We start from the raw sequence: 101,313 nt of genomic DNA, 5'->3' as shown, positions 1-101,313 counted from the left end.
TCGCCGGCGCTCGGCATCCTCACCGCGCTGATCGTCGGCGGCGCCGTTGGCCTCCTCAACGGCATCATGGTCACTGCGCTGCGCATTCCCTCCTTCATCGCCACCTACGGCATGCTCTGGGTGCTCAACGGCCTCACCTACTGGTACATGGCCGGCGACACCATCCACGGCTTCCCCGCCGGCTTCCGCCAGATCGGCAGCGGCTATCTGTTCGGCCTGCCGATCCCGGTCTATCTGCTCCTGATCTTCCTCGCGATCGGCACACTGTTCGCGCAACGCACGATCTGGGGCCAGGAGATCTATGCGATCGGCGCCAATCCCGTCGCGGCGCGACTCTCCGGCATTCCGGTCGCACGGCGCCTGCTGCTCGTCTATGCCGTATCCGGAACCATGGCGGGGCTGGCCTCGATCATCTTCCTGTCGCGGCTCAATTCGGCCGAGGCCGACATCGGCGAGAGTCTGACGCTGCCGGCGATCGCGGCCGTGCTGATCGGCGGCACCTCGCTGTTCGGCGGCGTCGGCACCGTATTCGGCACCTTCGTCGGCGCATTGATCCTGACACTGGTGCTGAACGGCTTGAACCTCTTGTCGGTCAGCGCCAACTGGCAACCGCTCGTCACCGGCGTCATCGTTATTCTCGCGGTCTGGCTCGACATGAAGACCCGCCGCCGCGCGCAATGAGTTCTTGAATATCCAACAAAGCAAAAGGGATGGAGACGACATGAGACACCAGAAACTGGGCTACCTGGCACTGCCGATTTTGATGGCGGCCGCATTCACCACGCAGGCCCGTGCCGACGGCGAGACCATCGCCGTCTTCACCAAGAACCAGACCAACCCCTACTTCCAGACCGTGCGGGTCGGCGCCGACGTCGCGGCCAAGTCGATGAACGCCAAGACGCTGCACTACATCCCGACCAAGCCGGACTCCATCCCCGAGCAGCTCAGCCAGATCGAGGATGTCGTGGTGAAGAAGCCGAACTCGATCGTCTTCATCCCCGTCGACTACAAGGCGATGGTGCCGGGGGTAGAGAAGATCAACGACGCCAAGATCCCCGTGGTCAACATCACCGACCGCTCGGCCGGCGGCAAGTTCGTCTCCTTCATCGGCGCCGACGATTACAGCCTCGGCCTCGAGACCGCGCGCTATCTGCTGAAGACGCTCGGCGGCAAGGGCAACATCGTAATCATCGAGGGCGTCAAGGGCTCGCTGACCAATGTCGATCGCGTCCGCGGCTTCAAGGATGCGCTAAAGGAAAATCCGGGCTCCAAGCTCCTGGCCTCGCAGCCCGGCAACTACCAGCGGCTCCAGGCGCTCCAGGTCATGGAAAACCTGATGCAGTCGAATTCGCAGATCGACGGCGTCCTCGCCGCCAACGACGCCATGGCGGTCGGCGCAATCGAGGCGCTCGACGGGGCCAACCGCAAGGCGCAGGTGATCGGCATCAACGGCACCAAGGAAGCGATCGATGCCATCAAGTCGGGCAAGCTGCTCGCGAGCGGTGACTATAACGGCTTTGCGCAAGGCTGCCTCGGCACCATGATGGCGATCCGATCCTTGCGCGACCAGCCGGTCATCAACGAGATCGTGCTGAAACCGACCGTCATCACCAAGGACAATTATCAGCCGTACGACCAGCCGCTCGAGCAGCGTACCTGCCCGACCTTTGAAGAAGCCGGCAAGCTCGCCAGCAAATAGACCCTGCCGATCATGGCAGGCCCGGACGGCCGCGCCTGCGGTCGTCCCCCAAGACCGGAGACACCATGCTGTTTGCAATTCACGCGCTGGACCGCGCCGGCGCGCTCCCGACCCGGCTCGCCAACTACGACGCCCACAAGGCCTTCCTGAGCGACACCTCGCGCTTTGGTGTCAAGATCGTGATGTCGGGACCGCTCGTCTCCGACGACGGCCAGACCATGATCGGCAGCCTGTTCCTGATCGAGGCACCCGGCCGCGCCGAGGTCGAAGCCTTCAACCGCGCTGATCCTTTTGCCGCGGCAGGCATCTGGGAAAAGGTCACGATTACCGGCTTCCTGCGCCGCCAGGGTTGAGGGTTGCAGTCCCCGTCGGCGAAGAGTCCGCGCGACTCCAGTCAGCAGCCGCGGCAGATGGTCAGCCTGCGATCGATTTTGACATCCTCTTCACTGAGCCGCTCGAGATCGCCCGGCCATTCGGTCGGGACGTCTGTTGTCTTCGGCTGCCGATGTCCGATTGGCGCAGATCCGGTCGTCAGGCCCAGGCTAGGCCGCTGAAGCGAGGTGATGGGCAGGGCTGACGACGGCGTTGGCACGTATGTTTGCGCCGCTGCGGTACGAGCGCTGATCAGGATGGTCAGAACGGCGGTCATCAACAATTTGGGCATCGCTGAATCTTTCGAGTTCGAATGGGGACGATCGACACCGCACGAGCACGCATTCCCGCGCGGATCTCTGTTGATGCGTGAAGGCCTATGAAGTCGACGCCCGGCGCAGCCGCTTGGCCGGGTACTGCGGCGGCTCTCCGCTCTTCTCCGGCCCGCGAGCAATGTCCGCGTTGCTCACCATTTTCTGCAGCGCTGTGCGGTCGACCTTGCCGAGCGCGGTTCGCGGCAATGCGTCGAGGACCGCGATATGCTCGGGGATTTTATACACGGCGAGCCGAGCCTCGAGATTACGGCGTATCTCGGCAACGACCGAAGCATCCGCCCCATCTGCAAGTTTCACAAAACCAACGACACGTTGACCGAGCACGGGATCCGGGATACCGGCCACAGCCGCTTCCTCGACCATCGGATGCGCAGCTGCGATTGCCTCCTCGACCTCGACCGGCGAGATGTTGGTGCCGCCGCGGATGATGATGTCCTTCTTGCGGCCGACAAACTCCAGTTCGTCTCCCCTTCGCCGCATGAGGTCGCCGGTATGGTACCAGCCGCCCTCGAGGCTTTGAGCGGTCGCTTCGGGATTCTCCCAATATCCGGCGAACAGGTTTCGCCCGCGAACCAGCAACTCGCCAGTCTCGCCTTCGGCGGCCTCGTGACCTTCGTCGGCGATGAGGAGAATCTGTGTATCGTCCACGATCCGGACGACAGGCCCCGGCCGCCGGCTCGACGCCAGGGTGCCGCACACCTCGGTCGCGGCCCAGACGTTGTGAAGCGATGCGCCGAAACTGGCGCCGATCTGGATCTGCAGATCGGTCGGACAGACATCTCCGCCCGTATAACAGGCTCGCAGCGACCGCAGATCGCGCGGCCGAACGCGCTGGCTGGCGAGCATTGCCGCATAATGCGCGGGAAAGCCGAGATTGACCGTGCAACGATGCCGCTCAATCGCATCAAGCACGACGTTCGCGTCGAAGCTTTCGAGCAACACGAAAGTTGCACCGAGGTGATACAGCGTCAGGAACACAGCCAATCCGCTCATATGTGCCAGCGGAAGCGGCAACGTCATTACATCCTCTTGGAACCATTCCCAATTGCTGCTCATGAGGTGCATCGAGCAGGCAAGGCTTGTTGGTGTGTGAACGACAAGCTTGGGCTCTCCGGTCGTGCCGGACGTCGTGATCAGCACCGCCGGCCTTTCAGCGTCAGCGAACGCCAGCAATTCGATGTCGCTGCCGGCTTCGCACAGCTCTTCCCAGGTCGGCCCGACGTCGCCCTCGGCTCCGACGATGAAGCGCCTTTCTTCGGGCAGCACCGACGTGTCGAGCGGCGCGACGTTTTCGTAGAGGTCGGGCTCGCCGATGTAGAGTGCCGGCCTCAAGCGCTGAAGAAGCGGCGCCAACTCGGCGAACTTGAAGGCGGTTCGCAAGGGAACCGCGATCGCGCCAATGCGAAAGCAGGCAAAATACGCGACGATGTATTCGGGACGGTTCATCATGTGAAGCGCCACGCGGTCGCCCGACCTGACACCGCTCGCGGCCATGCCGCGTGCAGCCCTGTCAGCCTCGATTGCGACCCGTTCGTAAGTCCAGGGCTGCTCGCCGAAGACGAACGCAACGTCTCCGGGGCGTGCCTGCGCTTGATGCATCATTATCTCGATGGGAGCTCGCGTCATCCGTTGGTCTCCATTTTGACGATGGAGAAACCAATTAGGTCAGCCGCGCTACGCCAGCATTTCCGTCCGACCGAAAATGGTTGCCGCTGAAAGAAATGACGCGGGCGGCCTCCGATCGCCTGCAGGACCGCGACGACAACCGGCGCTGACGCCCGTTCGCATCGCTGCCGCAAGACGGAACGCATCAGGTCGCCGCCTTGGCGGACCACATTTCAATCCGCTCCCTGATGTGCGGTTCTTCGAACAGCGTGGGCGGCTGCAGGAGCTGACCGACTTCGACCATGGCACGATGAACGACGGGATCCTCGACGGCCGCGCGCACGAGCATGGATTGGAAGCGACGGTGCTCCTCGAAATGCTCGGGCCGTTTGCCCCGCGCCTCGGGAAATGCAAGATCGACGCCGCTGGCCATCCTCCATGGCGCATGAATGACGGCTGGGACGTCGCGCATGAACACGGCCTGCGCCGCCGCGATCGGGTCGGGCTCCGCCGTCGCCCCGTTCAAGGCATCCAGCAGCAATCGCGCCTGTCTGACCGCCGACGTCATCCCCTGGCCGTAGCTCGGACTCAACCGGCAAAGCGAATCCGCGATCGGCAGAACACCGCGCGGCAGCGTATCGAGTCGTTCAAATTGGTTCCACCGGTTGCCCGGAAAGACGAAGTGTCTGCCCGTCTCAATCGGTTGCGCATGGCGAAGCAGCCGGGACAGCGTCGGCATGTTCAGTTGAGAGCACGCTTCGCTGAAATCATCCCAGCTCTCCAGTCGCGGCACGGCGCGTCGATCGGCTATAGTGAGGTACCAGCGATCGCCTTCCAGTGGCACGAAGACAGCCTTCAAGGCCGAGCCAGGCGGGTTCGGCTCCGACACCACGACCTTCCATTCGGGACGCTCACGCGCATCAAAGCGTACGATTGCGGTCGAATAGCCGATCTCAAGACGGACCTCGGTGGCCTCCGGCCGCTGCCAGCCCAGCGCATCCAGCAATAACAGTGTGGGCCCAGCCCGGCCGGAGGCATCGACAACAAGATCGCAGTCGAGCGTCTGCGAACGTGCCGGGCCGCTGTCGTATCGCACGCCGCACACGGCCCGGTTCTCTTCGACAATCTCGACGACCCGGCACCGCGGCCACAGCGAGACATTGCCGAATGCAAGCACCCGCCCCCGTAGCACGGCTTCGATCAGTGGCCGGGAGGCAAAGAGAAGCGACAGGCCAAAGTCGCGGCGCGGAAACGCGCCGATCGCCGGGTTCTCAATCCGGATCTCCCTCGCGATGTTGACGGAAACCGCCCCTGCTGCGGCAAGCCCGCGCCGGAAGCCCGGAAGGATTTCATCGAGTGTCTTGAGGCCCCCGGCAAGAAGGCCATGCGGGTGCCGGTCCTGGGGCGTGCCTGGCCGCGATTGAATGAACGGCGCGATCTCGTCGCGTTCGAGGATCACGACTTCCTCGAAATACCCCACAAGCACCGCGGCCGCCGACAAGCCACCAATCCCGCTGCCAATCACGACCGCGCGTCGTCCAAGGATGTTCTGCATGTTTTGCACTCCACGAAATTCGCGGAGCGCAAAGCATCAACGGTGGGTTACGGATAAATGTCGCGGGCGACACTCTCGCCTACAATGGTAGCCTGTCGCGCCAGACACGCCTCATCCGGCCTGGCGAATTGTCGCCGCGAAAGGAAAGGCATGTTCTATTCCGGACGCCGGCAATCCTCACGAAACACGGGACCGGCTCTCGTACCATCCCATCGCGGCAATCTGCCGCCGGCGTCAAAACGCACTTCCCGATCATTGGGATGAGCGCGGCGCATGAGGCAGGCGGAAACCCGCCTAAACCATTAATCCTACGCCAAAATTTCTCCCGCCGGCGCCCTGTCCAAACGCCTGAGCGGACCATGGCCGACACCCACTACTCTCGGCCAGTTTACTCGCCGCCTTGATCTGGTAGACCACACAAATAGTTTGACTCCCTGCCGAGGGGGCAATGGCGCGTGCCAGACGATAACAACCAGGACTCGGCCATTTCCTTTGGGCCATTTCGACTTTTTCCCAAGTCCCGCCTCTTGGAGAGGGACGGCGTTCAACTTCATGTCGGCGGCCGCGCGCTCGACATCCTGATTTTGCTTGCCGAGCGAGCCGGCGAAGTCGTCGACAAGCGAGAGCTGGTCAAGCGCGTCTGGGCCGGCGTGAATGTGGACGAGGGCAGTCTCCGGTTCCACATCGCCGCGTTACGCAAGGCGCTTGGCGATACCGGCAAGCCAGCCCGCTACGTCGTCAATGTCCCAGGTCGCGGCTATTGCTTCGTCGCATCTCTCACCGTGGCAGCGCCGGCGGCCGTGCTTCCGCCTCCCAGCGATGCCGCCTCCCCCCGCTCGCTCCCTCCTGCGCTTTCGAAGATGATCGGACGGGAGGAGGTCATTGAGAAGATCTCAGCCGGACTTTCGCTTCATCGCTTCATCACCGTGGTCGGCCCCGGTGGCATCGGCAAGACGGCGGTCGCGGTGACCGTGGGACATCGCCGGCTCACCGATTTCGGCGGACAGGTCTTCTTCGTCGACTTCGGGCCAGTGCGGGACCCCGGCCTCGTCGCAAGCACGATTGCCTCCGTGCTCGGGCTGACCATCAACGCGGAGGATCCGGTCCCGGCCCTGCTGACATTCCTGCAGGCCCGGCCGATCCTCCTGATCTTCGATAGCTGCGAACATGTGCTCGAAACCCTGGCGCCGCTCGCCGAGCGCATCGTTCGAGAAGCGCCACGGCTCCACGTTCTCGCAACCAGCCGGGAGTCGTTCCGCAGCGAAGGCGAACGGATCTTTCGGCTCTTCCCGCTCGATTGTCCGCCTCAGCGCGACGGTCTCGAGGTTGTCGACGTCCTCGCCTATCCCGCGGCGCAGCTTTTCGTCGAACGCATCGCTCAAGGCTCCGGTCCGTTCCAGCTCAGCCTGGAAGAGGCGCCTCTGGTCGCGGACATCTGCCGCCGCCTCGACGGCATCGCCCTTGCGATCGAGCTCGCGGCCGGACGCGTCAATGCGTACGGCATCGCAGGCACGGCATCGCTGCTCGACAGTCGCTTTTCCCTGCAATGGCGGGGACGACGCACGGCGATCCCGCGACACCAGACGCTCAGCGCTGCGCTCGACTGGAGCTATGACCTGTTGCCTGCGGTCGAGAGCGCGACCTTGCGGCGACTGTCGGTCTTCGTCGGGCCGTTCACGCCGCAAGCGGCTGCCGCGGTTGCGTCCGGCGACGGGCTCAGCGCGTCGGAGACGATCGAAGCGATCGACAGTCTTGTCACGAAATCCCTGATCCAGCCCTCGTCCGGAACGCGGTCACTGCGGTATCGCCTGCTCGATACCACGCGCACCTACGCGCTCGGAAAGCTGAGCGAATGTGGCGAGGCAAGACAGGTCGCGCAGCGACATGCCGAATATTTTCGCGACCTGTTTGAGCACGCCGAGGCCGAGACCTCGGTTCCGCTGCCAGGATGGCTGCGCGTCTATGGGGCGGAGCTGGACAATCTGCGCGCGGCGCTGGACTGGGCCTTTTCGCCCGACGGCGAGGCTCGGCTGGGTATCGCGCTGACGGCCGTTGCCGTGACGCTCTGGGTGCGTCTGTCGTTGTTCGCCGAGTGCCGCGAGCGTGCCAAAACGGCTCTGGCAGCCCTGGGCACCAACGCGGAAGGCACCGACCGCGTGCGCATGCAGCTCCTCGCGGCGCTGGGCTGGTCGCTGATGTACGGAGAAGGCCGCGCACGCGAGGCTCGCCCGATCCTCGAGGCCACCCTCGAACTGGCGGACGGGCTCGACGACAAGGATTTTCGACTGCGTGCGCTCTGGGGATTGTGCATCGACCAGTTCAACAATGGAGAGTTCGGCAAGGCGCGCGCCCTCGCCGATCGCTTCACGGAGGCGGCGGCGAGCTCACCCGACAAGACCGATCTCATGCTGGCGGACCGGCTCATGGCCGTCGCACTGCATTATCTCGGGGATCAGATGGAGGCCCGAGTCCGCATCGACCGGGTAAATGCCTCGCTGCCTGTGCTGGTCGAGAAGCCAAAAATCTTCCCGCTCGATCTCCGGATATCAACGCAATATTTCCGCGCCCGCATCCTGTGGCTGCAAGGTCTAGCCGATGAGGCGCTGGCGCTCGCCGCAACGAACATCGACGAAGGCCGGGCCAACGGCCATGCGCTGACCTTCTGCAGCGTGCTCGGACAAGGTGCGTGCCCGCTCACCTTCCTGGCCGGCGATTTCGATGCCGCGGAACGCTACGGTGGCGAATTGCTCGAACACGCCGAACGCCATGCCATTCGGCTCTGGAGCCTTTGGGCGCGCGCCTTCAACGCGATGGTTGTCACAAAGCGCGGCAACGTCGAAACAGGCCTGCCGCTCCTGCGCGAAGAGCTCTACCGGGCCGGAGATGCACGCTTCCTGCCGCGCTTCCTTCCCCTGCTGGGTGAGCTCGCCGCCTGTTTCGGCGAGGCCAACCAGATCGATCGCGGCCTTGACCTGATCGACGACGTGCTGATGCGTTGCAACGACAGGCAAGAGCTGTGGTATCTGCCTGAGCTGATCCGTATCAAGGGCGAGCTGATGCTCAGGGAGTTACCGAATGCGCCGGCCGCCGAGGCGAGCTTCCGCGAGGCCATGGCCATTGCCGCGCGACAGGGCGCGCGATTCTGGGAGCTGAGAAGCGTGATCAGCCTTGCGCGAGTGAAGATTGGACAAGAGCAAAAAGCAGAAGCCGTCTCAATTCTCGATCATGTGTGCGGCTCGCTTGCGGAGGGGTCGCAGACCGCCGATATGCGCATCGCCCGCGGCCTGCTCGCGCAACTGCGGACCTGACCGCGCCCGCTCGGTTGTTTCCTGCCTTGGTCGCAGCGGGGTCATCGGGTTCACCAATCAATACACGCGCTCTTTCGGCGGGATCGTGGCGACGTCATTCGAGAGCGGCTGCAGATGGACCGGCCGGTAGTCGAGGCGCACCCGGCCATCCTGGTCGAGCCATGACAGCGTGTGCCTCAGCCAGGCCTCATCATCGCGCTTGGGAAAATCCTCACGTGCATGGGCACCGCGGCTCTCGTTGCGCCCGATCGCCGAGCGCAGGCTGACGCTCGCCTGAGCCAGCATGTTGTCGAGTTCGAGCGCCTCGGTAAGATCGGTGTTGAACATCATCGAGCGGTCGGCAACGCCGAGGTCGTTCCGCATCATCGCGATAACCTCATCGAGCCGGTCCGCGCCCTCCTTGAGGAGAGATCCGGTGCGAAACACCGCGCAATGACGCTGCATGGTCCGTTGCATCGCGAGCCGTATCGCGCCGGCGCCGCTCTTGCCCTTCGACCATCGGATGCGATCGAGCCTTGCAATGGCGCGATCGCTCGCCTCGTCGGGCAGCGTCGGATGGCCCTCGCCGCGGTGCAGGGTTTCCGTCGCCCGCAGTGCCGCTGCGCGGCCGAACACGATGATGTCCAGCAGCGAATTCGAGCCGAGCCGGTTGGCACCGTGAACCGAGACGCAGGCCGCCTCACCGATCGCCATCAGCCCCTGCACGACGCTCTCCGGGTCGCCCTGGCGCTTGGTGACGACCTCGCCATGCAGATTGGTCGGGACGCCGCCCATGTTGTAGTGCACGGTGGGCAGCACCGGGATCGGCTCGCGCGTCACGTCGACGCCGGCGAAGATCTTTGCGGTCTCACTGATCCCCGGCAGACGTTCGTGCAGGATATCGGCGCCGAGATGCTCAAGATGCAGCTCGATATAGTCCTTCTGCGGCCCGCATCCGCGGCCCTCGTTGATCTCGATGGTCATGGCGCGGCAGACGACATCGCGCCCCGCCAGATCCTTCGCGCTCGGTGCGTAGCGCTCCATGAAGCGCTCGTCTTGCGCATTGGTGAAATAGCCGCCCTCCCCGCGCGCGCCTTCGGTGATCAGGCAGCCGGAGCCGTAAATGCCGCTCGGGTGAAACTGCATGAACTCCATGTCCTCTAGCGGCAGCCCGGCGCGCAGCACCATGGCATTGCCATCGCCAGTGCAGGTGTGCGCGGCGGTGCAGGAGAAGTAGACGCGGCCGTATCCCCCGGTCGCCAGCACCGTGCGGTGGGCGCGGAAGCGATGCAGCGTGCCGTCCTCCATGTTCCAGGCGAGCAGGCCGCGGCAGACGCCATCATCGTCCATCAGGAGATCGAGCGCGAAATATTCGACGAAGAACTCGGTGTCGTGCTTCAGACACTGCTGGTACAGCGTGTGCAGGATGGCATGACCGGTACGATCAGCAGCAGCACAGGTGCGCTGCGTCATCTGCCTGCCGAAATCGATGGTCTGGCCGCCGAACGGGCGCTGGTAGATCTTGCCTTCGCTCGTACGCGAGAAAGGCACGCCGAAATGCTCGAGCTCCAGCACCGCAGGCACGGCCTCGCGGCACATATATTCGATCGCATCCTGGTCGCCGAGCCAGTCGGAGCCCTTCACCGTGTCGTACATGTGAAAGCGCCAATTGTCGCCGTCACCCATGTTGCCGAGCGAGGCGGCCATGCCGCCTTGCGCCGCCACCGTGTGGCTACGTGTTGGAAACACTTTGGTGACGCAAGCCGTCCGTAAGCCTGACGCGGCCATGCCGAGCGCCGCACGCAGGCCCGCGCCGCCGGCCCCGACGATGACGATGTCATAGGTGTGATCGACGATCTCATAGGTCATGGCTCTCTTCCTCAGCTGCGCGGCTGTGGCCTCAGTCCAGCCCCTTGACGATGCGGACGTCCCGCTCGCAGGCGCTGCCGAGTGATTTCAGAGCTTCGCGATAGGCAGGGCTGTCACGAGCGGCGACGGCCTGTTCGACGCTGCCGAACTCAGTCACCGTGACGCGTTGGGCAATGCCCTATTCATAGGCCTTCCCGGCGAACTTTGCGTAGGCAGCCAGCGCCGCCGGATCGGAGATCGAGCGATAGAGGGTGATCCTGTATCCCTTGGCAATCTCTAGCCTCCGGCAGCAGCCGCCCGCCGCGGCAGTTTCCAATTGGGCCGGACGAAGTGACAGGTGTAGCCATCCGGATAGCGCTCGAGGTAATCCTGGTGCTCGGGTTCGGCCTCCCAGAACTCGCCAGCGGGCGCGACTTCGGTCACCACCTTGCCGGGCCACAGATTCGACGCTTCGACGTCGGCAATCGTGTCTTCGGCGATCCTCTTCTGCTCCTCAGTCGTATAGAAGATCGCCGAGCGGTAGCTCGTGCCCCAATCATTGCCCTGGCGATTGAGCGTGGTGGGATCGTGTATCTGGAAGAAGAACTCCAGCAGCGTCCTGTAGCTCGTCTTCGCTGGATCAAAGATGATCTCGATCGCCTCAGCATGGCCTTCGTGATTGCGGTAAGTGGCGTTTTTCACCTCGCCGCCGGTATAGCCGACGCGTGTGGAGATCACGCCGGGCTGCTTGCGGATCAGGTCCTGCATGCCCCAGAAGCAACCTCCGGCCAAAACTGCGCGCTCTGTCGTCATTTCATATGCTCCATTCGATCAGTCTGAATGCCCGCTGCCTTCCTGCGCCACTGCATGCAGGCGCGGGTCATCATGGTCGTCGTGATATTCGAGCCCGAGCGGGCTGATGGCGGAGACCTGCGTGACGTATTCGCCCGACTTCGCCCAGTGAAAGTGCCAGGTCTCGCCGGGCAGCATGATGACGCTCCCCGGCGGATAGGCCTTGACCTTGTCGCCGTCGAAGGTCTCACCGAGCCCGATATAGAAGACACCCGACATGACCGTGTAGATGCGATCCTCCGGATGCTTGTGCGGCATCAGCTTCGTTCCACCCGGCACCTTGACCCGGACCACATAGGGTCCGGGCTCGGCGGGATGGCCGACCAGGATAGCCAGCCGCGCTTCGGGCGGAAACGCCGGAAACGGCTTCCATGCGATGTCCTCGGGCAGGATCACCCGGAACCTGTCTTCGTCAGGCTGATGTTTGCGGGTCATCATGGCGCCGTTCCCTGTGTTCGGCTAGATCAATTTGGCGTCGAGCGTGATCGCGGCGTTGAGCACCTTCGACACCGGACAGTTCTTCTCCGCCTCGCCCGCGATGCGGGCAAAGCCGGCGTCGTCAAGATTCGGCACCTTGGCGCGCAAGGTCAGCGCCGATTTGCTGATCTTGAAACCCTTGCCTTCGGGCTCGAGGCTGACGGCGGCCTCCGTAGAGAGCTCGGTCGGCGTGAAGCCCGCGAGTTGAAGACCGAAAGCGAGCGCCATGGTAAAGCAGCCCGCATGGGCCGCCGCGATCAACTCTTCCGGATTCGTCCCCTTCTCGTTCTCGAAGCGGGTCTTGAACGAATAGGGCGTCTCGGCGAGCACGCCGGATTCGCTCGACAGATGGCCGCTGCCATCGCGGCCGGTGCCCTTCCATACTGCTTTCGCCTTGCGGATCATCTCACTTCTCCTTGTTGTTTGCGGATCGTTCAAGCAAGCCGGCGCCGACGCTCCGCCCCGGTGGAAGGCGACCTCGGCGTTCCCGCCTGCCGCCCTGCCAACCGGTCGAGCGCCACATCGGTTCCGTCAGCCACCGATCTGTCCGATGTGGAAGCCTAGGCGGTTCTCGACGTCGCCAGCGCGATGGAAGCCACGCGCCATCAGCGCTCCGATCCTGCTCTGGCTCGCCGGGCGGCCGAGCGAAGCCATGAACGCGTCCCACTCGGGCTTGATTTCCACATCCGGTGGCAGGCTCGCGACGTCGACGAGGCGCTTGGTCTCGGCGATGGCATCCTTGTCGAAGGACGCAATCCGCACGGCGAGCGCCTCAACGAAGCCGTCGAGCTCCGCATCTGGCAGCGAGCGGTTGACGTAGCCGCAGCGCTCGGCGAGATCGCCGCGGATGTCGTCGGCGCTGAGCAACACTTCGAGCGCGCGGCCACGGCCCATCAGGCGCGGCAAACGCGCCATCGGTCCGCCGCCGGGCACCAGGCCCGCGCCGACCTCCCATTGCGACAGGATCGCCTTCTCGCGGCTGGCAAAGCGCATGTCGCTTGCGAGCGCGAGCTCACTGCCCACCCCGCTCGCACGGCCCCGGATCGAGGCAATGGACACGACCGGAGCGCGGCTGAGGCGCACCAGCATGTCGGGCAGCGCCTGGAGGCCGCTCGGCCCCGGCGGAATGCTCAGGGAATCCTCGAGCGGCGTGAGGAAATCGTAATGCGTGATGAAGAAGCCCTCCACCGCGCTGTCGAACACGACGACCTTGAGTTCCGAATCGGTCTCGATCGCGGTGATGACGTCGTTGAGAAGAGGAAGGTGCTTCGGGCCGAAGATGTTCACCGGCGGCATGTTGAAGGTGACACGCCAGTATGACGGCAGGCGCCGTTCCAGGCGGATATCCTCAGTCGCAAAGGTGCGTTCGAGACGGTTCATGGTTCGCACTCCTGATATGTGTTTGACGGAAGGGACACGCGCCAAAGGCGCGCGTCCGGCTCGTCTCAGATCGACTGGCGCAGCGGCCGGAACGCGGTGCGCATTTCCGCGCAGAACAGCTCAGGCTGCTCCCAGGCCGCGAAGTGCCCACCTTTATCGAGGCGGTTGTAGTGGATCAGTTTGGAATAGGCCTTCTCGGCCCAACTGCGCGGCGCGGCATAGATCTCGTCCGGGAAGACGCTGACGGCGACCGGGATCTTGACCTGCTTGGGCTCGAAGAACACCAGCTTGTTCTCCCAATACAGGCGCGCTGAGGAGACCGCCGTGTTGGTGAGCCAATAGAGGGTGATGTTGTCGATGACATCGTCCCGCGACAGCCCTTCCGTCTTCCCGTCGAACACTCGCGCAAGCATTGCAGCGCTGCGCGCGTCGTGATCGAGCATCCAGGACGCAAGGCCTGCCGGCGAATCCACGAGACCATAGAGCGTCTGCGGCCGGTTCGACATCTCGATCGCATAGCCAAGACCATGCTTATAGAACTCGTCGAGTTGATCGTAAGCGTAGCGCTCTTCGTCCGAGAGGCCTGATGGCCGCGACCCGCCGGGCTGAAGCGCCCTGGCGACGTCGTCGGGAACGGTCGCGGGCATGTTGGTGTGAATGCCGAGCAGTTCCGGCGGCGCCAGCAGCGCCATCTGCTCCGTGACGGCGTTACCCCAATCGCCGCCCTGGGCGACATAGCGGGTGTAGCCGAGGCGCTTCATCAGCACGACCCAGGCGCGCGCGATGCGCTGGGGATCCCAGCCGAGCGTCGTCGGCTTGCCTGAGAAGCCATGCCCCGGGAGCGACGGAATCACCAGATCGAACGCGTCCGCGGCCTTCGCACCGTGCGCGGTTGGATCGGTGAGCGGGCCGACGATCTTCATCTGCTCGATGATCGAGCCCGGCCAACCATGCGTGACGATCATCGGCAGCGCGTTCTCCTGCCTGGAGCGCACGTGGATGAAGTGAATGTCGACGCCATCGATCTCGGTGACGAATTGCGGCAAGGCGTTCAGCCGTGCTTCCACCTTGCGCCAATCATAGTCGGTCTGCCAGTGGCGCACGAGCTGCTGGACCGTCGTCAACTGCACGCCCTGCGATTGATCGGTCACGATCTCGCGATCCGGCCACCTTGTCGCCGCCAGGCGACGGCGCAGATCGAGCAGATCTTCCTCAGGCACGTTGACGTGGAACGGACGGATTTCGCCGCTTGCCGCAGCCCGTGCCGGATGCAGGGGCAGCAGGCTCGATACGCTGGCGGCAACCGCGCCCATCGCGGCTTGGCTCAGCAACTGGCGGCGATCGGGGTTCAGGATGTCGGCACGTGCTTGTGTGTTCATTTGTGATCTCCCTGGCTTTGGTCGGTGACGTTGACCGAATTCGAAATCGACAGGTCGGTTCGTCTTGCGACATTGGCGCAGGCACCGGCAATTTGCTCGTTATGGATTGTTAGACCGCGTTAGCCGTTGCGAGTCTGCGCGGCGCGGAGGAAAGAGCCGCAATCGACGATGAGCACGCATCGACGGAGCCTTGCGCAACCGGCGAAGATCATCGGCGTGCTCTCGATGCGAGCAATGCATATGCAAACACGACGCGCGAGGAGCAGCACCATCACGCGTCGCTTCGGCATCCGGAATTTTCGGGAGACGCGAGTGCGCTGTTATGCGATCGCCGCGATTATCCCTGAACTGCTGATCGACCCCGCAACTCAGGCTGTCCTGCCTGCTCGCGCACAATGTAGTCGGCGTACCAGTCCGCCCAGTTCTCGTCGTGCGCACCGATCCGCTTCTCGTGCTCGCCATGCGCAACCGCGGCACGGCGCAGCGCGCCCGCAAGTTCGCGCGGCGAGACGAACGTCGTATCGGTCGCCTCAATGCGCCCGGGCAGCCGCGCGGTGACTTCCTGGAACAGCCAGCCATTGCCGTCGGGATCGCTGAACGAGGCAAATGAGCTGTAGCTGCCGTGCTGCGGGTCAGCACCGCTGACCCGCACGCGGCCGAAGAGGTACGGCTCGTCCGGCCCGGCATGAACGTCGCCAGCACCGTGGAACGGTTCGCTGACCTCGACGCCGCGCTCCAGTAGATCCCTTCGTGCCGCCTCCAGATTGGAGACGATCAGGTACAATCCTTGCGCCGACCCGGGCACTGCGGCCGTGACGTTCTTGCCGAAGATCACCGAACAGGCAGAACCCGGCGGCGTGAACTGGATCACGCGCCAGTCACCGCCTGAGGCAAAATCAGCGTCCAATCGCCAGCCAAGGCGCGCGTAGAACGCCTTGGCGCGCTCGACATCCGAGACGGGGATGACGACGACCTCGAGCTTGAGATCGATCCCACGCGCATTCGAGGGCTTGGCATCGGCTTCGCGATGCATCTCGGTGCCGGTCATGTCGGTCTCCCTGATCTGGGGCGCGGCTACTGCATCGAAGCCCGCCCTTCCACCACCACTATCGCGCAGACAGGGAAATATTGCTCGTTATGGGATGTTAGGGGCCGTTAGCTGTTGCGAGCGAGGGCAGGACAAAGCTGCTGCCCTTCAATCGGCGACCTCCGGCATCGCGGTGGTCACGCGCGTCCCACCCTCCCCTGTCTCGCCGTGCATCCGGGCGTGGATGCTGCGCGCCAAACCTTCCAGAATCCGGCTGCCGGTGCCCTGAAGCGGACCGGTCGCGCCGATCCCGTTGTCGGCGACCGTGCACAACCAGGAGCCGTCGCGGTTGGCCACATCGATGCGGATCAGGGCCCCCCTCTTGTTCGGAAACGCATGCTTTGCCGCATTCGTCACCAGCTCCGTCAGCATCAGCGCGAGCCGATGACAGTGCGACGCCTGCAGCGTGCCATTTTCGATTGCCGCCTCGCAGCGGATTCGCGCGGGCTCCAGCACTGCCTCCGAGAGCGCTTCGCACAGGCTTTCGAAAAAGGCCGCGACGGAGACCGTCGACGAATCGTCGTCATTAGACAAAAGTTGATAGAGCCTGCCGAAGGCGACGATGCGCCGCTCAAACCGGTCCACCGCAGCCGACACATTCCTGGTCCCGGCCCGCGTGAAGTCGCGGCGAACTGACGCACCGAGCAGTGTGAGCGTGTTCTTCATCCGATGATGGGATTCCCGCAGCACGAGTTCCCAGTCACGCGACTGATCATCGGGACTGGCGATGTGTTGTGATCGAACGACGGTGTCGTTCAGCCGAGCTTCGATACCGGGCATCCTGGCCTCTCCGTTGGACGTAGCGCCTAACTCGAACGCTATACTGGAGGAGCCTTGCGATTTTTGCTCGTTAGACGTTGCAAGGTTCTGTTATGATTGGTGACGCGTACGACGTGGCGGCAGAACCGCCGGCTCAACGTTCAAGCGCCGTGCCGAGTTTTCCCGATTGCTCCATAAGCTGCTCGTGTTTAAACGAAATTTTCGAAGGATGCGCCCCGTGCGGTCGGCCGGCTCGACAAGCGTTGCTCGATTTCGCCGTTTTCGACCGGTTTACTCGGGACCTCATTCCGGCGGATCAAACCGCGGACATCAGCACCTTCCCTTCGGGATCATGGCGCGTGCCAGACACTAACGACCAGGACTCGGCCTTTTCCTTCGGGCCCTTTCGACTGTTTCCAAAGTCGCGGCTGCTGGAGAAGGATGGCACGCCGCTTCATGTCGGGGGCCGCGCGCTCGACATCCTCATCTTTCTCACCGAACGGGCCGGCGAGGTGGTCGACAAGCGGGAGCTGGTCAAACGCGTGTGGGCCGACGTGAATGTCGACGAAGGCAGCCTGCGCTTCCACATCACGACACTTCGCAAGGCCCTCGGTGAAGCGGGCGAAGGCTCCCGCTACGTCGTCAACGTGCCCGGACGCGGCTATTGTTTCGCTGCACCGCTGTCGCGGGCTGCGCTCGCGGACCGACGGGTGGCCGAGCCTGTCTCCTCTCCGCGTACCCTCCCCGCGCCGCTTGCGAAGATGATCGGGCGAGACGACGCAGTCGAGAAGATTTCGGTCGAGCTTTCGCTGCATCGCTTCGTCACAATCGTCGGGCCCGGAGGGATCGGCAAGACCTCGGTCGCGCTTGCCGTCGCGCACGGCCAGCTTGGGAGCTTCGATGGTCAGGTGCGCTTTGTCGATTTCGGTGCGCTGACGGACACAAGGCTCGTTCCCGGCACCATCGCCGCAGCGCTTGGACTGACCGTCAATTCAGAGGACCCGATCCCGGGGATGATGACGTTCCTGCGCAGTCGGCGGATGCTCCTGGTGTTCGACAGTTGCGAGCATATCCTCGACGAGCTTGCGCCCCTGGCCGAGCGCATCGTGCGGGAGGCACCTCAGGTGCACATTCTCGCCACCAGCCGCGAGTCCTTTCGCACCGAGGGCGAGCGCGTCTATCGTCTGTTTCCGCTGGATTTGCCCCCGCAGCGCGACGGGCTTGGCATCGCTGACGTCCTCGCCTATCCGGCGACCCAGCTCTTCATCGAACGGATCGCCGAGAGCCTGAGTGAATTCGAGCTGAACGAGGAGGACGCGCCGCTCGTTGCCGAGATCTGCCGGCGGCTGGACGGCATTGCGCTGGCGATCGAACTCGCCGCCGGGCGGGTCAACGCCTATGGAATTGCCGGAACGGCCTCGCTTCTCGACAGCCGTTTCTCGCTGTTATGGCGCGGACGACGCACCGCGGTCCCGCGGCACCAGACGCTGAGCGCGGCGCTCGGCTGGAGCTACGATCTGCTGCCGGCAGCCGAAAGCGCGACCTTGCGCGGACTGTCGGTGTTCGTCGGGCCCTTCACGCTGGAAGCCGCGCTTGCGGTTGCCTCCTGCCAGGGCATCGGCGAGCCGGAGGCCGTCGAGGTGATCTCGAACCTGCTCTCCAAATCGCTGATCGCAACGTCGCCTGCGGAACGGCGGCTGAGATATCGCCTGCTCGACACGACCCGCGCCTTCGTGGCGGACAAGCTGATCGAGAGCGGAGAAGCGGCCCGGGTCGCGCGTGCTCACGCCGAATATTTTCGTGATTTCTTGCGCGACATCGCGCTCAAATCCACCGGCATGCAGAGCGCGGGCGGCTTCCTTTCCTATGCCGACCATCTGCCCAACGTGCGGGCCGCGCTGAACTGGAGCTTCTCAGAGAGCGGCGACCGCGCGATCGGCGTGGATCTGGCGGCCTCGGCGGCTCGGTTCTTCCTCGAGCTCACTCTGCTGACGGAATGCTACCGCTGGACGCAGCAGGCTCTCGCATCTCGCGATGCGACACCGATAGACAGCCGTCACGAAATGACGCTGCAGGCCGCGCTCGGCGTGTCCGTGATGTTCACGCAAGGCAATACGGAGGCCGTCCGCTCGGCGTTCACGCGAAGCCTGCAGCTCGCCCGGGAGCTCGATGATCTGCACTGGCAACTCTGGCTGCTGCGCGGGCTGCACATCTACCTGACGCGGGTCGGAGATTTCCACGGCGCGCTCGATACCGGGGTGCAGGGTGAATCCGTCGCGCGGAAGCTGAATGACCCCACCAGCACGCTGAACGTCGAATGGATGCTCGGCGTGGCGCATCACCTGATCGGCAACCAGGACAAGGCCGTGCAGTTCTGCGAGAGCGCGATGGTGCATAACCCCAGCTCGCAGCGGCTGAATATCGGACATCTCGGCTATGATGACCGCATCGTTGCGCTGGTGGCGCTGGCGCGCGGGCTCTGGCTCACCGGCCGGCCCGACCGCGCGATCGAGGCGGCCAGGTACACCGTTCGTGAAGCCGAGCAGGTCGGGCAGCCGCTGACGCTGGGCATTTCCCTGATCTGGACGATCTATGTGTTCCTGTGGGTCGGCGACTGGGCCAGCGCCGAAAGCATGATCGACAGGCTGATCGACCATGCCGCGCGGCATTTCCTCGGCCCCTATCACGCGGTCGGAATCGGCCAGAAAGGCGAGCTTCTGCTGCGCCGCGGAGACGTCGCGGGCGGCATCGATCACCTTCGCCGCAGCCAGGCCACGCTCTACGCGACGCGGCATCGGATCATGACGACGGTGTTTGCGACCGCGCTCGCGGAGGGTCTATTGTCCCAGAACCAGCTCGACGAGGCGCTGCGGACGATCGACGCGGCCCTCGCCCAGGTCGGTGATGATCACGGCGAATCCTTCGACATGCCGGAGATGCTTCGGGTGAAAGGCGACATCCTGGCCCGGTCGGGCAATGCCGCGGAGGCCGAGCGCTATCTCCAGAAATCGCTCGAGTTGTCGCGGCGGCAATGCGCGCTCGGCTGGGAGCTGCGCGGCGCAGTCAGCCTCGGCCACCTCTGGCGCCAGGCCGGGCGGCGCGGCGACGCACGCGCCTTGCTCGCCCCCCTCGTCGCGCGGTACCAAGAGGGCCTCCAGAGCCACGATCTCGCCATCGCGAAGGAGCTGCTGAGCGCCCTGAACTGAGAGTGTCTTCAACGGGATGCCGCCGAACGAAGGACTCGCAACTCCTAACAACTTCTAACACGCCAAGCCGCAAGCGCCCCGCCATGGTGATGCGACCCTATCGTGGATGCGGTGAGATATGGCCCTCTTGGACGATGCGATCGATGCCAGCGGAGGTTTGGCCCGCTGGCACAATCTGAGCCGATTCACGCTCCATTTGTCCGTCGGCGGAACGCTGTTCTCCAGCGCCGGACACGCCAGTGAATTCAAGGACGTGATCGCGGAAGGATCGACGCGGACGCAATCCGTCCGGTTCACGGGCATCACGGGCGGCGAACAGTGCGGTTCGTTTCAACCCGACGCGATCACCATCGAAAGCCTGGATGGTGAAGTACTGCGCACCTGGGATAACCCGAACCTTGCATTTCCTGGCCTCGGTGCACACGCACTGGCGGATGAACTGCACCTCATCTTTTTCTGCGGCGTCGCGATCTGGACCTATCTGACGACTCCATTTCTCCTCGCCCATCCCGATGTCGTCGTGGAAGAATTGCCACCGTGGCACGAGAACGCCGACACCTGGCGGCGCCTGCGCGCGCAATTCCCGCCGAGCCTCATCACCCTCGCGCCCGAGCAGATCTTCTATTTCGACGAGAGCGCTTTGCAGCGGCGCAACGATCACGATCTTCTTGGAATGAAGGTCGCGAACTACTCCTGGGCCCATGATCATTTCGGCGGCATCGTGGTTCCGACGCTTCGGCGCGCGCAGACGTTGCGGCCTGATGGAACCGTGATCGCCAAGCCAGTGCTGATCGACGTCGAGATCTTCGACGCCTTCTTCGAATAGCGGCGACGACACGCGAGGGTCGGACAACGGTCTCAACGTTCCCTGCATCTGCATCCATCCGATCACGGTCGCCATCCCTGTGGCGGCTCGTCGAGGTGACACGCCACCCATTGGTCGCTGCCGGTCGCGCGCAGCTGCGGCTCCTCGATCCGGCAGCGATCAAAAGCAAAGGGACAGCGGGTGTGAAAGCGACACCCGCTCGGCGGATTGATCGGGCTCGGCACGTCGCCGCGGAGGATGATGGGGCTGCGCGCGGCGCCCGGCTCGGGTAGCGGCACCGCCGACAGCAGCGCCTGGGTGTAGGGATGACTCGGCGCTGCGAATATCTCCTGCTTCGGCGCCAGCTCGACGATCTTGCCGAGATACATCACCGCAACGCGATGGGTCATGTGCTCGACGATCGCGAGATCGTGGCTGATGAAGAGCAGCGCGAGGCCGAACTCGCGCTGGAGGTCCTGTAGCAGGTTGACGATCTGCGCCTTGACCGAGACGTCGAGCGCCGAGACCGCCTCGTCGCAGACGATCAGCTCGGGTTCGGCCGCGAGCGCCCGCGCGATCCCGATGCGCTGACGCTGGCCGCCCGAAAACTCGTGCGGCCTGCGGTTGAGCGCCTCGCGCGGCAGCCGCACGGTATCCATCAGCGACGCGACGCGCGCATCGAGGTCGGCCGCGGATTTGGCGAGCCCGAAATTGCGGATCGGCTCGGCGAGGATGTCGCGCACGCGCATGCGCGGGTTGAGGCTCGAGAACGGATCCTGGAACACCACCTGCACGCGGCGGCGCATCTGGCGCAACGCGCTCGGCGAGGCATCGTCGATGCGCTGGCCATCGAGGATCACCTGGCCCGCGGTGACGTCGAACAGGCGCAGGATGGCACGGCCTACCGTCGACTTGCCGCAGCCGGATTCGCCGACGAGCGACAGCGTCTCGCCGCGCTCGATCTCGAAGGAGACGCCGTCCACCGCATAGACGCGTTCGGATCTGGGGCCGAACAGGCCGGCGCGCACCGGAAAATGCTTCTTGAGATCATTGACCTGGAGCAGCGGAGGGCTCATGCCGCGACGGCCCCCTTGGCGGCGTAGTGACAGGCGGCGATGTGTCGAGGGCCCTTCTCTTCGAGGCCTGGCGCGTATTGGCGACAGAGATCGGTAACGAGCGGGCAACGTCCGGCGAAGACACAGCCGGTGATCGGTTTGCGGAGATCGGGGACCTGCCCGGGAATCTCGGCCAGCCGCTTCGACGCGCCTGACAGCGAGGAGCCGAGCCTGGGCACCGCGCCAAGCAGGCCTTGCGTGTAGGGATGACGCGGCGCGCGGAACAGCTCGGCCACCGACGCCTCCTCGACCTTGCGGCCGGCATACATGACCATGACGCGCTCGGCGATCTCGGCGACCACGCCGAGATCGTGGGTGATCAGGATGATCGCAGCTCCGACCCGGCGCTTGAGATCCAGCATCAGTTTCAGGATCTGCGCCTGGATCGTCACGTCAAGCGCGGTGGTCGGCTCATCCGCGATCAGGAGCTTTGGATTGCATGCGAGCGCGATCGCGATCATCACGCGCTGGCGCATGCCGCCGGAGAGCTGATGCGGATATTCGCGCACGCGCCGCTTCGGCTCGGGAATGCCGACCAGGGTCAGCATCTCGATGGCGCGCACCTCGGCGGCCTGCTTATCGAGGCCCTGATGCATCATCAGCGTCTCGCGGATCTGACGGCCGACAGTGAGAACCGGATTGAGGCTCGTCATCGGCTCCTGGAAGATCATCGAGATGTCGTTGCCGCGGATGGCGCGCATCTCGCGGTCGGGCAGTTGCAACAGATCCCTGCCCGCGAAGCGGATGGCGCCGGCGATCCGGCCCGGCGGCTCGGGGATCAGCCGCATCAGGGACATCGATGTCACCGACTTGCCGCAGCCGGACTCGCCGACGATCGCAAGCGTCTCGCCCTCATTGACGTGAAACGACACGCCGTCGACCGCGCGGTTGATGCCGCCAGGTGTGCGGAAGTGGGTTTGCAGATTCTCGACTTCGAGCAACGCCATCGTGGTTCGCCCCCAAGTGTTAGAGACGTTTGGCCATGCGCGGATCGAGCGCATCGCGAAGGCCATCGCCGAGCAGGTTCACGGCGAGCACGGTGACGGACAGGAACGCCGCGGGAAAGAATACGATATAGGGTTTCACCTGCCACAGCGCGCGGCCCTCGGCCATGATGTTGCCCCAGGACGGAACAGTGGGTGGCGTCCCGGCGCCGATGAAGGACAGGATGGCCTCCGTGATCATCGCGCTGGCGCAGATATAGGTCGCCTGGACCAGCATCGGCGCAAGCGTGTTGGGCAGGATATGGCGCAGGATGATCATCGGCGTGCGCGTGCCGCAAGCCACCGCCGCGTCCACATAGGGCTGCTCGCGCAGCGACAGCACCACACTGCGCACGAGGCGCGAGACGCGCGGGATCTCGGCTATGGTGATGGCCAGGATGACGTTGCCGACGCTGCCCCGCGTCAACGCCATCAGCGCGATCGCCAGCAGGATCGGCGGGATCGCCATCAAGCCGTCCATGAACCGCATCAAAATGCCGTCCGCCCAGCGCACGAAGCCGGAGACGACGCCAATGGCAAGGCCGGCAGCCGAGGCGAATATCGCGACGGAGAGACCGACCGTGAGCGAGACGCGCGCCCCGTAGAGCACGCGCGAATAGATGTCGCGGCCGAGCACGTCGGTGCCGAACCAGAAATCGGCCGACGGCGCGCGCGTGCGCTTGGCAGGTGCGAGCGCGGTCGGATCGACGGTTCCAAGATAGGGCGCGAAGATCCCGATCAGAATGAGCACGATCAGCAGCGCGCCGCCGATCGCGACCGTCGGATGGCCGCGCAGGAAGCCGATGATGCCACGCCGAATCCTGACCGGCTGGAGCAGCTCGGGCAGTTGCGGTGCGATGACGAGGCCGGCCGGAAGCGGCTGCGTTGTGGCAATCGTGTCGGTCAATAGCGGATCCTCGGGTCGACCAGGGTGTAGGTGACGTCGATCAACAGGTTGACCAGCACGTAGACGAAGCTGAACAGCAGCACGATGCCCTGGATCACCGGATAGTCGCGCCGCAGGATCGCATCCACCGTCAGCCGGCCGAGCCCGGGGATCGCGAACACGCTCTCGGTCACGACCGCGCCGCCGATCAGGAGCGCAATGCCGATCCCGATCACGGTCACGATCGGCACCGCCGCGTTCTTCAGCGCGTGAATGAACAGGATGCCGCCCTGCCCCAGCCCCTTGGCGCGCGCGGTGCGGATATAGTCCTGCTGCAGCACTTCGAGCATGGCGGCGCGGGTGATCCGCGCGACCAGCGCGATGTAGACGCAACCGAGCGCGATCGCCGGCAGGATCAAATTCTCCAGCCACGGCCAAAAGCCCTCGCTGAGCGGCGTGTAGCCCTGCACCGGAAGCCATTCGAGCTCGAGCGCGAAGATGTAGGCGAGCATGTAGCCGACGACGAAGACCGGCAGCGAGAAGCCGAACACGGCAAACGCCATGATGGCGCGGTCGACCAGGCTTCCGGCCTTCCAGGCCGCCACCACCCCGAGCGGCACCGCGACCACGATCGTGAGCAGGAGAGTGACTGTCATCAGCGACAGCGTCGGTCCGAGACGCTGCCCGATCATCGCGGAGACCGGCAGGTTGGTGAAGATCGAGGTGCCGAGATCGCCGTGCAGGATGCGCCAGACCCAGTCGCCGAACTGGATCAGGAAGGGACGGTCGAGGCCGAGGCTCTGACGGATGCGCTCCACATCCTCCGGGCTTGCCTGATCGCCCGCGATCACCACGGCCGGATCACCGGGCGCGATATAGAGCAGGCTGAACACGAACAGCGCGACGATCGCCATCACCGGCAAGGTCGCGAGGATGCGCCGGAGGATATAAGAGAGCATCTGGCCTCACCGCACCGTCATGCGGACTTCGACACGCCCCAGAAGAATGGCAATGGCCCCTTGGTGATGCCCGAAACGTTCTTGCGCCAGGCCGTGTAGCTGAGGAAGAAGCCGGTCGGGGCGTAGACAACGTCCTCGAGCGCCGCCTTGTTGAGGCGAGCGACCGCGGCCTTCTCCTCGTCGAGATTCTTGGCGTCGAACCAGGCCGTGACCTCCTTCTCGACGCCCGGGCTGTTGGGCCAGCCGAACCACGCCTTGTCGCCGTTGGCGCGAATGGCGGTGTAGGGAGCGGGATTGATGCAGTCCGCACCCGCATGCCAAGTGTGGAACATAGCCCAGCCGCCCTGCCCCGGCGGCGTCTTCTGCGCGCGACGGGAGCCGACCGTGCCCCAATCGGTGGCGACGAAGTCGACATTCATGCCGAGCCTCTTCAGGAGGTCCGCGGTCACGTCGCCTTGCGCCTTGGTGATCGGCTGGTCCTGCGCCACCAGGCACGTGACCGGCTGGCCGGCATAGCCGCTCTCTGCGAGCAACTTCTTGGCGGCGTCGAAATCGCGCTTGCCCTTCAGGATCTCGCCGCCCGCTTCGCTATAGAGCGGCGTATCCGGCGTAAAGAAGCCCGGCAGCGGCTTCCAGAGCGCGGTGTCGTCGCCAACGATCGCGCGCATGTAGTCTTCCTGGCTGAGCGCCATCAGGACCGCGCGGCGGGCCCGCACGTCGTTGAAGGGCGGGTACAGGTGGTTCATGCGGAACGATCCGACATTGCCGAGGGGATCGCCGATATCGACGCTGATATTCTTGTTCTTCTTCAGCACCGGCACGAGGTCGGCGATCGGGCTCTCCCACCAGTCGACCTCGCCGTTTTGCAAGGCCGCGGCTGCGGTGGCCGGATCCGGCATCACCACCCACTCCACACGATCGACCAGGATCTGCTTGCCACCGGCAAGCCAGGACGCCTTCTCCTGCCGCGGCACGTAGTCGGCGAACTTCTCGAACACAGCCTTCGCGCCGGGAACCCACTCGGTCTTGGCGAACTTCATTGGCCCGGAGCCGACATAGTCGGTGATCTGCTTGAACGGGTCGGTCCGCGCAATGCGCTCGGGCATGATGAAGCTGCAAGGCGAGTTGTTCTTGGCGAGCGCGTAGAGCATCTTCGGATAGGGCTGCTTCAGGACCCATTTGAAGGTGCGGTCGTCGACCGCAGTCAGCTCCTGCTGGAGCGCCTTGATCATCAGCCCCATCGGATCGCGCGCCGCCCAGCGCGAGAGGCTCGCGACGACGTCCTTGCTCAGCACCGGCTCGCCGTCATGGAACTTGAGCCCCGATCGCAGCTTGAATGTCCAGGTCGTGCCGTCGTCGGTCACCTCCTCGGACTCGACCATCTGGCGCTGCGGCTGGAGCTGCGCGTCGATGCCGTAGAGCGTATCCCAGACCAGCGCAGCGGCGTTGCGCACGACATATTGCGTGCCCCAGATTGGATCGAAGTTGGCGAGGTTGGCTTGCGGCACGAAGCGCAGCGTGCGCGCGGCTGCGCCTTGCGCGATTGCCGGAGCCGAAAGGCCACCGGTCAATGCCAGACCGCCTGCGCCGGCCAGTCCCTTCAGTACGGTCCTGCGATCCATGAAGTCCTCCCGGTAGTGCCGTGTTGCCGGCCGTCGTTGGCCAAGAGCAGGTGAAACCGAGCCCATTGGCGTGCAAATGGTATGCCAGTAACCGCGCCTTCGCCAACAGGATTCTGATCGAGGGTTCGGGGCCGACGTGCGATGAGGCAGAGGCTGCCGCAATCGGCACGGCTCATCGTTCTCGCGGCGCGTTTCGCCCGAGTTTTGCGCTTCTCTTAACGCTCCCTCGAGAAGAGGGCGCAGGGAAGGCCGGGCGCCGGCTGGCACCCATAACACCCCCGTGCCAAGACATTGCACACGCAATGCACAGGGGAGACACAGGGCAGCCGAGACATCCGGCCTTCCCTGCGCAGTGGTTTGACGGCCTATGCCGCGCTCTCCCCGGAGACGAATTCCTTCTTGCCTCCGTCGCGTTCGCGAAATGCACGACACCGCCCCGGTTGGTTCGATGCCGCATCCGCGAAGGCTTGACCGTAGCAACGACGGCCAGGACCACACGGTTTTGCCGTACGCGAGCCGCCCTGCTTCGCCCAAGGGCTTCGCAAGGCTAAACGCCGTTCGTCGAACGCGGCTTGCGAGGGGCTCACGGGGTTCGGCTCAATCCTCTGCCCGCCCTGCCACTCGCATCCGCGACGGCGCCGCTTGCGTCCACCGCAGCCCGATCCGCAGTTCGTGACGACGTACGACCGCCCCTTTCGTGGATCAGGATGCCACACGGATACGATAAAACCGAATTTCTGTAAAGACGAATATTTTGCGTCTTGCGATTGACCGAGGCGTAGCGTGTTTTGCCCGTCGGGCAACGCAAGGACTTGTAGCCCACATGAAGCGAAGCGGAATGCGGGAGCGGCCGTCCCGAATGTCGCTTCTGCCTTTGCTCTTCGAGCTACGGTGGACTGGTCGCTCATCTGGGCTACGACACTTGACGAACCGGCGAAACAGGTGCGCCGTCCATCCACTCGTCATTCCGGGGCGCGCCGCTCGGCGCGAGCCCCGAATCCATTTCTCCACACCGCCCGCTGCACAATGGATTCCGGGCTCGCACTTCGCGCGCCCCGGAATGACGAGCTATGATGGTGCGGCGTCACGATGACACAATTCGTCAACTTGATGCGCCTTCGGAACCCTGGCGTTCGCTCCTGGTTGATGATCTAAGCACGCCTACCCCTCCCGCGCACGCTTCCCCTCCCGGAGTTTCATTGATGACTTCAGCCGACCGGCCGGCGACACGGCTCGCGACGCGGCTTTCGTTTCTGGTCGCGGGCTTCGGCATCGCCTGCTGGGCGCCGCTGGTGCCGTTCGCCAAGGAGCGGCTCGCCGTCGACGACGCCATTCTCGGATTGCTGCTGCTCAGCCTCGGCATCGGTTCGGTGATCGCGATGCTCGCGACCGGCATTTTGAGCGCGCGCTACGGCAGCAAGCCGATCATCATCGCGGGCGGGCTCGGCCTTGCCCTTGTGCTGCCGCTGCTGGCGATCGTGGGCTCGCCCATGACACTGGCCCTGGTGCTTCTCGCATTCGGCGCCGCGCTCGGCTCCATCGATGTCGCCGTGAACATCCATGCTGTCGAGGTCGAACGCGCGGCGGGACGGCCGCTGATGTCCGGCTTTCATGCGCTGTTCAGCATCGGCGGGTTCGCCGGATCCGCGGTGATGACGATCCTGCTGTCGTTCCATCTTGGACCGCTCGCGAGCACGCTGATCTGCTCCGTCCTGATGCTGATCGCGATGGGGCTCGCCTGGCCGCGCCTGCTGCGCTCGACGCAGGCAAAGGAGGGACCGCTGTTCGTCCTGCCGCACGGCATCGTGCTTTTGCTCGCGCTGCTCGCGGCCATCACCTTTCTCGTCGAGGGCGCGATTCTAGACTGGGGCGCGTTGCTCGTCATCGGCGCGGGCCTCGTCGGCGAGGCCCACGGCGGGATCGGCTATATCGTGTTCTCGATCGCGATGACTGCGGGGCGGCTCGGCGGAGACGCCGTCGTGGCACGCGTCGGCGATCGCGCGACGCTGGTCTGGGGAAGTTTGCTCGCGGTCGCAGGTTTTGCGGTGCTGCTGCTCGCACCGAGCGCTGCGGTTGCGATGACCGGCTTCCTGCTCATCGGCCTTGGCGCATCGAACCTCGTGCCGGTGCTATTCCGCCGCTCCGCGACGCAAACCGCGATGCCGGTCGGGCTCGCGGTGGCGGCGATCACGACCGCCGGATATGCCGGCATTCTGGTCGGCCCCGCCGGCATCGGTTTTGTCGCCCATGCCGGCGGCCTGCCGATGGCGTTCTGGATGCTCGCCGCGCTGATGTGCCTCGTCACGCTTTCGGCGCGTGTGGTCACAGCGAAGTCGAGCGAAGCACGCCACGGCAAGCCGTGACGCGCCAATGATGGACGGCGTTTAAGCGCTCGCCTGAGTCACGAACTTGGTGTTGAGGTAGCCCTCGATCGCCTCGAGCCCGCCCTCCGAGCCGTAGCCGGAGTCCTTGATGCCGCCGAACGGCACTTCCGGCAGCGCGAGCCCGTGATGGTTGATCGACACCATGCCGCTCTCGACGTCGGCGCCAATCGCCTGCATCGTCTTGGTCGACGTCGTGTAGGCATAGGCCGCGAGCCCATAGGGCAGACGGTTCGCCTCGGCCACGACTTCATCATAGCTGCTGAACGACGTGATGGGCGCCAGAGGTCCGAACGGCTCCTCGTTCATGATGCGCGCATCGCGCGGCACGTCGGTCAGCACCGTCGGCTCGAAGAAGAAGCCCTCATTGCCGATACGCTTGCCGCCGGCCCGCACATTGGCGCCGCGCTGGACTGCGTCGGAAACAAGACCTTCCATCGCGTCGACGCGGCGCGGGTTCGCAAGCGGGCCCATGCGGGTGTCCTTGTCGAGGCCGTTGCCGACCTTGAGGCTCTTGGCGGCCGCCACGAACTTGTCGACGAACGGCTCGTAGACGCTCTCATGCACCAGGAAACGCGTCGGCGAGACGCAGACCTGGCCTGCGTTGCGGAACTTGTTGGCGGACAGGATCTTGGCGGCGTTATCCAGGTCAGCGTCTGCGAACACGATCGCCGGCGCGTGGCCGCCGAGCTCCATGGTGACACGCTTCATGTGCGCGCCGGCGAGCGCGGCCAGATGCTTGCCGACCGCGGTGGAGCCGGTGAAGCTGATCTTGCGGATGATCGGGTGCGGGATGAGATATTCCGACACTTCCGACGGCACTCCGAAGACGAGATTGACGACGCCGGCCGGAATGCCCGCATCCGCATAGGCCCGCACCAGCTCCATGCAGCTCGCCGGCGTCTCCTCAGGCCCTTTCACGATGATCGAGCAGCCCGCAGCGAGCGCGGCCGAGATCTTGCGGACCGCCTGGTTGATCGGGAAATTCCAGGGCGTAAACGCAGCGACCGGGCCGACCGGCTCCTTGGTCACGAGTTGGGAGACATTGCCCATCCGCGGCGGCACGATGCGGCCATAGGCGCGGCGGGCTTCTTCAGCGAACCAGTCGATGAGGTCGCCGGCCAGCATGGTCTCACCGGTGGCTTCCGCGATCGGCTTGCCCTGCTCCATGGTCATGACCGGCGCGATCTCGGCGGCACGCGAACGGATGATGTCAGCCGCCTTCCGCATCAGCTTGTAGCGGTCGAAGGGCGAGGTCCGACGCCAGGTCTCGAAGCCGGCCTTGGCGGCTTCCAGCGCCCGGTCGAGGTCCTGGCGCGAGGCGTGCGGGGTCTTGCCGATCGGCTGGCCGGTCGCGGGGTTGAGGATGTCCTCCGATTTGCCGGAGGAGCCATCGGTCCACTCGCCGGCGATGAACATCTGAACTTTCGGGTACATCCTTGCTGTCTCCTGCATGATTTCCGGCGCCAGCGGGATTGGCGACCCGCCGTTTCAAGCCGGCGCAGAGCTACACCGAAAGCCGCCCGGCGAAAAGGGATCAGTGATGTCGCAGCAACGCATCGCTGATCTTCTCGGCCACCATGATCACGGGAATATTGGTATTGGCCGTCGGCAACCGCGGCATGACCGAGGCATCCGCTACGTAGATGTTCTCGCTGCCGATCACCCTACCCTCGGGATCGACCACCGCCAAGGGATCGGCGGGATCGCCCATGCGGCACGTCCCCACCGGATGCCAGACGCCGAACACGCTCTGCCGCACGAAGCTTTCGAGCGCGCGGTCGTCCGCGAGCGTCGCCTGGAAGGCCGTGCCGTTCAGGAGCACGAGCCGGATCAGGAGCTGCCTGACGCCGGCGGGTACGTCGAGCATCTGACCCAGGATGGAGGCGAGGATGCGGTTGGACGTGCTGTATCGGCTCAGCCGCTTGATACGCGGCGAATAGGAGGCCGGAAAGAAATCGCCGGTCTCGGGATTGAGGGCCGGATGAATGACCAGCTTTGCCAATAGTCGCACGGTGGAGATCAACCGTTCGAGATCGCGCGGGTCGGACAGAAGGTTGAGATCGACGACCGGACGGGCTTTTGGATCACGCTCGGCCAAGGTGAGCGTGCCGCTCGAAAAAGGCCGGTTGCACCAGAGGAAGTAGAGCCCGAGCCGCGTGCCCAGCGCGTGCCAGCCGCCGCGAGCCGACGCCGTGATGTACATGTCCGAGACGTCGCAGCCCGGACGTCCCGAGGAAAAGCGCAACGCCGCGAAGTTGGGGCGCCGCCGGGACAGCGGCAGCCGCAGCCGGGGCGGCAGATACTGGCAAAAGGTCAGCGCGGGATGGTCGCGCAGATTGCTGCCGACGCCGGGAAGATCGATGGCGACAGTGATGCCGAGCGCGCGCAACGCCTCTGCCGGACCGATGCCCGCCCGCATCAGGATCGCCGGCGATTGCAACGCGCCCGCGGTGAGGATCACCCGGCCCGCACCGACGGTGAGCTTTTGTCCTGAGCGCGACACCACCACGCCTGTCGCACGGCGGCCTTCGAGCTGGAGCTGCACGACCTCGCTCTCGGCCCAGATGGTCAGGTTCGGCCGCCGCCGCGTCGCCGTGTCGAGATAGCCGGCGGCGGTGGAGACGCGCCGGTCGTTGCGGTTGGAGAAGGCAGGCGGGAAAATGCCGTCCTCGAATTCGGCGTTCTGGTCCTGCCTGAACGGCAGGCCGGTCGCCGACAACGCTTCGCCCACCGCCTTGCCGAATGCCGGCATCGCCTCGCGCGCGATGCGGCGGATCGGGATCGGACCGCTGCGGCCATGCAGCGGGCCCTCGAAATCGAGATCGGTCTCGAGCTTGCGGAAGTACGGCAGCACGTCGGCCCAGCCCCAGCCCCGCGCGCCGAGATCGCGCCACTCGTCATAGTCGCGCGGCAAGCCGCGATTGGCGGACTGCACGTTGATGCTGGAGCCGCCGCCCATCACGCGGCCCTGCTCGTAAGCGCGGACGACCGGCTTGCCCTCGACGTTGCGGCCGGCAGCGGCGCTGAGGCCCGGCCAGATATAGGTGTCGCCGAAGAACAGCGGCATGGGATAGCTGTCGAGGATTTCCGGCGGCGTCGCGTCCGGCGGTGTATCCATCCCGGCTTCGATCAGGAGAACGCGGCGGCGTCCATCGGCCGAAAGCCGGTTGGCGAGCACGCAGCCCGCCGACCCGCCGCCAACGATCACGTCGTCGAAATGCAGCCCATCCATTGTCAACTCGTCGTGCGGTCCGGTGAGCCGGCGCGGCTGCGATCTTGCCGCGCCGACGTGCAACTCAGCGAAAGTTGCCCTTGGTTTCGGGGATCACGATCGCCCCGATCAGGTAGATCCCGAAGACGCCAACCGCGAACATCGCGAGCGAGGCCGGAATCTGCGCCGGGCTTCCGCTCACCAGCGAGACGAAGGTCGGCATCATGCCGCCCAGCGCAAAGCCGATGTTCCAGGACAGGCCGGTGCCGCTCGCGCGCAGCGCGGTCGGGAAGCGCTCGTTCAGGAAGATCAGCACCGGTGCATAGCCGGCATTGCCGATGAAGGCGATGGCGAGCGCATAGAGCGTGATCTCAGTTACATCCTTCGTGGCCGCCAGGTTGAGATAGCACAGCGGCAGCAGCACCGCCGCGCAGACGCCGATCAGCAAAAACGTCTTCTTGCGGCCGATGCGATCGCTGAGGGCGCCGACCAGCACAGCGGAGAAGAATGCCGAGACGCTCGCGCCCATCAGGATCAGCGACGAAGTCTGGTTCGGGACCGCGTTGATCACTTTCAGGAAGCTCGGCAGATAGCCCGAGGTCAGATAGTAGCCGGCGCCGCCGCCGAAGGTGATCAGCAGGTTGACCAGCAATACCCCGCGATACTCGCCGGAGAACACCTCCTTGACCGGTGCTTTCGACACCTTGGCCTGCCGCGTGCCTTGCTGACGCTTGAGTTCCTTGAAGTACGGCGACTCCTCCAGGTTCTTGAAGATGAACCAGCCGAGCAGCGAGCTCAAAAGGCCGGAGAAGAACATGAAGCGCCAACCCCAGACCGCGAACGCATCGCCGGGGAAGACCGAGGACGTGATCAGGAAGATGAAGGACGCGAGCAGCGCGCCAATGCCGGCGCCGCCACCGCCGACCAGGCCGGACATCGCGCCGCGCCACTGCGGCGGCACCGACTCGGTGCCGATCGTATGCGTCGAGGCCACGACGCCGCCGACGAAGACGCCCTGCACCAGGCGCAGGATCAGGAACACGATCGGCGCGACGACACCGACCTGCGCGATCGTCGGCAGCACACCGAACGCCGCTGTGCTGATGCCGACGCCGATGATGGCGATCAGCATGGCGCGCTTGCGGCCATGCACGTCGGCATAATGTCCGAACACCGCCGAGCCGAGCGGCCGCATCAGCAGCGTGACGGCGAACGAGCCATAGACCGCCGCCAGCGACAGCGCCGCGTTGCTCGACGGGAAGAACAGCGCGCCGACGACCGGCGCCACGTACAACAGAATGAACAAATCGAACAGATCAAGCGCCCATCCCAACACGGACGCAATGATCGCGTTGACCATTTGCTTATTATCCGTCGACGCTTCCGCGCGTGCGATCGGCATATCCATCTCAGCCATTGTCTACCCTCCCCGTTTGAGTATTGCCGCGGCTCGCGTCCGGGCGAACCGCAGCTGTTGATTGCGTCGCGTGTCAGCGGCCGACGAACTTCGGCGGACGCTTGGCGTTGAAGGCCTCGACGCCTTCCTTGAAATCGTCCGACTGGCGCAGGCGGCTGTAGCAGTGGCCTTCGAGCTCGATCGCGATCGCCAGCGTCGAGTCCTCGGTGTCGTTCAGCAACTTCTTGGCCGTGCGCTGCGCGAGCGGCGAGAAGGTACGGAGCTCGTCGACAAGCTTGTCGGTCGCCTTCTCGAGCTCGCTATCCGGCACGCATTCGGTCGCAATGCCCCACTCCAGCGCCTGCTTCGCCGCAATGCGCTTGGAGCGCATGACGATGTCCTTGGTGCGGGTGATGCCGACCATCTTCTGCAGGCGCGCCGAGCCGCCCGATCCCGGGATCTGGCCGAGCTTCTGTTCCGGGAGCGCGTATTGCGCGGTCTCGGATACAATGCGGAAGTCGCAGGCGAGCGAGAGCTCGAAGCCGACGCCGAAGCAGTAGCCGCGATTGGCGACGATCACCGGCTTGGCGCAGCGCGCGGGCGCGGCGATGTTCCAGGCGAGCTTGGAGACGTGCTCGGGGCTCGCCTCCATGAAGCCGCCGATATTGCCACCGCTGGAGAAATGCTCGCCTTCGGCCCGCAGCACGATGATGCGGACGCGCGGATCCTCGTCCAGCGTCTCGAAGGTCAGCCGGAGCTGGTCGCGCTGCGGCATCGAAACGATGTTGTAGGGCGGACGTCCCAGGATGATGTCGGCGCGCTCCTTGGCCTCGTCGATCTCGACCTTGAACCCGTCGAGCTTGGCAAGGCGGGGATCGGCAAATGTGTAAGGTGACGGCATCTGTGCTTCCTTCTGTTGATGCTTGAGATCAGGCCGCGTCCGACGGCGGCAGGCGCTCGGCCTCGTATTCCCCGGCGACGAGCAGCCGCCGCAAGAGCTTGCCGACCGGCGATTTGGGAATCGCGTCGACGAAGACGTAGCGGCGCGGCCGCTTGAAATTGGCGAGCCCCGAGGTGCGGCAGAACTGCTCGAGCTCGACGTCCGAGACCGGACGATTGCGTCTGACGAAGGCGGCGACGATCTTGCCCCACCGCTCGTCGGCGATGCCGACCACCGCGACCTCGTCGACGGCGGGATGCAGCGACAGGCAGCTCTCGATCTCGACTGGCGAGACGTTCTCGCCGCCGGTGATGATCATGTCGTCGACGCGGCCGGTGACATAGAGATCGCCGTCTGGATCGACGAAGCCGGTATCACCGGTAAAATACCAGCCTTCGCGCAGCGCCTTGGCGTCGGCCTCGGGTCGGCGCCAGTAGCCTTCGAACGCCTCGTCGCCGGCAAGCAGCGCGATGATCTCCCCCTCCTCGCCGACCGCGGCGGCTTCCGCGACCGAACGCGCGCCGATGCGCACGACTCGGACATGCTGGTTGAGGCCGGCCTTTCCGGCCGAGCCCGGCTTTGCCGGAGCGTTCTGGTCGATCGTGAAGGTGTAGATCTCGGAGCTGCCGTAGTGATTGACGAACAGCTCCGGCCTGAAGGCGTCGTTGAGCTTCCTGAGCAGGCCGTCGGTCATCGACGCGCCGGCGAAGCCGAGCTTGCGCACGCTCGACACGTCGGTCGCGGCAAACGCCTCGTGATGGACGAGGTCGTGGTAGAGCGTCGGCACCAGATAGAGATTGGAGATATTCTCCTTCTCGATCAGAACCAGCGCCTGGCGACTGTCGTAGCGCGGCAGGCAGATGAAGGTGCCGCCGATCAGCGACATTGCCAGCAGCGAGCGAACGCCCATGGTGTGGTAGAGCGGCATCACGCCGAGCGTGCGCTCGCCGCGGCCATAGAGGTTTTGCGCGACATGGGCGATCGCTGCAGCCCGTTCGGCACGATGCCGCCGCGGCACGCCTTTCGGCCGCGAGGTCGTGCCAGAGGTGTAGAGCATGATCGACCAGGCATCGGCGCCGACACGCGGCTCGATATCCGGCGCGCCATCCTTGATCATGTCGGCAAAGCTGATCGCCTCGCCTGCCCGCGGATCGACCGAAACGCGCAGCAAGCGGCGGGCGCGTGACGAGCCCTTCACGGTCTCGGTGGAAATATCCTGGTAGAAGATCGCGCAGGCCTCGGCATTCTCGATACAGTAGTCGAGCTCGTCGGCCTTGGCGCGCCAGTTGATCGGCGTGATGACGAGGCCTGCGAACTGGCAGGCCCAGTGCAGCGTCGCCGCCTCCCAGCGGTTCTGCAAGAGCGTGACGACGTGATCGCCCGGCTTCAGGCCGAGGCGGTCGAACGAGGCCACCAGTGCGGAGATCTTCTCGTACCACTGCCGGTAGGTCAGGCGGAGATCGCCATCGATCAGCGCAATGGCATTGGGATCGCGCGCTGCGCTGGCAACGAAGCTGCTGCCGAGATCAAGCATCTGAGGACTCTTCCGTGGCTGTGGCGGACAGGGCGGCCTCTAACGCCGCCCGGATGATCGGGGTGTAGCCGGTGCAGCGGCACAGATGGCCGCTGAGGAGATCGCGGATCTCTTCCTCGGTCGGCGCCGGATTCCGGCTGAGGTAGTGGTCGAGCGACATCAGGATGCCGGCGGTGCAGAACCCGCACTGGAGCGCATGGTTGCGGCGGAAGGCGCGTTGCAGCGCCCCGAGCCGATCAGCCGACGGCGCAAGCCCTTCGACGGTCTTCACGTCGCAACCATCGACCTGGGCGGCAAGCGTGAGGCAAGACCGGGTGAGCATGCCGTCAACGACAACGGTGCAGGCGCCGCAGACGCCGTGCTCGCAGCCGACATGCGTCCCGGTCGCTCCCAGCTGGTGGCGCAGGAAATCGGACAGCAGCATGCGCGGCTCGGCTTCCGCCTCGACCGGTTTGCCGTTCAACTTGAAACGGACGAGATGGCGGCTATCGGCCTTGAGGCGGGTCATTGCAGCACCTCGCGGATCAGGTCGCGGCCGATCATGCGCACGAGGTCGCGGCGGTAGCGCGCGGTCGCATGGACGTCGTCGCGGGCATCGAGGTCGTAGGCAAAGCCGTTCAGGGCGTCGTCGAGTGCGCTGCCCTCCAGCCGCGGCCAATCGCGCGCCGTGGGGACGTCGGCGACGCCGCCGACAGCGAGGCGCACGCCCGAGGGCGTCCTCATCGCCGCGCAGGCGACAATGGCGAAGTCGCCGTGCCGGCGCGCGACCTCTCGGAAGGCAAAGCGTCCGTCGCGGACGATCGGAAGCGATATGCCTTCGATCAGCTCGTCGTCGGCGCGCGCGGTCAGCATCATGCCGGCAAAGAAGTCCTTTGCCGCCACGCGGCGGCGACGCCTGGCGCTGCGCAAATGCACCTCGCCGCCGAGTGCGACCAACGTGAGCGGCATCTCGGCGCTGGGATCGGCATGGGCGAGCGAGCCGCAGATCGTGCCCCGGCTGCGGGTCTGCATGTGCCCGACCCAGGGCAGCGCCAGCGCGACCAGCGGCAATGCCTCTGCAAGATCCGGCCACGCCAACAGCTCGGCCTGGCGCACGCCCGCGCCGATAACGACGGCATCGGCCTTCCGCTCGATCTGGCGGAACTCCTTGATGCGCATGATGTCGATCAGGAGCTTCGGCTTGGCGAGGCGCATGTTGAGCATCGCCATCAGCGACTGGCCGCCGGCGAGCACGCGCGCATTGCCGCCTTCCTGCGTGAGTCCTTCGAGGACATCGCCGACGTTCTCAGTGCGGAGATAGTCGAACGCGGCGGGCTTCATCGGCGCCCTCCCAAGAGGCTGGTGAGCTTTGCAAGCAGCGCGAACAGCGAGAAGCCGCCGCCCGCTGCGCCACCGCCACCGGCCTTGCGGGCGAGCGCCGTGAAGAACTGGCCGATAATCACCCGCGTGGCGCCGTCTAAGAGACGCCCACCGATGCTCACGACCTTGCCGCCGATGGCGGCGTCATAGCTGTAGGTCAGCCTCGTGCCGCCCTTGCCGTCGCCTTCCAGCGTGATCCGTCCCTCCGCGCTACCAAAACCGAGCGCGCCGTCGGCGCGTCCGCGCAAGGTGACCGCGCGCGGCGGATCGAGATCGAACAGCTCGACGTCGGCGCGATAGCGCCCGGTGACGGGACCGATGCCGAGCGTCACGTCGGCCCGGAAATGCGTCTCGGAGAGCCTGTCGACGCGCTGGCAACCGGGAATGACGGAATGCAGCGTCGCGGGATCGAGCAGCATCGCCCAGACCTGTTCCGGCGCGCCGTTCACCGAGGCCTGCCCCTCGCCGTGAAGCCGCCGGTCACCCTCGCGCGCCCGCGTGGCTGTCGAGCGTCCCGCGGGCGGCGGCGGCTCGACGCCGCGCACGAGCTCGGCGAGCCGCGCCGGCACCAGCGGCAGCGTGACGTCGGCGACGCCGAGCGCGTCCGCAACTGCGTTCGCGATGCAGACCGGCGTCGACATGCAATTGCCCTCGCCGACGCCCTTTGCGCCGAGCGGCGTAAAGGGCGACGGCGTCTCCATGTGAATGATCTGCGGCTCCGGCACCTCGGCGGTGGTCGGCAGCAGATAGTCGGCGAGCGTTCCCGTGAGAAAACTGCCGTCGTCGGCATACGCATACTCTTCATAGAGAGCAGCACCGAGCGCCTGGGCAAAGCCGCCGCGGATCTGGCCGTTGACCATGCCGGGATGCAGGATGGTGCCGCAGTCATGCATGGTGACGTAGCGATCGATCCGCGTCTCCAGCGTGGTGCGGTCGATCTCGACGCCGCAGAAATCGAAGATGAAGCCGTGGCAGAGCGAGGAGTTGATGCGGTCCTCGTCGTCGGGCGGCGTCAGCTCCGGCGGCGTCCAAAACACGGTCTCGCGAATGGTCTGGCCGGCATCGTCAGGCAACGAGCCGGGCGACCAGTGGCTGAGTGCTGCGACGCGCGAGAATGCGATCCGGTTCTCCGCATTGTGCCGGGAGGCGACGAAGCCGCGCGTGAACACGATGTCCGCCGCCTCGACGTTCAACTGGCCGGCAGCGATGCGGGCAAGCCTGCCGGCAACGCGCTCGGCCGCGAGTTTTGCAGTACCGGCAACGGCCGCGGCAAAGCGGCTGGCGTAATTGCCTGACGCGATCGACCAGGCATCCTTCGCTGTGTCGATCTCGGTGTTGACGCGGACGTCCTTCGGCTCGAGGCCGAACACGTCGGCGACGACCTGCGACAGCACGGTGCGATGGCCCTGCCCCTGCGGCACGGAGGCGACGTGAACGGTGACGCTGCCGACCGGATCGAGGCCGACGGTCGCAGTGGCCTGCGCGCCGTTCTTCGGCCCCGCCTTGCGGCGCTCCGCCGCCGTCAGCACCGTCGTGATGTAGCCCATGTTGGAGACGCTGGGCTCGACCACTGCAGTAAAACCGATGCCGTAGAGGCGCCCCTGCGCACGCGCCTCGTCGCGCTTCGCCTTGAGCTCGGCGAGCTTGCCCTGCTCGACCGCGCGCGAGACGGCTTCCTGATAGTTGCCGGAATCGAGCAAAGCACCGGTCGCGGTGCGATAGGGAAAGGCGCCCGCGTCGATCAGGTTGCGCCTGATGACATCGAGCGGGTCGAGACCGAGACCGATCGCGATGCGCTGCACCAGCCGCTCCAGCGCGAAATAGACCTGCGGTCCGCCAAAGCCGCGGTTGAGACCGGTTGGCGTCTTGTTGGTGACGACGACGCGGTTGCGGACCTTGACATGGCGGATGTCGTAAGCGCCGGTCAGATTGCCGTGCATGCGGTAGAGCGTTGCCGGTTCGGGCGCGCGCAGATGCGCGCCGCAGTCCTCGACCTGGTCCCAGTCGAGCGCAAGGATCTTGCCGTCGGCCGCAACCGCCGCCGACAACGTCGTCGCGCGGTTGGTCGCCGACACCGATGCGGTGAGATGTTCGAGCCGGTCCTCGATCCACTTGACCGGCCGGCCCGCGACGCGCGCGGCCGCCGCGATCAGCACGATGTAGGGAAACACGCCCTGCTTGACGCCAAAGCTGCCGCCGGAGTCCGGCGGCGTGCGCAGCCGCAGCCGGTTGCCCGGCACCTTCAGCGCGCGCGCGATCACCGTGTGGATGCTGAACGGTCCCTGGAAGTTGGCGAGGACCTCGAAGGCATCCTCGGCCGCATCGTGGGAGGCAACGACGCCATAGGTCTCGATCGGCGTGCAGGAGTTGCGCGGATATTTGATATCAATCGAGAATCGATGCGGTGCATCCGCAAAGGCCTGCTCGGGATCGCCGTAGCGGAAGGCGCGATCGCTGGCGAGATTGCCGGGAAAGCCGTCGTGCAGCACCGGCGCATCCGGCGCGAGCGCGGCGAGCGGATCAACGACCGCGCCGCGCGGGCGATACTCGACGGTGATCAGCTCGGCGGCGTCCTCGGCGCGGGCGCGGTCGGTCGCGACGATCACCGCCACGGGCTCGCCGACATAGCGCACGCGATCGATCGCAATCGGCCAGCACTCGACCGGCGCCTTCACGCCGACGACGAGGCTCGATGTGACCGCCTTGACGTGCTCGCCGGTCAGAACGGCCGCAACGCCCGGTAAGCGCTTGGCGGCTTCAATGTCGATCGAGAGGATATCCGCATGGGCGTGCGGCGAACGCAGGATCGCCGCGTGCAGCGTACCCGGCTGGACGCCGAGATCGTCGATGAAACGGCCTCGGCCGCTGAGCAGCGCGGCGTCCTCGACGCGCTCAATCGAACGCCCGACCCACGGCTTGTCGCCGCTCCTGCCCTGATCGACTGAGTTTGCGGATTTGACCGCAGCCTGCACCATGTCCCGGCATACCTCCCGACGCGTTCTTTGACGCGAGGGTGACAGTTGTCAGGACAGGGGGTGCGGGGGCCATACCGCCCGCTCTCACGACTTACCAAATCGTCTCATTCGAAGACGGGTGCGACGCAATATCAGCCCGCAAGACGCGAAACGTTGCGAAACTCGCGCGGGCTGACGCCGGCATGGTCGCGGAAAAAGCGCGTGAAATGCGCCGGCTCCGGAAAACCAAAACGCTCGCTGAGCTCGCCGAGTGGAGTCTCTTCGCGCATTACGGCGTCGAGCGCACGTTCCATCCGTACGACGTTGAGATAGAGCTTTGGCGAGACGCCGAGCGAGGTCTCGAACAGGCGAAAGAACTGCGCGCGCGACAGGCCGGCGCCGCGCACGAACTGATCGACGTTCGCGTAGGAATCCCGCGTGCGCATCGCATCCACTGCGCGACGGATGCGCCAGTCGCAGCTCACCGCGCTCATGCCGCGGATCGAGCTCGGGAAGCTGCGCCAGGGCGTGAACCGCTCGATCACCGCGATCATCAGGTCGGACAGCGTTTCCTCATGGGACCGCACGGCGTCCGGATGCGCCATCATCTCGGCGGCGAGCCGCATTGTGAGCTGACGGATGCGCGGCGACACCTCGCCCGACGGCTGCTCGAAGAAACCGGGCGCACCGCTTGCGGCCCATCCTGGGCGAAACTCCTTCAGCCATTCGGGCTCGATATAGAGCGCCAGGATGAGGGTGCGCGGCCGGTTGACGTCATGCACATAGGCATGCGGCTTCCAGCCATCGACGAGCACGGCGGCCGTGTCCGTGAGCGGCGTGACCCGGTCGCCCACCATAAACTGCGTGTCGGCGCCTTCGACCTTGAGCAGCACATGGCAGTGATGATGGGCATGACGCACCAGCGAACGGTCCATGTCGAGCAGAGCAACCCTGCCGAAAGCACCATGAGCGATGCGCAGGGCCGTCGACATCAGTTCCTCCCGTCGGATCTTGCCTTGCGAATTGGTTGGCTCGTTGGCGCGGCACTATAAGCAGGGTCGGCCGAAGATGCCAACGCCGCAAAGGGACGCAAGTTGCTGTCGTGCGGTAACCGGCTCATGAACGTGCCTCCGCGAGGAGGCGTGCGACCGCGGCGGCCTGATCGGCCTGCAAGGCCACGGCCAGATCGACCTGGTCCTCATCCTTCACGCAAATGCGCTTGAACGCGAGCTCGGGCGCATCAACGGGCGCGGTCGCATCCAGGCCCATCTTGGCACTGATTCCATTGTTGGAGGTCGGATCGAGCTTTGACCCGAGCGCACCTGATACAACCATGAGATCGCGGTCGGCCTGGAAGCGGGTCGCCACCGCCCATTCGATCTCCTCGGACGAGGAGATGTCGACGTCCTTGTCGACCACGACCACCTGCTTGATGTCGTAATGCGCGCCGAAGGCGCACATCATGACGTTCTTGGGCTCGCCGTCGTTGGTCTTGTCCAGCTTGATCGCGAGATGATAGCGGCAGGTGCCGCCGCGCGTGAGGCGGACATCGAGCACATTGGGAAAGCTGCGCCGCAAATGCTGCAGCAGCGTCGCCTCGCGCGGTACACCGCCGAGGATGAGGTGCTCATAGCCGCCGCCGACGATGGTGTGGAAGATCGGCTGCGCCCGATGCGTGATCGCATCGACCTCGATCACCTCGCGGTTGGAGCGCGGGCCGTAATATTGGGGGAATTCGCCGAACGGCCCCTCCGGCTCACGCACCTTGGGCAGGATTCTCCCCTCGATCACGATTTCCGCGTGGGCGGGAACGCGGACCGAATTGGTCCGGCATTTCACGACATCCACCGGCTGCCCCAGCAGCGCACCGGCAATCGCCATTTCGTCCTCGTCCAGCGCAGCGATCGCCTGCGAGGCCAGGAGCAGCGCCGGATGCGCGCCGATGACGATCGCGATCTCCAGCGCCTGCCCCTTCTCTTCGGCGAGGCGATAGTAGGAGAAGGTGTGCCGCGGCAGCAGCAGGACACCGATGCGGTTCTTGCCGCTGATCTGGCAGCGGTGGATGGACACGTTCTGGACGCCGGTCTTCGGGTTGCGGGCGATCAGCAGGCCGGCCGTGATGTAGGGACCGCTATCGCGCTCATTGTGCTTGGGGATCGGGAGCTGGCGGAGCAGATCGACGTCGTCGTGGACGACCTCCTGCACCGGCCCACTCGTCACCTCGTGGGTCGGCAACGGATTGCTAGCAGCAGCAAGAAAGCGCGGCAGCAATTGATCCTCGCTCACCCCGATGGAATTGGCGACCCAGTCGCGGCCGGCAAAGAGATTGGCGACTACGGGGATCTCGTGCCCGTCCGGATGCGGGAACAGCACGGCGCGGTCGCGCTCGAGGCGCTTCGCCACCGCGGCCAGTTCATCGGTAAGCGCGATGCCGTCGCGGGCGACGGCGAGCCTACCGCGTTCGGCGAGGTGAGCCAGCCAGGCGCGCAGGTCAGACGGCGCGTTCGCGCCTCTCGTGGCGAGATTTTCCATTCGCATGTGACGGGTCTTTCCTAAGGTCTTTAAGTCAGGTGACAACCTTGCGCAGCCCCGGCGAGCGGCGCTTCAGCGCCTCGTCCTCGCCCCAGCGGCGCACGATGCCGACATCGATGTCGAAGAGGTCGAGCACGCGGCCGACGGTGTGCTCGACCATGTCCTCCAGGCTCTCGGCCTTGGCATAGAAGGCGGGCACGGGCGGCGCGATGATCGCGCCCATCTCGGACAATGCTGTCATGGTGCGCAGATGGCCGGTGTGCAGCGGCGTCTCTCGTACCATCAGCACGAGGCGCCGGCGCTCCTTGAGCACGACATCGGCGGCGCGGGTGAGCAGCGTCGTGGTCACGCCCGAAGCGATCTCCGACATCGAGCGCATCGAGCAAGGCGCTACGATCATTCCGGCGGTGCGGAACGAGCCGCTCGAGATCGGCGCGGCCATGTCGTCGATCGCGTGACTGGCGTGGGCAAGCTCCCTCACCTCCGCGATCTTCAGATCCGTCTCATAGGCAAAGGTCCGCTCGGCGGTCTTCGACATTACGAGATGCGTCTCGACGCCGGCATTGCGGAGCAGCTGCAGGAGCCGCACCCCATAGGCGACGCCCGAGGCGCCGGAGATGCCGATGATCAGCCGCTTGGGGCCCGCGTCCTGCATGTCGTCGTTCCGCTCCCGTGGGTCCGCGGCACAGCGTCATGAGCCGGGCCTGCGCAATTCGGCAGCCAGACTAGGACGGCTCGCACCATCAAAACAAATAATGATTGATTATGAGATCAATCATCTGGAATGATGAGTTGGCGAGAACGAACGGCAGGAGACCCCCATGGAAATCAGGCAGATGCAGTATTTCCTGTGCCTCGCCGAGGAGAAGAACGTCACCCGCGCCGCCCGCCAGCTCAACATCGTGCAGCCGGCGCTGAGCATGCAGATCGCCAAGCTCGAGGCGGAGCTCGGCCAGAAGCTGTTCGACCGCAGCGTCCAGGGCATGACGCTGACCAGCGCCGGCGAGACGCTGCTGCGGCTGACCGCGCCCATCGTCCGCGATGCGGAGTATGCGCGTCAGGAGATGGCGCAGCTCGGCGGGCGTATCTCCGGCCGCGTCTCGGTCGGCCTGATCACCTCGGTGGCGCAGAGCACGATGGCGAGTTCGTCGGCAACCGTCGCCAGCCGCTATCCCGAGATCACCCTGTCGGCCTGCGAGGGCTACACCGAAACGCTGGTCGATTGGGTCAACACCGGCCAGCTCGATTTCGCGCTGATCAACGTGCCGCGCCGGCGCACCCCGCTCGCCGCGCATCACGTGATGGACGAGGAGATGGTCTTTGCCTGCCGGAAGACGAACCCGATCAGGCCGCCGGCGAAATTGCGTTTCGACCACATCGCGAAATTCGATCTCGTGCTGCCCTCGAAGCGGCACGGCCTGCGGCTGATTTTGGACGAGCACGCCGCCGCTATCGGCATCGACTTAAGGCCGCGGCTCGAGCTCGATACCCTGCCCGCTCTGTGCGACGTGATCGCGACCACCGATTTCGCAACGGTGTTGCCGACCATCGCGTTACGGCAATCGCTTGCGAACGGGGCGATCAGGGCCCATCGCTTCGACGAGCAAAGGATCGTGCGCTCGATCGCCTGGGTGCATCATCCCCGGCGAACGGTGTCGGTCGCGGCCAAGGCCGTGCTCGATGTCATCAGTCACGATCTTGCAGAGGCTGCGGATGCGGCCAGAGCGTTCGTGGAGCCGGCCTCTCGCGGCGCGACCACGCGCAAGCGGCGCCGGCAGTCTCGGCGGGGCGCGAACGACTAGGGTTCGGTTCGCCGGCTAGCCGCCCGGACAGAATGTCGCGCCTCAGCGCAAAATGAGACGGGTTGGTAAGTTTTGAGACCGGCCGGCATGACGGTGCGGTTGGCCGCCTCACTACGTTCCAGCGCAAGCGCAGAAAATCGCGGTGGGACAAGAGCTTTTTGGGATCGACGCCATGGCGCGCGCGGTCTCGAGCCCGACGATCCCCGGCGAATTCCGCGAGCATCAAAACAATAACGCAGTCGGGAGATTCAGTCCGAGATGGCAAGGTACGGTCGCAGCACGATTCAAGGCACAGAGCGGCACGGGGACGAATGCCGTCCCGACCGCAGATCGGTCCTGTCGCTGTGCGCGGCGGCGGCCCTTGCCGCGACCGGAATTCGCCCCGCCGGCGCGCAATCCGATTATCCCAGCCGACCGGTCCAGGTCTACGTACCCTTTGCCGGGGGCAGCGCCAGCGACGTGATCACGCGCATCCTGCTCAACCGGATGGCGACATCGTTCGGGCAGACTTTTGTGGTCGACAACCGCCCCGGCGCCGGCGGCAATATCGGGACCGCGGCGGCCGCGCATGCCGCAGCCGACGGCTATACGCTCCTGATGAGCACCTCCGGGCCGCTCGCTGCCAACAAATCGCTGTTCAGGGAACTCGGCTACGACCCACTAAAGGATCTGGCGCCGATCGGCCTGTTCGCGACCATGCCGAACGTCGTCGTCGTCAACTCGAAACTTCCGCCGAAATCGCTGCGCGAGCTGATCGACTATGCCAAGGCGCATCCGAGGGAGCTGAACTACGGCACCGTCGGCGTCGGCTCCTCGCAGCATCTAGCCGGTGCCTATTTCGAGCAGCTCACCGGCACCGAGCTCACGCATGTGCCCTACCGCAACATCTCCAACTACACGCCGGACTTCATCTCCGGCCAGGTGCCGCTCGGATTCCAGCTTCTGCCGAACGTCATCGGCCTGATCAGGAACGGCGATGCCCGCGCGCTTGCGGTTGCCAGCGACAAGCGCATGACTGCGCTGCCGGACGTACCGACGGCAGCCGAGGCCGGCCTGCAGAACTATGAGAGCGCCGCCTGGCTCGCCCTGCTCGCGCCCACCAACACCGGCAGGGCGTTGATCGACAAGATCTATGCCGCAATGTCTGAAGCGGTGAACGATCCGAAGGTGAGCGCTCTCTTCGTCGAACAGGGCGCCGAGCCGCTGGTGCTCGATCCGCAAGGCCTCAGGGATTTCATGACCTCGGAAACTTCGAAATGGGCTGGGATCATCAGGAAGATCGGGATCGAGCCGATGTGATTACGCGTCCCGGGCAGCGCACGAGAGACGCAAGCGGCGCCAGCCGATGACGATGCCGGTTATGGAGAATCCTAGCCCGAGGGCACAGAGGCCGACGATCAAGCCGTCGCGCAGCGACGGATGCGCCAAAAGAATCGGAAAGTCGAGCGTGTGCAGCGCGCTATAGAGCCAGCGATAGGCCCGTCTCGACGCATCAAGCCTTTGCAGCACGCTGCCGTCAGCGCCGTCGACATCAAACCAGACGTCGCCGCATCTGACGCGGTACACAGGCGCACTGGGGACGATGGACTGCGCGGGATAGTCGTCATTGGCTGCAAGGGCTGACGGCGCGCTACAGCCAGTCGCAAGGCGGGCCACAAAGCCCTCAACCTCGCGTGGGCTGAGAAACCCTGTCCGCTGATCGAGGGCGCTCTCGCCTACCCCCGACAGGACCTGCTTATCGAGCACGAGCCGGTCGCGACGATAGAGACGCCCGTCGAAGGCGAGCCATTCGACCTCGCGGATGGAGGGTGATAGCGGCTCACGATCGAGCGATACGGCTGCGGTCCAGTCCGGCGCGACACCCGCAGCGCTGGCCTCGGCCCGGGTCAATTGTCCGCGTGAAAACAGCCGGCCGTGATCCATGGAGAGCCAACCGCTGAAGATCCATGTCAGCACGAACACGGTCGCCACCAGGCCGATGACGTGATGCAGCGCGTGCCATCCACGGTAAGGCACTCTGACCCGGGTGATCCCGAGCACCGCGCCCAATACCGCGGCGATCAGGGCCAGCAGCGACAGCGTCCAGACCACGCGATCCCATAGCGGCCAGTTGCTTCTGAGGACCGTCGGATAGATCCAGTGCAGCACGCTGCCGGCGAGATTCCACCCGCGCTCACTCCGTGTCGTATCCAGCACGACCTCGCCGGTGCCGGATGAGACATAGACCTCGGTCCCTGCAACGTCGCCGAGCGCCACGCGAAACAGCGGCCGGTGGCGATCAAATCCGTTCGGCACGCTCCATTGATCGTAGTCCGCGCGCGCGACGATGGCCGCGCGCGTAGCGTCGAGCCCGCGCCGACCGGCATGATCCCGCGCGATCGCCAGCGCGATATCGGGCGACGTCACTGCTGCATCCGCTCCATCGGAGGTGTGGACAGCGCGCATGCGCAACGAGTTCGAGACGATGTACACCGGGCCATCGCTGCGCTGGATCAGGCGGACGCGCCTGGCATCCGTGACCCCGCTGGCGGCCACCGCGTCGGCGACGGCTACGACCGCCGCCGTGCTCTCCAGAGGCGCGAGGCCGGCAACACGTTCCGCTTCGGTCAACGACGGAAACGGGACGAAGTGCATCACGATCCCCGTCGCAAACCACATCGCGAACAGGAGGCAGAACGCGATGCCGAGCCAGCGATGCAGCAGGACGATCACGCCCATCATACGCTCAATGCCTCACCATTTGAACGCGGCGGAGATCTCGTAGGTACGCGGGGCTCCCAGCAGGACCTGGTCCGGATAGAATGGATCGCCCCAGATCGCGTAGCGCTTGTCTGTGATGTTGCGCACGCGGAACGTCAGGCGGGCCTGATCGACGGCGTTGAAAACGGTCTTGGGGATGTCGACGAAGGCGTAGACATCCGCCACGGTGTAGGCGTTCAGCGTCACAACGTTCGCATCGGTGTTGTAGCGGTCGCCGACATGGCGGCCGACGATGCCGAGCTCGACCGGCCAAGGCGTGAAGAAGCGGTAGGAGGCACCGGCATTCGCCACAATGCGCGGCACGTTCGGCGGGGTATTGCCGGAGAACGAGCCGCCGACGAAATTGTAGTCTGCATAGCGCGCATCGACATAGGCGATGTTGCCCCATAGCCGCAAAGATTCGATTGGCCGGACGGAGGCTGCAAGCTCCACACCCTTCGACTCCTGCCGTCCGGCAATGTTGAGCTGCATGCCGCCGGCCGCGGCATAGACGTTCTTGCGCAGGATGTCGTAGGCCGAGAACGACCACTCCGCCCTGTTGTCCCAGAACAGATGCTTCACGCCCGTCTCATAGGTGCGCGAGGTCGTCAGGTCGAGCGGCTGGGTCGGCGCGAGCAGGAAGATATTGTTGGCGGAGACGTCCGCACCGGTGGCGTACTGGCTGAAGAAGGTCAGGCCGGGAACGGCGTCCCAGGTGTAGCCGATGCGCCCGGTCACCGGCACCCAGGACTTGGAGAACGGGAAGTTCGCCTTCTCGAGGCCATTCACGTCGGTCGAGTTGCGGTCGAGCCCGATATGCTCGACGCGCAGGCCGCCGACCAGCGCAAAGCTGCGCGTGAGTTTTAGCCGGTCCTCGAACGACAGCGCCTCATTGTCGATGCGCGCGGTCTGCTGCTGCATCGTGAGCAGGCCGTAATAGCCGCGCGCGGGATCGACCAGCGTGACGAGATCGTGCGGGAAATTGGCAGCGCCAGGCCGGACGAAGTCGAGGTCGCTCACCGCAAGCGTCGTGACGAAGCGGTTGTCGAGGCCTGCGATGTTCGCATCCCAGGTCAGGTCGGTGATGTTGCCGACCAGCCGCTGGCTGTGCGCGACGTAGAAGCGCTCACGGTCGACAAGGTTCGAATTGGCGTTGAACGCCTCGACCTCGTTGTTGAACCAATCACGCTCCGCGCCATAGCCATAGGCCTGGCTCTTCAGGGTAAGGTCGGGCGCGAGCTTCAGCTCGAAGCCGCCGCGCAGCCACACCTCCTGCGCCACGTTGCGATTGTCGAGCACATTGTAGTTGGTGTTAAAGGTGCGGTCATCGATCGTAATGGCACCGAGATTCGTTCCGTTGTAGTTCGAGACATAGTTGCCGGACACGATGCCGCTCGTCGCGTGCGCGCCGCTGAAGGCGATCGGCACCAGCGGCGCGCCCCAATAGGCTTTGCCGCGGTCCTCCCGGTACTCGATCGCGCCCCAGATCTTGAGGCTGTCGGAGATGCGGTAGTTGAGCTGGCTGGAGACGTCGAGCGTCTTGGTGTTGGTGTCGTCGGCAAAGCCGTTGAGCGAGGAACGGCTGATGTCGATGCGATAGTCGAGGCCTTGAATGTTGGTGCTGCCGCCGGAGCCGTAATGCGCGCGCAATGAGTTCAGGGAGTCCCAGGAGAAATCAGCTTCGTTCCGGATGGGTCCGGTATGCGGCTGCTTGGTGACGAGGTTGATCGCGCCGCCGGCGGCACCCTCGCCCGACATCAGCGAGGCCGGGCCTTTCACGAATTCCACGGCTTCCAGATTGGACGTGTCCATGATGCGCGACGTCATGTTCTGTGGGCCGATCTTGATGCCGTTGTAGAGCGTGTTGATCTGGCTGTTGGTAAAGCCGCGCATCGAGAAGGCCGAGGGCTCGGCCGGATTATCACCGGAAGTGACGCCGACTGCGCCTTGGGCAACCTCCGACACGGTGCGATAACCCTGCTCCCGCATGGTCTCGGCCGAGATTACCTCGACGGTCGCAGGTGTTTCGTGCACGGTCAGGCCGAGGCGCGAGGCACTCTCGGCCACCACATTCGTGTTGAGCGGCGTCTGCGGTGCGGTCGGTACGACCGGCTTCTGTGCGGCCGGCACTGCGGCAGGCCTGGCCGCCGCCGTGGCGCGGCGCGCGGGCCGTCCTTCGCTGCGAGCGGGCTTGGCCGGCTTGCGGGACTGGGCAGGCGTGACCTCGACAGGCGGCAGCGGATCGCGGGCCTGCTGCGCGGAAGCCGCGGGCATGTTGACGAATGCAACTGATGTGAGAGCGGCGGGCGCGAGCAGAAATTTGCGCAGGCGCGCGGCACGGATGGAAGACATGGTTCGAATCTCGGTATGACGTCAGTGGCACGTCACAGCGAACCAGAACCCACCATCGGCCTTGCAGGCCTTCCGATGAAGCCGAATGTCTGTACTCCCCGACCGACATTTTCGCGTGTGACCACGGCTGACGGCAGGTCTCCTGGCTTGCGGGTCATGACCGCTTCGTCGCCTTCCCGGGACCGAGGACCCAGTGGCTTCTGACGAAGGATTCTCCGCTCACAGTTGCGGGGGCAGCTACGGCATTGGGGAAACATCCCCGCACCGCATTCCCTTTTCATCCCCTTTCGGGGAAACCGTCACGGCCATCTAGGATTAAGACCCAGACGGAGTCAATGTGCGTGAGCTGCGGCGTTCTTGCCGCAGTGGCTTTCAGGAGACATCGAATGGAAGGGGAGACCTTCCTCTGGCTGATGCGTCATGCGGTCGTCGATGGCGTCGCGGGCACGATCCATCTGCCGGAAGCGCCGGCCGATCTCGGCGATCACATGCAGTTCGACGCGCTGCGACGGCTCCTGCCGCAGAATGCGGCGAGCTATGCGAGCCCGTCGCAACGGACAGTCGATACGGCGCGGGCGCTGGGGCTCGATCCGATACTCGTGCCGGAGTTCGGCGAACAGGATTTTGGCGACTGGACCGGCCAGCGCCACGACGCGCTCGCCGCGGCGGGCGGCGATGCCTATGCGCAGTTCTGGAACGACCCCGCGCGCGCGAGGCCACCGGGTGGCGAAAGCTTCGAGGAGCAGGTTAGCCGCGTCCGCCAAGGCCTGGCGCAGATCCCAGCCGGTCCGGCCATTCTCGTGGTCCACTCCGGCACCATCCGCGCCGCGCTCTGCATCGCGCTCGATCTTGCGCCAGAGGCGGCCTTGCGCTTCGTCATCGATCCGCTCTCCCTCACCCGCATCGACCGGCTCGCGTCCGGCTGGCGCGTCCTGTCGGTCAATCAGCGGGCCGGTTGAACATCAGGCCGGGCGATCCGGTACATTGGCCTGCGCGAACGTCGCCATGCCGTTGTGGAGCGCGCAGGCCATCCGCACCAGCGGCAACGCGATCGCGGCACCCGATCCTTCACCCAGCCTGAGATCAAGGCTGATCAGCGGCTGAACGTCCAGCGCGCGCAGAACCAAGCGGTGCCCGTGCTCCGCAGATTGATGCGAGGGCAGCAGGAACGGCTGGCATGATGGATTGAGACGCACTGCCGCCAGCGCCGCGACCGAGACGATGAAGCCGTCGACCAGCACCGGAATCCGGTGCTGTGCCGCGGCGATGATTGCGCCACAGATGGCCGCGATTTCGAGGCCCCCGACCACGCACAGGATTTTTTCGACCGACGCACCGGCAAGCCCGTGGCGCGCAAGCGCGGCATCGATCACGCGAGCCTTATGCGCGCGGCCGGCCGCGTCAACGCCGGTGCCGCTGCCGGCGATCTCCTCGGCGCTGACGCCGAGCAGCGCCGCTGCAATCGCCGCCGAGGTTGTGGTGTTGCCGATGCCCATTTCTCCAAGTATCAGCAGATCGGGCTTAGATGGCTCCGCACGGGCGACCGCGCGCTGTCCGCATGCGAAGGCAAACGCCAACTCCGAAGGCTCGAGCGCGGCCTCAACACTGAAGTCCCGCGTGCCGTTGCGCGGCTTGTCGGTGACGACACCTGCCATCTCCGCCTGCGCCAGTGTACCGGCATCGACCACTTCGAGGCGCGAGGCAAGCTCGCGCGCCAACACCGAGATCGCGGCGCCGCCCGAGGCAAAATTCGCCATCATCGCGATGGTCACCGCTTGCGGATAAGCCGAGACGCTTTGGGCGACGATGCCGTGATCGCCGGCGAAGATGATGATCGGTACCTCACCGGCGCGGGGATGCTCCGTCGCTTGCAGGCCCGCAAGCTCGATCGCAAGCTGCTCGAGCCGGCCGAGCGCGCCGGTCGGCTTCGTCAGTTGCGCCTGCCGCGCGATCGCCGCGTCGCGATGGACCGCGGAGACATCAGGGCATTTTTGATAGACCCATTCGGGGAGCATGCTGCCTCGCTTGCCTCACGGCCTGCGCTTGAGAATGTAGCTGTCCATGATCCAGCCATGCCGCTCGCGCGCCTCCTGCCGGAGGGCGACAATGCGCGGACCGACTTCAGTAAGTGCACCGGACATGATGATCTGGTCGGGCATGCCGAGATAGGCGCCCCACCAGATGTGCAAGCCGTTCGGATCGAGCGACTGAAACGCCGTGCCGCCATCGAGCATCACGACGACGGTGTTGGTATCTTGCGGCCAGCCGCCTTCGCGCAAGCGCCGTCCCGTCGTGACGAGAAAAGGTTCCCCGATGTCGTTCAGCGGCAGCGCATGCGCCGCACAGAGCGCCTGGATCGAGGTGATGCCTGGGACCACCTCGATCTTCGGCAACGGATCAAGCCGGCGCGCAATGCGCAGCGAGGAATCGTAGAGCGAGGGATCGCCCCAGATCAGCAGCGCGACGCGGCCCTCGCTCGCGAGGTGGCTTGCGATGGTTTGCGACCAGGTCGCGGCAACTGCGTCATGCCAGTCATCCACGCCCTTGCGGTAGTCCGCCTCTTCTGCGTCACGTACAGGCAAATCAAATTCGGCAATCCGAGTGTTCTTGCTGGTGAGCACGTCCGCGCAGATTGTCCGCCGCAATTCGGCGAGATCGGATTTCGTGGTCCCCTTGCGCGGAATCAGGACAAGGTCGGCCGCGTTGATGGCGCGGATCGCAGCCCGCGTGAGCTGCCCGGGATCGCCGCAACCGATGCCTATCAACGAGAGCGTCATCATGATCGATCGCTCTCCGCAAGGGCTCCGAACAGGATGACGGCCGCCGTCGTGGCCGCGCCGCCCCGCGCGAGCTGCTCCGCAAGCTCGGCGATGGTGGTGCGCAGCAGCCGCTCATCCGGGCGCCCGAGGGATTCGGCGAACAGCGCCGGCGTGTTCGCGGCGAGGCCGTGCGCGATCAGCTTCGCGGCGAGATCCGGAAACGTGCGCCGGCCCATATAGACCACAGTCGTCGCCTCCGGATCAGCCAGCGCCGCCCAGTTGAGATTTTTGGGCAATTCGCCAGTGACATCGGCCCCGGTCACGAACTGGACCCGTCGCGAGGTGTGGCGCCGAGTCAGGGGAATGCCGGCCTCAGCAGCCGCAACGCAGGCCGAGGTCACGCCGGGAATGATCTCGTAGCCGATGCCGGCCGCGCGCAACGTCTCGATCTCCTCCTCGAGGCGGCCGAATATGCCGGCATCGCCCGACTTCAGCCGCACCACGCGTGCGCCGGTGGCGGCATAGTCGACCAAGAGGCGGTTGACGTGCTGCTGCTTGGTCGAGGGACGCCCTGCCCGTTTCCCCACCGCCACGAGAATGGCGCCGGGCCGAGCGAGATCGAGGATCAAGCCCGAGGCGAGGTCGTCATAGAGCACGACGTCGGCTTCGCGCAGGCGTGCAGCCCCCTTCACCGTGAGGAGATCGGGATCGCCGGGGCCGGCGGAGACGAAGGAGACGAAGCCGCTCACCGGTCCTCCGCGATCAGATGAAAGAACGTGCCTGTGGCCCGGTCGCGGCGCGAGCCGGTCTCGGCAATGACCGCGCCGGTGGCGTCGCGCACGACCGCGAGCGCCGCATCGGGCTGCGCGATGATGGTCGAATAGTGGAACTCATGGCCGCGCAGGCGCGCGCCGGCGCGGTGTCCCGGCATCGGCGCAGAAAGTTCGGCGAGACGATAGCCGAGATGCATGCGGCGCTTTGCAAAACTCGTCTCCAGGCCAAGGAGGCCCGTCATCTCGTGGCGGGCACCGTCGGCGTCGGTCAGGGCGGTTCCCAGAACCATATAGCCTCCGCATTCGCCATGCACGGGCCGCGTCTCAGCAAAGGCGCGCAAGCCGCTGCGAAAGCGCGTGTTGGCAGCGAGTTGACCCGCGTGAAGCTCGGGATAGCCGCCGGGGAGCCAGCAGACGTCGGCACCCGCATCGGGGACTTCGTCGGCGAGCGGCGAGAATGTCACGATCGCGGCGCCAGCATCGCGCCAGGCTTCCAGCATGTGCGGATAGACGAACGAGAACGCGGCGTCGCGGGCCAGCGCAATGCGCTGCCCGGGCGGCGTCACGTTCAGGCCGTTTGCTGCTGTCTGCGGCGACCAGGCGGCGGCCGATCGCAGCACCGCATCGAGATCCACATGCTCGCTGACGAAGCGCGCAGCTTCACCGATGAGGCCGCCGATCTCCGCCTGCTCCTCGGCCTGCACGAGGCCGAGATGCCGCTTCGGCAGGCTGATCTCGGCATGGCGCGGCAGCGCACCCAACACGGCAATGCCGGCATCGCTGAGCGCGCGCCGCACGAGGTCCTCGTGACGCGGGCTCGCGACGCGGTTGAGCACGACTCCGGCAAGGCGCACGCCGGCACGATAGTCGCGCAAACCCGCGGCGATGGCAGCCGCCGTCTGCGCCTGCCCCGAGGGATCAATCACCAGCAGCACCGGCCAACGCATCATCTCTGCGACATCGGCGGTGGCGCCCGTGCCGGAGACGCCGCGCGTCGCAACGCCATCGAACAGGCCCATCGAGCCCTCGGCAAGCACGATATCGGCGTCGGCGCCGCGGCCGACCAAGTGCGCGATCGTCGCGCGGTCCATCGCCCAGCTATCGACGTTGACAGAGGCGCGCCCCGTGGCGGCGGCATGGAAGGCGGGATCGATATAATCGGGTCCGCTCTTGAAGCATTGCACCCGCAACCCGCGATCGCGCCAAGCACGCGCGAGTGCCAGCGTCAGCGTCGTCTTGCCAACGCCGGAGGCGGGTGCGGAGATGACGAGGCCTGCCGGCATCACGACGCCTCCGGAAAGCGCGGCGCTGAACCGACCGGGCGATAACGACGGTCATAATCGGCCGCGTAGAGGCGGCTCTCGGAAAAATCTGCCGAGCCAAGCGTCTTGCCGACCAGGATAAGCGCGGTGCGTTCGAGCTCGGCGCCGACGGCGGCATCGAGAGTGGCAAGCGTGGCGCGCACGATGCGCTGGTCCGGCCAGCTCGCGCGCCAGACGATCGCGACCGGACAATCCGCGCCGTAATGCGGCGTGAGCTCGGCGGTGACCTTGTCGAGCAAATGGATCGACAGATGGATCGCGAGCACCGCTCCGGTCGCGGCGAATGCGGCGAGCTTCTCGCCCTCGGGCATCGCGCTCGCACGGCCCGGCGTGCGCGTCAGCACCACGGTCTGTGCGAGCCCGGGCAGCGTGAGTTCAGCTTCCAGCGCTGCTGCTGCCGCCGAGAAGGCCGGCACGCCTGGCGTCACGGTATAGGGAATGCCAAGCGCGCGCAGCCGGCGCAACTGCTCGCCCATCGCTGACCAGATCGACAGATCACCCGAATGCAACCGCGCGACGTCCTTGCCCTCCGCATGAGCAGCGGCGATCTCGGCGATGATCTCGTCGAGCGACAGCGGCGCGGTGTTGACGATCCGCGCGCCCGGCGGGCAATGCGCCAGCACGCCTTCGGGCACCAGCGAGCCGGCGTAGAGGCAAACCGGACAGGCGGCGATCAGATCGCGTCCGCGCAGCGTCAAGAGGTCGGCAGCGCCCGGCCCCGCGCCGATGAAATGCACCGTCATTCGCCGTCTCCTTCCGCGATCGCCGCGGTCGCAGTCCGGTCCTGCGAGACCGCCCGTGTCGCAATCAGCCGCGCGCGAGGCCCGGCGGCCGCGAGCGCCGCAGCTTCCGCGACCGATCCCGTGCCGAACCTTTCCGTGATCAGCTTCGACTGGGTCGGCGTTGCGATGCCCGCCAGTACATCGGCCGGAACGACCTTGATCGGCACGCCGCATTCGCGCGCGAGGATTTTTAGCGCCTCCGCATCGGCCTTGTCGCTGACGGTTGCCACGGCCGCAAGGCCTTCGACGCCGCCGGCCGCAAGAAGCGCTTCGCGCAGTGAGGCGAGCGTGACATCGCGTTTGAATCCGAGGCCGGCGACTTTCATCGGACCCCGCTCCATTGCACCACGGGTCGCGCCGCCTCCCAGGACCGATAACGGCCGAGCGGACCGGCATGTGCAATTTCGACCCGCATCAACTCCCCGCCGTGCTGCTGTTGCAGCTCGCCGAGCAGCGCTTCCGTCTCCAGCGTCACGGCATGAGCTACCATCCGCGTGCCGGGTGCAATCCGCGACCAGACCGCATCGAACATCGCACTGTCGAGGCCCCCGCCGATGAAGACGGCATCCGGCGTTTCAAGCGCCGCGAGAGCGCCAGGTGCCTCCTGGGCGATAACGGTGATCCGATGCGCCAACCCGAAAGTGGCCGCGTTGCTGCGAATGTTTGCCGCGCGATCCTCGCGCGCTTCGACAGCGATCGCCGTTCCACCGCACAGCGCCCATTCGACGGAGATCGAGCCTGAGCCGGCACCGATGTCCCACAGCCGCTCGCCGGGGCGCGGCGCCAGCGCGGAGAGGGCGAGCGCACGGATCGGCCGCTTGGTGATCTGGCCGTCATGGACGAAGAGATCGTCCGACAGGCCGGAGCTGCGAGGCATGCCTTCTGCTCCCCTCGCCTCCAGCGCCACTGCGACCAGGTTTCCAGCAACCTCGCGGGCAAAGCCGTCAGCGCGACACTCCCTGACGCTTTCATGCGGTCCGCCGAGCGCAGCGAGAGTCCAGAAGGCCGAGGCACCCCATCCGCGCTCGCTCAGCCATTCTGCGAGATCGCCGGCCGCCTTGCCGTCGCGGACCAGGCAGATGATCCGAGCATCGCGCGCCAGATGCGGCGCAAGGCGCTCGAATGGCGCGGCGTGGAGACCGAGACAGGTGACGGATTCGAGGCGCCAGCCCAGCCGTGCGGCGGCGAGCGAGAAGGTTGACGGCGCGGTATGCGCGATCCACTCGCCTTTATCGAGTTTCTCGGCAAGGCTTCCACCGGCGCCATGCCAAAACGGATCGCCAGAGGCGAGCACCACCGTCGGACGGCCGCGGCGACTCAGCACGATCTCGGCATCGAACGGCACTGGCCAAGGCCGACCGCGATCGGTGATGCCTGCGAGCGCAAGATGACGCTCGCCGCCGAAGACGGTTTCGGCGTCGGCAAGCGCCTTTCGGCTTGCGTCCGACAGGCCCGCAGGGCCATCTTCGCCGATACCGATGATGGTCAGCCAGGGATTAGCCATGACGCGCGCCCTCATTCTGGGCGGAACGGCCGACGCAAGCTTGCTTGCGGCCGAGATCGCGCGCGCGGGCATCGAGGCCGTCTATTCCTATGGCGGCCGCACCCGCGCCCCGGCCGGCCAGCCGCTGCCGACCCGCATCGGCGGTTTCGGCGGCACAAGCGGTCTTGCCGACTACATTCGGCGCGAAGGCATTACGCATGTGATCGATGCGACGCATCCCTTCGCGGCGGAGATGAGCCGTAATGCAGTCGCGGCTTGCGACAACACGGGAACGCCGCTGATCGCGCTCGAGCGCGCACCGTGGGACAAGGCGTCCGGCGACAACTGGATCGACGTCGCGGATGTCAATGCAGCCGTCGCGGCTCTTCCGGAGAGCCCGGCCAAGGTGTTCCTCGCCATCGGCCGCCAGCATATCGCGCCATTCGCGACGAGGCTGCAGCACGCCTACACGCTGCGGTTTGTGGATCCGCCCGAAGGGCCCCTGCCCTTCGCGGCTGACGTGATCGTGTCGCGCGGGCCGTTCACGCTCGCTGGCGAACTGGAGATGATGCGCGAGCGCGGCATCGCATGGATCGTCGCCCGCAACTCCGGCGGCGATGGCGCGCGCGCCAAGGTCGACGCCGCCCGCGCGCTTGGGCTTCCCGTGATCATGATCGCGCGGCCGGAGCTGCCCGAGAGATCGCGGGTGGAGAGCGTCGCCGAGGTGATGCAGTGGCTTGGTCACCGGACGCCCCGCGGCGCATAGAGCCAGCGGCCAACGCGGCGCGTCTGCGAATTGCCGACGATCACGAGCGTGCGCATATCGGCCATCTCGGGCCGGGCCTCGTTCAACTTGACGGTCTCGATCTTCTCTTCGGGCGCGCTGACCGCGCGCGCGAAGATCACCAGGCGCTCGCCGCAGCCGGCGTCCTTCAACACCGCTAGCGCGCGGCCAAACCCTTCCGGTCGACTCACCGAGCGCGGATTGTACATCGCGATGGCAAAATCGGCTTCCGCGGCGAGCCGCAGACGCTTCTCGATCACCGCCCACGGCTTGAGATTGTCAGAGAGATTGATCGCGCAGAAATCATGGCCGAGCGGCGCGCCGGCGCGCGCGGCCGCCGCCAGCATCGCGGTCACGCCGGGCAGCACGCGGATCGGAAGCTCCCGCCATTGCGGCGTCTGTTCGAGTGCCTCGAACACGGCAGAGGCCATCGCAAAGACGCCGGGATCGCCGGAGGAGACGATGACGACCTGCGCGCCTTCGGCAGCGAGGCGCAAGGCCTCGCTCGCGCGCTGCAACTCCTCGCGGTTATCGGATGGATGGAGGGTGAGCCCGGCCCGCCGCGGCACCCGCGCAACATAGGGGGCATAGCCCAGAATATCGGTCGCCGCCGCGAGTGCGGCGGAGACTTCCGGCGTCACCAGCGCGTCGCTGCCCGGCCCAAGGCCCGCAATGGTCAGCGTGCCCGTCATTCGGCGGCGTCCAGATGCCGGCCCTTGCCGTGCACGAGCACGATCGCGAAATAGGGACACTCGGCCGCATCGACGTCGGCAAGCCGCGCGACGCGCTCGCCCGGCATGGTGCCGCGTTCGACCAGCCAGGCATCGGCGAGCCGACCGGCCGAAGCCAGTGCGCGACGCACTTTCTGGAGGTTGCGGCCGGTCTTCATGATGACGAGCGCATCGGAATCGCGCATGCGTCGTTCGAGTTCGTCCTCGGCCAGCGTGCCCATCAGCATCGTCGTGACATCGTCGCCGAGCGCGATCGGCTGGCCGACCGCGTTCCAGCATCCGACCATGCCGGGAATGCCGGCAATCACCTCGATCGCGACGCGGCCTTGCAGGCGTGCGTGCAGATGCATGAAGGAGCCGTAGAAATAGGGATCGCCTTCGCAGAGCACGACGACGTCGACAGCGCGCGCCAGCCGCGCCAGCCGCTCCGTCCATTCGTCGTAGAAGCCGGCAAGCAGCTTCACATACTCCGGACTGTCGAAGGCGATCTCCGTGGTGACCGGATATTCCATGGGATATTCGGTGACGTCAGCGGCGAGCATGCCTTCGACGATGCGGCGCGCCTGACCGGGACGCCCCTTCTTGCGGAAATAGGCGACGTGCTTGGCGGCGCGCACGGTGCGGTCGGCGCGCACGCTCATCAAATCGGGATCGCCGGGGCCGAGACCGCAGCAGATAATGCGTCCCATGGCTATTCGCTCCGGCTCGCGAGCGCGTTCACGGCGGCGACCGTGATCGCGGAACCGCCGAGGCGGCCCTCGACCGTCAGCGCGGGCGCCGGCGGATCGGCCATCAGCGCGGCCTTGGATTCGGTCGCTCCGACGAAGCCGACCGGGCAGCCGATGATCGCTGCCGGCCGCGGGCAGTCGCGGTCCTCCAGCATGTTGAGGAGATGAAACAGCGCGGTCGGCGCGTTGCCGATCGCAACGATCGCACCGTCGAGATGCGGCCGCCAAAGCTCCAGCGCCGCGGCCGAGCGCGTGTTGCGCATGGATTGCGCCAGCGCGGGAACGGCGGTGTCGCCGAGCGTGCAGATGACCGCATTTCCGGAGGGAAGTCTCGCGCGCGTGATGCCCTCGGAGACCATGCGCGCGTCGCACAGGATCGGCGCGCCATTCTGCAATGCGGCGCGCGCCGCGGTCGCCATACCCGGCGTGAAGCGGATATGAGTTTCCAGGCCCACCATGCCCGCGGCATGAATCATCCGCACCACGACCTGTTCCTCGTCGGCCGTGAAGCGCGCCAGATCCGCTTCAGCCCGGATGGTGGCGAAGGATTGCCGGTAGATCGCCGCGCCGTCGGTCTCATAGAGATGCGGCATCAGTGTCCTCCCACCAGAATGGAGGGATCACCGACGATGTCGGCGCCGCTCAAGCCGCGCAGGATGGGTTCATCGCGCGTCGAGCCGTCGCGGACGAGATCGAATCCGGCGCGGGTCGCCACCAGCGTGACCGCGGCCGCGCCGGAATGGGCACAGCCCTTGGCGCAGCCGGAGACGTGAAGCCGAGTATCCGCGGCGATACGCGGCGCGAGCGCGGCTGCGAGCGCGCGGGTGTCGGCATGGGCCTCGCGGCAGCGTGGCGCACCGCTGCAAGCGATGACGCGCAGCGCGGGATCAAAGGGTTCAGTGATAAGCTCCGCCGCACTGGGCATCTCCCGCTTGCCTTCGCTGAGAACCATCCGCCACGGCGTCATGCGCAGCGCATGTCCGCACGCGGACAGTTGGTGCAGCGTCGTATGCGGCAGTTGCCCGAAGGCGATGCCGACCAGCACGCCTTGCGGATATTGGCCGGGACGCGCCGCGGCCATGACCGGCGCGGGCTCGGTCTCACCGCGCAACGCCTCAGGCAATGTCGCACCGGCCGCGACATGGGCCGCCATGCGCCCTCGCCCGCCCTTGGCGCCGCCGGAGACGATGAACCAATTTGCGAGCGCCAATGCCATCGTCACAGCCTCGCCGCGAGCAGCGGAGCGCCCGAGCGTCGCGCCGTCGGCCCGCACCAGAAGCCCGCCGGCACGGTCGCGCTCGATGCGCACATCAGCGGAATCGCCGGCGAGCACGCGCGAGGTCCCATCGTCGATGGCGAAGCCGAACTTGGTGGGAAGGTCGAGCGTGCTGTCCGCGAGCGTCTCCTCGAGCTCGGCGGCGAGCGCCTGCGTCTCGTCGCGATCGCCCCAGAACGGCGTCACCAGGATGTTGCGACGCGATTCCGTAGCCTGATCGGGATCGAGCAGCCCCAATCGTGCGAGGCCGTCGAGCAGCGGCCGATGGCCCTGTTCGTCGACGCCCCGGATCTGGAGATTGGCACGGCTGGTCACGTCGATCAGGCCATTGCCGTAACGTCCGGCGAGATCGGCAATTCCGGCAATTTGCGTTGCATCGAGGCGTCCGCCGAACGGACGGACGCGGACGACGAGACCATCGCCCGACTGCATCGGCCGCAGCGCACCGGGGCACCAGCCCTTGATCGCGATCGCGCTCATGAGGCCTCCCGCAGCGCCGCCGCGATCGAATTGCGGCGCGTTCGCCAGAGCGAAGCCTCATGCAGGCGCGTGAAGCAGGTTTCCATCGCGGTGAGCGCCGCCGGATTTTCGCGCGCCATGAAGGCGAGAACGTCGTCGTTGCCGAGCGTCGCGTCGAAGTAGAGATCGAACAGATGCGGCGGCACCGCGCCCGCAAGATGAGCAAAGGCCGCCATATGCTCGAGCGTCGCGGTGATCTCGGCAGCGCCACGAAAACCGTGGCGCATCATGCCGGCGATCCAGGCCGGATTGGCGGCGCGTGCACGGACGACGCGCGAAATCTCCTCGGTCAGCGTGTGCGCGTGCGGCCGGTCGGGGCGCGTCGCATCGAGATGATAGAGCGACGGCGCGGCCGCGCCGAGATGTGCTGCGGCTGCGGCGACACCTGCTTCATGCGCGGCATAATCCGCGGCGAGCAGCAGATCGGTTTCCGGCAAGTCCTGGACGTGGACGAAGGCATCGGCAGAGGCGAGTCGAGATTCGATGCCGGCGCGATCTGGCTGCATCGCACCATCGGCGGAGAACGCCCAGGACGATGCCGAGAGCCAGGCTTCGCCCGCGGCCTCCCGCGTATCAGGCGTGAAGGCATCCGGGATCGCCGACAAGGCAACGCCGTATTGTCCGGGGCGCGGCGCGAACACGCGGGACGCGCGATGGCGATACGGGTTCTCGTCGCCCTCGTCCTCACGCGCGGAGAGCGCTTCGGTCGCCGCCTCGAACAATTGCGCAAGGCTCGAAAAGACGTCGCGGAACAGGCCCGAGACGCGCAGCGTGACGTCGATGCGGGGCCGGCCGAGTTCGGCCGGCGCAACGATGTCGTAGCCGGTCACGCGGCCCGATGCATGATCCCAGCGCGGCGCAAGGCCGGCAAGGTGCAGAGCCATCGCGAACTCCTCGCCTGCGGTGCGCATCGTTGCGGAGCCCCAGAGATCGACCACGAGCCCCTTCGGCCAGTCGCCGTGATCCTGCAAGTGGCGACGGAGCAGCTCTTCGGCGAGCTTGATTCCCTGCGCATGCGCCGACGGCGTCGGCACGGCGCGCGGATCGACTGCGAACAGGTTGCGCCCCGTGGGCAGCACGTCCTGGCGCCCGCGGTAGGGTGAGCCCGACGGCCCTGGCGCGACGCGACGGCCCGCAAGCGCAGCGGCCAGCGCGTCCCGCTCCGCCTCGCCGCAGGCGCCGCGGCCGAACACGTGGAGACCATCGCCGAACTGGCTTTCCTTGAGATCGCAGACGAAACGATCGATCCGCGGAATCGCTTCCGCCGGCGCAGCCGAAGTGTTCAGGCCGAGATCATCCTCGAGTCCGGCGGCGCGCGCTTCGTCTCGGATCGCGGCGATCAGGCGCTGGCGGCGGGCAGGATCGAGACCGTCAGCGGTCGAATACTCGTCGAGCAGCTGTTCGAGGCGGCGCAGGCCTTCAGGTACAGCTGATTGCGTGAGCGGCGGCGGCAAATGCCCGATCGTGACGGCGGAGGTGCGCCGCTTGGCTTGCGCCGCCTCGCCGGGATCGTTGACGATGAAGGGATAGATGACGGGCAGATCGCCGATCAGCGCTTCCGGCCAGCAGCTCGATGACAGCGCGACGGATTTTCCGGGCAGCCATTCCAGCGTGCCATGCGCGCCCATGTGCACGACGGCGTCGATGCCCTGCTGCCGGAGCCAGAGATAGAACGCGACATAGGCGTGGCGCGGCGTGCGGGCGAGATCGTGATAGTCCGCGTCGCGGGTGCTCGTATCGCCACGCTCCGGCTCGACCGCGATGATCGACCTGCCGCATCCGACGCCGGCGAAATGGAACGCGCCGTCGCGGCAACTCGGATCATCTTCCGGTGTGCCCCAGGCGCGTGCAAGATCGTCCCGCAACTCCTTCGGAAGACGCGCGAGCGCTGCGCGATAATCGGCGACGCTCCAGGTCACTTTCTGCTTCAGCAGTGTCACACCGAGCCCATGGGCCGGGGTGACATCGAATCCGGATTCCGCAAGATCAGGCAGCAGCGCTTCGACCGAGGCAAGCGCATCGAGGCCAACCGCATGCGCGATCTGATGCGGGCGGCCAGGATAGTTCGAGAGCACGATCGCCAGCCGCTTCTCGCCGGCCGGCTTCTCCGCAAGCCGCCGCCACGCTGCGGCGCGCGCGGCCACCGCGCCCACGCGCTCCTCATCAGGCCTGTGCGCAAGATGCGAGAACTGCAGATCGGGATCGCGCATCGCGGCCGACTTGAAGCTCACCACGCCCGCGAACAGGCGGCCATCGACCTCGGGCAGCACCACATGCATTGCGAGGTCGCCAGGCGACAGGCCACGCAGCGAGGTAGCCCAGTCCTCGCGCCGCGCCGTCGAGAGCGCCACCTGGAACACCGGGCACGATGCGGCGTCGAACGGCGTCGTGCCGTCGTCACCGGTTGCGGAGAACGCTGTCGCATTGACGATCGCAGCGGGCGGGTCTTGCGCGAGGTAAGCCCGCAACCAATCCGCGACGCCCGCGGCCTTCAGCGAGACGACGAACACGCCATGGGCGTCAAAGCCGCGCCCGCGCAGCGCCGCGATCAGGGCGTCGATCGGACCGGTGTCCGCGGCAGTGAGATAGGCGCGATAGAAGGTCACGAGCGCGCGCGGCCTGCCATCGGAGCCCGGCAGCGCCGCGATCACGCCACGCGCGGGATCGTAAAAGCCCATCTCGGGAACGTTCATCTCGCCGACCACCGGCCCGGCATAGAGGCCCGAGGCCAGCGCGAGCTGCGCGATGGCGGCCTGGGCCGCGACGGGACCGCCGGTGTCGCAGAGCACCTTGAGCCGCCGCAGCGTCGAGACGGGCAAAGTTGAGTACGCGTCCAACCGCGTGTCGTCGCGACCATCGGCCGGGAGCACGGCGAGCACGATGCCACGCGCGTTTGCGAGTTGATGCAGGGCGGCGAGTCCGTAGGACCAGTAGGACTCACCGCCGATCAGGCGCACCAGGATGCCGCGCGCCTGCGAAAGCGTGCGCTCGATATAGGTGTCGACCGAGAGCGGGTGACGGAGCTCCGCGAGATTGGCAAGCCGCAGCGACGGCAGGCTGTCGCGGCCGCGCCGCCAGCCCGCCGCGAACGCGGCAAGGTCGGAATCCGAGAACGAGAGCACCACGAGATCGGCCGGGTCCTGGCCGATGTCCCTTGGCGTCGCGGTCTCCTCGAGACCGCGGCTCTCGCGGAAGACGACATGCATCAGACACCAAGTCCCGCCTTGATCGCGGCTTCGTCAATATCGCCGTGCTCACCAATCACGACGAGTTTTGACTGCCGCGCACCCGCGTTCCACGGCTTGTCGAACTGGTGACGCACGCGTTCACCAACCGCCTGCAGCAGCAGGCGCATAGGCTTGCCCGCAACCGCGATGTAGCCTTTGGCGCGCAGCACGTTCTGCTCGCGCGCAAGCTTCTGGATCGATGCAACCAGCGCGTCGACATCCCTGACTTCCGGAAGATCGATCACGACGGAGGCAAAGTCGTCATGCTCGTGCTCCTCCTCGCCGTCATGATGCGAGGGACGCGCGGCAAGATCATTCTCTGCAGCAGCGCCCAAGCCGAGGATCACGCGCGCGTCGATTGCGCCGTCGGTGACCGGCAGCATCGGCACGCGGCGCGGCATTTCGGCGGTGATCAACGCCTTGGCTGCTTCCAGCCCTGCGGCTCCAGCGAGGTCAGCCTTGGTCAGCAGCACGATGTCGGCGCAGGCGATCTGGTCCTCGAACACTTCCGACAACGGCGTCTCGTGATCGAGATTTTCATCGGCCGCGCGCTGCGCTTCAACAGCGTCCGGATCCGGCGCGAAACGGCCGGCGGCCACGGCCTCGGCGTCGGCGAGCGCGATCACGCCGTCGACCGTGATGCGCGAGCGGATCTCAGGCCAATCGAACGCCTTGAGCAGCGGCTTTGGCAGCGCCAGGCCCGAAGTTTCGATCAGAATGTGATCGGGTTTTACGGGCCGCGCCAGCAACTGCTTCATAGTCGGAATGAAATCGTCGGCAACGGTGCAGCAGATGCAACCATTGGCGAGCTCGACGATGTTCTCTTCCGGGCAGTTCGCGTCGGCGCAGGACTTTAATATCTCGCCGTCCACGCCCTCGCTGCCGAACTCGTTGACGAGCACCGCGAGCTTCTTGCCGTTGGCGTTGCTGAGCAGATGCTGGATCAGCGTCGTCTTGCCCGATCCGAGGAACCCGGTGACCACCGTGACCGGGACTTTTGCGAGTGAGTTCATTCGGCGGCCTCCGGCACGACGGCAATAGGGGGAATGCGGGCAAGCGACTGCTTGCGGAATATCTCGGGACGGCTGCGCCAGGGCACGATGCCGTCGGGCGCTGCCGCATAGGCCGTAGCCCCCGCGATCACGTCACGCGCATTGGCATCGGACAGGCGGCCATAGACATAGGACCAGCGGCCGGTCGCGCTCAGCGCCACCGAGCAGCCCTGGTTGCAGGCCGACAGGCATTCGACGGGAACCACGGTGACGCCCTCCGGCACGCCGGCGTCGAGGATTGCACCGTGCAGCCGGGCACCGGGCGTGGCTTCGCCCTCGGCGAGCGTCTGGCCGGCACGGCAGGTGATGCAGACATGAAGCGTGACGGTCATCGCCCCTTCCACGAAAGACGGCCGGAGGCGATGAGGCGCACGAGCCATTCTGGCGAAGGCCCGTTTCCCCGTCGCGGAACACCCCGTCCGCCGGTCTCAAACTCCGCGCTGGCAGGTCTCCCGGCTTGCGGAGCAGGGTTTGTCCCTTCGATCCCCGCCTTCCCGATCCCCATGGGGATCAGTGGCTTCGGGCATCTCTCCGGTCACGGTCGCGGGGGCGGCTGCATTTTGAACCCGAATCTTGCCGATTCGCGCCCTATCGCATTCCCTCTTCGCCTGTCGTAGGACAGGAACCAACGCGCGCCCACCATTTGCCCATGGCCGCCACTTGTCAAGCCGAAGGACCCCGTCCGATGACGCCTGAACCCGATACCCGAACCACCGAGGACACCGACGCCCGGCACGCTGCGAAAATGGCGAAAATCAAGGTCGCCCGCGACAAGATCATGGCGACCAAGAGCGGCGAGAAGGGTCTCATCATCGTCCATACCGGCGCCGGCAAGGGCAAATCCTCCTCGGCCTTCGGCATGATCGTCCGCTGTGTCGCCCATGGCTTTCCCTGCGCGGTCGTGCAGTTCATCAAGGGCGCCTGGGACACCGGCGAGCGGCGGCTCCTGACGGGCCATTTCGGCGATCTCTGCCAGTTCCATGCGATGGGCGAAGGCTTCACCTGGGAGACGCAGGACCGCGCCCGCGACATCGCCGCGGCACGCGCCGGCTGGGAGAAGGCGAAGGAGCTGATCCTCGATCCGAACTTGCGCATGGTCGTGCTCGACGAGATCAATATCGCGCTGCGCTACGACTATCTCGACATCGCGGAGGTCGTCGACTTCCTCAAGACCCAGAAGCCACCGATGACGCATGTCGTCCTCACCGGCCGCAATGCCAAGGACGAGCTGATCGAGATTGCCGACCTCGTCACCGAGATGACGCTGGTGAAGCATCCCTTCCGCTCCGGCATCAAGGCGCAAGCCGGCGTCGAGTTCTGAGATATTTTTCGCGATGACGCGCGCATTGATGATCCAGGGAGCCGGCTCGGACGTGGGCAAGTCGCTCATCGTCGCCGGCCTTGCGCGCGCCTTCACGCGCCGCGGCCTGCGCGTGCTGCCCTTCAAGCCGCAGAACATGTCGAACAACGCCGCCGTCACCGTCGACGGCGGCGAGATCGGCCGCGCCCAGGCGCTGCAGGCCCTCGCCGCCGGCGTCGAGCCCCACACCGACATGAACCCGGTGCTGCTGAAGCCCGAGACCGATGTCGGCGCGCAGGTGATTGTGCAGGGAAAACGCATCGCGACGGCGCGGGCGCGCGACTACGCCGCGATGAAGCCTTCCTTGATGAGCGCCGTGCTGGAGAGTTTTGAGCGGCTGAAGGCGCGCGCCGATATTGTTCTGGTGGAAGGCGCCGGCAGTCCGGCCGAGGTCAATCTGCGCAAGGCCGACATCGCCAATATGGGCTTCGCGCGAAAGGCCGACGTGCCGGTCGTGCTGGTCGGCGACATCGACCGCGGCGGCGTCATCGCGCAGCTCGTCGGGATCAAGACGGTGATCGACCCGGATGATGCCGCGATGATCCAAGGGTTTGTGATCAACAAGTTCCGCGGCGATCCAACGCTGTTCGACGACGGCTATAAGCTGATCGAAGCCAAGACGTCCTGGCGCGGTTTTGGCGTGCTGCCCTGGTTCGCGCGCGCCGGCGAGCTTCCGGCCGAGGATGCGCTGGGGCTGCGCGACGCGCGAAAGCCCGGTCAATGCAAGATCGCATGTCTCGCGCTGTCGCGGATCGCCAATTTCGACGATCTCGATCCCTTGAAGCTCGAGCCGGGCGTCGATCTCGTCATGGTGGGTCCGGGCGAAGCGATCCCGGGTGATGTGCGCCTCGTCATCATTCCCGGCTCCAAATCCACCCGCGGCGACCTCGCATTCCTGCGCGCGCAAGGCTGGGACATTGATCTGCTCGCACATCACCGCAGGGGCGGCCATGTGCTCGGCCTCTGCGGAGGCTACCAGATGCTGGGGCGCAGCGTCGCCGATCCCGACGGGATCGAAGGACCCGCGGGCGAAACGCCGGGCCTCGGACTTCTGGATGTAACGACGGAGATGAGCGCGCAGAAGACGCTGACGCGTGTCGCGGCCGTGCATGTGGCCACAAATCAGCCGATCGAGGCCTATGAGATTCACATCGGCCGCACCGATGGACCGGACCGCGCCCGCCCCTTCGCAAGGCTCGACGACGCACCGGAAGGTGCGATCTCGACCGATGGACGTGTGCACGGCAGCTACCTGCACGGCCTCTTCACCTCGGATGATTTCCGCAAGGCGTTTCTGGCAACGCTCGACATTCCCGCGGGCGGTGAGCCCTACCAGGCCAGGGTCGAAAGCGCGCTTGATGCGCTCGCCGATCACATCGAGACACATCTCGATGTCGAAGGCCTGCTTGCGCTGTCGCGCTGAGTGCTCAGCGCGACAGAACGTCCGCGAGACGCGTCCATTCCGCCTCGCCGCCCGGAAGTCCCAGGCGCAACCATGTCGGCGTCTGCGCAAAGACGCGGGACCAGATATGGCCGCGCGCGAGCTTGTCCTGCGCGGCTGGCGCATCGGCAGTCTCATAGAGACGAAACAGCGGCGTACCGCCGACCAGCTTCCAGCCTTGCAACTGCACCATGGCGTCGAGCCGGATGCTGTCGCGCGCAAGCCGCGCCGACGTTGCTTCGGCCCAGGCATCGTCAAGCAAGGCGCGCTGCCCAATTGCGATCGCCGCTCCTGAGACCGGCCATGGACCGGACATCGCCGCGAGCGCCGCGACATCCGTCGCATTGCCGAGCGCGAAACCGAGGCGCAAGCCGGCAAGACCGTAGAACTTTCCAAAGGAGCGCAAGATCAATAGTCCCGGCCGATCTGCTTCGCCCGCAAGCGACAGGTGCGGAAGCGCGTCGGCAAAACTCTCGTCGATCACGAGCCGGCCGACGCGCGGCAGCAGAGCGAGCAGCTCCCGGGGTTCGTGACACCGGCCATCGGGATTGTTGGGATTGACGACGATAGCTAGGTCAGCGCCGGCCAACGCGCCGAGTTCACTGACCTCTTTGACCTCCCAGCCTGCGACGGACAGGACTGGAGCATACTCATTATAGGTCGGCGTGAGGATGCGTGCCCGGCCGCGCGGTGCGAGCTGCGGCAACAATTGAATAGCGGCTTGCGCGCCGCCCATCGCAACGATCGGCGCGCTTGTTCGATAGGCGTGCTGCGCGGCCTGATGCAAGGCGTCGATCTCGGCGCGGGACGGCAGAGCGCTCCATTGGCGCAGGCTCACCTCGCCTACCGGATAAGGCAGCCGGTTGATCCCCGTCGAGAGATCAATCCAGTCCTCCGCGCGTCCGCCAAAACGCTGCCGGGCCAGGTCGATATTTCCACCATGCTCACGCATGTCCCCTTCTTTCACGCGAAAGCGAGGATCGCAAGGACGCCGGCAAGCAGCAGCATGGCGCGGCGATAGATCGTCAGTCCTTGATTGAGGTCCGCCGCGCGCGGGTCGCGCGCGCCCTCGTTCAGCCAGGGTTCGTTGGTGCTGCTGCCGTGATAGATGCGGGGACCGCTGAGCCGCACGCCAAGCGCGCCAGCCATCGCCGCTTCCGGCCAGCCGGCGTTGGGCGAGCGATGACGGCGCGCATCCCGCGTCATGCACGCCAGCGCCGCCGATCGCCGTGGTGTCAGCAGCACGAACAGAAAGCCGGTGAGACGCGCGGGAATGAAATTTGCGGCATCGTCGATGCGTGCCGCGGCCCAGCCGAAGGCCTCGTGCCGTTCGGTGCGATGGCCGATCATCGAGTCCAGTGTATTGATCGCCTTGTAGCCGAAGATGCCGGGCAAGCCGAACAGCGCGCCCCAGAACACGGGTGCCACGATGCCGTCGGAGGCATTTTCCGCCAGGCTCTCGATCGCCGCCCGCGCGATGCCGGCCTCGTCGAGCGCGGCGGGATCGCGCCCGACGATACGCGAAACGGCCGCGCGCGCGCCGGCGACGTCGCCGACCTGCAGGGGATCAGCAACCGCGGCCACATGATCGCCGAGCGAACGCAGCGCGACCAGCGGCCAGGCGAAGACGCCCACCAGAACGATTTGAATCCACCCCGACGAGAGCATGGACTGAAGCAGCCAGCCGAGCGCGGCGGACAGCGCGATCACCACGAGCGCGCCGGCAACGCCCGCGGCGCAGCGAAGCGCCGGCGGATCGGACGGCCGATTCCAGGCGGTATCGACAGCCGTGATCAGCCGGCCGATCCAGGTCACGGGATGGCCGATCCGCGCGAACAGCCACGATGGCCAGCCCACCAGGGCATCCACCGCCATCGCCACCGCCATCGCGCCCGCAAAACCCACGCAACCCTCCCGTCCCGATCCGCCCCTGATGCGCAAGACCCCGGCCGAGCGCAAGCCCCTGCCCGCGTGATTTCGGCTTTGTCTTTGCCCGCGTTTGGTGATTAGTGCTGCCGGCAGGAGACTTTTATGGCCGTCATTTTGATCACGGGCGGAGCGCGATCGGGCAAGAGCCGGCGTGCGGAAGCGCGCGCACGCAGCTTTGCGGGACAGCCCGTGTATATCGCGACGGCCGAGGCGCTCGATGCCGAAATGGCAGAGCGCATCGCGCATCATCGCGCGCGGCGTGGAACCGACTGGATCGAGCGCGAGGAGCCGCTGGATCTCGTACAGGCTCTGACCGAGACCGATGGCGGCGGCGGAAGGCTCGTCGACTGCCTGACATTGTGGCTCTCCAACCTGCTCCATGCGGAGCGCGACTGGTCGCGCGAGGTCGCGCAACTCGCCGATGCCCTGCCCCGCCTGAAGAGTCCGGTCGTCCTCGTCACCAACGAGGTCGGCCTCGGCATCGTGCCCGACAACGCGCTGGCGCGCGTCTTTCGCGACGCCGCCGGGATCATGAACCAGAGCATTGCTGCGGTCGCCGACGAGGTCGAGTTCGTCGTCGCTGGACTACCGATGAAGCTGAAATGATGCTGCGCGCCGAGCTTCTGCAAGACATCGTCACCGATCTTCGGATCGCGATGTCGTTCGTCACGATCCTGCCGGTGGGGCCATCCAAGCCGGCCGGCAATGGCGCCATGGCGCGAGCGAGCTGGGCGCTGCCCGTCGCCGGCCTGCTGGTCGGGCTTGCAGGCGCTGCGGCCTACGCGATCGCGAGCCGGGTCGGACTGCCGTCGGCCACGGCTGCCCTCTTGGCACTCGCTGCGACCGTCCTCGTCACAGGCGCGCTGCACGAGGACGGGCTTGCCGATACCGCTGACGGACTCGGCGGCGGCCGGACTCGCGACCGCAAGCTCGAGATCATGCGCGACAGCCGCATCGGGACCTATGGCGTTTGCGCGCTGATCCTGTCGTTCGGTCTGCGCTGGAGCGCACTCGCGGCAATCGCCAATCCGTGGCTGGTGGCGCTCGCGCTGTCATCCGCGCATGTCGCATCGCGCGCGGGCCTGCCGGCCTTCATGTCGCTGGTGCCGTCGGCGCGGCCGGACGGGCTCTCGGCGAGCGCCGGCCAGCCGCCGAGCCCAAGCGTGGCCGTCGCCTTTGGTCTTGGCACCTTCGCTCTCGTCGTCGCGCTTGGTCCCGGCAAGGCGCTGATCGGCCTGATCCTGCTGTCGCTTGCGGGTCTGATCCTGGCGCGGCTCGCCACGCGCCAGATCGGCGGACAGACCGGTGATATCCTCGGCGCGTTCGAGCAGATCGGCGAGATCGCGATCCTGCTGCTGGCGGCCGCAGCCCTCCAGATGGGACGATGACCTGATGGTCGAGTTCGACGACCTCTTCCGCCGGCAATTGCACGAGCTGTTCGTGTGGCGCCGCGACGTGCGCCGTTTTCGAACCGATCCGCTGCCGGACGGCACTCTCGAGCAGCTGATCGACACGGCCTGTCTTTCGCCCTCGGTCGGCTTGAGCCAACCCTGGCGCTTCGTCATCGTCGACGACGTCGCACGGCGCCGCGCCGTGATCGACGACTTCAAGGCCTGCAACGCCGACGCGCTGAACTGCTACTCTGGCGAGCGCGCTGGCCGCTACGCCACGCTAAAACTCTCCGGCCTCGAACAGGCACCTAGCCATCTCGCCGTGTTCGCGGACAAGGCCAGCGATATCGGTCACGGCCTCGGCCGCGCGACGATGCCCGAGACGATCGAATATTCCGTGGTCGCGGCGATCACCGCGATGTGGCTTGCCGCGCGCGCCGAGGGCATCGGCCTCGGCTGGGTGTCGATCCTGAATCCGGACCGCATCCACGCCATTCTCGACGTGCCGCAATCCTGGAAGTTCATCGCCTATCTCTGCATCGGCTACCCCGAGGCCGAATGCGACCAACCCGAGCTCGAGCAGGCGAAGTGGGAATACCGGCGGGGAGCGGACGAGTTCACGCTGCGGCGTTGACGTCGGCCGAGCGCATACGCGCATCACTGGCGCACTGGCGTCTCCTCGTCGCGGCCGAAGCGCTCGACGAGGAAGTCGATGAAGAGTCTCACCTTGAGCGAGAGGTGCCGGGTCGGCGGATAGACCGCGTAGAGTGCGAGCGGCGGCGCCGAATAGTCTTCGAGCATGGCGCGCAGTTCGCCTTTGTTCATCGCGTCGGCAGCGATGAATTCCGGCAGCAGCGCAACGCCCCTGCCCCGGATCGCGACATCGCGCAGCACTTCCGCATTGTTGACGCAGAGCGACCAGGCCGGCTGGATCCAGTGATCGCCGTCCGCGCCCGTCAGCTTCCATTGATTGCCGGTGAGCAGGAATCCATAGGTTAGGGACGCGTGGTTGCGTAGGTCCTGCGGATGTTGCGGCGTGCCGTGGCGCGCCAGATAATCCGGCGAGGCGCAAATCAGCCGCGCAACGGGCACGATCTTGCGCGCGATCAGGCTGGAGGATTCCAACTCCGCGATCCGCAGCGTCACGTCAAAACCGTCCTGGACGGGATCGAGCAGATCGTCGCTGAGAACGAGCTGCAGCTGAAGCTCCGGATATTTTTCCATGAAGTCGGCGAGCACCGGTCCGAGCCGCATGGTGCCGAAGGACATCGGCGCGTTGACCCGCAACAGGCCGCGCGGCGCCGACTGCATCTGCGTCACCGCCTGATCGGCCGCCTCGATCTCGGACAGGATCACGACCGCGCGCTCGAAATATTGCTGGCCGTTTTCGGTCGGGCTCGCATGCCTCGTCGTGCGGTTCAGCAACTGCACGCCGAGGCTCTCCTCGAGGTCGGCGATGTACTTGCTGATGGCGGAGCGCGAGAGTCGCAGTTGGCGGCCGGCCTCGGCGAAGCTGCCGCTCTCGACCACCTTCACGAAGGCGCGCAAGCTTGCGACCTTATCCACCGGCCGCATCCGGCGATTGTTTCCAAATCGTAGACATAGTCGTCATAATTGCACGGATTGTCTCCAATTCAAAGCGGGCCAATATTGGGCGCGAGAGCAAGACCACTTAGGCGCTTTGGAGGACAAGATGTCTGGACTGCACCACGTCACCGCGATTGCCGGCGACCCGATCAGGAATTTTGGCTTTTACACCCGCGATCTCGGGCTGCGCTTCGTCAAGAAGACGGTCAATTTCGACGATCCGGACACCTATCACTTCTATTATGGCGACGAGACCGGCCGGCCCGGTACCATCCTGACCTTCTTCCCCTGGCAGGGCGTGCCTGCCGGACGCCGCGGCGTCGGCGAGACCCATCAGACGGCGTTCCGCGTGCCGCAGCGTTCGCTCGGCTACTGGACGCAGCGCTTCACCAAAAAGGGCATCCGTTACGAGGCGCTGGAGAAGCGGTTCGGCGAATCCGTTCTGCCATTCACCGACCCGGACGGCATGGCGCTGGCGCTGGTCGGTGTGCCCGGCGCCGAGAACGAGCCGGGCTGGAGCAATGGCGACGTGCCGGCCGAGCATGCGATCCGCGGCTTCCATGGCGTGACGCTGCTGCTCGACAGCGCGGCGAAGACGGCCGCTGTCCTCACCGACGTGTTCGGCTTCAAGGAGACGGCGCGCGAAGGCTCCGTCATCCGCTTCAAAGCGCCCGGCGATGTCGAAGGCAGCGTCGTCGACATCTACGAGGCCAAGGGCTTTTTGCGCGGCCATCAGGGCGGCGGCTCCGTGCACCATATCGCCTTCCGCGCGGCCGACGACGCCGAGCAGGGCCGGATGGCGCAGAAGCTCGTCAGCAATCATGGCCTGCACCCGACCGAGCAGCGCGATCGCAACTACTTCCGCTCGATCTACTTCCGCGAGCCCGGCGGAGTGTTGTTCGAGATCGCAACCGACATCCCCGGCTTTGCCGTCGACGAACCTGTCGCAACGCTGGGACGCGACTTGAAACTGCCGGGTTTCCTCGAGCCGCACCGCAAGCAGATCGAAGACGTTCTGCCCAAGCTGGAAGAGACTGTGTCATGACCGCGACCTCATTCATCCATCGCTTCGAGCCGGCGAGCAGAGCGGGCTCACCCCCGCTTCTGCTCCTGCATGGCACCGGTGGCGACGAGAACGACCTGCTCGGGCTCGGCCAAATGATCTCGCCCGGCTCCGCCCTGCTCTCGCCCCGCGGTCGCGTGCTCGAGCATGGCATGCCGCGCTTCTTCCGCCGCCTCGCCGAAGGCGTGTTCGACGAGGAGGACGTGCGCCGGCGTGCACTCGAACTCGGCGACTTCGTCGCGGACGCGCGGCAACGGCACGGCATCACAGCGCCTGTCGCGGTCGGCTTCTCCAACGGCGCCAACATCGCCGCGGCGCTGTTGCTGCTGAAGCCGGACGTGCTGTCCGGCGCGATCCTGCTGCGCGCCATGGTGCCGCTGACGGATCCGCCCAAGGCCGAGCTCGACGGCAAACCCGTCCTGCTCCTGTCCGGGCAGGCTGATCCGATCGTGCCGGCCACCAACTCGGCGCGGCTCGCCGCGCTGCTATCTCAGGCGGGTGCGAGCGTGACCCACAAGGTTCTGCCCGCGGGCCACCAGTTGACGCAGACCGACGTGGCGCTCGCGCGCGACTGGATCGGCAACGTCGCCGCCGAAGCGGCGTGATCCCGACGAGGCGGCGCACCGTCTGGCCACGGTGCGCCGCCTCGCACTCCCCGCAAGCGGCCTCCCCTCGCATCTGCGCAATCCGGCGCCAATCCTTGCGCGAAATTTCCGCTTGCCCGTTTCCGCGCCAGGCTTAGAATTTGGGACAAGGTTCCAAAATTTGGAACCACCTTGGACCATCGCCCATGAGCGCCCTTACCAACGCCATCGAGATCCTGCGCTGCTTCTCCAGCGCGCGGCCGGATCTGTCGTTCGCGGACGTGATGGCATTGACGGGCAAGCCAAAGAGCTCGACCTCACGGCTGCTGCGTGCGCTTCGCGACTGCGGCCTGCTCGAGCAGGACCCTCACAGCCGCCGCTACCGCCCGGGCCTTCTCACCTTCGAGCTCGGCCGCCTGCACCGCGCCCATGACGACTTGATCAGCATGGCCGAGCGCGAGCTGCGCGAGGTCTGTGCGCGGACCGGACACACCGGCTACATCGCCGTGCTCGACGGCTACGAGCAGGTTGTGCTCAGGATCGTGCCAGGCTCGAACCCGCTTCGCGTGGTCAATCCGCCGGGCCAGCGCACCCCGGCGCTCGCCACCTCGAACGGCCGCGCCATGCTCGCGCGCCTCTCCGACGAAGACATAAGGGCGCGGGTGCCGGCGACCTATCCAAAACTGCCGCGCAATTCGCCGCAGAACTTCAAGCAGTTGATGGCGCGCCTGAACGAAATCCGCCGCACCGGCGCGTCCGAAGCGGCCGATGAATCGATTGAAGGCGTCGGCTCGCAGGGTTTTGCGCTCAAGAGCGGCGAAACCGGCGAGATGATCGGGATCGCGGTGTCCTATTCGGTGCAGGCGACCACCGCCTCTGAGCGCGCCAATGTCCGGCGCGAGCTGGCGGCGATGGCCGAAAAGCTGCGGCGGATGACCGGCGATCTGATCGACCAGAGCGTAGCGCGCGTTCAAGCGGGACCACGATGAGCCAAGCCCCCACCCAACGCATCAACGGCCTTGCGCTCTTCATCCTGCCGAGCGTGCTGCTGTTTGCGCTGTTCTTCTTTCTCCCGATCGGACTGATGGCTGTCATGAGCGTGCTCACCGGCAATCCGGTGGTGGCGCCGCGCGTCGCCTTCACCACGCGCCACTACGCTCGCATCGTCGACGATCCCTATTATCTCGAGGTGATCTGGACCACGCTCCGGATCGGGCTCCTCACCACGCTCGTGGCGCTCGCGATCGGCTATCCGCTCGCGCACTGGATGGCGCGTATCAAGAGCCGTACCGGGCACGCACTCCTGCTGATGGCGGTGCTCGCGCCGATGCTGACGGGCATCGTGGTGCGCACCTTCGCCTGGATGACACTGCTCTCCGACAAGGGCGTGATCAATCAGACCCTGATTTCGCTCGGACTCATCAGCCAGCCGCTGAAGCTGATGTATAGCGAAACCGGAATCGTCGTCGGGCTCGTCCACATCTACGTGCCGTTCATGGTGCTGACGCTCACCGGCGTGATCGGCCGTATCGACGAGCGGCTGGAGCAGGCCGCGGAAAATCTCGGCGCGAGTCCCTTGCGCGCCTTCATCGAGGTGACGCTGCCCTTGAGTCTGCCCGGCATACTTGCCGGCTCGCTCCTGGTCTTCGCCCTTGCGATCAGTGCCTATGTCACGCCGATCCTGCTCGGCGGCTTCCAGATCATGACGCTGCCGGTCCTGATCTATCAGCAGATCTCGGCGAACTTCAACGTCGGCTTTGCGGCGGCGCTCGGCATCGTCCTGCTGCTGATCTCGCTCGTTCTCGTCATCGCCTACAACCGCGCGCTCGGCCTCGTCTCGGGCCAGCGCGAACTGCAGTGAGGCCGATGATGGGAACCTCCGCCGCGCACAACCCTTCGCTCGCGTCCGATCGCGAAGCGGCGTCCCGCCAGGCCGCGGCGCCCGCGCATGCGGCCGTAGGTCCCAGGCATTACGGTCGTTACGTCTATCTCGCCATCAACATCGCCATCCTGATCTTCCTGCTGGCACCGATCGCGGTCGTCGTCGTGTTTGCCCTGAACCCGACGCCGTTCATCCAGTTTCCACCGGTCGGCGTGTCGCTGCGCTGGTTCGAGAAATTCTTCGCCTCGCGCGACTTCATGCATGCGCTCGGTTTCAGCCTCGAGGTCGCGCTCTTCACCACAGTGTCCGCGACGATTCTCGGAGCATCCGCGGCACTCGCGCTGGCGCGCGGCAACCTACCCGGCGCGCGCCTGATCGTGGTGGTCATGCTCTCGCCCCTGATGCTGCCGGCGATCCTGACCGGCCTTGCACTGTTCCAGACCTATGTGCTGCTCGACGTCGGCCGCCCGACCTGGGGACTCGTCGCCGGCCACACCTTGGTGACACTGCCCTATGTGGTGCGCACGACACTCGCCGTGCTGCATAATTTCGACCTGCGCCTGGAGGAAGCCGCACGCAATCTCGGCGCAAGTCCGGCGCGCACCTTCTTCGAGGTGACGCTGCCGCTGATCAAGCCCGGCGTGCTTGCCGGTGCGATCTTCGCCTTCATCGTCTCCTTCGACCAGTTCCCGGTCTCGCTGTTCCTGGTCAGCCCGGGCAACGAGACGCTGCCGGTCACCCTGTTCAACTATCTCAAGTTTGATCTGGACGGCACTATCGGCGCCGCCTCGGTGGTCTCGATCGTCCTCGCCTTTCTCGTCGTGATCGGGCTCGACCGCACCGTCGGCCTGCGCTCCTACGTCAAATTGTAACCGCTCATTGCAACCAAGGATCGAGACATGATGAAAGCTCTGGGATCGACACGGCTCAGCCGCCGCCGCTTTCTTGCCGCAGGCGCCTCGCTCGCCATCGGCGCGATTGCGGCTCCCCATGTCGCGCGCGCAGACGACCCCGTGCTGCGCATCACCGGCTGGGGCGGCAAGTGGGGCGACGTCATGAAGGCCGAGATCGGTCCCGCCTTCGAGAGCGAGTTCAAGTGCAAGCTCCAGACCGACTCCGCCTTTCCCTACTTGCCGAAGCTCCAGGCGAGCTCGCGTTCCGCGCCGATCTATGACGTCCTGCACACCAATTCCAACGAGCAGTGGGCCGCGGCGGAGATGGGCTTGGTCGAGCCCAAAGTCGACCCCAAGCTCGTGCCCAATCTCGCCGACGTCTATCCCTACGCGGTGAGCGACAAGATCGTCGGCGTCTCGATCTTCACCAGCGCCATCGGGCTCGGTATGCGCACCGACAAGGGCTACGGCAGCATTACGTCCTGGAAGGAGCTGTGGGACGCGAAATACAACGGCGTTCGCGGCGGCTATGTCATTCCCGTCAACAGCCTCGGCCAAGCCTTCCTGATGATGTGCGGCACGCTGTTCGGCAAGGGGCAGACCGATCTCGACGCGGCCTATACGGCACTGGAGAAGCTGAAGCCGATCAAGATCGTCGACTTCACCGGCGCGATGGAGAAGATGCTGCTATCGGGCGAGGTCGGCCTCTGCGTCATCCACGATTCCGGAATCTACCGCTACGACGGGCAGAACCAGCCTACCGACTTCATCGCGCCGAGCGAGGGCGTCTTGTCGCTGGAGCAGGTCCTGACCATCACGCCCGGCAGCAAGGTGAAGGAGCTCGCCAACGCCTATGTGAACTACATGCTGCGTCCCGAGGTTCAGAAGCGCCTCGCGGAGACCGTGTGGTATTCGCCGGCCAATAGGAAGGTGAAGCTCGACGCCAAATATGACGCCAAGCTGCTCACCACGCCCGAAAAGGTCTCGAAGCTGATCCAGGTCGACTGGAAGTGGTACAATGAGCGCAAGGACGAGATCGACCAGCGCGTCAATCGGATCTTCCGGGCATGAGCGCCTCGATCGAGATCGCCGGCGTCAGCAAGATCTATGACGGCGGCGTGCGCGCGGTGGACGCGGTCGCGATGGACATCCGGCAGGGCGAGTTCTTCTCCCTGCTCGGCCCGTCCGGCTGCGGCAAGACCACGACGCTGCGCATAATCGCCGGCTTCGAGACGCCGAGCTCGGGTGCCATTCGCGTCGACGGCGCCGATATCACCCACGTGCCGGCGCACAAGCGCGACATGGGCATGGTGTTCCAGAACTACGCCCTCTTCCCGCATCGCACCGTCGCCGAGAACGTCGCCTTCGGTCTGCGCATGCGTGGGCACGACAAGGCTAGCATTGCAACCAAGGTGAAGGCGGCGCTGGCGATGGTCGAGCTGTCCGGCCTCGAGGATCGCCGCCCCGCGCAGCTCTCCGGCGGCCAGCAGCAGCGTGTGGCACTCGCCCGCGCCATCGTGATCGCCCCGCGCGTCCTGCTCTGCGACGAGCCGCTCGGGGCGCTGGACAAGAAGCTGCGCCAGCAGATGCAGTTCGAGCTCAAGCAGTTGCAGAAGAAGCTTGGGCTCACCCTGGTCTTCGTCACCCACGACCAGGAAGAGGCGCTCGCGATGTCCGACCGCATCGCCGTGATGAACGGCGGCCGCGTCGAACAAGTCGGCACGCCGGCCGAGATCTACAACCAGCCGACGACGCGATTCGTCGCCGACTTCATCGGCGACACCAACATCTTCCGCGGCGAGCGCACCACGACAGGCGCCGGCGCCCCCGCGCTCGACGTCGGCAAAGGCCTGATCCTGGCGCTGCCACCCTCCGCGGACGCGCAAGGCGCCGGCGCTCTCTCGGTGGCGCTGCGTCCCGAAAAAATCCGGCTCTCGCCGCGCGGCGATGCCGCCGGCGGCGCGGCCGGAACCTGCGCGCATGGCGTCGTCGAGAACACCAACTTTCTCGGTGGCGCGGTGCTTTACCGCATCACCCTCGAGGGCGCCCACCGCATCCTCGTGCAACAGCCCAATGCGGGCACGAGCCACCTCTTCATTCCCGGCAACGGCGTCACGCTCGACTGGACGCCGGCCGATCTCGTCGTCTTGGAGGACTAGACCTCATGAACATGCCGTTGAAGCACCAGCGTATCGGGGTCGTCGTGATCGGCCAGAGCCCGCGCCCGACAGTCGCCGCCGAGATTGCCGCCGTACTGTCGCCGGGCATCCAGATCGAGCTGCGCGGCGCGCTCGACGGCATGAGCCGCGCCGAGATCGACGCCATCCCGCCGATGGACGGATACGACACGCTGTTCACGCTGCTGCCGAACGGCGACGGCGTCACCATCAGCAAGAAGGAAGTCGAGCGGCGGGCGAGCCAGCAGATCACCCGCTTCAAGCACGAGGGCGTCGGGGTGACGCTGATGGCCTGCACCGGAAAATTCCCCAATCTCGCCGCCGACGGCCTCGTCATCCTGCCCTCAGCTATCCTGCATCGTCTCGTCGAGGCCGTGCTGCCAAAGGGCCGGCTCGGCGTGTTCTCGCCGCTGGCCGAGCAGACCGCGCTGATCGACAAGAAGTGGCAGCGCGCCGGCGTCGAAGTGGTCGGCGTCACCCTGCGCCCCGGCTCGGAAGATGCCGCGGTCGACGAGGCCGCGCGCATCATGGCCGAGCTGGAGCCCGATCTCGTGGTGATGGACTGCATCAGCTACACCAGCGCCAACAAGGCGCGCGTGCGCACCGCTTATCCTGGACCGGTGATCCTCGGCATTGCCGCCGCGGCCCGCATCGTCGAGGAGCTGGTGTCGTGAGCAAGGCGGAATTGAAGACGATCACCCTCGAGGAGATCGAGGCGCTCGCGGTCGGTGCGTGGATCCTCGGCACCGGCGGCGGCGGCAGCCCCTATCTCGGCCTGCTCAATCTCCGCCGGCTCTATGCCGAGGGTCATCGCGTGCAACTGATGTCGCCGCTCGACCTTGACGATGACGACTGGGTCGCGGTGGTCTCCAACATGGGCGCACCGCTGGTCGGGCAGGAGCGGCTTGCCGACAGCCGCAACATCGCGCGCGCGGTGCGCATGCAGGAGGAGATCAACGGCATCAAGTTCCGCGCCGTGATGTCGGTGGAGATCGGCGGCGGCAACGGCGTGCAGGCGCTGATGGCGGCCGCCCATCTCGGCATTCCGGTGGTCGACGCGGACTGCATGGGCCGTGCCTTCCCCGAGGCGCAGATGACGTCGGTCGCGATCGGGGGCCTGCGCCCCTACCCCTGCACGCTCTACGATCCTCGCGGTATCGAGGCGGTCGTCACCAAGGTGCCGAGCTGGAAATGGATGGAGCGGGCGAGCCGCAAGATCTGCGTCGAGATGGGCTCGATCGCGTCAACCAGCAAGGCGCCGCGCACGGGACGCGAGGTGAAGGACTGGGGTATCCACTTCACCACCACCAAGGCGATCCGCATCGGCCGCGCCGTCGAGGCCGCGAACCGGCGGCACGAGGATCCGATCGCTGCGCTGCTTGCGGCCGAAGGCGGCAAGAAGCTCTTCACCGGCAAGATCGTCGACGTCGCCCGACGCACGACAGAAGGATTCTTGCGCGGCTCGGCCATGATCGAGGGCAGCGATGCAGACCGCGGCAGCCGGCTGGTGCTGTCGTTCCAGAACGAATGGATCGTGGCCTGGCGCGGCGAAGAGGCGATCGCGATGTCGCCCGACCTGATCTGCGTGCTCGACAGCGTCAACGGCCACGGCGTCGGCACCGAGACCGTGCGCTACGGCCAGCGCGTCACCGTCGTGGCGCTGCCGGCTCCTGCCGTCCTCACAAGCCCCCGCGGCCTCGAATTCGTCGGCCCCCGCGCCTTCGGCTACGACCTCGAATTCCGTTCCCTCTTCGCGCCCGCAGGGGCTGGAGCTTAAAATCCCATGAAGCGTATTGGCATCGATGTCGGCGGCACCAACACGGACGCCGTGCTGATCGTCAACGAGAAGGTCGTTCATTCCGTCAAGCGCCCGACCACCGCCGACGTGACCTCGGGCATTCTGGACGCGCTCAAGGCACTACGCGCCAGTCCCGCCGCTGCGGTGAAGGTCGATGCGGTCGTCATCGGCACCACGCATTTCATCAACGCCGTGGTGCAGCGCCGCCACGTGCAGAAGATCGCCGCGATCCGCATCGGAATGCCCGCAAGCGCTTCGCTGCCGCCGTTCTGCGACTGGCCGGCGGACCTCGCTGCGCTCGTCAACGGCGACATCTTCATGCTGGAGGGCGGCCACGATTACGACGGCCGCCCGTTCATGCCACTCGACGTCGCCGCGCTCAAGGACGCCGCACGAAAAATCCGGGACAAGGGCCTGCGCTCCGTGGCAGTCTGTTCGAGCTTCTCCCCGCTCGATCCCTCCTGCGAGACCACTGCGCGCGAGATTCTCGCCGAGATCTGCCCGGACGTCGCGGTGACGCTGTCGCACGATCTCGGCCGCATCGGCCTGCTCGAGCGGGAGAACGCCGCACTCCTCAATGCCTCCCTGCATGATCTCGCGATCACCACGGTTGCGGCCTTCCGCAAGGCGATCGCCGACAGCGGCATCGATGCGCCGCTGTTCCTGACCCAGAATGACGGCACGGTGATGCAGGCCGAGATCGCCACCGCCTTCCCGGTGATGAGCTTTGCATCCGGCGCCACCAATTCCATGCGCGGCGCCGCCCACCTCTCCGGCCTCGACGACGCCATGGTCGTCGACGTCGGCGGCACGACAAGCGACATCGGTCAGCTTCGCCACGGCTTTCCGCGCGAGGCCAATGCCGTGGTCGAGGTCGGCGGCGTGCGGACGCTGTTTCGCATGCCCGACCTGCTGTCGATCGGACTTGGCGGCGGCAGCCATGTCGATGAGGATCCCGTCCGCGTCGGCCCGCTCAGCGTCGGCTACCGCCTGACCTCGGATGCGCTGGTGTTCGGCGGCTCACGCCTCACCGCCACCGATATCGCGGTGGCCGCCGGCCTCGTCGATATCGGCGACCGCTCCCGCGTCGCCAACTTGCCGAAACGCCTGATCGACGCCGCGCTTCGCGACGCCTGGCGCAAGCTCGAGGACGACATCGACCGGATGAAGACGGAGGCCGGCGACGTGCCGCTGCTCGCGGTCGGCGGCGGCGCCTTCCTGGTGCCCGATCGCCTGCCCGGCATCTCCGAGATCGTGCGCGTGCCGCATGGCGACTGCGCCAATGCGGTGGGCGCCGCGATCGCACAGGTCAGTGGCGAGGCCGATCAGGTGTTCCGCGATCTCAGCCGCGACGAGGCGATTGCAGCCGCGCGCGAGATCGCGGCGGATCGCGCGGTCCAGGCTGGTGCTGCGCGCGACAGCCTCAAGACCGTCGACGTCGAGGACATGCCGATCGCCTATCTGCCCGGCAATGCGCTGCGCGTGCGCGTCCGCGTCGCCGGTGCGATCGCCGATCCGGACCTGCCGGCGGCGGCGTAGCGCCCCGGGCCATCAAAATATGAAAAACAACCCCATGCACAGTAGCCGATGATGGCCGGCGTGACGGCTTGCCCATCCGGCGAAGCCGTTGACACGTCGGGCAAAACACCGGCACGATGCCATCATCGGGCAGTTTCCCTGCGGCCGTCCTTCGAGACGCCCACTTTTGGCGGGCTCCTCAGGATGAGGTCAGGGGCGGAGCACGCTCCCTCATTCGATGCTGTCATCGCCCGCCTTGTGCGCAATTGCGCACTGGGGCGGGCGATCCAGTATTCGAGAGACGGTGACGAATACGGACAAGCCGCGGCGTACTGGATGCCCCGCATTCGCGGGGCATGACAACGAGGGTTAGGAAGTGGAGCGCCGCCTTGCGGCGCGTCTCGAACCATTAGGCCCAGCATGTTCGTCCTGCCGCTGCTGGCGAGAGGTGCACAAAGGCGTGGCCTCTACTTGATCCGGAGTCGGGGCTTGCGCCCCTACTCCCAGTACCACGTCGAGAAATCATTCTCGTACTGCGGAACTTCCTTCCAGACGCCCTTCAGCTTCCTGTTGGTGATGGTGATCAGCTGCGGCTGGTACAGGAAGCCGGCGACCGCATCGGTTGCCAGCATGCGCTGGGCGTCGCCGAGAAGTTTTGCGCGGGCAGCTTCGTCCGGCGTCGACACGATCTGCTTGTACAGAGCGTTGAACGCCTCGTTGTTGTAGCCGAGGTAGTAGTCCGGCTCGGTGATCTTGACGAGATCGAACGGCTCGACATGGCTCACGATGGTGAGGTCGAAATTATGCGGGCCGTTGCCGGCAAACACCTGCGACAGCCACTGCGCCCATTCGACGTTCTCGATCTTGGCGATGATGCCGACCTTGGCGAGCTGGGCCGCGAGGATCTCGCCGCCCTGCCGCGCATAGGATGGCGGCGGCAGCTTCAGCGACAGCTCGAGCGGCGTGGCGACGCCGGCCTCGGCCAGCAGCTTCTTGGCTTTCTCGGGATCGTAAGGGTTGATGCCGGTGGTGTCGACATAGCCGAGCGCACCGGGCACGTAGAAGCTGCCGATCGGCGTGCCGAACCCATCGACCGCGCCGTCGATCATCGCCTTGCGATCGATCGCGGCGAGGATGGCACGGCGAACCCGCACGTCGTCGAGCGGCTTCTTGCGCTCGTTGATGCCGACGATGGTCTTGGCCCGGGAGCCGCCGACCTGGACGTTGAAGCGCGGATCGGCCTTGAACTGCGCGATGGTGCGCTGGGCCGACACGCGCGGGAACGCGTCGACGTCGCCCGAGAGCAGCGCCGCGGTCTGCGCCGCCGGATCGGAAATGAAGCGGATCGTCACCTTCGAGAGCTTGATCGCAGTGGCGTTGCGGTAGTCCGCCCATTTGCTCAGGGTGATCGAGGAGCCCTTGGCCCAGGCGCCGAGCTGGTAGGGGCCGGTCCCGACCGGCTGCGTGGCGTCCGTTGCCGCGCTCTTCGGCTCGACGATTGACGCACTCGCCTGCCCCAGCAGGAACGGCAGGTTCGGCTCGGCATATTTGAGCGTGATCACGATCGTGTCGGCGTCCGGCGCGTCGATCTTCTCGAAGCTCTGGAACAGGCTCTTGTCCTTGTTCGTGCTGGTCGCCACTGCGTTGCGTTCGAACGAGAACTTCACCGCGGCGGAATCGAACGGCTCGCCATTGTGGAATTTGACGCCTTTGCGCAGCTTGAACGTATAGGTCTTCAGGTCGGGCGAGGCGGTCCAGCTCTCGGCCAGCAGAGGCGACGTCGAACCATCCTCGTTGATCTTGGTCAGCGTCTCATAGATGTTGTAGAGCGTGACCTCGGCAATTGCCGCAGCGGCCGCGATGGTGGGATCGAGTCCCGGCGGCTCCAGCGCCATCGCCATGACGACGCTGTCCTTCTTGCTCTGCGCCATGACCGGCAGCGGTGCCGCGGCGAACGCAGCGGCGAATGCGACGATGGTTAGTTTCTTCAACATGCGTTACTCCCCGGCCTTCTCTATTCTCTGTCTACGCCGATCCTGCCCCGAAACACTAACCTTCCACGGCAGCTTGCGGCAACGCCATCACGGCTTCGGCCTTGTGGCAGGCGGCTAGATGCGCGGCGCCGACCCTGCGTAACCGAGGCTCGGCCTCGCGGCAATGCTGATCAGCGAGCGGACAGCGCGAGACATAGGGGCATCCGGTCGCGGCCGCCGATTGCGAGGCGATCGCCTGGGCGCCGCGCCGCCGCCGGCCCTCGCCGGCGCGGGCGCGCGGCACGGCGTCCAGCAGCGCCCGGGTATAGGGATGGGCGCAGCGCTCGAACAGGTCTTCCGGACGCCCCTGCTCCACGATCCTGCCGAGATACATCACGGCGACCTCGTCGCAGAGATAGTCGACGACCGCGAGGTCATGGCTGATCAGGATGTAGCTCAGGCCGAACTGTTCCTGGAGATCCTGCATCAGGTTGAGCACCTGCGCCTGCACGGAGACGTCGAGTGCCGAGACCGGCTCGTCGGCCACGATCAGCTTCGGCTGGGTGATCAAGGCACGCGCGATCGCGATGCGCTGGCGCTGGCCACCGGAGAATTCGTGGGGATATTTGTCCATGTCGGCATCGCGCAGGCCGACCTGCCTCAGCACGGCGGACACGCGCGCGCGCAGCGTGCTGCGATCGGTCTCCTCCAGCACGGTCAAGGGCTCGGCGACGATGCGCGCGATGGTCTGGCGCGGATCGAGCGATCCGTAAGGATCCTGGAACACCATCTGGAAATCGCGACGGGCGCGGCGCAATTCGTCGGCCGGGATGCGGTTGAGGTCGCGGCCGAGCAGCGCGACCTGCCCCGATGTCGGCCGCTCCAGCGCCATCACCAGCCGCGCGAAGGTCGATTTACCCGAGCCGGATTCGCCGACGACGCCGAGGCTCTTGCCCGCCTCGACCTGCACGCTCACACCGTTAAGCGCAAGCACCTGCGCCGGCGGCCGGAACAGGCTTTCGCGCGGCAGCGTGTAACGCTGCATCAGGTCTTTCACGTCAAGGAGGGGCTGCAAAGCGGCGGTCATGCGGACAGCGCTCCGACATGATCAGCCATCGAGACATCCGTGCGCAGGCAGCGTACGTTATGACCGGGACCGACTTCGACCATCGGCGGCAGCGCGGCGCGGCATCTGTCCTCGACCAGCGGACAGCGATCGCTGAAAGTACAGCCAGCCGGCAGGTCGGCAAGCTCCGGCACGGTGCCCGAGATCGTCCTCAGCCGCGTCCCCTCGCGTGCGCCGAGGCGTGGGCGAGCGCGAAACAGGCCCTGCGTATAGGGATGTCCCATGCGCCTGAACACCTCGTTGGTGGGGCCGCTCTCGACGACGGTGCCGCCATACATCACCATCATGCGCTGCACGTTCTCGGCGATGACGCCGAGATCGTGCGAAATCAGGATCATCGACATGCCGCGCTCTTCGACGAGATCGGCGATGAGGTCGAGGATCTGGCCCTGAATGGTGACGTCGAGCGCGGTGGTCGGCTCATCCGCGATCAACAGGTCCGGCTCGCAGGCGAGCGCCATGGCGATGGTGATGCGCTGGCGCTGGCCGCCGGAAAACTGGTGCGGATAAGCATCGACGCGTCTGGCCGCATCGGGAAGGCCGACACGGTCGAGCAAAGCGATCGCCTCCTTTCGCGCCTGCGCCGCCGAATAGTTCTTGTGGCGACGGAGCGGCTCGGCCACCTGGGGTCCGATGGCATGCATCGGGTTGAGCGCTGTCATCGGCTCCTGGAAGATCATACTGATGCGATTGCCGCGCAGCTTGCAGTAGCCAGCGTCCGAAAGCCCGACGAGTTCGCGCCCCTCGAGCCGGATGCTGCCGCTGACGACGGCGCTGTCCGGCAGCAGCCCCATCAGGGACAGCGCCGTGACCGACTTGCCGCAGCCGGATTCGCCCACCAGCCCCATCGTCTCGCCACGCTTCAGCGCAAAGCTGACGCCGCGCACGGCCTGCGCCGGGCCGCGACTGGTGTTGAGACGGACACCGAGATTGTCGACCGCGATCAGCGGCGCGCTTGCGGGATCGCTCATCGTCATCGCTCCCGCGCCAGCCGCGGATCGAGCAGATCGCGCAATCCGTCGCCAAGAAGATTGAGGCCGAGCACCGCGATCGCGATCGCCGCCCCCGGATAGACCGCGAGCATCGGCGACTGGAACAGCAGCGTCTGCGCATCGTTCAGCATGCGGCCCCAGGACGGCTGCGGCGGCTGCGTGCCGAGGCCGAGATAGGACAAAGCGGCTTCGGCGAGAATCGCGAGCGCGAACTGGATGGTCGCCTGGACGATCAGGATCGACAGGATGTTCGGCAACACATGCTCGATGGTGATGCGGAACGCCCCCTTCCCCGCGGCGCGCGCGGCGAGCACGAACTCGCGCGCCCAGATCGCGTTGGCCGAGCCGCGCGTCAGCCGGGTCAGCGTCGGGACCTGGAAAATGCCGATCGCGACGATTGACGTCACCATGCCGGGACCGACGACCGCGGCGAGCATGATGGCGGACAGCACGGCCGGAAAGGCGAAGGTGAAGTCCGAGAAGCGCATGATGATCTCTTCGGTCCAGCCCCGGCGCGCCGCGGCAATCAGGCCGAGGCAGACGCCGAAGGTAAGACCGATGCTGACCGCGATGATGCCGACCAGGATGGTGGAGCGGGCTCCGGCAAGCAGCAGCGAAACGATGTCACGGCCGAAGGAATCGGTGCCGAGCCAGTGCGCCGCCGACGGCGGCTTGAGTTTTGCGGCGATGTCGATCTCGTAGGGCGACCACGGCGTCCAGACCAGCGACAACAGCGCGGAGGCGAGAACCAGCAAGGTCAGCACGCCGCCGACCACGAAGCTGCGATGGCGCAGCGCGCGGCGCCAGAACGTCCGGGCCGGGAGAGGACGCGCGGCAACCGGCGCGTCAAGCAACGAGGTCAGCGGCGCGCTCACAGGTCGTGGACCTTGATGCGGGGATCGATGAAGGCATAGAGCACATCGACCACGAAGTTAACGATCACCACCATGGCCGCGAGCAGCATCACGCAGTTGCGCACCACGATCAGGTCGCGGTTGGCGATCGACTGGAAGATCAGGCGGCCGAGGCCCGGCAGGTAGAACACGTTCTCGATCACGATGGTGCCGGCAAGCAAATTGGCGAATTGCAGGCCCATCACCGTCATCACCGGGATCATGGCGTTGCGCAGCACGTGGCTCCACAACACCTCGCGCTTGCCGAGTCCTTTCGCGCGCGCCGTGCGGACAAAATCCTCGCGCAACACTTCCAGCACGGCCGAGCGCGTGACACGCGCCAGGATCGCGGCCTGCACCACCGCGAGCGAGATCGCCGGCAGCAGCAGCGATTTGATGCCGGGCCAGATGCCGTCGTCCCAGCCGGCAAAACCGCCGGCCGACAGCCATTGCAGCCGCACCGAGAACAAGAGGATCAGGAGGATTGCGAACCAGAAGTTCGGCAGCGCCAGGCCCACCTGCGTCAGCGACATCACGCCGACGTCACCGAGCTTGTTGTGGTTGGCGGCGGTGTAGATGCCGGCGGAGAGCGCCAGCACCACCGTGATCAGCATGGACATGATCGCGAGCGGAATGGTCAGCACCAGCCGTTCCGCGATCAGGCCAGCGACCGGCGTGCCGTAGACATAGCTGTTGCCGAGATCGCCCGAGAGCAACCCCTTGATCCATTGCAGGTAGCGGATGGTCAGCGGCTGGTCGAGCCCGAGCTTGACGGTGAGCGCGCGGACGGCGTCCGGCGACGCATCGGCGCCCATCAGCATCTGCGCGGCGTTGCCGGGCAAGGCATCCAGCACCAGGAAAATAATCAGGGATGCGCCGATCAGCGTCGCCAGCAAGGTCAAAAGACGTCGGAGGACAAATACGCTCATGCGCGCTCGGTTTCAGGGCTCATCCGGGGCACGATCAACATGTCCGGGCGCCTGACGCAAGCCCCCTGCTGCACGGCATCAACGCCTCACCCGGGCCAACGGGACAGGAGGTCGTGCGAGGCCTCGAACAGCGCGCTGACGCGCAGCAATTCCGCATCGCTGCGGAAGCGGCCGACGAGTTGCAGCCCGATCGGCAGGTCATCGCGGCCGAAGCCGCAGGGCAGGCTGATCGCGGGGTGGCCGGTCATGTTGAACAGCATGGTCCAGGGGAACCAGTGCGGCCGGACGCTGCCAAAATGCTTGCCGTCGATCTCGATGGTGCCGAACAGGTCCTGGTCGATCGGCAGCGCGGTGCGGGTGATGGTCGGCATCGCCAGGAGATGTCCGCGCGCAAGCAGGGATTGCACCCGGCGGAACAGCGCGGTGCGCGCGAACATCGCCTCCTGATAGTCGACGCCGCTGACTTGCGTCGCAAGCGCAAGCTGCTTGAGGAAGGTCTCGCTCAGCTCGTCCTTGTGCTCGGCCGCGAGCTTGGCGAAGCGCGTACGCCAGACGGTGTGGTTGATGGCGCGCCAGATCGGCTCGATGTCAAACCCCTCGCCGGAAAACTCCTCGAGCTCGGCACCTAGGCTTGCGAGCCGGTCGAGGCTCGCCTTGAAGCCTGCTGCAACATCGGCGGACACGGGGCGCCCGGGCGGCGACAGGCAGAACAGGATCCTTTGTCCGCGCAGATCGCCGCGCGGCGCCGCCGTACCGACGAAATCGGGGACGGGCACGCCGATCGACCAGGGATCGGAGGCGTCCTCGCCCGCCATCGCCTGCATCATCAGCGCGGTGTCGGCGACGGTGCGCGTGGTCGGCGTGACGTAGGTCTGGTTGCCGAAGGCATCCTGGACCTGGCTGTGCGGAATGACGCCGTTGCTCTGCTTGATCCCGACCACGCCGTTGCAGGCGGCGGGAATCCGCGTCGAGCCGCCGCCATCGGTCGCGATCGCGAGCGGTGCGATGCCGCTGGCAACGGCCACCGCCGCGCCGCCGCTGGAGCCGCCCGAGGAGCGTTCCGCGCTCCACGCATTGCGGGTGTGGCCGAACAGCGGTGAATCGGTCAGGCACTTGCTGCCAAATTCGGGTGTCGTGGTCTTGCCGATCAGGATCGCGCCCTGCGCCCGCAAGCGCGCAACCGCGACGGCATCCTCTTCTGGCACGTTATCCTTGTAGGGCACCGCTCCGAAGGTGGTTTTCACGCCCCTCGTGTTGACGATGTCCTTGACGGTGACGGGAAGGCCATGGAGCAGGCCGAGCCGCTCGCCCGCCGTCACCTTGCGTTCCGCCTCGCGCGCCTGCGCCATCGCCTCGTCGCCACACAGCGTGATGAAGCAGTTCAGCTCGGGCTGCATCGCCTCGGCGCGCGCGAGAACCGCGCGCGTGATTTCGACGGGCGAGACCTCCTTGCGGCTGATGCGGGCGCGCAGTTCGGTAGCGGACAGGAAACAGAGATCATTGCTCATAAGGACAGACTCGCGTCAGGACGCGCGGACCTTGCCAGCGTGTCCCTATCCTGTCCATTTCGGCCGGCGCATGGCCACACTCCGCCGGAACATCGCGGAAGTTGCGATGGCCAAGCGCGCCGCTCACCAGTTCGAGCCGATCTCGCGGCTCCACGGCGGATCGGCACCCGGACGGGTGCAGGTGAGACCGGCGCAACTGGCTGCAAAAGACAGCGCGCGGCGGAGTTCGTCGGCGCCGATGTCTCTCAACTTCTGCCGGGCAAGCCGCCCCTGCTTGTGCAGGGCAAAGAGCAAACCTGCCTGAAAGCTGTCGCCGGCTCCGATGGTGTCGACCACCTCAACTTTTGGCGCAGCGACTTCGATCTGCCCTGCTCGCCCGTGCCATGCCACGGCTCCGTTGCTGCCACGGGTGAAGACGACGAGGCTTGTCCCCTGCCCCAGCAGGGCGTTCGCCCGCTGCTGATAAGGCTCATCGCCGAAGAGATAATTGAAATCGACGTCGGACATCTTGATGAGGTCGGCGCGCGCGGCGAACTCCGCCATGCGTGCGAGGTAGGCCGACTTGTCCTTGACCAGATTGGGCCGGCAGTTCGGGTCGAAGGAGATCGTCGACGTCGTCCGTGCATCCGCGATCAGCGCCTTCGTCTCGGCCGCGCCCTTGTCGTTGACCAGCGTGGTCGAGCCGACGTGGAGGGCCTCGACCGTCTCGAACGGAATGGCCCCGCGCCGATACGTCCAGTTCCGCGTCGCGGTCTCGGCGTCATAAAAGGCATAATGCGACTCGCCCGCGACGATGCGCACGAAGGCGAGCGTGGTCTGGTGATCGCTGCGCGTCGCAAGGCCAAGCTCGACGTTCGAGGCGATCGCGTGATCGGCGATCATCTGCCCGAACATGTCGGTCGAGATGCCGCCGACGAAGCCGGTCGGCGCGCCAAGCCGCGCCATCCCAATCGCGACGTTGAGACATGAGCCGCCGACGGCCGGCATCACCGCCTCGCGGCCCTCGGCATTGCGCGTGGGCACGAAATCGATCAGCGCGTCGCCGCAGGCAATCAGCATCCGCTTCAACCTCTGGCCATGCCGACGCCGCGCATCGCCGCGCGGCTGCCGCGATCCACTTCGCGCAGCAATTTGTAGACGTCGCGCTTGCGGCCATGAAACGCGGCCATATCGGGCGCAGTCGGCTCGCTCAGGCGCCCCAGCGCCGACATTTTTGCCATGGTCTCGCCGATCGAGGCATGAGCGCCACCGGCCACCGCCCCGAGCATCGCGGCGCCGAGCAGCACCGGTTCCTTTGTTTGCGGCAAAGCGACGGTGAGTCCCGTGGTATCCGCCATGATCTGCCGCACCAAGGGGCTGCGGCTCGCGCCGCCGCCCATGATCATGATGCTGGAATGAACGCCATGCGCGGCAAACGCCTCGATCACCTCGGCGAGCCCATAGGCGAGCCCGCAGAGGCCGGCGACGAACAGCCGTTCCATCGCGCCGATATCGGTGTCGAGATCGAGGCCCGCGATCACCGCGCGCGTCTCAGGGTCGGCGTAAGGCGAGCGGTTGCCGATGAACTCCGGGAGGACGTGGACGTCGCGGGCGAGCAGCGCGGCGCGGCTGGCATCGCCGGCCCGCGCGATAATGCGGCGCTCGAGGAAATCGATGATGTCGAGGCCATCCTTCCGCGCCGCCGCGCTCGCCTCGGCGTAGCCCGCATGCGACTTGAGGAGATGGTCGATCGCGGCGCCCGCGGCCGACTGCCCACCCTCGTTGAGCCAGAAGTCCGGCACCATGCCGGAATAGTAAGGACCCCACACGCCCGGCACGAAGCATGGCTTCTTTGTCGTCGCCATGATGCAGGCTGACGTTCCCATGATGTAGGCCAGGCGATCGCAGACATCCGTCGTCCCGCCGGATCCGTCGCGGCCGCCAATCGCGCCGATGCCGCCGGCATGCGCGTCGATCAACGATGCGCCAACCGGCGTGCCGGGTGGCAGGCCGAGATCAGTGGCGGCCGCACGGGTGAGCCCCGCACCAAGCCGCGTGCCGGGTGCGACGATCTCGGTGCCGATACGGGCATATTTCTCCGCGACGAAATCCGACAGGCCGATGCGCTGGAAGAAGGGTCCGCTCCAGCCGCCGCCATCGTGCGCGAGATAGTTCCACTTGCAGGTGACCGTGCAGGTCGAGCGTTGCAGCGAGCCGGTCGCGCGCCAGGTCAAATAGTCTGCCAGATCGAAGAAATGACCGGCGGCGTCGAAGCTCGCGCGCAGGTGCCGCTTCAGCCACAGAAGCTTCGGCATCTCCATCTCGGGCGAGATCGAGCCGCCGACATAGCGCAGCACCGCATCCTCGGTTTCGTTGATCAGCCGCGCCTCGGTCGTGGCGCGGTGGTCCATCCAGACGATGACGTTGCGCTGCAGCTCGCCGGAGGCGCTGACGGTGACCGGCTCGCCCTGCCGATCGAGCACCACCAGCGAACAGGTGGCATCGAAGCCGATGCCGCCGACGGTTTCAGGCGCAATGCCGGCTTCCGCCATCGCCGCCCGCACGGATTTCGCGCAGGCGTCCCAAATATCGGACGAGGACTGCTCGACGATGTCGCCGGCCTCGTGCCAGATCCTGATCGGATGCCGCGCGGTCGCAAGCAGATTGCCGGCCGCGTCAAAGACCCCTGCCCGCGTGCTCGTGGTCCCCACGTCGACGCCGATATACGCCTGCGGCATTGTCGCTCCCGGTCGCTTTCGTCAATTATGACGCAAGCCTACCAGCAAGTGTAGCCGCCATCCACAAGCACAATGCTGCCGGTCATCAGGCTTGCGGCCTCGGAAGAGAGGAACAGTACGACCGAGGCGATCTCGTCGACCTGCCCCATCCGCGCCATCGGGGTTCCACCGATCCAGGCGTCATACATCTTCGGATTGCTCTTCACGAAGGCATTGAGCGGCGTCTCGATATAGGTCGGCGCGACCGCATTGACGCGGATGCCGCGCGCGCCCCATTCGGCGGCCAGCGACTTGGTCAGATGGTGCACCGCGGCCTTGGACGCGTTGTAGAAGCACTGCTCCTGCGGCTTGTTGACGATGAAGCCGGACATCGAGCCGACATTGACGATGGCGCCGCTCTTCGCCTTCAGCATGTGCTTGCCGAATTCACGGCAGCACCAGAAGGTGCCGTTGAGGTTGACGTCGATGACGTTGAGCCAATGCTCGTCGGTCACGGTTTCGGCCGGCGTCTCGCTGCGCGCAATGCCGGCATTGTTGATGAGGATATCGACCTTGCCGTGGCGGGCGACGAGGTCGCTTGCAACCTCCGCCACACGCTTGGTGTCGGTGACGTCCATGATCGCCGTCTCGGGGTCGTAGCCCTTGGCCTTCAGGCTGGCTCGCGCGCTGTCGGCGACCTTGCCGTCCCGATCGCCGATGATGACCTTGGCGCCGGCTTCCGCCAGCGCCTCGGCGCAGGCGAGCCCAATGCCCTGCCCGCCGCCGGTGATGAACGCGGTCTTGCCGTTCAGCTTGAATTTTTCCAGGTACATATTGCTCTTCCCGTTTCTTGTCTGCCCCAGTTTGTCAGGACCGGATCGCGTTGCCGCTGTCGTCAAAGCGGTGGATGCGCGCGGGATCCGGAACAAGCGACACACGATCGCCGGTGTGCAGGCTCAATTCGCCGATGTAGCGCGCGGTCAACATGCCGAGCGGACCGGCATCGACATAAAGGAAGGTGTCGCTGCCGAGATGCTCGGCGACCGCGATGGTGCCGGGCCAGCCGCCGGCACCGTCGCGCTCGATCTTCAGATGCTCCGGCCGCACGCCGATGGTGGCGGCCCCGCGTTGCAGCGCGGGATCGCCGGTCACGAAATTCATCTTCGGCGAGCCAATGAAGCCGGCGACGAACAGGTTGGCGGGTTTCTCATAGAGCTCCAGCGGCGAGCCATATTGCTCGATCTTGCCGCCGTTGAGCACGACGATCTTGTCCGCCATCGTCATGGCCTCGACCTGGTCATGGGTGACGTAGATCGCGGTGGTGCCGAGCTGCTTCTGGAGCCGCGTGACCTCGATCCGCATCTGCACGCGCAGCGCCGCGTCGAGGTTGGACAGCGGCTCGTCGAACAGGAATGCCTTCGGCTCGCGCACGATGGCGCGCCCGATCGCGACGCGCTGGCGCTGGCCGCCGGATAGCTCGCGCGGCTTGCGGTCGAGATAGGGCGTGAGGTTCAGTGTCGCGGCGGCCGCCTCGACCTTGCGGTTGATCTCGTCCTTGGCAAGGCCCGCCATCTTCAGGCCGAAGCCGATATTGCCGCGCACGCTCATATGCGGATAGAGCGCGTAGGACTGGAACACCATGGAGAGCCCGCGCTTGGCTGGCGGAACAGCGACGACGTTCTTGCCGTCGATCAGGATCCGTCCATCGGTCACATCTTCGAGCCCGGCGATCAGCCGCAGCAGCGTGGTCTTGCCGCAGCCCGACGGTCCCACGAACACTACGAAGGAGCCGTCCGCGATATCAAGGTTGGCGCCCTTGATGATGTGGACCGGCCCGAACGCCTTTTGCACGCCTTGAAGAGTGATCTGACCCATGATCCGGCAGCCCTTCTACTTCACAGCGCCGAAGGTGAGCCCGCGGACGAGCTGCTTCTGGCTGAACCAACCGAGGACGAGAATGGGCGCGATCGCCAGCGTCGAGGCCGCCGACAGCTTTGCCCAGAACAGCCCTTCCGGACTCGAATAGGAGGCGATGAACACGGTGAGTGGCGCCGCCTGCGAGGTCGACAGGTTGAGCGTCCAGAACGCCTCGTTCCAGGCCAGGATCAGGTTGAGCAGCAGCGTCGATGCAAGACCGGGAATCGCCATCGGCGTCAGCACATAGACGAGCTCGCGCCCGATGGTGGCGCCGTCCATGCGTGCGGCTTCCAGGATGTCGCGCGGGATCTCCTTGAAATAGGTGAAGAGCATCCAGATCACGATCGGCAAGTTGCCGAGGCAGAGGATGAAGACGAGACCGATGCGGGAATCGAGCAGGCCGACGGTCTTGTAGATCAGGTAGATCGGCACGAGCACGCCGACCGGCGGCATCATCTTGGTCGAGAGCATCCAGAGCAGGACGTCCTTGGTGCGCTTGGTCGGCGAGAACGCCATCGACCAGGCTGCTGGAATGGCGATCAGCAGCGCGATCAGCGTCGAGCCGCCGGCGATGATGATCGAGTTCAGCGCATGGTGCAGATAGTCGCTGCGCGCCTGCACGGTCGCATAGTTCTCGAGGGTCCAGTGAAAGAAGAGGAAGGACGGCGGAATGGCGAAAGCCTCGAGCTCCGTCTTGAAGCTCGCCAGCATCATCCACAGGATCGGGAAGAAGATCAGGAAGCCGCACAGCCATGCTGCGATCGTCGATACCGCCACCCGCCGCGTCGTCGCCATCCGTGCCATGGCTCAGGCCTCCAGGTTCCGGCCGACGATGCGGACGAGGAAGAAGGCGACGATGTTGGCGATCACCACCGCAACGAGGCCGCCCGCGGAGGCGCTGCCGACGTCGAACTGGATCAGCGCCTGCGAATAGATCAGGAAGGCGATGTTCGTGGTCTGAAGGCCCGGCCCGCCGCCCGTGGTGACGTAGATCTCGGCGAACACGGTGAGCAGGAAGATGGTCTCGATCAGGATCACCACCGTGATCGGCCGCGCCAGATGCGGCAGCGTAATGTAGATGAAGGTCGAGACCGCGCTCGCGCCAGCCATCTCGGCGGCCTCCCTCTGCTCCTCGTCGAGCGATTGCAGCGCAGTGAGCAGGATCAGCGTCGCGAACGGCAGCCACTGCCAGGCGACGATCAGGATCACCGCGAACAGCGGCACGTCGTTGAACCAGTCGATCGGCGTCAGCCCGAACAGCGAGGCGAGCCAGGCGAAAAGCCCGGACACCGGATGCATCAACAGATTCTTCCAGACCAGCGCGCTGACCGTCGGCATCACGAAGAACGGCGCGATCACCATCAGCCGCACGACGTTGCGGCCGATCACAGGCTGATCGAGCAGCAGCGCCAGGGGAATGCCGAGCAGGATCGTCAGCGCCAGCACTGAGCCGACCAGCACCAGCGTGTTCTGGAGCGAGGCAAGGAAGGCGGGATCGGTGAGGAAGTAGCGGAAATTTTCCAGCCCGATGAACTCTTCGGAGCCGGGATCGAGCAGGCTGTAATGCAGCGTCGAGAAATAGATCGTCAGCGCCAGCGGGACGATCATCCAGATGAACAGCAGCCCGACCGCAGGCGTCAGGAGCGAGCGCGCAAGAAACTGCGTCTGCCGGGTTGCCATCAACGCGTCTCCTCGGGCGGGAAGAAGGCGGCCATCCAACCGGGGCTGGCTGGTGGATGGCCGCCAGTTTGAGCTCAGGAGGGAGAGCTCGGGTTCATTTGATGTAGCCGGCGCGCTTCATCTCGCGTTCGGTCGAAGATTGTGCTGCCGAGAGCGCCGCATCGACGGTGGTCGATCCGGCGAGGGCTGCCGAGAACTGCTGACCCACCTGCGTGCCGATGCCCTGGAACTCGGGGATCGCGGCGTATTGCACGCCGACATAGGGCACGGGCTTCACAGTCGGCTTATTCGGATCGGCGGCGTCGATCGAGGCCAGCGTCAGCTTGGCGAACGGTGCGACCTTCAGGTAGTCAGGATTCTGATAGAGCGAGGTCCGCGTACCCGGCGGCACGTTGGCCCAGCCCTCCTTCGACGCCACGAGCTTGGTGTAGTCCTTGCTGGTCGCCCAGGCGATGAACTTCTCGGCGGCTTCGGTCTTCTTCGAGCCGGCGGGGATCGCGAGGTTCCAGGCCCACAGCCAGTTGGCGTTCTTGCCAAGCCCGGTGTTCGGCGCGAGCGCGAAGCCGACCTTGTCGGCGACCCTGGAATCCTTCGGATTGGTGACGAAGGACGCCGCGACCGTGGCGTCGATCCACATCGCGCACTTGCCCGCGTTGAACAGCGCCAGATTCTCGTTGAAGCCGTTCGAACTCGCGCCGGGAGGGCCGGCCTGCTTCATCAGGTCGACATAGGTCGCCAGCGTCTTCTTCCATTCCGGCGTGTTGAACTGCGGCTCCCACTTCTCGTCGAACCAGCGCGCGCCGTAGGAATTGGCCATGGCCGAGAGGAAGGCCATGTTCTCGCCCCAGCCGGCCTTGCCGCGCAGGCAGATGCCGTAGACGCCGGCGCTCTTGTCGGTGAGCTTCTTGGCGGCATCGATCACGAAGTCCCAGGTCGGGTTCTCCGGCATTTTCAGGCCGGCCTTCTCGAACAGGTCGGTGCGGTACATCACCATCGAGCTCTCGCCGTAGAACGGCGCGGCGTAGAGTTTGCCGTCGACGGAGACCGCATCCCGGATCTTCGGCAGGAGGTCCGCGACGTCGTAATCAGCGCCGAGATTGGCGAGCGGCACCAGCCAGCCCTTCTTGGCCCAGATCGGCACCTCATAGGTGCCGATGGTCAGCACGTCGAACTGGCCGCCCTTGGTGGCGATGTCGGTGGTGACGCGCTGGCGCAGCACGTTCTCCTCCAGCGTGACCCATTTGACGGTGATGTCGGGGTTCTTCGCGGTGAATTCGCTGGACAGTCCCTGCATGCGGATCATGTCGCCGTTGTTGACGGTGGCGATGGTCAGGGTCGTTTCGGCCATCGCGGGGACGGCCAGCAACAGGCAAGACGCGCCGCAGATGGCGCCCAGGACGTTCTTCACGGTGACCTCCCTCAGCTCGCGCTTTGAGCATATGCCCACGCGTTGAGCGTATGTTCAGCCCAAGGCGGGCCGTTGTCAAGCAGCCGCGTGGGCCATCCCGCAACTTCTGAGTGCTGCGGTGCGAAAAGGAGTTCTCGCAGTCCCCGTCATGCCCAGCGAAAGCGAGGCATCCAGTACGCCGTGCCGTGAGTTGTTTTGCAATCAGGCGGAGCCGCCGCGTACTGGATCATCCGCTTTCGCGGATGACGACGGCGTCACGGATGGCAGGACCGCCTGCCCAACTGCCAAGATTGTTGAGAAGGCGAAACAACCTACCGCTCGAGAATCGCCCGCGCGGTGGCTTCGTCGGTGATCAGGCCATTGATCAGCCGCCCATGCAGGGCCGCCGCAATCGCCGGAACCTTTGCCGCGCCGACCGCGGCGCCGATCGTCGTGGTCCTGGCCGGCACCTCCGGGGGAATGCTGGTCAGGCGCTTGTTGGTGCCGGTCTTGAGCAGGCGGCCTTTGGCGTCATAGGCCCAGCCGGTGATCTCGCCGATCGCACCCAGCCGCATCATCTCGAACAATTCGTCACGGGTGACGAAGCCGTCGATGTGGACCTGCGCCTTCTGGTCCATCTGGCCGATACCAACGAGGCGCATGTCGGCTTTGGCCGCGATCGCCTTCACCTTCGCGATCGGCTCGATGCGGACCATCTTGTTGCGCTCGTCCTCCGACGACATCAGGAACGGCAGCGGCATCGGATAGTGCCGCGCGCCGGTGCGGTCGGCGAGCCGGCCGACGGTATCGTAGAAGCTCGCCGAACCGTCGGCCGAGATGTTGCCGACCAGCGAGACGATCTGGTGATTGGGCCGGTCGATCGGCGTGACGCGCTCGACCGCGGCGCGCACCGCACGCCCCGTGCCGAGCGCGACGATGACGGGCGTCTCCGAGCGCAGCGTCGCGTCCAGCAGATTGGCACAGCGCTCGGCAATTCCCGCCGTCGCCTGCGGCGCCGCAGGATCGGCCGGCACCACCTCGCAATGCGCGAGCGCGAAGCGCTCCTTCAGCCGCGCCGCCAACTCCATGCAGGCGGCAATGGGATGTTCGAGGCGGAAGGTGATGAGCCGCTCGGCAAGGCACAGCGAGACCAGCCGCTGCGCCGACGCACGCGAGACCTGCAGCATCTTGGCGATCTCATCCTGCGTATGGCCGGCAATGAAATAGAGCCAGCCGGCGCGCGCGGCATCGTCGAGCCTGGATTTTTCGTTCTCGGCGGCCATGGCAGGCGTCAGTCGTCCTTCCAGAAATCGGTCATACGCGCGAAGACACGATCGGCCCCGGCGCCGGACAATATAGCGCGGCCATCGCGGTCGCGATAATGACTGCCGCCGACAAATCCCCAGACGGTCATGCCGGCGGCCTTCGCCGCCTGCACGCCGCTGACGCTGTCCTCGATGACCAGCGTGCGCGCGGGATCGGCTTCCATCTTCGCTGCCGCATGGAGGAAAAGGTCGGGCGCCGGTTTGCCGTGCTTCACCATCTGCGCCGTATAGAGCCGGTTGTCGAAATGCGGCCTGAGACCGGTGACATCAAGGGAGAGCGAGACGCGATCGATGTCGCTGGACGACGCCACGCAGTACGGCGCAGCCAGTTCGGACACCACCGCCCTCACCCCGGGGATCGGTTCGAGCGACGCCGCAAACGTCTCCAGGACACGCGACTTCAGCCGCGGCAGAAATCCCGCCGGCACGACCTGCCCGAGATCGCGATAGTGCTGCTCGATTGCCTTCGTACTGCGTCCAAGAAAGAGCTCGAGCGCCTGCGCTTCACTGAGTGCGATCCCGAATTCCGCCAGCACCTCCGACAGACAGCGGCAACTCAACAGCTCGCTGTCGACGAGCACGCCGTCGCAGTCGAAGATGATCAGATCGGGCTTCGGCCGGCCGCTTTCCATCCGGCCATTCGATCATATACCCAATCAATGAGCAATAGCTCAACCGAAAACACGTCGTCGCGGGCTTTCCGGCGCCTTAATGCGCCACCTGGCGGTAGATCGCCAGCAGCGCGGCGGACAAGCGGCGGATGTTGCCGACGATCGCGTAGCCGCCGCGCCCGAACAGTGTAGGAAAGTAGCACTGCGCCGTCGCGTCGACCGTCACGCCGAACACGGCGATGCCGAGTCGCCGCGCCTCCTGCACGGATTTGCGGGTGTCTTCGATCGCAAAGCGTCCTTCGTAATGATCGACATCGTTCGGCTTGCCGTCAGTGAGAATGAGTAGCAGCTTCTTGCGTTGCGGCTGGCGCGCGAGCTCGGCCGAGGCGTGACGCACCGCCGCGCCGATCCTCGTGTAATAGCCGGGCTTGAGGGCACCGATCCGGCGCTCCACCGCCCCGCCCATCGGCTCGCCGAAGGCCTTGACGGTCTCGAGCCGCACCCAGGAACGCCGGCGCGAGGTGAAGGTCAGGATGCTGTGGTGGTCGCCGCAAGCCGAGAGCCCATGCGCGAGCACCAGGAGGGCCTCCTTCTCGACATCGAGTACGCGGTGGCCATCGATCCACGCATCGGTCGAGAGCGAGACATCGACCAGCAGGGTGACGGCGAGATCGTGGCCCTGCGGTCGCATCGCCACGTGGACGCGATCGAGCCCACCGCTGCCGGCGCGCAGATCGCAGCGTGCGCGCACCAGCGCGTCGAGATCGAGGTCGTGTCCGTCCGCTTGCGCCCGCATCAATTCATGACGCGGCCGCAACACCTCGAACCTGCGCCGCACCTGGCGGATGTGACGGCGCATGCTCTCATCCGGTGCCCAGTCCTCGCCGGTTTCGGACGCATCAGCCGCGAGCACGCGGCAGTGATCGGGTAGATAGGAGCTGCTGCGATAGTCCCACTCCGGATAGGTGAGGCCTGCGTCGAGCCGCGAAACATCAATGGCCTCCGGCGGCAGGTCGAGATCGAATTTGAGCCTGGTTGCGGGCTTGCCGCTGCGCCGTCCGAGCGAGATCTCGTCGAGATCATCGGCCGCCTTCTGCGCGTCCTCATCCTCACTGTCGTCGGCGGGACGGTCGACATTCACCATCTCGGCCATCGCCAGGATTTTTTCGAAGCGGTTCAGCACGAAGGGGTCGCGGCGGTTCGCACCGTCCTCACGCTCGCGGATGGCGAAGCGCTTGCGATCGTCCATCGGTGCGGTCTCAGCGCCTTGCGCGCGCTCGTCGTCGCCGCCTGCCGGAGAGAGTTCACGCGTCCAGCAATCGCCCCATAGCGGACATGGCAGAATGGCGCGATACCCCGGCGGCGCCTTGTCCGGCAGCGGCCCCGTTCCCATCATGGCCGGCCACAGCGTGCCGATCGGCGGCGCATCGGCGCCAAGCAGGGCGAGCACGATCCGCTCCATGTCCTGTTCGATGCGCGGCAATGGCCGGCGCGGCCGGGCCATGGCCGTTGCTGCAGCCAGCCGCGCATAGTCTTCGGCGAGGCCAGGACATTCCGTCAGCACGAGCACCGCGATCTCGCTGGCCCGCCGCAGCATCAGGAGATCGCGCCGCAGCGGATCGACCTCCGCGATCGCGTCAGCCGGAGCGAATGCGAACCACGCGGCGAGCCACCGGTACAGCGCAGCATTCAACGCGCGATCGGCGAAGATCGCGATACGATCGGGAAGGAAGATGGTCGCGGCGTCGCGCCCCGGCTGGTCGAGCCGCTCGTCGCCGAGGCCAACGCGCTGCCGCCATCCGA

The 101,313-nt window shown here is 65.9% G+C and carries 88 protein-coding genes, 1 pseudogene and 2 riboswitches; of the genes and pseudogenes, 26 read left to right on the top strand and 63 right to left on the bottom strand.

Going from position 1 to position 101,313, the window contains the following annotated elements:
• From AYJ54_RS14805 to AYJ54_RS14795, 3 genes are all read left to right on the top strand, one after another.
• Positions 1-681, top strand: a 681-nt coding sequence (locus AYJ54_RS14805; RefSeq protein WP_245329011.1) for an ABC transporter permease, incomplete at its 5' end; no start/stop codon positions are given.
• Between the two features lie 40 nt (positions 682-721).
• Positions 722-1,699, top strand: a complete 978-nt coding sequence (locus AYJ54_RS14800; RefSeq protein ID WP_063699624.1) for a sugar ABC transporter substrate-binding protein — start codon at positions 722-724, stop codon at positions 1,697-1,699.
• Positions 1,700-1,764: 65 nt separating this feature from the next.
• The gene (locus tag AYJ54_RS14795; protein ID WP_063699623.1) at positions 1,765-2,052 is read left to right on the top strand and encodes a YciI family protein; all 288 of its coding nucleotides are present in this window, start codon (positions 1,765-1,767) and stop codon (positions 2,050-2,052) included.
• Positions 2,053-2,093: 41 nt separating this feature from the next.
• On the opposite strand, the gene AYJ54_RS14790 is transcribed toward AYJ54_RS14795, so the two are convergent.
• The 3 genes from AYJ54_RS14790 to AYJ54_RS14780 form a co-directional block, all read right to left on the bottom strand.
• Positions 2,094-2,354, bottom strand: a complete 261-nt coding sequence (locus tag AYJ54_RS14790; RefSeq protein ID WP_136623694.1) for a hypothetical protein — start codon at positions 2,352-2,354, stop codon at positions 2,094-2,096.
• A gap of 94 nt (positions 2,355-2,448) precedes the next feature.
• Positions 2,449-4,005 carry a class I adenylate-forming enzyme family protein gene (locus tag AYJ54_RS14785; RefSeq protein ID WP_161491854.1) on the bottom strand — a complete coding sequence of 519 codons (1,557 nt, stop codon included), beginning with the start codon at positions 4,003-4,005 and terminating at the stop codon, positions 2,449-2,451.
• A 211-nt stretch (positions 4,006-4,216) separates the two neighbouring features.
• A complete protein-coding gene (locus AYJ54_RS14780) occupies positions 4,217-5,566 on the bottom strand; it encodes an FAD-dependent oxidoreductase (protein WP_063699620.1) in 1,350 nt (449 codons plus the stop codon).
• A 455-nt stretch (positions 5,567-6,021) separates the two neighbouring features.
• Here AYJ54_RS14780 and AYJ54_RS14775 point away from each other — a divergent pair, with 455 nt between their 5' ends.
• Positions 6,022-8,874: an ATP-binding protein gene (locus tag AYJ54_RS14775; protein WP_063699619.1), complete on the top strand. Its 2,853-nt coding sequence runs from the start codon at positions 6,022-6,024 to the stop codon at positions 8,872-8,874.
• 57 nt (positions 8,875-8,931) lie between these two features.
• Here the strand turns inward: AYJ54_RS14775 and sdhA are convergent, their stop codons facing one another.
• From sdhA to AYJ54_RS14730, 9 genes are all read right to left on the bottom strand, one after another.
• The gene (gene sdhA, locus AYJ54_RS14770; RefSeq protein ID WP_063699618.1) at positions 8,932-10,722 is read right to left on the bottom strand and encodes a succinate dehydrogenase flavoprotein subunit; all 1,791 of its coding nucleotides are present in this window, start codon (positions 10,720-10,722) and stop codon (positions 8,932-8,934) included.
• Positions 10,723-10,753: 31 nt separating this feature from the next.
• The gene (locus tag AYJ54_RS52310) at positions 10,754-10,879 is read right to left on the bottom strand and encodes a DUF1330 domain-containing protein (RefSeq protein ID WP_245329010.1); all 126 of its coding nucleotides are present in this window, start codon (positions 10,877-10,879) and stop codon (positions 10,754-10,756) included.
• Positions 10,880-10,998: 119 nt separating this feature from the next.
• A complete protein-coding gene (gene msrA, locus AYJ54_RS14760; protein ID WP_063699617.1) occupies positions 10,999-11,514 on the bottom strand; it encodes a peptide-methionine (S)-S-oxide reductase MsrA in 516 nt (171 codons plus the stop codon).
• An 18-nt stretch (positions 11,515-11,532) separates the two neighbouring features.
• The gene (locus tag AYJ54_RS14755; RefSeq protein WP_063699616.1) at positions 11,533-11,991 is read right to left on the bottom strand and encodes a cupin domain-containing protein; all 459 of its coding nucleotides are present in this window, start codon (positions 11,989-11,991) and stop codon (positions 11,533-11,535) included.
• Between the two features lie 21 nt (positions 11,992-12,012).
• On the bottom strand, positions 12,013-12,435 hold the full coding sequence (locus tag AYJ54_RS14750; RefSeq protein ID WP_063699615.1) for an OsmC family protein: 423 nt from the start codon (positions 12,433-12,435) through the stop codon (positions 12,013-12,015).
• A gap of 126 nt (positions 12,436-12,561) precedes the next feature.
• Entirely contained in the window at positions 12,562-13,410 is an 849-nt protein-coding gene (locus AYJ54_RS14745) for an enoyl-CoA hydratase/isomerase family protein (RefSeq protein WP_063699614.1), read from the bottom strand.
• A gap of 65 nt (positions 13,411-13,475) precedes the next feature.
• Positions 13,476-14,789: an epoxide hydrolase family protein gene (locus AYJ54_RS14740; protein WP_063699613.1), complete on the bottom strand. Its 1,314-nt coding sequence runs from the start codon at positions 14,787-14,789 to the stop codon at positions 13,476-13,478.
• A 337-nt stretch (positions 14,790-15,126) separates the two neighbouring features.
• Positions 15,127-15,837 (bottom strand): VOC family protein, encoded by a 711-nt coding sequence (locus AYJ54_RS14735; RefSeq protein WP_063699612.1) that lies wholly within the window; start codon positions 15,835-15,837, stop codon positions 15,127-15,129.
• A gap of 147 nt (positions 15,838-15,984) precedes the next feature.
• Positions 15,985-16,656, bottom strand: a complete 672-nt coding sequence (locus AYJ54_RS14730) for a sensor histidine kinase (RefSeq protein WP_063699611.1) — start codon at positions 16,654-16,656, stop codon at positions 15,985-15,987.
• Between the two features lie 338 nt (positions 16,657-16,994).
• Here AYJ54_RS14730 and AYJ54_RS14725 point away from each other — a divergent pair, with 338 nt between their 5' ends.
• On the top strand, positions 16,995-19,841 hold the full coding sequence (locus AYJ54_RS14725) for an ATP-binding protein (protein WP_063699734.1): 2,847 nt from the start codon (positions 16,995-16,997) through the stop codon (positions 19,839-19,841).
• A gap of 118 nt (positions 19,842-19,959) precedes the next feature.
• Positions 19,960-20,667: a hypothetical protein gene (locus AYJ54_RS14720; protein WP_063699610.1), complete on the top strand. Its 708-nt coding sequence runs from the start codon at positions 19,960-19,962 to the stop codon at positions 20,665-20,667.
• Positions 20,668-20,729: 62 nt separating this feature from the next.
• Here the strand turns inward: AYJ54_RS14720 and AYJ54_RS14715 are convergent, their stop codons facing one another.
• The 5 genes from AYJ54_RS14715 to AYJ54_RS14695 are packed head-to-tail and all read right to left on the bottom strand — an operon-like array spanning position 20,730 to position 26,211.
• Positions 20,730-21,722 (bottom strand): ABC transporter ATP-binding protein, encoded by a 993-nt coding sequence (locus AYJ54_RS14715; protein ID WP_063699609.1) that lies wholly within the window; start codon positions 21,720-21,722, stop codon positions 20,730-20,732.
• Complete coding sequence (locus AYJ54_RS14710; protein ID WP_063699608.1) at positions 21,719-22,708, bottom strand: ABC transporter ATP-binding protein; 990 nt, start codon at positions 22,706-22,708, stop codon at positions 21,719-21,721. The genes AYJ54_RS14715 and AYJ54_RS14710 overlap by 4 nt, the downstream gene beginning before the upstream one ends.
• A gap of 19 nt (positions 22,709-22,727) precedes the next feature.
• Positions 22,728-23,651, bottom strand: coding sequence for an ABC transporter permease (locus tag AYJ54_RS14705; RefSeq protein ID WP_063699607.1), 924 nt, complete (start codon positions 23,649-23,651; stop codon positions 22,728-22,730).
• Complete coding sequence (locus tag AYJ54_RS14700) at positions 23,648-24,589, bottom strand: ABC transporter permease (protein ID WP_063699606.1); 942 nt, start codon at positions 24,587-24,589, stop codon at positions 23,648-23,650. Before AYJ54_RS14700 ends, AYJ54_RS14705 begins: the two co-directional genes overlap by 4 nt.
• 17 nt (positions 24,590-24,606) lie before the next feature.
• On the bottom strand, positions 24,607-26,211 hold the full coding sequence (locus tag AYJ54_RS14695) for an ABC transporter substrate-binding protein (RefSeq protein WP_063699605.1): 1,605 nt from the start codon (positions 26,209-26,211) through the stop codon (positions 24,607-24,609).
• A gap of 1,202 nt (positions 26,212-27,413) precedes the next feature.
• Here AYJ54_RS14695 and AYJ54_RS14690 point away from each other — a divergent pair.
• Positions 27,414-28,574, top strand: coding sequence for an MFS transporter (locus AYJ54_RS14690; RefSeq protein WP_063699604.1), 1,161 nt, complete (start codon positions 27,414-27,416; stop codon positions 28,572-28,574).
• 21 nt (positions 28,575-28,595) lie between these two features.
• On the opposite strand, the gene AYJ54_RS14685 is transcribed toward AYJ54_RS14690, so the two are convergent.
• The 11 genes from AYJ54_RS14685 to AYJ54_RS14635 form a co-directional block, all read right to left on the bottom strand.
• Complete coding sequence (locus AYJ54_RS14685; protein WP_063699603.1) at positions 28,596-30,029, bottom strand: NAD-dependent succinate-semialdehyde dehydrogenase; 1,434 nt, start codon at positions 30,027-30,029, stop codon at positions 28,596-28,598.
• Positions 30,030-30,129: 100 nt separating this feature from the next.
• Positions 30,130-31,827 (bottom strand): GMC family oxidoreductase, encoded by a 1,698-nt coding sequence (locus AYJ54_RS14680; protein WP_063699733.1) that lies wholly within the window; start codon positions 31,825-31,827, stop codon positions 30,130-30,132.
• Positions 31,828-31,891: 64 nt separating this feature from the next.
• Positions 31,892-33,223: an MFS transporter gene (locus tag AYJ54_RS14675; RefSeq protein ID WP_063699602.1), complete on the bottom strand. Its 1,332-nt coding sequence runs from the start codon at positions 33,221-33,223 to the stop codon at positions 31,892-31,894.
• A 73-nt stretch (positions 33,224-33,296) separates the two neighbouring features.
• On the bottom strand, positions 33,297-34,103 hold the full coding sequence (locus AYJ54_RS14670) for an enoyl-CoA hydratase/isomerase family protein (RefSeq protein WP_063699601.1): 807 nt from the start codon (positions 34,101-34,103) through the stop codon (positions 33,297-33,299).
• Positions 34,104-34,131: 28 nt separating this feature from the next.
• Positions 34,132-35,676 (bottom strand): AMP-binding protein, encoded by a 1,545-nt coding sequence (locus tag AYJ54_RS14665; RefSeq protein ID WP_063699600.1) that lies wholly within the window; start codon positions 35,674-35,676, stop codon positions 34,132-34,134.
• A complete protein-coding gene (locus AYJ54_RS14660; RefSeq protein WP_063699599.1) occupies positions 35,669-36,184 on the bottom strand; it encodes a (2Fe-2S)-binding protein in 516 nt (171 codons plus the stop codon). The genes AYJ54_RS14665 and AYJ54_RS14660 overlap by 8 nt, the downstream gene beginning before the upstream one ends.
• Positions 36,181-36,996: an FAD binding domain-containing protein gene (locus AYJ54_RS14655; protein ID WP_063699598.1), complete on the bottom strand. Its 816-nt coding sequence runs from the start codon at positions 36,994-36,996 to the stop codon at positions 36,181-36,183. The genes AYJ54_RS14660 and AYJ54_RS14655 overlap by 4 nt, the downstream gene beginning before the upstream one ends.
• Positions 36,993-40,010, bottom strand: coding sequence for a xanthine dehydrogenase family protein molybdopterin-binding subunit (locus AYJ54_RS14650; RefSeq protein ID WP_063699597.1), 3,018 nt, complete (start codon positions 40,008-40,010; stop codon positions 36,993-36,995). Before AYJ54_RS14650 ends, AYJ54_RS14655 begins: the two co-directional genes overlap by 4 nt.
• 131 nt (positions 40,011-40,141) lie before the next feature.
• Positions 40,142-40,981, bottom strand: coding sequence for a helix-turn-helix transcriptional regulator (locus AYJ54_RS14645; RefSeq protein ID WP_063699596.1), 840 nt, complete (start codon positions 40,979-40,981; stop codon positions 40,142-40,144).
• A 124-nt stretch (positions 40,982-41,105) separates the two neighbouring features.
• The gene (locus AYJ54_RS14640; protein ID WP_063699595.1) at positions 41,106-42,527 is read right to left on the bottom strand and encodes a UbiD family decarboxylase; all 1,422 of its coding nucleotides are present in this window, start codon (positions 42,525-42,527) and stop codon (positions 41,106-41,108) included.
• 28 nt (positions 42,528-42,555) lie between these two features.
• The gene (locus AYJ54_RS14635) at positions 42,556-43,176 is read right to left on the bottom strand and encodes a UbiX family flavin prenyltransferase (protein WP_063699594.1); all 621 of its coding nucleotides are present in this window, start codon (positions 43,174-43,176) and stop codon (positions 42,556-42,558) included.
• A 166-nt stretch (positions 43,177-43,342) separates the two neighbouring features.
• On the opposite strand from AYJ54_RS14635, the gene AYJ54_RS14630 reads away from it, so the two are divergent.
• Complete coding sequence (locus AYJ54_RS14630; RefSeq protein WP_063699593.1) at positions 43,343-44,323, top strand: LysR family transcriptional regulator; 981 nt, start codon at positions 43,343-43,345, stop codon at positions 44,321-44,323.
• Between the two features lie 258 nt (positions 44,324-44,581).
• The gene (locus AYJ54_RS14625; protein WP_063699592.1) at positions 44,582-45,622 is read left to right on the top strand and encodes a Bug family tripartite tricarboxylate transporter substrate binding protein; all 1,041 of its coding nucleotides are present in this window, start codon (positions 44,582-44,584) and stop codon (positions 45,620-45,622) included.
• Here AYJ54_RS14625 and AYJ54_RS14620 read toward each other — a convergent pair whose 3' ends face one another.
• Entirely contained in the window at positions 45,623-47,044 is a 1,422-nt protein-coding gene (locus tag AYJ54_RS14620; RefSeq protein WP_063699591.1) for a PepSY domain-containing protein, read from the bottom strand.
• Between the two features lie 12 nt (positions 47,045-47,056).
• Positions 47,057-49,414, bottom strand: coding sequence for a TonB-dependent receptor (locus tag AYJ54_RS51285; RefSeq protein WP_063699590.1), 2,358 nt, complete (start codon positions 49,412-49,414; stop codon positions 47,057-47,059).
• A gap of 115 nt (positions 49,415-49,529) precedes the next feature.
• Positions 49,530-49,730, bottom strand: a riboswitch (cobalamin riboswitch).
• A gap of 70 nt (positions 49,731-49,800) precedes the next feature.
• On the opposite strand from AYJ54_RS51285, the gene AYJ54_RS14610 reads away from it, so the two are divergent.
• Positions 49,801-50,373: a histidine phosphatase family protein gene (locus AYJ54_RS14610; protein WP_063699589.1), complete on the top strand. Its 573-nt coding sequence runs from the start codon at positions 49,801-49,803 to the stop codon at positions 50,371-50,373.
• Positions 50,374-50,376: 3 nt separating this feature from the next.
• Here AYJ54_RS14610 and cobT read toward each other — a convergent pair whose 3' ends face one another.
• The 7 genes from cobT to AYJ54_RS14575 are packed head-to-tail and all read right to left on the bottom strand — an operon-like array spanning position 50,377 to position 56,554.
• Positions 50,377-51,429, bottom strand: a complete 1,053-nt coding sequence (gene cobT, locus AYJ54_RS14605) for a nicotinate-nucleotide--dimethylbenzimidazole phosphoribosyltransferase (protein ID WP_063699588.1) — start codon at positions 51,427-51,429, stop codon at positions 50,377-50,379.
• 15 nt (positions 51,430-51,444) lie between these two features.
• Entirely contained in the window at positions 51,445-52,194 is a 750-nt protein-coding gene (gene cobF, locus AYJ54_RS14600) for a precorrin-6A synthase (deacetylating) (RefSeq protein ID WP_063699587.1), read from the bottom strand.
• A complete protein-coding gene (cobA, locus tag AYJ54_RS14595; RefSeq protein ID WP_063699586.1) occupies positions 52,191-52,922 on the bottom strand; it encodes a uroporphyrinogen-III C-methyltransferase in 732 nt (243 codons plus the stop codon). Before cobA ends, cobF begins: the two co-directional genes overlap by 4 nt.
• Positions 52,919-54,229 carry a cobyrinic acid a,c-diamide synthase CobB gene (locus AYJ54_RS14590; protein WP_063699585.1) on the bottom strand — a complete coding sequence of 437 codons (1,311 nt, stop codon included), beginning with the start codon at positions 54,227-54,229 and terminating at the stop codon, positions 52,919-52,921. The genes cobA and AYJ54_RS14590 overlap by 4 nt, the downstream gene beginning before the upstream one ends.
• On the bottom strand, positions 54,229-55,011 hold the full coding sequence (gene cobM, locus AYJ54_RS14585) for a precorrin-4 C(11)-methyltransferase (RefSeq protein ID WP_063699584.1): 783 nt from the start codon (positions 55,009-55,011) through the stop codon (positions 54,229-54,231). The genes AYJ54_RS14590 and cobM overlap by 1 nt, the downstream gene beginning before the upstream one ends.
• Positions 55,008-55,376, bottom strand: a complete 369-nt coding sequence (locus AYJ54_RS14580) for a cobalamin biosynthesis protein (RefSeq protein ID WP_063699732.1) — start codon at positions 55,374-55,376, stop codon at positions 55,008-55,010. Before AYJ54_RS14580 ends, cobM begins: the two co-directional genes overlap by 4 nt.
• Positions 55,373-56,554 (bottom strand): bifunctional cobalt-precorrin-7 (C(5))-methyltransferase/cobalt-precorrin-6B (C(15))-methyltransferase, encoded by a 1,182-nt coding sequence (locus AYJ54_RS14575; RefSeq protein WP_063699583.1) that lies wholly within the window; start codon positions 56,552-56,554, stop codon positions 55,373-55,375. Before AYJ54_RS14575 ends, AYJ54_RS14580 begins: the two co-directional genes overlap by 4 nt.
• Here AYJ54_RS14575 and AYJ54_RS14570 point away from each other — a divergent pair.
• A complete protein-coding gene (locus tag AYJ54_RS14570; RefSeq protein WP_063699582.1) occupies positions 56,553-57,299 on the top strand; it encodes a cobalt-precorrin-6A reductase in 747 nt (248 codons plus the stop codon). The genes AYJ54_RS14575 and AYJ54_RS14570 overlap by 2 nt on opposite strands.
• On the opposite strand, the gene cobJ is transcribed toward AYJ54_RS14570, so the two are convergent.
• Genes cobJ through AYJ54_RS14535 form a run of 7 tightly spaced genes read right to left on the bottom strand, consistent with a single transcriptional unit; the run spans position 57,275 to position 65,182 of the window.
• Positions 57,275-58,009, bottom strand: a complete 735-nt coding sequence (gene cobJ / locus AYJ54_RS14565) for a precorrin-3B C(17)-methyltransferase (protein WP_063699581.1) — start codon at positions 58,007-58,009, stop codon at positions 57,275-57,277. The genes AYJ54_RS14570 and cobJ overlap by 25 nt on opposite strands.
• Positions 58,006-58,737: a precorrin-2 C(20)-methyltransferase gene (locus AYJ54_RS14560; protein ID WP_063699580.1), complete on the bottom strand. Its 732-nt coding sequence runs from the start codon at positions 58,735-58,737 to the stop codon at positions 58,006-58,008. Before AYJ54_RS14560 ends, cobJ begins: the two co-directional genes overlap by 4 nt.
• Positions 58,738-58,739: 2 nt before the next feature.
• Positions 58,740-59,369, bottom strand: a complete 630-nt coding sequence (locus tag AYJ54_RS14555) for a precorrin-8X methylmutase (RefSeq protein ID WP_063699579.1) — start codon at positions 59,367-59,369, stop codon at positions 58,740-58,742.
• Complete coding sequence (cobG, locus tag AYJ54_RS14550; protein WP_063699578.1) at positions 59,369-60,532, bottom strand: precorrin-3B synthase; 1,164 nt, start codon at positions 60,530-60,532, stop codon at positions 59,369-59,371. Before cobG ends, AYJ54_RS14555 begins: the two co-directional genes overlap by 1 nt.
• Complete coding sequence (gene cobN, locus AYJ54_RS14545; protein WP_063699577.1) at positions 60,529-63,777, bottom strand: cobaltochelatase subunit CobN; 3,249 nt, start codon at positions 63,775-63,777, stop codon at positions 60,529-60,531. Before cobN ends, cobG begins: the two co-directional genes overlap by 4 nt.
• Positions 63,777-64,811 carry a cobalamin biosynthesis protein CobW gene (gene cobW / locus AYJ54_RS14540; RefSeq protein ID WP_063699576.1) on the bottom strand — a complete coding sequence of 345 codons (1,035 nt, stop codon included), beginning with the start codon at positions 64,809-64,811 and terminating at the stop codon, positions 63,777-63,779. Before cobW ends, cobN begins: the two co-directional genes overlap by 1 nt.
• A complete protein-coding gene (locus tag AYJ54_RS14535) occupies positions 64,808-65,182 on the bottom strand; it encodes a DUF1636 family protein (RefSeq protein ID WP_063699575.1) in 375 nt (124 codons plus the stop codon). The genes cobW and AYJ54_RS14535 overlap by 4 nt, the downstream gene beginning before the upstream one ends.
• Before the next feature lie 93 nt (positions 65,183-65,275).
• Positions 65,276-65,495, bottom strand: a riboswitch (cobalamin riboswitch).
• Between the two features lie 40 nt (positions 65,496-65,535).
• Here AYJ54_RS14535 and cobO point away from each other — a divergent pair.
• Both cobO and AYJ54_RS14525 read left to right on the top strand, forming a co-directional pair.
• Complete coding sequence (gene cobO / locus AYJ54_RS14530) at positions 65,536-66,171, top strand: cob(I)yrinic acid a,c-diamide adenosyltransferase (protein WP_063699574.1); 636 nt, start codon at positions 65,536-65,538, stop codon at positions 66,169-66,171.
• A 13-nt stretch (positions 66,172-66,184) separates the two neighbouring features.
• Complete coding sequence (locus AYJ54_RS14525; protein WP_063699573.1) at positions 66,185-67,633, top strand: cobyric acid synthase; 1,449 nt, start codon at positions 66,185-66,187, stop codon at positions 67,631-67,633.
• Positions 67,634-67,637: 4 nt separating this feature from the next.
• Here AYJ54_RS14525 and cobD read toward each other — a convergent pair whose 3' ends face one another.
• The gene (cobD, locus tag AYJ54_RS14520; protein ID WP_063699572.1) at positions 67,638-68,603 is read right to left on the bottom strand and encodes a threonine-phosphate decarboxylase CobD; all 966 of its coding nucleotides are present in this window, start codon (positions 68,601-68,603) and stop codon (positions 67,638-67,640) included.
• A gap of 11 nt (positions 68,604-68,614) precedes the next feature.
• Positions 68,615-69,556, bottom strand: a complete 942-nt coding sequence (gene cbiB / locus AYJ54_RS14515; RefSeq protein ID WP_063699571.1) for an adenosylcobinamide-phosphate synthase CbiB — start codon at positions 69,554-69,556, stop codon at positions 68,615-68,617.
• A 126-nt stretch (positions 69,557-69,682) separates the two neighbouring features.
• Between cbiB and cobU the strand changes: the two genes are divergently transcribed.
• The 3 genes from cobU to bluB are packed head-to-tail and all read left to right on the top strand — an operon-like array spanning position 69,683 to position 71,605.
• Entirely contained in the window at positions 69,683-70,186 is a 504-nt protein-coding gene (cobU, locus tag AYJ54_RS14510) for a bifunctional adenosylcobinamide kinase/adenosylcobinamide-phosphate guanylyltransferase (protein ID WP_063699570.1), read from the top strand.
• Positions 70,183-70,968: an adenosylcobinamide-GDP ribazoletransferase gene (gene cobS, locus AYJ54_RS14505; protein WP_063699569.1), complete on the top strand. Its 786-nt coding sequence runs from the start codon at positions 70,183-70,185 to the stop codon at positions 70,966-70,968. The genes cobU and cobS overlap by 4 nt, the downstream gene beginning before the upstream one ends.
• A 4-nt stretch (positions 70,969-70,972) precedes the next feature.
• Positions 70,973-71,605, top strand: coding sequence for a 5,6-dimethylbenzimidazole synthase (gene bluB, locus AYJ54_RS14500; RefSeq protein ID WP_063699568.1), 633 nt, complete (start codon positions 70,973-70,975; stop codon positions 71,603-71,605).
• Positions 71,606-71,628: 23 nt separating this feature from the next.
• Here bluB and AYJ54_RS14495 read toward each other — a convergent pair whose 3' ends face one another.
• Positions 71,629-72,537: a LysR family transcriptional regulator gene (locus AYJ54_RS14495; RefSeq protein ID WP_063699731.1), complete on the bottom strand. Its 909-nt coding sequence runs from the start codon at positions 72,535-72,537 to the stop codon at positions 71,629-71,631.
• Positions 72,538-72,664: 127 nt separating this feature from the next.
• On the opposite strand from AYJ54_RS14495, the gene AYJ54_RS14490 reads away from it, so the two are divergent.
• From AYJ54_RS14490 to AYJ54_RS14445, 10 genes are all read left to right on the top strand, one after another.
• Positions 72,665-73,603, top strand: a complete 939-nt coding sequence (locus AYJ54_RS14490) for a ring-cleaving dioxygenase (protein ID WP_063699730.1) — start codon at positions 72,665-72,667, stop codon at positions 73,601-73,603.
• Complete coding sequence (locus tag AYJ54_RS14485; RefSeq protein WP_063699567.1) at positions 73,600-74,226, top strand: alpha/beta hydrolase; 627 nt, start codon at positions 73,600-73,602, stop codon at positions 74,224-74,226. The genes AYJ54_RS14490 and AYJ54_RS14485 overlap by 4 nt, the downstream gene beginning before the upstream one ends.
• A gap of 185 nt (positions 74,227-74,411) precedes the next feature.
• Positions 74,412-75,194, top strand: a complete 783-nt coding sequence (locus AYJ54_RS14480) for an IclR family transcriptional regulator (protein ID WP_063699566.1) — start codon at positions 74,412-74,414, stop codon at positions 75,192-75,194.
• Positions 75,191-76,066 carry an ABC transporter permease gene (locus AYJ54_RS14475; protein WP_063699565.1) on the top strand — a complete coding sequence of 292 codons (876 nt, stop codon included), beginning with the start codon at positions 75,191-75,193 and terminating at the stop codon, positions 76,064-76,066. Before AYJ54_RS14480 ends, AYJ54_RS14475 begins: the two co-directional genes overlap by 4 nt.
• Before the next feature lie 5 nt (positions 76,067-76,071).
• Positions 76,072-76,959, top strand: a complete 888-nt coding sequence (locus AYJ54_RS14470) for an ABC transporter permease (RefSeq protein ID WP_063699564.1) — start codon at positions 76,072-76,074, stop codon at positions 76,957-76,959.
• 27 nt (positions 76,960-76,986) lie between these two features.
• On the top strand, positions 76,987-78,051 hold the full coding sequence (locus tag AYJ54_RS14465; protein WP_063699563.1) for an extracellular solute-binding protein: 1,065 nt from the start codon (positions 76,987-76,989) through the stop codon (positions 78,049-78,051).
• On the top strand, positions 78,048-79,139 hold the full coding sequence (locus AYJ54_RS14460) for an ABC transporter ATP-binding protein (protein ID WP_063699562.1): 1,092 nt from the start codon (positions 78,048-78,050) through the stop codon (positions 79,137-79,139). The genes AYJ54_RS14465 and AYJ54_RS14460 overlap by 4 nt, the downstream gene beginning before the upstream one ends.
• 5 nt (positions 79,140-79,144) lie before the next feature.
• Complete coding sequence (locus AYJ54_RS14455) at positions 79,145-79,831, top strand: AroM family protein (RefSeq protein ID WP_063699561.1); 687 nt, start codon at positions 79,145-79,147, stop codon at positions 79,829-79,831.
• The gene (locus tag AYJ54_RS14450) at positions 79,828-80,934 is read left to right on the top strand and encodes an S-methyl thiohydantoin desulfurase family protein (RefSeq protein WP_063699560.1); all 1,107 of its coding nucleotides are present in this window, start codon (positions 79,828-79,830) and stop codon (positions 80,932-80,934) included. The genes AYJ54_RS14455 and AYJ54_RS14450 overlap by 4 nt, the downstream gene beginning before the upstream one ends.
• Positions 80,935-80,940: 6 nt before the next feature.
• The gene (locus AYJ54_RS14445; RefSeq protein ID WP_063699559.1) at positions 80,941-82,494 is read left to right on the top strand and encodes a hydantoinase/oxoprolinase N-terminal domain-containing protein; all 1,554 of its coding nucleotides are present in this window, start codon (positions 80,941-80,943) and stop codon (positions 82,492-82,494) included.
• 476 nt (positions 82,495-82,970) lie between these two features.
• Here AYJ54_RS14445 and AYJ54_RS14440 read toward each other — a convergent pair whose 3' ends face one another.
• From AYJ54_RS14440 to AYJ54_RS14365, 16 genes and pseudogenes are all read right to left on the bottom strand, one after another.
• Entirely contained in the window at positions 82,971-84,467 is a 1,497-nt protein-coding gene (locus AYJ54_RS14440; RefSeq protein ID WP_063699558.1) for an ABC transporter substrate-binding protein, read from the bottom strand.
• 55 nt (positions 84,468-84,522) lie between these two features.
• Positions 84,523-85,533 (bottom strand): ABC transporter ATP-binding protein, encoded by a 1,011-nt coding sequence (locus AYJ54_RS14435; RefSeq protein WP_063699557.1) that lies wholly within the window; start codon positions 85,531-85,533, stop codon positions 84,523-84,525.
• Entirely contained in the window at positions 85,530-86,549 is a 1,020-nt protein-coding gene (locus tag AYJ54_RS14430; protein ID WP_136623687.1) for an ABC transporter ATP-binding protein, read from the bottom strand. The genes AYJ54_RS14435 and AYJ54_RS14430 overlap by 4 nt, the downstream gene beginning before the upstream one ends.
• Positions 86,546-87,439, bottom strand: coding sequence for an ABC transporter permease (locus AYJ54_RS14425; RefSeq protein ID WP_063699556.1), 894 nt, complete (start codon positions 87,437-87,439; stop codon positions 86,546-86,548). Before AYJ54_RS14425 ends, AYJ54_RS14430 begins: the two co-directional genes overlap by 4 nt.
• The gene (locus AYJ54_RS14420; protein WP_063699555.1) at positions 87,436-88,386 is read right to left on the bottom strand and encodes an ABC transporter permease; all 951 of its coding nucleotides are present in this window, start codon (positions 88,384-88,386) and stop codon (positions 87,436-87,438) included. The genes AYJ54_RS14425 and AYJ54_RS14420 overlap by 4 nt, the downstream gene beginning before the upstream one ends.
• An 86-nt stretch (positions 88,387-88,472) precedes the next feature.
• Positions 88,473-89,894 carry an amidase gene (locus AYJ54_RS14415; RefSeq protein WP_063699554.1) on the bottom strand — a complete coding sequence of 474 codons (1,422 nt, stop codon included), beginning with the start codon at positions 89,892-89,894 and terminating at the stop codon, positions 88,473-88,475.
• A 123-nt stretch (positions 89,895-90,017) separates the two neighbouring features.
• On the bottom strand, positions 90,018-90,953 hold the full coding sequence (locus tag AYJ54_RS14410; protein ID WP_063699553.1) for a carbohydrate kinase family protein: 936 nt from the start codon (positions 90,951-90,953) through the stop codon (positions 90,018-90,020).
• Between the two features lie 5 nt (positions 90,954-90,958).
• Positions 90,959-92,611 carry an FGGY-family carbohydrate kinase gene (locus AYJ54_RS14405; protein ID WP_063699552.1) on the bottom strand — a complete coding sequence of 551 codons (1,653 nt, stop codon included), beginning with the start codon at positions 92,609-92,611 and terminating at the stop codon, positions 90,959-90,961.
• 38 nt (positions 92,612-92,649) lie between these two features.
• The gene (locus tag AYJ54_RS14400; protein ID WP_063699551.1) at positions 92,650-93,423 is read right to left on the bottom strand and encodes an SDR family NAD(P)-dependent oxidoreductase; all 774 of its coding nucleotides are present in this window, start codon (positions 93,421-93,423) and stop codon (positions 92,650-92,652) included.
• A gap of 34 nt (positions 93,424-93,457) precedes the next feature.
• Positions 93,458-94,465, bottom strand: a complete 1,008-nt coding sequence (locus tag AYJ54_RS14395; RefSeq protein ID WP_063699550.1) for an ABC transporter ATP-binding protein — start codon at positions 94,463-94,465, stop codon at positions 93,458-93,460.
• 15 nt (positions 94,466-94,480) lie between these two features.
• Entirely contained in the window at positions 94,481-95,311 is an 831-nt protein-coding gene (locus tag AYJ54_RS14390; protein WP_063699549.1) for a carbohydrate ABC transporter permease, read from the bottom strand.
• 3 nt (positions 95,312-95,314) lie between these two features.
• Positions 95,315-96,187, bottom strand: a complete 873-nt coding sequence (locus tag AYJ54_RS14385; RefSeq protein WP_063699548.1) for a carbohydrate ABC transporter permease — start codon at positions 96,185-96,187, stop codon at positions 95,315-95,317.
• A gap of 94 nt (positions 96,188-96,281) precedes the next feature.
• Positions 96,282-97,595 (bottom strand): ABC transporter substrate-binding protein, encoded by a 1,314-nt coding sequence (locus AYJ54_RS14380; RefSeq protein ID WP_063699728.1) that lies wholly within the window; start codon positions 97,593-97,595, stop codon positions 96,282-96,284.
• Between the two features lie 311 nt (positions 97,596-97,906).
• Positions 97,907-98,857, bottom strand: coding sequence for a sugar-binding transcriptional regulator (locus AYJ54_RS14375; protein ID WP_063699547.1), 951 nt, complete (start codon positions 98,855-98,857; stop codon positions 97,907-97,909).
• An 8-nt stretch (positions 98,858-98,865) separates the two neighbouring features.
• Entirely contained in the window at positions 98,866-99,531 is a 666-nt protein-coding gene (locus AYJ54_RS14370) for an HAD family hydrolase (RefSeq protein ID WP_063699546.1), read from the bottom strand.
• A gap of 76 nt (positions 99,532-99,607) precedes the next feature.
• Positions 99,608-101,313 (bottom strand): annotated as a pseudogene (locus AYJ54_RS14365) (nitric oxide reductase activation protein NorD); the annotation flags it as partial.

The organism is Bradyrhizobium centrolobii, assembly GCF_001641635.1.
GTDB classification, from domain to species: Bacteria; Pseudomonadota; Alphaproteobacteria; order Rhizobiales; family Xanthobacteraceae; genus Bradyrhizobium; species Bradyrhizobium centrolobii.
This window is presented reverse-complemented; position numbering and strand designations above follow the sequence as displayed.

Excerpts from the sequence above, each read along its gene's own strand:
- AYJ54_RS14800 (WP_063699624.1), top strand. The coding sequence starts at position 722 with ATGAGACACCAGAAACTGGGCTACCTGGCACTGCCGATTTTGATGGCG.
- AYJ54_RS14795 (WP_063699623.1), top strand. The coding sequence starts at position 1,765 with ATGCTGTTTGCAATTCACGCGCTGGACCGCGCCGGCGCGCTCCCGACC.
- AYJ54_RS14785 (WP_161491854.1), bottom strand. The coding sequence starts at position 4,005 with ATGCATCAAGCGCAGGCACGCCCCGGAGACGTTGCGTTCGTCTTCGGC.
- AYJ54_RS14780 (WP_063699620.1), bottom strand. The coding sequence starts at position 5,566 with ATGCAGAACATCCTTGGACGACGCGCGGTCGTGATTGGCAGCGGGATT.
- sdhA (WP_063699618.1), bottom strand. The coding sequence starts at position 10,722 with ATGACCTATGAGATCGTCGATCACACCTATGACATCGTCATCGTCGGG.
- msrA (WP_063699617.1), bottom strand. The coding sequence starts at position 11,514 with ATGACGACAGAGCGCGCAGTTTTGGCCGGAGGTTGCTTCTGGGGCATG.
- AYJ54_RS14755 (WP_063699616.1), bottom strand. The coding sequence starts at position 11,991 with ATGATGACCCGCAAACATCAGCCTGACGAAGACAGGTTCCGGGTGATC.
- AYJ54_RS14750 (WP_063699615.1), bottom strand. The coding sequence starts at position 12,435 with ATGATCCGCAAGGCGAAAGCAGTATGGAAGGGCACCGGCCGCGATGGC.
- AYJ54_RS14745 (WP_063699614.1), bottom strand. The coding sequence starts at position 13,410 with ATGAACCGTCTCGAACGCACCTTTGCGACTGAGGATATCCGCCTGGAA.
- AYJ54_RS14740 (WP_063699613.1), bottom strand. The coding sequence starts at position 14,789 with ATGAACACACAAGCACGTGCCGACATCCTGAACCCCGATCGCCGCCAG.
- AYJ54_RS14735 (WP_063699612.1), bottom strand. The coding sequence starts at position 15,837 with ATGACCGGCACCGAGATGCATCGCGAAGCCGATGCCAAGCCCTCGAAT.
- AYJ54_RS14730 (WP_063699611.1), bottom strand. The coding sequence starts at position 16,656 with ATGCCCGGTATCGAAGCTCGGCTGAACGACACCGTCGTTCGATCACAA.
- AYJ54_RS14720 (WP_063699610.1), top strand. The coding sequence starts at position 19,960 with ATGGCCCTCTTGGACGATGCGATCGATGCCAGCGGAGGTTTGGCCCGC.
- AYJ54_RS14715 (WP_063699609.1), bottom strand. The coding sequence starts at position 21,722 with ATGAGCCCTCCGCTGCTCCAGGTCAATGATCTCAAGAAGCATTTTCCG.
- AYJ54_RS14710 (WP_063699608.1), bottom strand. The coding sequence starts at position 22,708 with ATGGCGTTGCTCGAAGTCGAGAATCTGCAAACCCACTTCCGCACACCT.
- AYJ54_RS14700 (WP_063699606.1), bottom strand. The coding sequence starts at position 24,589 with ATGCTCTCTTATATCCTCCGGCGCATCCTCGCGACCTTGCCGGTGATG.
- AYJ54_RS14695 (WP_063699605.1), bottom strand. The coding sequence starts at position 26,211 with ATGGATCGCAGGACCGTACTGAAGGGACTGGCCGGCGCAGGCGGTCTG.
- AYJ54_RS14690 (WP_063699604.1), top strand. The coding sequence starts at position 27,414 with ATGACTTCAGCCGACCGGCCGGCGACACGGCTCGCGACGCGGCTTTCG.
- AYJ54_RS14685 (WP_063699603.1), bottom strand. The coding sequence starts at position 30,029 with ATGTACCCGAAAGTTCAGATGTTCATCGCCGGCGAGTGGACCGATGGC.
- AYJ54_RS14680 (WP_063699733.1), bottom strand. The coding sequence starts at position 31,827 with ATGGATGGGCTGCATTTCGACGACGTGATCGTTGGCGGCGGGTCGGCG.
- AYJ54_RS14675 (WP_063699602.1), bottom strand. The coding sequence starts at position 33,223 with ATGGCTGAGATGGATATGCCGATCGCACGCGCGGAAGCGTCGACGGAT.
- AYJ54_RS14670 (WP_063699601.1), bottom strand. The coding sequence starts at position 34,103 with ATGCCGTCACCTTACACATTTGCCGATCCCCGCCTTGCCAAGCTCGAC.
- AYJ54_RS14665 (WP_063699600.1), bottom strand. The coding sequence starts at position 35,676 with ATGCTTGATCTCGGCAGCAGCTTCGTTGCCAGCGCAGCGCGCGATCCC.
- AYJ54_RS14660 (WP_063699599.1), bottom strand. The coding sequence starts at position 36,184 with ATGACCCGCCTCAAGGCCGATAGCCGCCATCTCGTCCGTTTCAAGTTG.
- AYJ54_RS14655 (WP_063699598.1), bottom strand. The coding sequence starts at position 36,996 with ATGAAGCCCGCCGCGTTCGACTATCTCCGCACTGAGAACGTCGGCGAT.
- AYJ54_RS14650 (WP_063699597.1), bottom strand. The coding sequence starts at position 40,010 with ATGGTGCAGGCTGCGGTCAAATCCGCAAACTCAGTCGATCAGGGCAGG.
- AYJ54_RS14645 (WP_063699596.1), bottom strand. The coding sequence starts at position 40,981 with ATGTCGACGGCCCTGCGCATCGCTCATGGTGCTTTCGGCAGGGTTGCT.
- AYJ54_RS14640 (WP_063699595.1), bottom strand. The coding sequence starts at position 42,527 with ATGCGAATGGAAAATCTCGCCACGAGAGGCGCGAACGCGCCGTCTGAC.
- AYJ54_RS14635 (WP_063699594.1), bottom strand. The coding sequence starts at position 43,176 with ATGCAGGACGCGGGCCCCAAGCGGCTGATCATCGGCATCTCCGGCGCC.
- AYJ54_RS14630 (WP_063699593.1), top strand. The coding sequence starts at position 43,343 with ATGGAAATCAGGCAGATGCAGTATTTCCTGTGCCTCGCCGAGGAGAAG.
- AYJ54_RS14625 (WP_063699592.1), top strand. The coding sequence starts at position 44,582 with ATGGCAAGGTACGGTCGCAGCACGATTCAAGGCACAGAGCGGCACGGG.
- AYJ54_RS14620 (WP_063699591.1), bottom strand. The coding sequence starts at position 47,044 with ATGATGGGCGTGATCGTCCTGCTGCATCGCTGGCTCGGCATCGCGTTC.
- AYJ54_RS51285 (WP_063699590.1), bottom strand. The coding sequence starts at position 49,414 with ATGTCTTCCATCCGTGCCGCGCGCCTGCGCAAATTTCTGCTCGCGCCC.
- AYJ54_RS14610 (WP_063699589.1), top strand. The coding sequence starts at position 49,801 with ATGGAAGGGGAGACCTTCCTCTGGCTGATGCGTCATGCGGTCGTCGAT.
- cobT (WP_063699588.1), bottom strand. The coding sequence starts at position 51,429 with ATGCTCCCCGAATGGGTCTATCAAAAATGCCCTGATGTCTCCGCGGTC.
- cobF (WP_063699587.1), bottom strand. The coding sequence starts at position 52,194 with ATGATGACGCTCTCGTTGATAGGCATCGGTTGCGGCGATCCCGGGCAG.
- AYJ54_RS14590 (WP_063699585.1), bottom strand. The coding sequence starts at position 54,229 with ATGCCGGCAGGCCTCGTCATCTCCGCACCCGCCTCCGGCGTTGGCAAG.
- cobM (WP_063699584.1), bottom strand. The coding sequence starts at position 55,011 with ATGACGGTGCATTTCATCGGCGCGGGGCCGGGCGCTGCCGACCTCTTG.
- AYJ54_RS14580 (WP_063699732.1), bottom strand. The coding sequence starts at position 55,376 with ATGAAAGTCGCCGGCCTCGGATTCAAACGCGATGTCACGCTCGCCTCA.
- AYJ54_RS14570 (WP_063699582.1), top strand. The coding sequence starts at position 56,553 with ATGACGCGCGCCCTCATTCTGGGCGGAACGGCCGACGCAAGCTTGCTT.
- AYJ54_RS14575 (WP_063699583.1), bottom strand. The coding sequence starts at position 56,554 with ATGGCTAATCCCTGGCTGACCATCATCGGTATCGGCGAAGATGGCCCT.
- cobJ (WP_063699581.1), bottom strand. The coding sequence starts at position 58,009 with ATGACGGGCACGCTGACCATTGCGGGCCTTGGGCCGGGCAGCGACGCG.
- AYJ54_RS14560 (WP_063699580.1), bottom strand. The coding sequence starts at position 58,737 with ATGGGACGCATTATCTGCTGCGGTCTCGGCCCCGGCGATCCCGATTTG.
- AYJ54_RS14555 (WP_063699579.1), bottom strand. The coding sequence starts at position 59,369 with ATGCCGCATCTCTATGAGACCGACGGCGCGGCGATCTACCGGCAATCC.
- cobG (WP_063699578.1), bottom strand. The coding sequence starts at position 60,532 with ATGAGCGCGATCGCGATCAAGGGCTGGTGCCCCGGTGCGCTGCGGCCG.
- cobN (WP_063699577.1), bottom strand. The coding sequence starts at position 63,777 with ATGCATGTCGTCTTCCGCGAGAGCCGCGGTCTCGAGGAGACCGCGACG.
- cobW (WP_063699576.1), bottom strand. The coding sequence starts at position 64,811 with ATGAACTCACTCGCAAAAGTCCCGGTCACGGTGGTCACCGGGTTCCTC.
- AYJ54_RS14535 (WP_063699575.1), bottom strand. The coding sequence starts at position 65,182 with ATGACCGTCACGCTTCATGTCTGCATCACCTGCCGTGCCGGCCAGACG.
- cobO (WP_063699574.1), top strand. The coding sequence starts at position 65,536 with ATGACGCCTGAACCCGATACCCGAACCACCGAGGACACCGACGCCCGG.
- AYJ54_RS14525 (WP_063699573.1), top strand. The coding sequence starts at position 66,185 with ATGACGCGCGCATTGATGATCCAGGGAGCCGGCTCGGACGTGGGCAAG.
- cobD (WP_063699572.1), bottom strand. The coding sequence starts at position 68,603 with ATGCGTGAGCATGGTGGAAATATCGACCTGGCCCGGCAGCGTTTTGGC.
- cobU (WP_063699570.1), top strand. The coding sequence starts at position 69,683 with ATGGCCGTCATTTTGATCACGGGCGGAGCGCGATCGGGCAAGAGCCGG.
- cobS (WP_063699569.1), top strand. The coding sequence starts at position 70,183 with ATGATGCTGCGCGCCGAGCTTCTGCAAGACATCGTCACCGATCTTCGG.
- bluB (WP_063699568.1), top strand. The coding sequence starts at position 70,973 with ATGGTCGAGTTCGACGACCTCTTCCGCCGGCAATTGCACGAGCTGTTC.
- AYJ54_RS14490 (WP_063699730.1), top strand. The coding sequence starts at position 72,665 with ATGTCTGGACTGCACCACGTCACCGCGATTGCCGGCGACCCGATCAGG.
- AYJ54_RS14485 (WP_063699567.1), top strand. The coding sequence starts at position 73,600 with ATGACCGCGACCTCATTCATCCATCGCTTCGAGCCGGCGAGCAGAGCG.
- AYJ54_RS14480 (WP_063699566.1), top strand. The coding sequence starts at position 74,412 with ATGAGCGCCCTTACCAACGCCATCGAGATCCTGCGCTGCTTCTCCAGC.
- AYJ54_RS14475 (WP_063699565.1), top strand. The coding sequence starts at position 75,191 with ATGAGCCAAGCCCCCACCCAACGCATCAACGGCCTTGCGCTCTTCATC.
- AYJ54_RS14470 (WP_063699564.1), top strand. The coding sequence starts at position 76,072 with ATGATGGGAACCTCCGCCGCGCACAACCCTTCGCTCGCGTCCGATCGC.
- AYJ54_RS14465 (WP_063699563.1), top strand. The coding sequence starts at position 76,987 with ATGATGAAAGCTCTGGGATCGACACGGCTCAGCCGCCGCCGCTTTCTT.
- AYJ54_RS14460 (WP_063699562.1), top strand. The coding sequence starts at position 78,048 with ATGAGCGCCTCGATCGAGATCGCCGGCGTCAGCAAGATCTATGACGGC.
- AYJ54_RS14455 (WP_063699561.1), top strand. The coding sequence starts at position 79,145 with ATGAACATGCCGTTGAAGCACCAGCGTATCGGGGTCGTCGTGATCGGC.
- AYJ54_RS14445 (WP_063699559.1), top strand. The coding sequence starts at position 80,941 with ATGAAGCGTATTGGCATCGATGTCGGCGGCACCAACACGGACGCCGTG.
- AYJ54_RS14440 (WP_063699558.1), bottom strand. The coding sequence starts at position 84,467 with ATGTTGAAGAAACTAACCATCGTCGCATTCGCCGCTGCGTTCGCCGCG.
- AYJ54_RS14435 (WP_063699557.1), bottom strand. The coding sequence starts at position 85,533 with ATGACCGCCGCTTTGCAGCCCCTCCTTGACGTGAAAGACCTGATGCAG.
- AYJ54_RS14430 (WP_136623687.1), bottom strand. The coding sequence starts at position 86,549 with ATGACGATGAGCGATCCCGCAAGCGCGCCGCTGATCGCGGTCGACAAT.
- AYJ54_RS14420 (WP_063699555.1), bottom strand. The coding sequence starts at position 88,386 with ATGAGCGTATTTGTCCTCCGACGTCTTTTGACCTTGCTGGCGACGCTG.
- AYJ54_RS14415 (WP_063699554.1), bottom strand. The coding sequence starts at position 89,894 with ATGAGCAATGATCTCTGTTTCCTGTCCGCTACCGAACTGCGCGCCCGC.
- AYJ54_RS14410 (WP_063699553.1), bottom strand. The coding sequence starts at position 90,953 with ATGCTGATTGCCTGCGGCGACGCGCTGATCGATTTCGTGCCCACGCGC.
- AYJ54_RS14405 (WP_063699552.1), bottom strand. The coding sequence starts at position 92,611 with ATGCCGCAGGCGTATATCGGCGTCGACGTGGGGACCACGAGCACGCGG.
- AYJ54_RS14400 (WP_063699551.1), bottom strand. The coding sequence starts at position 93,423 with ATGTACCTGGAAAAATTCAAGCTGAACGGCAAGACCGCGTTCATCACC.
- AYJ54_RS14395 (WP_063699550.1), bottom strand. The coding sequence starts at position 94,465 with ATGGGTCAGATCACTCTTCAAGGCGTGCAAAAGGCGTTCGGGCCGGTC.
- AYJ54_RS14390 (WP_063699549.1), bottom strand. The coding sequence starts at position 95,311 with ATGGCACGGATGGCGACGACGCGGCGGGTGGCGGTATCGACGATCGCA.
- AYJ54_RS14385 (WP_063699548.1), bottom strand. The coding sequence starts at position 96,187 with ATGGCAACCCGGCAGACGCAGTTTCTTGCGCGCTCGCTCCTGACGCCT.
- AYJ54_RS14375 (WP_063699547.1), bottom strand. The coding sequence starts at position 98,857 with ATGGCCGCCGAGAACGAAAAATCCAGGCTCGACGATGCCGCGCGCGCC.
- AYJ54_RS14370 (WP_063699546.1), bottom strand. The coding sequence starts at position 99,531 with ATGGAAAGCGGCCGGCCGAAGCCCGATCTGATCATCTTCGACTGCGAC.